Genomic DNA, 107,964 nt, shown 5'->3' with positions numbered 1-107,964 from the left:
GCCATCCGGGAAAACCCCGCAGCCTTCGACGCCGCCCTGTCGCGGCGCGGGTTGTCGCCCATGTCGGATCGCATCCTGTCGCTGGACGCCGATCGCCGCGCCCGCATCGTCGCGGCCGAAACCGCCCAGGCCGACCAGAACCGCGCCAGCAAGGACGTGGGCGCCGCCAAGGCGCGCGGCGACAATGCCGAATTCGAACACCTGCGCGCCATGATCGCCGAAAAGAAGGCCGACGTGACCCGGATGCAGGCCGAGGCGTCCCTGCTGGACGGCCGGTTGCGCGAATTGCTGATGGAGATCCCGAACCTGCCGCTGGACAGCGTCCCGGAAGGTCGCGACGAAAACGACAACGTGGAACTGCGCCGCTGGGGCAGCCCCCGCGCCTTCGACTTCACCCCCGTCGAGCATTTCGAGATCGCGGGCGTCAAGCCGGGCATGGACTTCGAGACCGCCGCCAAGCTGTCGGGCAGCCGCTTCGTCGTGCTGAAAGGCGGGGTCGCGCGCATCCACCGCGCGCTTGCCCAGTTCATGCTGGACCTGCATGTCACCAAGCACGACCTTCAGGAAACCTGGGCCCCCGTCCTGGTGCTGGAGGAGATGATGGTCGGCACCGGCCAGCTGCCCAAGTTCGGCGAGGACAGCTATCTGACGCGAGAGGGTTACTGGCTGATCCCCACGTCCGAGGTGACGCTGACCAATACCGTCAACGGCGATCTGGTCGATCATGCAAGCCTGCCCCGCCGCATGGTGGCCCACAGCCAATGCTTCCGGTCCGAGGCCGGCAGCGCGGGCCGCGACACCACGGGGATGCTGCGCCAGCACCAGTTCGAGAAGGTCGAGATGGTGTCCATCACCGACGCCGATACGGGCGTGGCGGAACACGACCGCATGACCCGCTGCGCCGAGGCCGTGCTGGAAGCCCTTGAACTGCCCTATCGCACCATCGTGCTTTGCACCGGCGATATGGGCTTCGGGGCGCGGATCACCCATGACCTGGAGGTCTGGCTGCCCGGCCAGGACAAGTATCGAGAGATCAGCAGCGTCAGTTACTGCGGCGATTTCCAGGCGCGGCGGATGAACGCGCGCTATCGGTCGGACAAGACCGGCAAGCCGGAATTCGTCCACACGCTGAACGGGTCCGGCCTGGCCGTGGGCCGCGCGCTGATCGCGGTGCTGGAAAACGGCCAGCAGGCCGACGGATCGGTCGTCCTGCCCGCCGCACTGCATCCCTATCTGGGCGGCGCGACGACCCTGGCCGCCGACGGCAGGCTGGGCTGATTAACCAACTTTCGGTCCAGCCCAGAAACTGCCCGCCGGTTGCCGCGTTGTCCTGCATGGCACGCGCGGCGGACATTCTTTACCTGGGATCGGTGACAGTGTTCGTCGCCAGCGGCTTGCTGCTGGCGACCTTGGGCCGCCCCGCCCTGCAGATCGCCGCGCCTACGCTGTCGCAGGGGCTGGGCTATGATGCCTTCGGGGGCCATGCGCCGGTTCCGGTCGCGACATTGCCGCAGCTTTATGTCCAGCCGCAGACCCCGCTGATGTGGGCCTTGCTGATCGCGTTGTGGTCGCTTTTGCTGCTGGACGGGGTCGGGCAATATCTTGATCCGTCCGACCACGGTCCCCATCCCGCCTGGCATCCCCTGACCTTGGCCCTGGCTGTGGGCGCGGCCTGGCCCTGGCTGGTCGATCTGCACAAGCCGCTGGCCACGCTTGGCGCGCTGCTGATGCTGACGGCGGCCCTGTCCGGGGCGATCCGCGCAAAGGGCCAGCGCCGCCCCGCCTTGGGCTTCCTGGCAGGGTGGAGCGTTGCGCTTGGCACCGGCACCGTCGCCACGCTGATCGGCGTGCCGCTTGAACTGACCACGCCGCAGACGGCGATCCTGGCAATCCTGCCCGGCGCGGTCATCGGCATGATCGCCCAGGAACGCCTGGGCCGCGCACTGGGATTTTCGCTGGCGATCATCTGGGCCTTCTGCGCCGTCGCCATTTCCACGATGGGCAGCAATCCCGGCGTCGCCCTGGCGGCGATCATCGGGATATCGGGAATGGGGGTCGTGCTGGTGCGGGCCGCGACCTAGGCGCCCTTCGGCTTCTGCCGGTTCTTGTGCTTGGACAGGGCACCGGACTGGCTGATCTTGTTGGCCTTTTCCTTGTAGGGATTGTCGGTCCCCTGGTCGCGGAAAAACAGCCGGATCGGCGTGCCGGGCATGTCGAAGTCCTGCCGCAGCCCATTCACCAGATAGCGCTGATAGCTGTCGGGCAGCTTGTCCGTATGGGTCGCCTTGACCACGAAGGCCGGCGGCCGGGTCTTCACCTGGGTCATGTAGCGCAGCCGGATCCGGCGGCCGCCCGGCGCGGGGGGCGGGTGGCTTTCGGTCATCGCGCCCAGCCACTGGTTCAGCCGCGCGGTCGAGATGCGGCGGTTCCAGACCTCGTGCGCCTTCAGGATCGCGGCGTGCAGCCGGTCCAGGCCCTTGCCGGTGCGCGCGGATACCGTGACCAGCGGCGCGCCCTTCAACTGCGGCAGCAGCTTTTCGAAATTCGCGCGAAGCTCGTTCAGCTTGTGGGGCTTGTCGTCTTCCAGATCCCACTTGTTCGCGGCGATCACGACGGCCCGGCCCTCGGTTTCGGCGAAATCGGCGATGCGCAGATCCTGCTGCTCGAAGGGGATGGCCACATCCAGCAAGACCACCACGACCTCGGCAAAGCGCACGGCGCGCAGGCCGTCGGCCACGGAAAGTTTTTCTACCTTGTCCGTCACCTTGGCGCGCTTGCGCATCCCCGCCGTGTCGAAGATGCGCATGGGCGTGCCCATGAAGGTGGTCGCCACGCTGATCGAATCGCGGGTGATCCCGGCTTCGGGACCGGTCAGCAACCGGTCCTCGCCGATAATCTTGTTGATCAGGGTGGACTTGCCCGCATTGGGCCGTCCGATCACCGCCAGTTGCAGCGGGCGCGCGGCGGACGGGCGCCAATCCTCGGCGCCTTCGCCGGTCTCGGCATCCTCGTCCGAAATGTCGATGTAGGTTTCGGCGGCCACCGGGGCGGGACGCTCGGCCTCGATCTGGTCTGACAGCGGGACCAAGGCGCGATAAAGATCGTCCATCCCTTCGCCATGTTCGGCGCTGATCCGCAGCGGCTCGCCCAGGCCCAGGCCGTAAGCCTCCATCGCGCCGGATTCGCCCGCCCGACCCTCGGCCTTGTTGGCGGCGACGATGACGTGCTTCGCGCGACGGCGCAGGATCTCGGCGAAATATTCGTCGGCGGCAGTCACGCCCACGCGGGCGTCGATCACGAACAGGCAGATGTCTGCCTCGTCCACCGCGCGTTCGGTCAGGCGGCGCATCCGGCCCTGCAGGCTGTCATCCTCGGCCATTTCCAGGCCGGCGCTGTCGATCACGACAAAGCGCAGGTCCCCCAGCCGCGCCGCGCCCTCGCGCAGGTCGCGGGTGACGCCCGGCTGGTCATCGACCAGGGCCAGCTTCTTGCCGACAAGACGGTTGAACAGGGTCGATTTGCCGACATTGGGCCGACCGACGATGGCGAGTGTGAATGTCATCTGAATGCGTGCAATTGGCCCGCGCGCGAGACGACATAGATCGTCTGGCCCGCAACGGCAGGGGCGGTGGCGGCACCACCGGGGATCTGCGCCTGTCCCACCAGGCCGCCGGAATTGGGGTCGAACACACGCATCACGCCGTCCGAGGAGACGACGAACAGGCGGCCACCGGCCAGGACCGGGCCGAAATGCGCGTGGATGCGGTCCTGCTTGCGGACGCGCTCGGTCGTGTAATAGGGCATGGGGACGCGCCAGATCACGCCGCCGGTCGCGGCGTCCAGCCGGATCAGCTCGGCCTGGTCGTTGACGGCAAAGACCGACCCGCCCGCCACGACGACCGGGCTGTTGGCCCCGTCTCGCGCCGACCAGGCCTCGATCCCGCTGTCCAGTTCGACCGCGCTGATGCGCCCCGACGATGTTCCGCCATAGACGATGTTGCCGGAAATCACCGGATCGCCGGTCACGTCGCGGATATTGGCGATGGCGCGGCCGATCCGCATGCCGCCGATCTGCGCGGTCCACAGCGTCGCGCCGGTTTCCCGGTCCGCCGCCAGAAGCTGCCCGGATGCAAAGGGGAAGATCACCGTATTGCCCTGGATCGCGGGCACCGAGACGCCCATCACGCCCGCGGTCGAGGGCGTGCCCGAGGTCTGCCACAGCACCTTGCCGTCGGCGGCGCGCACCGCCCAGCCGATGTCGTTGCGGCCCAGCACATAGACGACGCCGTTCTGCACCGCCGGGCCGCCGCCGATCGGCGCATCGACCCGCTGGCGCCACAGCACCCGGCCGGATGCCGCGTCAAGCGCGACCAGTTCGCCAAAGCCGCTGGTGGCATAGACGCGCCCGCCTTCATAGGCGAGGCCGCCGCCCGACACGCTGTCGCGCGTTTCCAGCGCGGGCGCGATGTCGCTGGTCCAGGCCGTCGCGCCGCCGGTCGTGGTCGCGGTCACGCGCGTGCGGCTGTCCAGCGTGAAGACTAGGCCGCCGCCGACCACCGGATCGGCGCTGATGCGGTGGCGCTTGCCGCTGCCCTGGCCGATATCGGCGGTCCAGATGCGGGTCTTGCCCTGACCCACGGCCAGGTGGCCCGGCTGGTGGGCGGCATTGCCCGCGCGATGGGTCCATTCGCCATTCGTCACCGGCGCCGCCAGCCGCAGCGCGGTCGAGGTGACGGGCGCCGGGCCTTCGATGGCCGGCCCGTCGGGCGAGGTGACGGCCAGCGGGTCCAGCCGCTGCCCCGGCAGGATCGTGTCCCGTTCGCCGCAGGCTTGCAGGCCAAGGGCGGCCGCCAGGGCCAGGGTCAGTCGCAGCGTGGCGGTCATTCCTCGCCTCTCCCTCGTATCGTTCGGTTGCCCGCTGGATCAGCCCGCGGGCATGTTTTCAGATGGTTCCGGCTCGACGCCAAGGGCGATCATCATCTCGGACAGGCGCAGGCGCAAGGCCTCGGTCATGCCGTCCTTTTGCTGGATCTGGCGGATCAGGTTCACGGCATCTTCCGTCCGGCCGGCACCGATCAGCGCAACCGCCTTCTGTTCCAGCGCCAAGAGTTCAAAGGGCGCGCCCGCGCGCGACAGCCGGGACAGGATTTCGTCGCGCTGCGCGGGATCCATCGTCTCGCCTTGCAGCATCACCAGCTTCAATTCGGCCAGGTCGTGCAGCACCGTGCCGGCCGCGGTGTCGCCTGCCACGTCGCGCAGGGCAGCGGCCGCCGCATCGTCGCCGTCGTTTTCGGACCATTCCGAAGCCGCCAGAAGCGCCGCCAGCACCCGGCGGGATTCAGCGCCCTGCGGATCGACGGCCATGATCGCCGCCGGATCGTCGCCCGCCTGGGCCGCCACGATCGCATCGCCCCAGGCCCGCGCCTCGGCTTCCGCGCGCGACTGGCTGTATTCGCGCCAGATCACGCCCGCGACGATGCCCAGGATCAGCAGGCCCGCGACCCAGCCCCAGCGGCGAAACAGCCGGAACAGGCGCTCGCGGCGCAGATCCTCGAACACCTCGTCGATGAAGTTGTCGTTCTGATTGGCCATCCTTGCCTTCCGCAACCGTCTTGCGCCCTGTCTTATACCGGCACGCGGCGGAAAGCCAATGCCGCGCCGATCACAAGAAAAAACCCGGCGGAACGGATCCGCCGGGCCTTTTGCCGATGGGGCAAGGATCACATGCGCGAGGCGACGTTTTCCCAGTTCACCAGGTTCGACAGGAAGTTTTCCAGGTATTTCGGACGCGCGTTGCGGAAATCGATGTAATAGCTGTGTTCCCACACGTCGCAGCCCAGAAGCGCCGTCTGGCCGTGGCACAGGGGATTCACGCCGTTTTCCGTCTTGGTCACTTCCAGCCCGCCGTCGGCGTTCTTGACCAGCCACACCCAGCCCGAGCCGAACTGGCCCACGCCGCCTTTGGTGAACTTCTTCTTGAAATCATCGACCGAGCCGAAGGATTCGGTGATCGCCCGTTCCAGTTCCGACGGCATGGCGCCCGGCTTCGGCGTCATCATTTCCCAGAACTGCGCGTGGTTCCAATGCTGGCTGGCATTGTTGAAGATGCCGTTCTGGGCGACCGCGCCCTTCTGGTAGGTGCCCTTGACGATGTCCTCCAGCGACTTGCCGTCCCATTCGGTGCCGGCCACCAGTTCGTTCAGCTTGTCCACATAGGCCTTGTGGTGCTTGTCGTGGTGGTATTCCAGCGTTTCCCTGGACATGCCGCCTTCGGCCAGTGCATCATGCGCATAGGGAAGATCGGGAAGCGTGAAAGCCATTTTCTGTCCTTTCAGAATGGGTTGAGCCTTGGTCGGGCGCACGGTCCCGCATTCGCGGGTCAAACGCAAGGGGTGCGGGCCGGGTTCCTAGCGCGGGGCCAGCCCACTGCCGGGAATGGCCGCGTTCTCAAGGATCAGGCGCAGGTAATCCGCCGTGGACCGGAACCCGATCAGCCGGAAACCGCCGGGGATGCGCCACAGCGCCGCCGCCGTCTGGGCTGCGCGGCTTCGCCGCAATCCGTCGGGCGGCAGGTCGTCTAGATCGACCGGCATCAGCTTGGCGATCACGTCGTCCGCATGAGGGCCGGTCACGTCGAAGACCGCGCGGGCGTCCGACACATCGACGACAAGCGCATGTTCAGAAGCCAGGGCGTCGGTCAGCGCCGCAATCGCGTCGGCCAGTTCCGCAGCAGGCAGGATCAGCAGCAATTCATCGGGCGACATCCAGCCAAGCGACCGGCTGCCATCGGTCACGATGCGGGTCTGTCCGGGGATTGCCAGGCCCGCAGCCTCGGCAATCGCGTCGCCGGCGTGGTCCAGGTCGGCGCGGATCGTGACCATTCCCAGCCCGGTGACACGGGCGATGTCTGCAAGCGCCTCAGCCATTCAGACGGGTTCCTTCCTTGTCGTAGAAGACCGGATCGACGATCCGCGCCTTCATCACCTCGCCCGATGGCAGGGGAAATTCCAGCACCTGCCCCATCCGCGCCGGGCCGTGGCGCACCAGCCCCATGGCGATGGGGCGGTCCAGCGTCGGCGAATGATAGGAGGAGGTGACGCGCCCCTGCGTCTTGCGTTGCCCGTTGGCGTTCACGCCCGGTTCCACCGCATAGGCGCCGTCGGGCAAGACGCGGCCATCCAGGCTTTCCAGACCCACCAGTTGCCAGCGGCTGCCGTCCTTCATGAAGCTGCGGGCCTGCGCGCGCTTGCCGATATAGTCCGGCTTCTTCTTCGAGATCGCCCAGTGCAGCCCCAGATCCTGCGGGATCACCGTGCCGTCGGTTTCATCCCCGATCATGATGAATCCCTTTTCGGCGCGCATGACATGCATCGCCTCGGTGCCATAGGGGGTGATGTCCAGGTCGCGGCCCTCGGCGTGCAACCGTTCCCACAGTTCCAGCCCGCGGCCCGCGGGCACGGCGATCTCGTAGGACAGCTCGCCCGAGAAGCTGATGCGATAGATGCGCGCGGGGATGCCCGCCAGTGCGCCCTCGGCCCATTGCATGAAGGGCAAGGCGTCCTGCGACAGGTCGATGGTGCCCGGCAGGCGCTGCAGCAATTCGCGCGCCCTGGGTCCGGCGACGGCGATCTGGGCATATTGCTCGGTCAGGTTGGCGGTATAAACCTGCCAGTCCCACCATTCGCATTGCAGCCAGTCCTCCATGTGCCCGTGGATGCGGTCGGCCCCGCCGGTGGTGGTGTGGCACAGCCAGGTATCGGTGGACAGGCGCGCCACCACCCCGTCATCCATCAGGAAGCCGTTCTCGTTGCACATCAACCCATAGCGGCATTTGCCGACCGGCAGCGTGGACATCATGTTGGTGTACATCATGTCCAGGAACCGGCCGGCATCCGGCCCCTTGACCACGATCTTGCCCAGGGTCGAGGCGTCCAGCGTGCCCACGCCGTTGCGCACCGCAAGGATTTCCCGGTTGACGGCGCCATGCCGGTCCTCGCCCGCGCGGGGATAGCTGTAGGGGCGGCGCCAATGGCCCACGGGTTCGAAGGACGCGCCGTGGCTGGCGTGCCAGTCGTGCATCGGCGTCTTGCGCAGGGGCTGGAAGGCCTCGCCCCGCGCCTCGGCCGCGATGGTGCCAAGGGTCAGGGGCGTATAGGGCGGGCGGAAGGTGGTGGTGCCGGTGGCTTCCAGCGGCTGGTTCAGCGCCTTCGACAGCACCGCCAGACCGTTGATGTTGCTGTTCTTGCCCTGGTCGGTCGCCATGCCCAGCGTCGTGTATCGCTTGGCATGTTCGACCGAGGCATAGCCTTCGCGCGCGGCCAGTTCCACGTCGCTGACCTTCACGTCGTTCTGGAAATCCAGCCACATCTTGGCGCGCAGCTTGTAGGGCGCGTCTTGCGGCATGACCCAGACCGGCATTGTGGGCGCTTCGGACCGTTCCAGGTCGCCCGCGCAGCGCAGATCGCCGTTGGCGGCGCCCAGGACGGTGACCATCGGCTTGCCATCCGCACCCAAGGGCGGGCGCGACGGGTCGGGGCGGAACATCGCCTCGGGTTCGTCCCAGGTCAGCCGGCCGCCGCAATGGCTGTACAGGTGGACCACCGGCGACCAGCCGCCCGACATGGCAACCACGTCGCAATCCAGGCTGCCGGTCACGCGCCCGTCGCCCGCCTGGTCGCAGATCGCCACGCCCTCGACATGGGTCCCGCCCTTGACCTTGGCGACGGCCTTGCCCGTCATGACCGGAATGTTCGCCGCGCGCGCGGCCTGCGGCAGGTCGCCCCTGGCCTGCGGGCGGGCGTCGATGACGGCCACGACCTCCAGCCCCGCCGCCTGGGCGGTCAGCGCGGTGCGATAGGCGTCGTCGTTGTTGGTGACGGCCACGATCCGCCGGCCCGGCGCCACGCCGTAGCCGCTGATGAAGTCGCGCACGGCGGAAGCCAGCATCACCCCCGGCACGTCGTTGCAGGCGAAGGACAGCGGGCGTTCCAGCGCGCCGGTCGCCGTGATCACATGGCCCGCCCGGATGCGCCACAACCGCTGGCGGGGAATGCCCTGGTTCGGGTCGTGGTCGGCAAGCGCCTCTCGCGCCAGAAGATAGCCGTGGTCGTAAAGCCCCGTCGCCATGCAGTTGCGGCGCAGGGTCACGTTGCCGCGCCCGCGCAGGTCGGCCAGCAGCGCGTCGATGGCGGCCGGGCCGCCGTCGTGATCGGTCGGCGTGCGCCCGCCCCAGACGGGGTCCTGTTCCAGCACGATCACCCGGCCGCCCTTGTCCGCGGCATCCCGCGCCGCCGTCAGCCCGGCGATGCCGCCGCCCACGACGACCGTTTCGGCAAAGGCATAGGCCTGTTCATAGCGGTCGGGGTCGGGACCCACGGGCGCCCGGCCAAGTCCCGCGCTGCGGCGGATGACCGGCTCGAACAGGTGCTTCCAGAAGGGGCGCGGGTGGATGAAGGTCTTGTAGTAGAAGCCGGCGGGCAACAGCGGCGACAGCCAGTTGTTGATCGCGCCGACATCCGCGTCCAGCGAGGGCCAGCAGTTCTGGCTGCGCAGGACCATGCCCGCGACAAGCGCGGTGGTGCTGGCACGCTGATTGGGTTCGAACCGGCCGCCCTGGCCCAGGCCGAAGAGCGCGTTCGGTTCCTCTGCCCCCGAAGCGAGGGGGCCGCGCGGGCGGTGGTACTTGAAGGACCGGCCCATCAGCATCTGGCCATTGGCCAGCAGGGCGGATGCCAGCGTGTCGCCCTGCACGCCCCGCAGGTGGCGGCCGTCGAAGCGGAAGGCAAGCTGGAAGGCGCGGTCGATCAGGCGGCCGCCCCTGGGCAGACGGAAGGGGGGCGTGCGGCTCATCCGACCACCGCCTCGGATCCCTGGGGCCAGTCGGGCACCCATTCGGCGCGGGCCTGACGGGCATTCGCCACGATCTCGTCGGTCGCGTGCGCCGTCTGGGCCTTGTAGGTGCCATAGACCTGCATCGTATGGGTGTCGCGCGCGGCCAGGAACCACTTGCCGCAGCCATAGGCGTGCCGCCAGCGTTCGAAATGCACGCCCTTGATGTTCTTGCGGGCGAACAGATAGGCCTCGAACTCCTCGGCCGTGCCACCTGGTCCGACGCGCTTCAGATGCGCCTCGCCCCCGGGGGACAGTTCGGTTTCCTCGGCTTTGACGCCGCAATAGGGGCAGGTCAGGATCAGCATGACAGGCTCGGCAGGTGGGGGATAAACGACGAAAACCACCCGCGCGGAAACGCTGCGGGTGGTTCGGGCGGAAAGGCCGGGGGCTGGCTGCCCCCGGACCCCCGCGGATACTTCAGCGAAGAAGAAACGCGAAGGCTGGCGCGGTCAGTTCGCCGGGGCCGTGGTTCCGGGCGTGGCTGGCGCGGCCGGTTCGACTTCGACGGCGTCATCGACGGCCGGATCGGTCGTGGTTGCCGGTGCGGTCGTGGTTGCGCCGTCCGTCGCCGTCGCGTCGGCTGCGGGATCGTCGCCGCCCGACATGAAGAAGAACAGCAGCGCCACAATGACGACGATGGCCCCGATGATGATATACATGCGATTGCTGTTGGGTTCGGCCATGCTTTTCCCTTTCGGTTCAACCCTTGGTTATCGGACAATGACGCCGATGCCCCTTGGGTTCCCGAACGATCCTGCAAGCTGCGGTCCATGATCAATGTGCCACACCGGCCGCCACGGATTCGTCGATGAAGCGCCCCTCGCGGAAACGGTTCATCCCGAAGGCGGCGGCCAGGGGACCGGGCCTGCCCTGGGCCACCAGTTCGGCCATGGCCCAGCCCGATCCCGGAATGGCCTTGAAGCCGCCCGTGCCCCAGCCGCAGTTCACGAAGATGCCGCCGACCGGCGTGGTGGACAGGATGGGCGAACGGTCGCCCGTCATGTCCACGATCCCGCCCCATTGCCGCAGCATCTTCAGGCGAGAGATCATCGGAAAGGTCTCGATCAGGGCGCGGACGGTTTCCTCGATATGGTGCCAGGATCCGCGCTGGGTGAAGGCATTGTAGCTGTCGGTGCCGCCGCCGATCACCATCTCGCCCTTGTCGGACTGGGACATGTAGCCGTGGACGGTGTTGGCCATCACCACCACATCCATGCAGGGCTTGATCGGCTCGCTGACCATAGCCTGCAGCGGCACGCTTTCGATGGGCAGGCGGAAGCCCGCCATCTCGGCCAGCTGGCTGGAATGACCGGCTACCACCAGCGCCAGCTTGTCGCAGCCGATGCGGCCCCTGGTGGTGTTGACCGTCTGGACCTGTCCGTTCGCGGTCTCGATCCCCGTGACCTCGCAGTTCTGGATGACATGCATGCCCATGTCCGAACAGGCGCGCGCATAGCCCCAGGCCACGGCGTCGTGCCGCGCCGTGCCGCCGCGGGCCTGATACAGCCCCCCCAGCACCGGATAGCGCGGTCCGTCGATGTTGATGATCGGCACCAGTTCCTTCAGGCGTGCAGGCTCGACCCATTCGGTCGCCACGCCCTGCAGGGTGTTGGCGTGGACGGTGCGCCTGTATCCCCGCACCTCGTGTTCGGTCTGGGCCAGCATGATCAGCCCGCGGGGGCTGAACATCACGTTGTAGTTCAGGTCCTGCGACAGCGTTTCGTAAAGCTTCAGCGCCTTGTCATAGATCGCCGCCGACGGATCCTGGAGATAGTTCGACCGGATGATGGTGGTGTTGCGGCCCGTGTTGCCGCCGCCCAGCCAGCCCTTCTCGATCACCGCGACATCGGTGATGCCGTGATTCCTGCCCAGGTAATAGGCCGTCGCCAGCCCGTGCCCGCCCGCGCCCACGATCACCACCTTGTAGCGGTCGCGCGGTTCGGGGCTGGTCCAGGCACGGCTCCAGCCGCTGTGCTGGCGCAGCGCCTCGCGCGCGATGGCAAAGACCGAATAACGGCGTGACGGCATGAAACCTCCGTTCGATTTGCGGACAGGATGACCAGACCGGGGCGCAGGCTCAAGCCGTGTTGCGCCCGATCACGGCAAAATGCGACAGGCTGACGCTTTCCGCGCCGGTCAAAGCGCCCTAAAAGGGGCCTCAACCGGAGGGCTTGCATGTTCTGGATCATCTGCGCCGTGCTGACGGGCGCGGTCGGCTTTGCCATCATCGCGCCGTTGCTGCGCAACCGTGGAACGGGCGAACCCGCCGCGGCCTTCGACCTGCGGGTCTATCGCGACCAGCTGCAAGAGGTCGATCGCGACCTGGAACGCGGCGTGATCGCGCCCGAGGATGCCGCCCGCCTGCGGACCGAGATCGGGCGAAAGGTTCTGGATGCCGATCGCCGGCTGTCGCAGGACACGGCAGGCAAGGCGGGCGGGCGCGGGCTGCTGGCCATGGGCGTTCTGGCGCTGCTTTTCGCGGGGGCGGTGACGCTCTATCTGCGCGAGGGCCAGCCGGGGCGCGACGATCTTCCCATCGCGCAACGCATCGCCAACGCCCGGCAGATCTATGAAAGCCGTCCCAGCCAGGCCGAGGCCGAAGCCAGGGCCCCCGCCCCCGTCACCCCCGAGGTGCCCGAGGACTTTGCGGCGCTGATCCAGCAGTTGCGCGAAGCGGTCGCCAGAAATCCCGACGATCCGCAGGGTCTGGCCCTGCTGGCCACGAACGAGATCCGGCTGGGCAACCTGGCTGCCGCACGCGAGGCGCAGCAGCGCCTGGTCGAATTGCGCGGCGACGATGCGAGCGCCGATGAACTGGTCCGCCTGTCGGCCCTGATGATCGAGGCCGCAAGCGGCCTGATCACCCCCGAGGCCGAGGAGATGCTGGCCCGCGCCCTGACCAGGGAGCCCACCCATCCGCAGGCACGCTATCTGCTGGGGATGCTGCAATTGCAGAACGACCGTCCCGACCGCGCCTTCCCGATCTGGCGCAGCCTGCTTGAGGAAGGCCCCGAGGATGCGCCCTGGATCGCGCCGATCCGCACCGCCATTTCCGATCTGGCCTGGCTGGCCGGCCAGCCCGATTACGTCCCGCCCGTGCCCATGCCTGGCCCCGACGCAGAGGCCATGGCCGCCGCCGAGGACATGACCCCCGAAGAGCGCCAGCAGATGATCGCGGGCATGGTCAGCCAGCTTGAATCCCGGCTGGCCAGCCAGGGCGGCACGCCCGAGGAATGGGCGCGGCTGATCTCCTCGCTGGTGGTGATCGGCAATGCGGACCACGCGCGCGAAATCTGGACCGAGGCCCAGGCGCGGTTCGCCACCCAGCCCGAGGCCCTGGATATCGTGCGGCAGGCCGCAACCGAGGCAGGGCTTGGCGAATGATCCATCCCGAAATTGCCGATTTTGCGTCCAGCCTGCCCCCGGTCGGCGCCATCGCCGGACTGGACCTGGGAACCAAGACCATCGGCGTCGCGGTCAGCGACGGGCTGCGGCAGGTCGCATCCCCCCTGACGGTGATCCGGCGGCAGAAGTTCACCCTGGATGCGGCGGAACTGCTGGCGATCGCCAAGGATCGCGGGCTGGTGGGGCTGGTCCTGGGCCTGCCGCGCAACATGGACGGCAGCGAAGGCCCGCGCGCCCAATCGACCCGCGCCTTCGCCCGCAACCTGGAACGGCTGACGGCTCTTTCCATTGGTTTCTGGGACGAACGCCTGTCCACGGTGGCCGCCGAACGCGCCCTGCTGGAAGCCGACACATCCCGCAAGCGCCGGGCCGAGGTGATCGACCAGGTGGCTGCGGGATACATCCTGCAAGGCGCGCTCGACCGGCTGCGGTATCTGCAAGGATGATCGAAAGCCCCTGCATCAAGGTCTGCGTGATCGACCCGGCGACGCGGCTCTGCACCGGCTGCTGGCGCAGCCTGGACGAAATCGCCGCCTGGTCCAGCCTGTCGCCCGACGCGCGCCGCCGGGTCATGGCCGACCTGCCCGCCCGCAACCCCCGCCAGGTCTGACATCTTCTGTGCCAAAGTATCCCCGGGGGACGCGCGGCACGCGCGGGGGGGCAGGCAGCCCCCTGCCCGCTTGCCGCCCGAACGGCCATCTGCGATAGAAACGCGACCCCGATCCTGAGGCCCGCCATGAGCTTTCGCGCCCGCCACCTGCTTGGCATCGACCACCTCTCGCCGCCCGAGATCGTCACCCTTCTGGATCTGGCCGAGGATTACGTCGCCCTGAACCGCCGCACGGTGAAGCACGCCGACACCCTGGCGGGGATGACCCAGATCAACATGTTCTTCGAGAACTCGACCCGCACCCAGGCCAGTTTCGAACTGGCGGGCAAGCGGCTGGGTGCCGACGTGATGAACATGTCGGTGGCCCATTCCAGCGTGAAGAAGGGTGAAACGCTGATCGACACGGCCCTGACGCTGAACGCGATGCAGCCCGACCTGCTGGTGGTGCGCCATCCGAATTCGGGCGCGGTGAACCTGCTGGCCGAAAAGGTGAACTGCGCCGTCATCAACGCGGGCGATGGGCGGCATGAACATCCGACCCAGGCGCTGCTGGACGCGCTGACCATCCGCCGCGCCAAGGGCCGGTTGCACCGCCTGACCATCGCCATCTGCGGCGACATCGCCAACAGCCGCGTCGCGCGGTCGAACCTGCTTCTGCTGGGCAAGATGGAGAACCGGCTGCGCCTGATCGGCCCCGCCACCCTGATGCCCGCAGGCGCGGGCGAGATGGGTGTGGAGTTGTTCGAAGACATGCGCGAAGGGCTGCGCGGCGCCGACGTGGTGATGATGCTGCGGCTGCAAAAGGAACGCATGGACGGCGGCTTCATCCCGTCGGAACGCGAATATTTCCACCGCTTCGGCCTGGATGCCGAAAAGCTGGCCTGCGCCGCGCCCGACGCCATCGTCATGCATCCCGGCCCCATGAACCGCGGCGTGGAAATCGACGGCACCATTGCCGACGACATCAACCGGTCGGTGATCCAGGACCAGGTGGAAATGGGCGTGGCCGTGCGCATGGCGGCGCTGGACCTGCTGGCGCGGAACCTGCGCGCGGAACGCGGCCGCGCCGCGGCGGGGGTGATGGTCTGATGCCGGACAGAACCCTGGGCGGGACCCTGGACGGGGCGGATTGGACCGTCCTGCTGCATCCCGGCGAACGGCTCTTGTGGCAGGGGCGGGCCATCGGCGCAGGGCGCCCCGACCTGCCGGTGCGCTTCTGGACCATGCTGGGCACGATCCTGTCGCTGGGCAGCCTGCTGTTCCTGCTGATCGCCTTCCTAGGCCGGTCCCAGCCGGATTTCGTCGTGGGCTTCGGGGGCATCGGCGTGGTGGCGCTGGTCATCGGGCTGACCTGCAGGATTTTGCCGCGCCGGCTCCAGATCGCCCGGCTGCGGCGCTGCCGCTATGCCCTGACGGACCGGCGGATGCTGGTTCATGACGGGTCGGCCCTGCGCGCCTGGGACATCACGCCCGATCTTGACCTGACCATCCACCCCGAGGAACCGGGCTCGGTCATCGTCGATCCGCCCTGGCTGGACAACCGCCCGCCCAAGCCCCAGCGAGAGGCGGGCTTCATCGGCATCGCCGGGGCGGGCCGGATCGCCGCGATGATCCGGGACATTCAATCGCGCCAGACCGACAGGACGGAGACCGGGTCGTGACCATTCTTCATTTCACCAATGCCCGCCTGATCGACCCCATGGCGCAGACGGACGCCACCGGCAGCCTGCTGGTCCGCGACGGCGTGATCGCGGGCATCGACGCCGAGGCCCCCCAAGGCGCGACCGTCATCGACTGCAATGGCCGCGCGCTTGCCCCTGGCATCATCGACTGGGGCGTCAAGATCGGCGAGCCGGGCGAACGGCACAAGGAATCCTTCCGCAGCGCGGGCCTTGCGGCGGCGGCAGGCGGTGTCACCACCATCGTCGCCCGCCCCGACACCCTGCCCCCCATCGACACGCCCGAATCGCTGGAATTCGTGACGCGTCGCGCAGCGGACGCCGCCGTCAACATCCGCCACATGGCCAGCCTGACCAAGGCCCGCGAAGGGCGCGAGATGGTCGAGATCGGCTTCCTGACCGATGCGGGCGCCGTGGCCTTCACCGACGGCGTGCGGCAGGTGGCGGATACGCGGCTGCTGTCGCGCTGCATGACCTATGCGCGGGGCCTGGGCGCGCTGATCGTGGGCCATCCGCAGGATGCGGGCCTGTCGCGCGGGGCGGCGGCGACCGGCGGCAAGTTCGCCTCGATCTATGGCATCCCCGCCGTGTCGCCGATGGCCGAGGTGATCGGGCTTGATCGCGACCTGTCGCTGGTGGCGATGACCGGCTGCCGCTGGCATGCCGACCAGATCACCACCGCCCGCGCCCTGCCCGCCCTGCAGCGCGCGCGGGATGCGGGCCTGGACGTGACGGCCGGGATCTCGATCCACCACCTGACGCTGAACGAGTACGATGTGGGCGATTACCGCACCTTCTTCCGCTTCACCCCGCCCCTGCGGTCGGAAGACGACCGGCTGGCGATGGTGCAGGCGGTGGCAGACGGCCTGATCGACGTCATCGCCAGTTTCCACACTCCCCAGGACGAGGAATCCAAGCGCCTGCCCTTCGAGGCCGCCGCCCCCGGCGCGGTGGGCCTGCAGACGCTGCTGCCCGCCGCGATGCGTCTGTATCACCAGGGCGGGTTGAGCCTGCCGCAACTGTGGCGGGCGATGTCGCTGAACCCGGCGAAACGGCTGGGCCTGCCGGGCGGGCGGCTGGCGCCGGGCGCGCCTGCCGATCTGGTGCTGTTCGATCCCGACGCGCCCTTCGTGCTGGACCGCTTCACCCTGCTGTCGAAATCGAAGAACACCCCCTTCGACGGCGCCCGGATGGAAGGCCGCGTCCTGGGTACCTGGGTCGCGGGCCGCCGCGTCTTCGGGGGTGCGGCATGACCCTGATCCTGTGGACCGTCTTCGGCTATCTCCTGGGCTCGATCCCCTTCGGGATGGTCATCGCGCGCGCCCTGGGACTGGGCGACCTGCGCAAGATCGGGTCGGGCAATATCGGCGCGACCAATGTGCTGCGCACCGGCAACAAGCCTGCCGCCCTGGCGACGCTGCTGCTGGATTCGGGCAAGGGCGCCATCGCCGTGCTGATCGCGCGCCATTTCGGCGGCGACATGGCGGCGGTGCTGGCGGGGGGCGCGGCCTTTCTGGGCCATTGCTTCCCCGTCTGGCTGGGCTTCAAGGGCGGCAAGGGGGTCGCGACCTTCCTGGGCACGCTGATCGCGCTGCATTGGCCGCTGGGGCTGATCGCCTGCGGGATCTGGCTGCTGACGGCGCTGATCAGCCGCATCAGCAGCCTGTCGGCCCTGCTGGCCGCCGCGCTGTCGCCGGTCTTTGCCTGGGGCCTGGGCCATGGCGACCTGATCGCGGTCAGCCTGTTCATGGCGGTGCTGATCTTCATTCGCCACCGCGCCAACATCGCCCGCCTGCTGGACGGGTCTGAACCCCGGATCGGCCGGCGCTAGGCCCTGCGGCGGCGCAGGGCGACGAACGCGCCCAACCCCGTCAGCAGAAGGGGCAGCCCGCCCGCCAGCGGGACCGGCGCCAGATCCGCCTCGATCAGGTCCAGCGCGGTCTGCCCGAACTGGGCATGGGCCAGAAGGTTGGGATGGACCGGGTCGAAGAACAGCCGCGACAGCGATTCCGTGTCGCTGCAGACGGGAGCCTGTCCGAATGCAGCGGCCACGCCCGGGCTGGGAAACAGGCAGGGCGGCGTCGTGTCGCCATAGCCGAAGGCTGCAGGATCGGCCAGGATGCCGTTCAGCTGCGCATAGATATCCAGGCTGATGACATTCAGACCGCCCGCCTCGAGCGCGGCCACATTCGCCGCAAGCCGGGCGTTATAGGCCGTGGTCGCCGCACTGGCCAGCAGCCGAGCCTGGGGCTGGAACAGGGCAAAGGCAGGCGTCGCGCCAAGATCGGGCAGGTTGGCGATCAGGAAGTCGCGCACCCCATGGGCGCCAAGAAAGCTGGCCGTGTCCGCAACGGCGTCGGCAGCCCTGATCGCCGCGCCTATGGCATTTGCAAGCGGATCGCCGCTGGCAAGACCTGCAAAGATGTCGTTTGCCCCCATCAGGATCGACACCAGGGGCCGCGTCCCGAATCCCCCGGAAGCCGCCGCCAGTTGCTGACGCTGCGCCAGCAGGCCGGGCGTCGGATCCGCGGGATCGATCGGCTCGGCCGCCTCGGCACCGCCCCGGGCCAGATTGCCGGTCAGCCGTCCTGCGGCCTGGAATTCGGCCGCGACGTATTCCGCGAAGGTGCGGCCGTTTGAAAAACGCGGCCTGTCGTTGGGCGCATAATAAGCCGCCTCGCCTGCCTCGGGCGAGATCGGCGCGCCCGGACGGCCCGCCGCAAAGACGGGCAGCGGCAGGTTGCCGTTGTCCGTCAGGCTGTCCCCCAAGGCCCAGAAGCTGGTAAAGGCATCGGTCACGACCGACGCCTGCGCCGTCAGCGGTGCTGCGATGACGGCAATAGCCAGGAAAAATTTACGCATGATCCCCCCGATGCATCGCTTCACGCTAAATGCAGGATGGGATTCGGGACAACGTTAAAGATTCCTGCGCATTCCGGCTGCCACAGGCCGGGGTCGGCGTATCAGCGTTCGGCCACCAGGGTCCGGCCTGCCGGACGGGCGGGACGCGCCGGGGCGGGTTCGGGCTGCGGCTCGGACACCACCTCGCGCAGCGAGGGTTGGTTGAAGACCCGCACCGGGGAAACCACCGGCGCGGCCCCGCCCTGTCCCGCGATGCGGCGCAACGCCTCGGCCCCGCGCCGCGCCGAAATCGCCAGCGAGATCAGCGCCAGGCAGGTGCCCGACAGCAGGATCAGCACCACGATGCCCAAAAGCCCCACGAAGATCGGCAGCGGCGGCAGCCCTTCGGCCTGACCGACCTGGGTGACGATGGCCCCGACCAGGGACACGACGCCGACCGCGAAAACCGCGCCCATGATCCGCTGCACCCACACCATCGCATCCGCCTTCATCGCCTGCCCCTTTCGCTTTGCCCAACGCCTGCCACCAAGGGGGGCACGGCGCAAGGTGCCGGACGCTCATATTGTCGTGCGGTGCGGCCGAAAGGCTTAGAACAGGAGGATTTTATAAAACCAGAACAAAAGCGTCGCAGAACCGTTAACCATTTTGGGCACCCTCGCCTGGCTGCGCGCCGGCCGGCTGCGCAGGCATGATGGTTTAAAGATTGGGAAACGCTTTCATGAAGATGCAGCTTGCCGCCCTTGCGGCCCTTTCGGCATTGGCCCTGCCCCTTGCAGCCCATGCCGCGACCTGGAACACCCTGACGGGCGAGGCTCCCATCGTCGTCGCGCATCGGGGCGCCAGCGGCTATCTGCCCGAGGAAACGCTGGGCAGCTATGAACTGGCGATCAAGCTGGGCGCGGATTACATCGAACCCGACGTGCAGATGACCAAGGACGGCCATCTGGTCGCCATGCATGACACGACATTGACCCGCACCACCGATGTGGCCGACCTGTTCGAGCCCCGGAACGGGACTTACAACGTCAAGGACTTCACCCTGGCCGAGATCAAGACGCTGACCGTCAAGCCCACCGGCGCGCTGTCGCGGCCCGATTCGACCTATCCCGGCTTCACCCCCAGCATGGCCGATCCCTACAAGGTGCCGACCCTGGACGAGGTGCTGGTGTTCCTGAACGCCCAGAACGCCGCGAATGGCACATCCGTCGGCATCTATCCCGAAGCGAAGGCGCCCTTCGACGCGGAAAAGGAAGCAAAGATCATCGCGTCGCTGAAAAGCAACGGCTTTGACACGGCGGCCGACAAGGTGATCCTGCAATCCTTCGCCCATCAATCCGTCATCAACCTGACCAGCCTGCTGGAAACCAACGGGATGGAGGCAGAAGTCGCGCAGTTGGGATCAGTGCGCCTTGAGGACGGCATCTATGGCGTGAACGGCAGCGACGGGTTCCGGACGCTGGAACAGATCGCGTCGGTCGCGACCGGCGTCGGCGTCAGCTATGGCGGCATCACCGAGTCCTTCATCCAGGCCGCCCACGGTCTTGGCCTGAAGGTCCATGCCTATACCTTCCGTCCCCTCAGCGAGGACGAGGCCTTCGCCATGATCCAGCCGATGCTGGATTGGGGCCTGGACGGCTTCTTCACCGATTATACCGATTTCGGACGCACCGTGGTCGATGCCCAGCACCCTGCCCCGGTGCCGCTGCCTGCCGCAGCCCCCTTGCTGCTGGCGGGCCTGGGCGGCCTGGCCTTGCTGCGCCGCCGGCGGGCCGCTGCCTGAACCCAAGGCAAGGGGCGTCACGGACGGGCGCCCCTGCCCGTCAAGGCTGCCATCCGGCAGGATCAACAGCTTCCTTGATCGGCCCCGAAGGTCAGGCACAGTCGATCAGGCAAACATTTCCTGATCGCGGTGCTTCGGCATGTGGGACACCGGGGTTGTCGGCGGCAGCAATCCCTGACACTGGCGGCAGGCTGGCGCGCCATCGAAAACGAGAGGGTGCGCGCCTGGAAGATCGAGGCCGGGGTCTCGGTCGCGGGTGGGGTCGTCAGCCGGTCGGGGGACAAGGATTTCGTCGATCCGATCCTTGCGCTGCGGGCGAATTACAGCCCGGCGCCCCGCTGGTCCGCAATCGCCCATATCGACCACGGTGTCACGGGCATGGGGTCGGACAGCACCACGCAGGTGGTGGCGACGCTCAATTACCAGATCACCGACCGGGCCTATGTCTCGGCGGGCTATCGGCGGCTGGACGTGGATTGCCGCAGCGGCGGGACGCGGGTGGATGCGACGATGGCAGGCCCGCCGCTGGGCCTGACATGGCGGTTCTGACTTGGCCTGCCCCGGTCAATAAGAATATTCGCGATAGATCGGCGTCAGGTCGCCGTTCCATTCGCCGTTGAACTTTTCCAGCAGTTCGTCGGCCGGCACCTTGCCGCTGTCCAGGCTTTCCTTCAGCGCGTTCAGGAAATGCGTCTCGTCCGGGACAAGGCCCCCCGCGCCGGGACGGGCGCGGTTGTTCAAACCCTGTTCGGCGATCGCCACGACCTCGCGCGCCAGATCCTGCATGTGGATGCCGTTCACGCTGGCCTGCAGCCCGTGGATCCCGGCCTGTTGACGCAGCCCCTCGCGGGTCTCGTCGTCCCAGTCCTTGACCAGATCCCATGCGGCATCCAGGGACGACTGGTCATAGATCAGCCCGACCCACAGGGCGGGCAGCGCGCAAAGGCGCCGCCAGGGACCGCCGTCGGCGCCGCGCATCTCGATGTATTTCTTGACGCGGGCCTCGGGGAAGACGGTGGTCATGTGGTCGGCCCAGTCCGACAGGGTGGGCACCTCGCCCGGCAGGGCGGGCAGGCGGCCGTCCAGGAAATCGCGGAACGACTGGCCCAGGGCGTCGATATACTTGCCGTCGCGATAAACGAAATACATCGGCACGTTCAGGACGTAATCCACCCAGGCGTCATAGCCGAAGCCGTCCTGGAAGACGAAGGGCAGCATCCCGGTGCGGGCATTGTCCAGGTTCTGCCAGATATGGGCGCGCCAGCTTTTCCAGCCATTGGGCTTGCCGTCGAGGAAAGGGGAATTCGCGAACAGCGCATTGGCGACAGGCTGCAAGGACAGCGCGACCCGCATCTTCTGGACCATGTCGGCTTCCGACGCGAAGTCCAGGTTCACCTGAACCGTGCAGGTGCGATACATCATCTGCTTGCCCAGCGTGCCCACGCGGTCCATGTAGTCGGTCATCAGCCGATAGCGCCCCTTGGGCATCATCGGCATGTCGTCCTGGCCCCAGACCGGCGCCGCGCCAAGGCCGATGAAGCCCGCGCCGATGCGGTCGGCGATTTCCTTCACCTCGGCCAGGTGCTGGTTCACCTCGTCGCAGGTCTGGTGGATGGTTTCCAGAGGCGCGCCCGACAGTTCCAGCTGGCCGCCGGGTTCCAGGCTGATATTGGCGCCGTCGCGTTCCAGGCCGATCAGCTTGTCCTGTTCCATGACCGGGTTCCAGCCGAAGCGTTCCTGCAGGCCCGACAGCATGGCATGGACCGAACAGGCGCCTTCGTAGGGCAAGGGCATCAGGCTGGCCTTGTCATAGCCGAACTTCTCGTGCTCGGTCCCGATGCGCCAGGCGTCGCGGGGCTTTTCGCCGCTGGCGATATAGGCTGCAAGCTGGTCGCGGCTTTCGATCGGGCCTCCGCCCTGTTGTGGAATCGACATGAAACAGAGGCCTTTCTGGGTTCTTGCCGGTCACAGGTGACGTGACGCGGGGGCCAAGTCAACCCGCCTCAACCCGGTCTCCGCCAAACGGTGCGGACGGCGTCGGGCTGATCGGCGACATGGGCCAGGGCCGTCGATACGGCCCCCATGTCCAGGCCTGGCAGGGCCGTGAAGGCATGGGCCAAGGCATCCGCGCCCGCGGCATCGACGGGAACCAGAAGCGCCTCTCCGCTGGTGCTGCGCAGCCGCCAGTGACCCCGGCCCTTCAGGCGCAGCAAGCGGATTTCGACCAGATCGCGCAGGGCGATCTCTCCTCCCAGCACGGCGGCGCCGTAATAGCGGATGGCGCCTTCGTCCACCTCGACCAAGCCGGGGGCGGTGATGCCGCGTCGGAATGGCAGGCGGCGGATGGCGCCCAGCAGCAGCGACAGGCCGACCAGCAGCACCAGGGCGCCAATCGCGGCGAAGAACCAGCCGCCGCGCAGGGCCAGCCACAGCCCCGCCAGCAGGATGGCGGCGGCGACCAGGGATTCGGACCGGGCGGCAAGCCAGGCGCGCAGGTCAGGCCGGATCATGGGCGGCGGCCGGGCATGGGTATTTGGGCAACGAAGAAGCTACCATCGCGCCAAGGCGTCTTCGTCGCTGGCCTTGGCATCGACCCAGGCGGCGGCGCCGTCATGGCCGATTTCCCGCTTCCAGAAGGGGGCGCGGGATTTCAGCCAGTCCATCAGGTAATCGGCGGCCTGGAACGCGGCGTGGCGGTGACGGGCGGCGGTGGCGACCATCATGATCGGCTCGCCCACGGCAAGGCGGCCATGACGGTGGACGATGCGCCAGTCGGTCAGGGCAAAGCGGATGGCGGCTTCGCTGCCGTAATCGGACAGCGCGCGTTCGGTCATGCCGGGGTAATGCTCGATCTCCAGCGCGGCCATGGCGCCGGTGTCGTCGCGCACCACGCCCGTGAAGGTGACGATGGCCCCCGCGCCCGCACCGAAGCCCGCCAGTTCGGCGGCAAGGTCGAAGGGCGCGGTCTGGACGCGGGCCGACATGGATCAGCCGCCGGTCATGGGCGGGAAGAAGGCGACCTCTCGGGCGCCTGCAAGCGGCGCGTCCAGGTCGGCAAGCTGCTGGTCCACGGCGCAGCGCACGGCGGCCAGGTCGGCGAAGGCCGCCGCGTGCCAGTCGTCCCGCGCGGCCAGATCGGCGATCAGGTCGCGGACGGTGGCGGCGTCGGTCTCGATCCGTTCGCGCGGCTGGCCGATGCGTTCGCGCAGCCAGGCGAAATACAGCACGTCAAGCGTCATGGCCAGGTTCGCGCAGATAGGGGCGCGCCTTCACGAAATAATCCCACCCGGTCCAGGCCGTCAGGACCGCCGCGATCCACACCAGCAGCAGGCCGACCTGCGTCGCCAGATCCGCCCAGGACAGGGAAAACGGCAAGCCCGGTTCGCCCACGCGGGGCGGGCGGCCGTGTTCGACATAGGCCAGGCCGGTGCCCAGGAACAGGACCGAGATGGCGACCATCTGGGTGGTGGTCTTCCACTTGGCAAGCTTGGTGACCTTCAGAAGCCGCGCATTCGATCCCAGGAATTCGCGCAGGCCCGACACGAAGACCTCGCGGAACAGGATCAGGGTGGCGGGCAGGATCAGCCAGGGGTTCATGCCGGAATAGCCGGTGATGACGACGATCGCGATCACCACCATGGCCTTGTCGGCGATCGGGTCCATGGCGGCGCCGAAGCGGCTTTCCTGCTGCCAGCTGCGTGCAAGATAGCCGTCGATCCAGTCTGTCACGGCCGCGATCAGGAACAGCGCCAGTGCCGCCCAGTCGGCCCAGGGACGACTGAAATACAGAAACATCAGCGGCACGGCGGGGGCCGCGATCAGCCGAAGCAGGGTCAGGATATTGGGGACGGTCCAGCGCATAGGGGCAAGCTAGTCCGTGGCGCGGGACTTTGAAAGGGGCGGCGCATCGAAATGCGCCGCGCCCCCGGATTGCAGCCCGGTTCAGCCGATCGCGCCCTCGAACAGGGGATAGGCGCGGCCCGCGATGGTCAGGTGGACGGCCTTGATGCGCTGCTCGCCAAAGCGGCGGGTGCGGTGGCCGATGACGCGGATCGGATCGCCGGGGATCGCCACGGCCTTGGTCAGGCCGATTTCGGCGTTCCTTGCGCGGCAGGCCAGCTCGACCGTCCAGTTGCGGCCCTCGGCATCGCTGACGCACAGCACCGGATCGCTGCCATTGCTGTTGTTGTCGGTCACGATCCCGGTCAGTTCCGTCAGATGCGGCTTGAATTCATCCCCCCGAGTGGATTTGGGCAGGCCGGCAGGCAGGAACCGCGGGGCAAGGATGCCGGGTTCGGGCAAACGGGTCATGATAGCCTCTTTCTCAGGTTGAGAGGGGCAACCATAACGCGATCAGGACCGAAGCCTGCGGTGGGATGATACCGCAAACGTCTTTCGCAGGCGAATGGCCCGGCCGGGCCGGTCCCGGTGGGTCCGCAAGTCGTTGTTATTCCAAAATCTTGCTAAGAGATCGCGACGGCGTCACGTTTCCTTTTCCCCTGAAGCCGCGAAGTTTGGAACATCCTTCCCCGCGCCGGTCAGCCCCGCGCGTTGAAATGGTCGTGAACCTTCTGCGCCATCGCCGCCGAGATCCCTTCGACCGCCTGCAGATCCGCAAGGCCCGCCCGGCTGACCGCCTTGGCGCTGCCGAAATGGGCCAGAAGCGCGCGCTTGCGGGCGGCGCCGATGCCCGCGATTTCGTCCAGAGGATTGGCCATGACCGATTTGGCGCGCTTGGCGCGGTGGGTGCCGATGGCCCAGCGATGCGCCTCGTCTCGCAGGCGCTGGATGAAATACAGAACCGGATCGTTCATGCGCAGCGCAAAGGGCGCGCGGCCGGGGCGATGGAATTCCTCTTTCCCCTGGTCGCGGTCGATGCCCTTGGCGACGCCGACGATGGGAATGTCCTCGACCCCCAGATCGGCCAGGATGCCGTCCACGGCGGATACCTGCCCGGCGCCTCCGTCGATCAGCAGCAGGTCGGGCCAGGCTTCCGTCTGGCGGTCGGGGTCTTCCTTCAGCAGGCGGGTGAAGCGGCGGGACAGGACTTCCTTCATCATGCCGAAGTCGTCGCCCGGCGTGATCTCGGTCCCCTTGATGTTGAACTTGCGATACTGGCTCTTGATGAAGCCTTCCGGCCCGGCCACGATCATGCCGCCCACGGCATTGGTGCCCATGATGTGGCTGTTGTCGTAAACCTCGATCCGCCGGGGGGCGGCGGGCAGGTCGAAGGCCTCGCCCACGCCCTCCAGCAGGCGCAGTTGCGTGGCGCTTTCGGACATGCGGCGGGCCAGGCTTTCGCGGGCGTTGCGCAGGGCGTTTTCCACCAGATCGAACTTCTCGCCCCGCTGCGGCACGCCGATGACGACCCGGCGGGTGGCACGTTCGGACAGGACCTGGCGGGTCAGGTCGGGCTCGTCCGGTGCATGAGACAGCAGGATCATCCGGGGCGGCGGCTTGTCGTCATAGAATTGCAAAAGGAAGGCCTGCATCACCTCGGCAGGCGATTCCACCCCGCCAAGTCGAGGATAGAAGTCGCGGTTGCCCCAGCTTTGATTGCCGCGGATGAAGAAGACCTGCACGCAGGCCTGCCCGCTTTCCATGTGCAGGGCGACGATGTCGGCCTCGGCCACGCGCTTGGGGTTGATGGCCTGGACCGATTGCACGGCGGTCAGCGCCTTGATCCGGTCGCGGAGCGCGGCGGCACGTTCGTATTCCATGTTCTCGGCCGCCTCGGCCATGTCGCGGGCCAGGTTGGCCTGGATCACGGTGGTCTTGCCCTGCAGGAAGCGTTCGGCATCCGACACAAGCGCGCCGTAATCCGTTTCCGAAATCCGGCCGACGCAGGGCGCGCTGCACCGTTTGATCTGGAACAGCAGGCAGGGGCGCGTGCGCGATTCGAAGGTGGCGTCCGTGCAGTTGCGCAGCAAAAACACCCGCTGCAGCTGGGTCAGCGTGCGGTTCACGGCCCCCGCGCTGGCGAAGGGGCCGTAATAGTCGCCCTTTTCCGACTTCGCCCCACGATGCTTCTTGATCTGCGGATAGGCGTGGGATTTCGCGACCAGGATGTTCGGGAATGACTTGTCGTCGCGCAAAAGCACGTTGTAGCGCGGCTTCAGCTGCTTGATCAGGTTCTGTTCCAGCAGCAGCGCCTCGGTTTCAGTGCGCGTGGTCAGGAACATCATGCTGGCGGTTTCGCGGATCATCCGCGCGATCCGCGCCGAATGGCCCGAGGGCCGGGCATAGTTCGACACCCGCGCCTTCAGGTCGCGCGCCTTGCCGACGTAAAGAACCGCCCCCTGCGCATCCAGCATCCGATAAACGCCGGGGCTGCGGTCAAGCTGGCGCAGATAGTCCTGAATCAGCGCGTGGCCGGTCTTGGGGGTCGTGTCCTGGGTCATGTCCGTCAGAGTGGTGATTCCCGTGGCGGGCTGCAAGTTCGGGGCGAGGATTACAAGGTCAAAGCTGTCCACCGCCGCTGTGGATAACTCTGTGAGAGTCCTGTGAGGCAGGATGTTCCCAACCAGCAATCGTTACAGGATGATGACTTTGCCTGAAATTTAGGCAATATCTTAAGTTGCTGTTCTTAAAAGGAAATTTATTACATCCAGCCGTGAGATGCGAAACTTGCGCAGTTTCAGGCGCTTGTTGAACGAATCTTACCTGAACGGGGACAAATCCGGTTACCTGCGGTTGCGACGGGACGGTGGGATACCCAGAAGACGGCGGATGCTGCGGCGAAAGGCCGGACCGCGTATCAGCGCCAGGGCAACCATCACCATCAGGAACAGGATGACGATGCGGACACTCATCCCCCGGCACCGAAGCGGGCAAAGGCCGCGCGTTCCTGGGCTGCGTCCAGCACCGTGCCGGCCGACAGCCCCAGCCTGCGGAACAGCGACTGGCGCGGGGCATGGACGACAAAGCGCGTCTTGTCGCCGTAAAGCGCCTTCATCTGCGGCACCAGGTGGCCGATGCCATCGGCAAGCCCCAAGGCCACGGACTGCCGCCCGGCCCAGAATTCGCCGGTGAACAGATCGCGGTCCGCAGCCAGCCGGTCCCCCCGGCGGGCCGTCACATGATCCTTGAAGGCCTGGTGGATCGACTCCAGCACGTTGTGCAGGCGCTCCACATCCTCGGGCCGTTCGGGGCGGAAGGGATCCAGCGTGGATTTCGACCGTCCTGCCGTATGCACGCGGCGCTCGATCCCCCAGCGGGCGATCAGATCCTGGAAACCGAAGCCCGCCGAGATCACCCCGATCGACCCCAGGATCGAACTGTCATCGGCCCAGATCCGGTCCGCCGCGCAGGCCAGCCAGTATCCGCCAGAGGCCGCCACATCCTCGACAAAGGCATGGACAGGGGTCTTCGTCTCGTCGGCCAGTCGCCGGAGCCGGGCAGCGATCAGCGACGACTGCACCGGCGATCCGCCGGGCGAATTGATCGACAGCGCCACGGCGACGGGCTTGCCCTTGCGAAAGGCGCGTTCGATCACGGGCGCAAGCGCCGCGTCCGACAGGCCGCCGCCGCGCCCGGCCATGCCGATGGCGCCATGCAGGCGGATCACCGACACGCGGGGACCCTTGTTCGTCAGACGGTCAAGATAGGGAATACGCATGAGGCAGAGTTAATCACCCCAAGCCCCTGCCGCAAGCGTCAGCCATGACGGATCGTGTCCCCGGGCAGGAAGGTTGGCGTCAACGCGACGATCCGGTCTTCGGGGATGATGTCCTTGCCAGCGACCAGCCGGGCCGCGCGCCTGCCGATATCGACGCGCCTTGCATCGGTCGTGGCCAGGCGCACCGGCAGCCCGTCCAGCAGATCGACGCCATTGAAGCCGGCAAGCCCGATGCGGCCCGGGATGTCGTATCCCTTGTCCAGGCAATGCAGCAGCCCCCCTGCCCCGATCATGTCGTTCGAGAAATAAAGGAAATCCAGGTCCGGCGCGCGGGTCAGGATCCGCTCGGTCAACTCGCGCCCCTTCAGCAGCGAGGATCCGCCTTGGTAGTATTCGCGCGCCTCCAGCGTGACGCCCGCCTCGGCCAAGCCCTCCTCGAACCCCGCCAGGCGTTTTCTGGCGCGGTGATCCTCGGGCATGTGGGTGCCGACGAAGCCGATCCGGCGATAGCCCGCAGCCAGGATCCGGGCAGCCATTTCCCGCCCTGCGCGGCGATGGGAAATGCCGACGATGGTGTCGATGCCCTCGCCGTCGATATCCATGATCTCGACCACAGGAATTCCTGAATTCGCCAGCATCGCGCGCGATGCCTTGCTGTGTTCCAGCCCCGCCAGGATGACCCCGGACGGTCGCCAGGACAGCATGTCGTACAGCACCATCTCCTCTCGCGCGGGGGAATAATTGGTGACGCCGATCACGGGCTGCAGGCCGGTATCGTCCAGTTCCGCCGACACGCCCCCCAGCACATCGGGAAAGACCAGGTTCGACAGGGACGGGATCACCACCGCGACAAGGTTGACCCGCTGGCTTGCCAGCCCGCCCGCGATCTTGTTGGGGACATAGCCCAGTGTCTTGGCAGCCGTCAGCACCTTTTCCCGCGTGGCGGCCGACACGTCGCCCCGGTTGCGCAAGACCCGGCTGACGGTCATTTCGGACACGCCGGATGCCTCGGACACGTCCCGAAGGGTCAAGGGGCGGCGGGGTCTGGGGACGTTCATCTGGCACCGGAAGATCAGGTCTTTGCCCGATGTTAGCGTTCGTCCGACCCCGCGACAACCTTGCCAAATGCCTTGTCACGGGTCAAAAGGGCAAAGGCGGCCCCGTGGCTCAACTGGATAGAGCAGCCCCCTCCTAAGGGGCAGGTTACAGGTTCAAGTCCTGTCGGGGTCACCAGATTTCAACAGCTTGGCTTTGCCATTTTGCCCGCAGATCTCGGTTTGGGACAAAAGCCCTGACCGAATCCGGGGGACTGTTCGCCGCCCGAAATTTTTCGTCGAGAAAACAGTCCAGCCCCAAAGCCACCCGGTCGTGAGGCATCAGCCTCCTCAATGCAAAGGAAGCTTTGGCGTCAGCGGCAACCTCATCGACGTCAGCACCCATCCCCGGCGCCGCGCTTCTAGACGCAAACAGCGACTCAATGGTTTGCCGTGGGGTCCACCGCTTCTCCAGGATGCCACCGGTCAGTGCAGCGCGTTTCACGCCAATCGTCTGGCGCCAGCCGGTGACCGTCACCATCGGATGCCTCCTGGTTCCTTGATCGGCAGGTCTTCCGCGCAGGACCGATCCAACCGACGATCTGAGGCACCTGGCCTTTTCCCGCAAGGATCGGCGCTCCGTCGATACTCAGGCTCCATTGGCACATCGCGCCGAATTTCGGCCCTCTCAACCGTTTCTAAACGAATCGCGGTTAAGACCGGATTATCGCCAATGAGGAGAAGCCTCATGTTTGAAAAGATCGAAATGATGCGCATGGCCCGCGCCCTGGGTGCCCATGCCAGCGAGCGGCATCTTGTCGTCGCCCGCAATGTGGCCAATGCCGATACACCCGGATTCAAGGCCAAGGATGTGACGTCCTTCGCCGACAGCTATCGCAGCGCGGCGTTCTCCGCGATGCGGACCACGGACCCGCGCCATCTGGCCACGCCCGAATGGTCGCCCCTGACGCGCCAGATGCCCGTTGAAAGCGGCGTGTCGCCCAACGGCAATTCCGTCGCGCTCGAGGAGGAGATGCTGAAGGCGGCCGAGGTCAAGCGCGGGCACGACCTGTCGCTTGGCATCTACAGCTCGGCGCTCGATCTGATGCGCACCAGCATCGGGCGGAGGGGGTGATGGACCGTCCCGTTTCCGCCCTGCACCTGGCCGCGTCCGGGATGCGCGCCCAAAGCGAACGCCTGCGCCACACGGCCGAAAACATCGCCAATGCCGACACGCCCGGCTATCGCCGCAAGCTTGTCACCTTCGAGGAGGCGACCCGCTTCGGCCGCCCGACCGGCGAGGTCGAGGCTTCGAAGCTGCGGCTGGACCGATCGGAACTGCCCCGCCTTTACGATCCCTCGCATCCCCTGGCGGACGAGGACGGCTATTACCTCGGCTCCAATGTCGATCTGGTGATCGAAATCGCGGATTCCCGCGAGGCGGGCCGCAGCTATGAGGCCAACCTGAAAATGTTCGAGCAGACGCGCCAGATGGGCGCGTCGCTTCTGGAACTTCTGCGCCGCTAGAAAGGTCGCCCATGTTCACCAGTCTGAATGCAGCCACTGCCTATTCCGCCGCCCGCACCGCCGTGGCGCCGGGCCAGCCCGGTCCCGCCGTCCAGGCGCTGTCGAACGCGGCCGAGGATTTCGCCGCCCAGATGGGCAAGGTGGATCAGGTCGCAACCGGCGCCATGACCGGCCAGGTGGAAACGCACCGCCTGGTCCAGACCATCGCCGAAGCCGAGGTCGCCTTGGAAACCGTTGTCGCCATCCGCGACAAGGTGGTCGAGGCCTATCAGGAAATCCTGCGGATGCCGGTGTGATCCATGGATGAAACGCTGCTGTTCGACATGCTGCGCCAGGCGCTGCTGATCGCGGTCCGCATCTCGGCACCGATGCTGGCGGTCGCGCTGATCGCGGGGGTCGTGATCGGGCTGTTCCAGGCGCTGACCTCGGTCCAGGAGATGACATTGACCTTCGTGCCCAAGGTCGGGCTGATGCTGGCCGTCTTCTGGGTGACCATGAGCTTCATGACCACCGCCCTGTCCGATTTCTACATCGGCCAGATCATTCCGCTGATCGCGGGAAGCTGACCATGGACAACGCGATCTATGCGACGCTGACCCGGCAGGCAGGGCTGATGGCCGAGATGCGGGTGGTGGCCAACAACATCGCCAACGCAAATACCACCGGCTTTCGCCGCGAAGGGGTGATCTTCGCCGAACACCTGTCCGCCCTGGACCGAAGCGGCGACACGCTGTCGATGGCCCATGCGCGCGGCCGGATGCTGGATCTGAACCAGGGCGTGCTGACCCAAACCAACGGCAACTATGACCTGGCGATCGAGGGTGAGGGCTTCTTTCTGGTCGAGACGCCCGACGGCAACCGCCTGACCCGCGCGGGCGCCTTCTTGCCGTCCGCCGAGGGCGAATTGATGACCGCCGACGGCTTCCGTCTTCTGGACGAGGGGATGGCACCGATCATCGTTCCCGCAGGCGCCAGCGAGGTCGCAGTCGGCGCTGATGGGACCCTGTCCGCGAACGGCGTGGCCTTCGGCAAGATCGGCGTCTTCGCCGCGCCTCAGGATGCGCAACTGACCCGCCAGGGCGGCACCACCTTCACGACCGACGCCGCGCCCGAACCCGTCGACGACGCCCGTATCCGCCAAGGCTTCCTGGAAGAATCCAACGTCGATTCCGTTTTCGAGATCACCCGCATGATCGAGGTCCAGCGTGCCTACGAACTGGGCCAATCCTTCCTTGACCGCGAAGATCAGCGCATCCGCAGCGCGATCTCCGGCATGACCCGCTGAAAGGACCAGCCATGAGAGCCCTGCAGATCGCCGCGACCGGCATGAGCGCGCAGCAGACCCGTGTCGAGGTCATTTCGAACAACCTCGCCAACATGTCCACCACCGGCTACAACGCCCGGCGCGCGGAATTCGCCGACCTGCATTACCAGCAGGCCACCCGTCCCGGCACCGTGACCGCCGCCGACGGCACCGTCATTCCTGCAGGCGTGCAACTGGGCCTGGGGGTGCGCCCTACGGCGGTCAGCGTCAATCTGCAACAAGGCGCCTTGACCCAGACCGAGGGCGACCTGGACCTGGCCATCGACGGCGAGGGCTATATCGAGGTGACGCTGCCTTCCGGCCTTTCGGCCTATACCCGCGACGGCGGGTTGAAGCGGTCGCCCGACGGGCTGATCGTGACCTCGGACGGCTATCCGGTCGTACCGGGCATCACCATCCCCGACGACGCGAGCACCATTTCCATCAACGCGGCGGGCGAGGTTTACGCCTATTTCAGCGACCAGGTCGAACCCGAGCTGCTGGGCCAACTGACATTGGCAGGCTTTTCCAACGAAAAGGGGCTCGAGGCGATCGGCTCGAACCTGTTCCTGGAAACCGCCGCATCCGGCACGCCCCAGGTGACGACGCCGGGGCAGGACGGTTTGGGCACGCTGCGCCAGGGCTATCTGGAGGACAGCTCGGTCGATTCGGTGCGAGAGATCACCGAACTGATCAAGGCGCAGCGCGGATACGAACTGAACGCCAAGGTCATCACCGCCGCCGACCAGATGCTGGCGGCCACCACGCAGGTGCGCTGATGCGGTGGCTGGTTCTTCTTCTGGCCCTGGCGCCCCTGCCCGCATCCGCGGCGGTGCTGGCTGCGGCGCGAACCCTGCCCGCCGGAACTGTCATCACCGCCGCCGACATCCGCGCCATCGACGGCGACCGTCCCGGCCTTTCGGACCCGTCCCAGGCCATCGGGCTGCAGACCCGCATCACCATCCACGAAGGCCGCCCGCTGCAGGCCTCGCTCTTGCAGGCCCCCAGGCTGATCGGGCGCAACCAGATGCATCCGCTGGTCTTCCAGCGGGGTGCCCTGCGGATCGTCACCACCGCCCGGACGCTGTCGGACGGTGCGGCGGGCGACGTGATCCGCGTCATGAACCTTGAATCCCGCGCAACGATCAGCGCCGTCGTCCAGCCGGACGGCAGCCTTGTGGCGCTGAAGTAAGGACCACCGATGAAAACCATTCCCCTGCTCTGCCTCGTCCTGGCGGCTTCGGCCTGCGCGCGCGCCGATCACCTGGGAAAGCCGCCCAGCCTGACCTCTCCGCGCAACAGCGAGGAGTTCATCGCCATGACCAACCCGCCTTTGGAGATCCCCGTCGATTCCGGCCGCCCCGAGGCGGCAGCGTCGCTGTGGGCCGGGACCACCTCGTCCCTGATCAGCGACAGGCGGGCGGCGACGCGCGGCGACATCCTGACGGTGGTGATCGAGATCGACGACGAGGCGCAGATGACCAACACCTCGGGGCGCAGCCGCCAGTCCGGCGAAAGCGTGTCGATCCCGCAGATGATCGGCATCCCGCAGCGCCTGAACGAGAAGCTGCCCGAAGGCGCCAGCTTCGACAACCTGGCCGAGGCGGAATCGTCCTCGACCTACAAGGGCAGCGGCAACATCACCCGCCGCGACAAGCTGACCCTGCGGGTGGCGGCCACCGTCATCGACACCCTGCCCAACGGCACCCTGCAGATCGAGGGCACGCAGGAAGTCCGTGTGAACTATGAATTGCGCGAACTGACCGTCAGCGGCTTCGTCCGCCCCGCCGATATCGACCGCAGCAACGAGATCGCCTATGACCGCATCGCGGGGGCGCGCATCTCCTATGGCGGACGCGGGCAGATCACCGATGTGCAGCAGCCCCGCTTTGGCCAGCAGATCGTCGATGTGATCCTGCCCTACTGAGGTATCCGCCGATGAAGAAGCTTTTGCCCCTTCTGATCCCCGTTCTGGCCCTGGTGGGCGGCGTCGCAACCGGAGAGATGCTGCGCCCCGCCCAGGAAGGCGGTCATGCCGCAACCGGGGCGACGTCCGGCAATCACGGTGCGGCGGAAGACGGCGCCGCCCCCGATGGCCATGCCAAGACGGCATCGGATCACCCGGCCCCGCCACCCGCCGACGATCATGCCGCAGCCGGCGATCATGGCGGGGGCCAGGGCGGCCATGGGGAAACGGCCGCCCCTGCCGAGGGCTGGTTCACCTTCCCGAGCCAGTTCTTCGTGCCCTTGATGCGGAACGGGGACATGGGCGCGGTGATGATCCTGACCCTGACGATCGAGACGGGCGGCGCCGACCTGCCCGCCATGAAGCAGCAGGAACACCGGTTGCGGGACGCGCTGCTGCGCGAATTGCTGATCCATGCCAATACAGGCGGATTTGACGGCAACTTCACGTCCGAGGCCCGGCTGGCCCCCTTGCGCGAACGATTGCAGAAGGCGGCGCAGGCCAGCACCGACCTGTCCGTCAAGGCCGTGCTGATCGAGGATATCGCCCGGCAGGCGGGCTGACGGTTGCATCGGCGCGGGCGGCAGGGCAGAAACCGGCCCTGCCCGACCAAGGACACAGCCGGTGGACCGATCTGCCTTTCCAGCCCATGACCATTGCGTGACGATCCTTCTGGCCAGCTATCGCGGCGCATCCTTCATCGAAGCGCAACTGGACAGCATCGCCGCACAGACGCACCGGAACTGGCGACTGATCGTCTCGGATGACGGATCGGATGACGGGACGCGCGACATTGCAGCGGATTTCGCGGCCAGGCGCCCTGCGGGGCAGGTTCGGATCATCGACGGACCGCGCCGGGGCGCCACCCAGAACTTCCTCCATCTGCTGTCGGCCGCGACAGACGGCATGATCGCCTTCTGCGACCAGGATGATGTGTGGTTCCCCGACAAGCTGGCCGCGCCGTGGCCGCGCTGTCACGACAGGACGGCCCCGCCCATTATGCGTCCCGCACGATCATCACCGATGCAGCCCTGGTTCCGACAGCCGAGTCCCGCCATTTCCGGCGGCCCCTGGGATTTCGCAATGCCCTGGTCCAGGCGATCATGGCGGGCAATACCTCGGTCTTCAATGCGCCCGCCGCCGCGATCCTGCGCCGCTGCGCCCCAGAGGCCCGGGCGCGGGATATCGAGTCGCATGACTGGTGGGCCTTTCAGGTCACCTCGGGCGCCGGCGCGGCGTTCATCCATGATCCGCGACCAGCCTTGTTCTATCGCCAGCACGCCCGCAGCGTGATGGGCCGCAACGATACGGCTGCCGCGATGTCGCAGCGGATCGCCATGCTTCTCGCAGGGATTATGGCGGCTGGCTGGCTGCCAACCATGCGGCCCTGGATGCTGTCCGATCGGAGCTGCTGCCGGAAAACCGCCTGATCCTGGATCGTTTCGGCGCAGCCCTGCGGCAGCACGGGCCGCTTGCCGCGTGCAGCATGGCGCAACTGGGGCTTTACCGGCAGACCGGCGCAGGGTCTGCGGCCCTGTTTGCCGCGGCCTTTCTGGGCAGGCTGCGTCAGCGCGCGCCCAGCAATCCCATCAGGTAACGACCATAGGCATTCTTGGAAAACCGTTGCGCCTGTTCACGCAAGGCATCTTCGGAAATCCAGCCGGCCTCGAAGGCGATCTCCTCGGGGCAGCCCGTCTGCAAGCCCTGGCGCTTTTCCAGCGTGCGCACGAAGTTTCCCGCATCCAGCAGGCTGCCATGGGTGCCGGTATCCAGCCAGGCAAAGCCGCGCCCCATCTTTTCGACCGTCAGGCTGCCGTCGCGAAGATAGCTTTCCAGAAGCGTCGTGATCTCAAGCTCGCCCCGTTCGGAAGGCTTGACTTGCCGGGCACGTTCCGAGGCCGAGGCATCCAGGAAATAAAGGCCCGTCACGGCAAAGTTCGACGGTGGCAGTTCCGGCTTTTCGATGATCGCGCGAACCCGGCCGTCGGATTGGAAATCGACCACGCCATACCGTTCGGGATCCGAAACCCGATAGCCGAAGACCGTCCCGCCGCTGATCCGCTGATCCGCCGCCTTCAGAAGTTCGGGCAGGCCATGGCCGAAGAAGATGTTGTCCCCCAGCACCATGGCCGATGGCGCCCCCGCCAGGAAATCCTCGGCCAGCAGATAGGCCTGGGCCAGGCCGTCGGGCGAAGGCTGGATGATCCATTCGAACCGCAGCCCCCATTGCTCGCCCGTTCCAAGCAGCCGCTGGAATTGTCCCTGATCCTCGGGCGTGGTAATGATCGCGATCTCGCGAATGCCGGCCAGCATCAGCACGCTGATGGGATAATAGACCATCGGCTTGTCATAAAGCGGAAGAAGCTGTTTCGAAACGCCCATCGTGATCGGATAAAGGCGCGTCCCCGAGCCGCCTGCCAGAATGATGCCCTTGCGTCCCGTCATTTTCCGTATCCCAGTTGCTTCAAGACAGTGTCGAGATCGACCCGCCAGTCCGGGCGGTCTATCCCGAAATCCCGCATGATGCGGGAACAATCCAGCCGCGAATTGGCCGGCCGCTGCGCAGGCGTGGGATAATCGCTGGTCGGGATGTCGCGCACGGCGCAGGCCAGCCCGGCACGGTCGAAAATCGCGCGCGCGAAATCCGCCCAGCTGACATCGGGCGATCCGGCAAAATGATAAAGGCCGCCCGCCTTTGGGTTGGCCTGCATCCGACCCGCCATCAGGAGCAGGGCAGCGGCGATCCGGCTCGCCTCGGTCGGACCGCCGATCTGGTCGGCGACGACATTGATCCGGTCACGCTCGGCGCCCAGCCGCAGCATGGTCTTCACGAAGTTCGAGCCATCCGGGGAAAACACCCAGGATGTGCGCATCACCGCCCATTGCCCGCCCGCTGCCGCGACTTGCCGTTCCCCGTCCAGCTTGGTCTGGCCATAGACGCTTGCGGGTGCTGTGGCGGCATCTTCGGCCCTTGGCAGGTCGCCCGTTCCGTCGAACACATAGTCGGTCGATACATGCAGGAACGGGATCCCCAGTTCGGCCGCTGCCCTGGCCAGCAATCCCGGCGCCGTGGCGTTCAGGACCAACGCGGCGTCCCGTTCGCTTTCGGCGCGATCGACGGCGGTATAGGCAGACGCGTTGATGATCCCCCAGGGTCTCAGCGCATGGATGCGCGGAATGACCGCGTCGGGGACCGACAGATCCGCTTCCCCTCGGCCCCAGGCGGTCGCCTCGGGGGCAAGGCGCATCAGGGCCTGCGCAAGCTGCCCGGATTTTCCAAGAATCAGCAGGCCGGTCATTTCGCCTGACCAAGCCGCTGGCCGACCCCGTCGCGCGACAACAATGGCTGCCACCAGTCCCGGTGGTTCAGATACCATTCGACCGTGCGCCGCAGCCCTTCCTCGACCGTGACCGAGGGACGCCAACCCAGTTCCGTGCGGATCCGGGCCGGGTCGATTGCGTACCGCCGATCATGGCCCGGTCGATCGGTCACAAAGGTGATCAGATCGGCATGAGGCGCGCCTTCAGGATGCAGATCGTCCATATGCGCGCAGATCGTGCGGACCAGGTCGATGTTTCTGGCCTCGTTCTCGCCGCCGATGTTGTAGCTGCGGCCGACCTGCCCTTGTTCGACCACCAGAAGCAGCGCGTCGGCGTGATCCTCGACGTAAAGCCAGTCACGCACATTGCCGCCGTCGCCATAGACCGGGATCGGTTCCCCTGCCAAGGCCTTCAAGATGACGACGGGCACCAGCTTTTCAGGAAAATGATATGGTCCGTAGTTGTTCGAACAATTGGTCAGCACCACCGGAAGGCCATAGGTCTCGTGCCAGGCCCGCACCAGATGGTCCGATCCTGCCTTGCTGGCGGAATAGGGACTGCGCGGATCATAGGGGGTGGTTTCGGTGAACTGTCCCGTATCGCCCAGTGAGCCGAAGACCTCGTCCGTCGAGATATGGTGGAAGCGGAAGGCATCCGGCCTGCCATTGGCCGTCCAGTACCGGCAGGCGGCCTCCAGCATGTTGAACGTGCCGATGACATTGGTCTCGATGAAGGCCGCAGGCCCGTCGATGGACCGATCGACATGGCTTTCGGCCGCCAGATGCATCACCGCGTCGGGCCGGTGGGCATCGAAGACACGGTCCAGTTCCGCACGGTCGCGGATGTCGACCTGTTCAAAGGAATAAAGCGGGCTTTCGGCGGCATCGGCCACGTTCGCGGGATTGGCGGCATAGGTCAACGCATCGACATTGACCACCTCGTGCCCGCGCGAAACGGCAAGGCGAACCACGGCCGAACCGATGAACCCCGCCCCTCCGGTTACGAGAATCTTCATGCTGCGCCCTTGTATTCAAAAGGTGACGTCCAGTCCGCGAAGGCAGGGGCATCCCGGTCCTTGGGGGAAAGCAGGGGATCATTGACCCCCCAGTCTATTCCCAGGCTGTTCCACAGGACCGCCCCGTCGCTGGCGCGGTCGTAATGGGCCGTGCATTTGTAGACGATCTCGGTGTCGGGTTCCTGGGTGACGAAGCCATGAAGAAAGCCTTCGGGGATCCAAAGCTGCCGACCGTTTTCCGCGGTCAGCTGAACCGCAACCCATTGGCCGTATGTTGGGCTGCCCCGCCGCGCATCCACGGCCACGTCCAGAAGCGCCCCCCGCCCGCAGCGCACCAGCTTTCCCTGGGCAAAGGGCGGCGCCTGATAGTGCAGGCCGCGGACCGTTCCGACCCGGAAGGACAGCGAGTGGTTGTCCTGGACGAATTCGGGCATCGCCAATCCGGCCTCGGCCAATGTCTTTCGGTTCCAGCTTTCCGAAAAGAAGCCACGTTCATCGCCAAAGCGCGCCGGGGTCAGAACAAGGACATCGGGCAAGGCAGTGGCTTCTATCTTCATCGGATCGATCCAGGGTTGGAAACCTCGTCCCCCTCTATGCGATGGGAAAGGTCGTGTCACTCACCCGCCGGTGAAAATCCCCGGTTGTGTCACTCGATCACCAGATCCGCGTGAAGCGCCCCGGCCGCATGGATGGACTTGAGGATGTCGATCATCTCTCGCGGGCGGACGCCCAGGGCGTTCAGTCCCTCTACCAGATCGCTGAGAGAGGTTTCCCCCGCCACCTCGGCAAAGCCGATGCCCGGTTCATTGCGCAATTCGGCCACCGTCCGGGGAACGGTCACGGTTTCGCCCCTTGCAAAGGGATTAGGCTGCGAGACCATCGGCGCCTCGCTGACACTCAGCGTCAAGGCCCCCTGGGACACGGCGACCCGAGAGATGCGCACACGCTCTCCGATCACGATGGTGCCGGACTTGTGGTCGATGACCACCTTGGCGCGGTCTTCCGGTTCGACGGTCAGGTTTTCAATGCGCCCGAGAACACGAGCCGGGTTCACGTCGCCCAGTTGCCTGAACTCGACCAGCACGGTGCCGCTGTCCTGGGTGATCGCGACCCTGCGGTCGAAGTCGCGATTGATGGCATCTTCGATCCGTGTCGCGGTCGTGAAATCCGCGTTCCGCAGGGCGACACGGATGTTCTGGATACTGGCGAAATCGAATTCGACCTCACGCTCTACCCGCGCGCCGACGGGGATCTTGCCCGAAGTCGGCACCCCTTCGACCACCCGTGCAGCCTCGCCCTCGATCGCGGCGCCGCTGGCGATGATGGAACCCTGCGCCACGGCATAGATATTGCCGTCCGCCGCCTTGAGCGGAGTCATGACCAGCGTCCCGCCCAGCAGGCTCTTGGCGTCACCGATCGTGGACACGCTGACGTCGATGCGGCTGCCCGACCGCGCGAAAGGAGGCAGGGTCGCGGTCACGACAACGGCCGCGACATTGCGGGACCGCAGCGCCTCGTCAGTGACATTAACCCCCAGCCGTTCCAGCAAGCCGGCCAGCAATTCCTCGGTGAAAGGGGCATTGCGAAAGCCGTCCCCGGTGCCGTCCAGACCGACGACCAGGCCATAGCCGACCAGGTCGTTGCCCCTTACCCCGTCGAAATCGGCCAGATCCTTGATCCGGACCGGAGCCGCCGCCGCAATCGCGGGCAGCAGGACCATGACGATCATAACCAGGAAACGACGCATCACAGATAATTCACCAGCTTGAGCTGCGACAGCCGCCCGATCACGGAATATAGCGTTTGCAGCTTGGTTTCCGCATCCGATATGGCGGCCGCAGTGGCCATCGGATCGGCCTCGCGCAGGGTATTCCTTGCTGTTTGCAGAGTGGCGGAGGCTGCATTGCCTTCGGTCTGCGCGGTGGCGATGACCTGCTGGGCATAGCCCAGGCGCGACATTTCGGCGACCAATCGAGGAGAGTTCTGCAGCAAGGCCTTGCCGGCCCCTTGCAGAAGCGTCCTGGCCTCGGTCCCGTTCCCGGCCAAAGCACCCCGATCCAGCATTGCTGCGGTGGCCAGGCCCTTCAGGCTGTCGCGGATGGCGGGGGACAAGGCGGTCGTGGTCAGGGTGATCGTCGTCTCCTCGCCGATGGGCGTCGACTGGCCGCCCGGTCCGCCATGATAGGCCGTATCGGCAAAGCCGCCGGTGCCTGGGGCTGCGTCGAACCAATCCGACACCGCCTGCGCCACATCCCCGGCGGTGGTCAGCCCGGCCACCTGCGCAGTCAGCGCGGTCAGGATCGTATCTGCCGAGGCGAGGGGGCGTGTGTCGCTGTGCGCACCCGAAAACAGGAAGCGTTGCCCGACCGTGCCGTTCAGATGACCGATCACCGCCTGGAATGCGGATGCGGCCTCGGCCGACCGGGCCGCCATAAGTCCTTCCGTCGTGGCCTCGGGTTCAAGATAAAGGCCTTGGCCGATATCCTCATTGATCGACTGAACCGATGTCAGCGCGTTCTGCATGCCTTGGGTATGGGCCGCAGCCTCGGCCGCGTTGGACTTGAACTGCGTCAGCATTGCAAGCCGGGCTTCGATGCCGGCCAGATCCTGCGTGTTGCCTTGCAGCCTGGCGCCCAGATCCGCAACCTCTCCGCTGGACAGCTCGGCCGTCAGCGTGGCCAGGGTGGTCTTGATCCTGTTCGAGGCGGCCTGCATGGCAAAGGCACGGGCCTGGTCACCAATGGATTGCACCGTCATTCGTCATATCCCCAGTATCTGATCCATCATGGTCTGAATGGCCTGAATGACGCGCGCGTTGGCGGCATAAGCCTGTTCGTATCGCAGCAGACGCTGCATCTCGGCATCGCTGTCCACGCCATCCGCGGCCAGCCTGGACGAGATCGTGTCGGCTTGACTGTTCCGGATCGCGGCGTCGGATTGTGCGTTCACGCGCGCGGTGGAGACCAGCGATTCCACCGTTCCGAAGCGGTCGGTCAGGGAAGCCTTGCCGCTGAAGCTGGTGCCGGGGATCAAGGTGGAACGATCCAGAGCCGCCGAGATCGCAACCAGCAACGTCGAGTCGCCGACCGCGCCTTCCGTCGCGGCATTCAGGCCCGAGCGCAGCCGCCAGGCCGCCCCTCCGGCGTTCTCGACCACCGCGTCATTGATGCCGATCCGCCCCGCCAGTCCTGTCTTGCCTGACAGGCTGGCACGCGCGCCATCGTCCGTGAACAGGCCTGTCGAGGTCGCGGCCAAGGTGCCGTCCACTGCCGGATCTGCAAGGCGTTCGTGCAATTCGAAAGCCAGATCATCCAGCAAGGCTTGGACAGCGGGTGCCAATTCGTCGCGAACCGCAAAATTCGCGGCCAATGAGCCGCCCGCATAAAGCTGCATCTGCGACTGCGTCAGTTCGGCCCCGTTCTGCGTCAACAGCGCCAACCCGGATCCTGCGGTCTGGGCTGCGGTCACCTGCCCCGCGGCCGTGAAGGACAGTTCAGTCGGGGTGGTGCCGTCCAGAAGCACCGCCCCCCCGGCCGTGAACAGCGCCACGGCTCCGGCGGGACGCGTTACCTCCTGTACGGGAACGATCTTCGAAATCTCGCCAATGATCCCCTGTCTTTGATCCAGAAGCGACGAGGGGTCAGAGCCGTCGGCCTCCAGCACGGCGATCCGACGATTGAGATGCGCGATCTCGGCCAGCGATTTGTTCAGCCGGGCGACATCGGCGGCGATGGCCTGATCTGCCGCGCTGCGGGCAGCCTGAACCTGGTCCGAGGCCGCATTCAGCCGGTTGGCCAGTATCTGCGCCTTGTCCACGGCCTGCGTCAGCCGGATTTCGTCATCGGGGCGACTGGCTGCGGAGGACAAGGCCGTTCGAAAATCGCCAAGCGCCGCGCCCAGGCCGCCAGTGCTGCCGGCAATGCCGATCCGATCCTCGATCTGCTTGGCAAAGGCCAGCCGGGTCGAGGCTTCGGCCCGCGCGGCCTCGGCCAGGCGGGATTCCGACAGGACGCTTGCGTTGACCGCGCGCGTGACGCCGTCGATGCGCACGCCCCCGGCATTGCCGCCTGCAGTCTGGGCACTGACCGCCATCTCTCGCCGGGCATAGCCTGGGGTGGCGGCGTTGGCCAGGTTTGCCGCAACGGTTTCGGTCCCCCGCGCCGTGGCCGTCAGGCCCGACATGGCATTTCCAAGGGCGCGCGCGATGCTCATTCAGACCACCCCTCAGCGTTTGATGTTCGTCGTTTCCTGCAACATCTCGTCGACGGTCTGGATGATCTTCGCGTTCGACGAATAGGCACGCTGCGTCAGGATCAGGTGGGTCAGTTCCTCGGCCACGTCAGTGGTCGATTCCTCCAGGGCATATCCCTGGAGAGAGCCCGTCGGGCCGTCGCCCGCATTCCACAGGAAGAAGCTGCCCGAGGTGGGCGATATGGTAAAGGCTTGTGAATCGACGGACATCAGGCCGTTCGGATTGGGAACATCCACCAGCGGGATCTGATACAGGGTCTTGACGAAGCCCGTGTCATAGCTGGCCTTCAGAAAGCCGTCGGCGTCCACCTCGACCGTGGTCAGGTTGCCGACCGGGGAGCCATTCTTGGTGATGTTCGTGGGCGAGAAATTGGCTGCAAGCTGCCGCAGGCCCGTTGTTCCGCCAGGGGTGCCGACGACCAGATCCATCGCACCACCGCCAACGGTCAGGCCGATCGCCCCCGACACCGGATCATAGGCCCCGCCCGACAGCGTGGTCACGCTGGCGATGCTGCCGCCATGTGCCTGGCTGTCGTCAAAGACGATGCGATAGGACCCAACCAGATTGGCCGCCGGATCCGAGGCGGAATCGCGGACCTCCATCACCCAGGTGTTCGACATGCCGGTCGGATCCGAGGTGTCCGGGATGAAGGTGATGTTCAGGGCTTCTGACGTGCCCAGATTTCCGAAATATTCGACCTTCAAGGCCAGGGGATCGCCTGGGGCGGTGGCCAGGGTCTTGCTTGCAGGCAGGTTCACGCCCAGCGACACCTCGGTCGTGGGGTCGCCTGCGGTCTGGTTTGCGCTGATCCGGACAGGGGTCAACCCCGTCATGGTATCGCGCGACATCAGCGGGATAGTCCCATCGGCCTGGGCGGGCCAGCCCATCAGGACCAGGCCCGAACCTGTCTTCAGGACACCTTCGGCATCGGGACGGAAAGACCCCGTGCGGGTCATCATGAACGGCAGGTCCGTGAACCCGTTGTCCAGGTCCACCGCCGAGGTCACCGGCAGCATTCCCCGGCCCGATATGGCGATGTCCAGAGGATGCGTGGTCGTGGACAGCGCCCCGTCATCCTCGATCACCCTTTGCGTGGTGGCCGTGACACCGCCTGCCGAATACATGCCCGCAACGCGGTGCTGGTTCAGCACGAAGGAATTGAAGTCGGTTTCCATGCGCTTGTAGCCATAGGTGCCCGAATTCGCGATATTGTCCGAAATCGTTGCAAGACGGGTGGAATTGGCCGCCAGCCCCGAAACACCGGCGCTCATCGCGGAAGACATTGACATGGCATCACCTTTTTCAGTTCACCTCAGATCATCCACCGCAGGACTTAAGATTCGCCTAATTGCCCCTGACTATCTGAGTAAAATCACCTCGATCCGGTTATTGGTCGCATCCATAGGATTTCCGGTCTTGTTCTTGCGGTCTGCATAGCCGGTAACACGCTGGATTCGCTGGGCATCAAGGTCGGACCCCTCAAGCAGGCTCCGGACCGCATGGGCGCGGGCATCGGACAAGGGCCAGACGGGGGAATTCACCAGCGTTTCAGGATATGCCCGGACATGACCGGAAATGGCGACCTGGTTGCGCGTCCTGGTCAGCACCCTGCCGATGATTCGGGCCAGTTCGGTCAGAACCGGCTGCGGTTCGGCGGTGTCTTCGACAAACAGCGGCTGATCGGTCAGATCGCCCAGTTCAATGACCAGCCCTTCATCCGTCATGCGGGTGACAACATGGCGCAACAGATTGGTCAGCTGCTGCGATTCGCCGCCGCTGGCGCGAAGCTGACGCTCGATCTCCTCGGCCACCTGTTCCAGGGTGACGTCAGAGGGTTCCTTGCCCTGCTGTTCCACCCCCTCGCCCGAGGCTCCGGGTGTTCGCACGATGGTGGGATTGAAGTAGTCGGCAAGACCCGAACGCTGCTGTTCCGTCGTGGCATTCAGCAGCCACATCAGCAGGAAGAAAGCCATCATGGCGGTCACGAAATCCGCATAGGCGACCTTCCAGGCGCCGCCGTGGTGACCGCCCTCGCCCGAGGCGGTCACCCGCTTGATCATGATCGTGGGGCCTGCCACCCCCTTCTGCCTTGCCATCGCACACCGCCATCGATTTCCTGACGGAATGTCGCGGCAAGTCGGCCCTGGAACAAGCCGACCCCTCAAATGCTAGGCATTATCCCGGCAGGTTCAGTCCCTGTGCCAGCCGCTGATGGCCTTGGAATCCATGAACTCCTCAAGGCCCATGATGCCGCCCTCGCGGGCGCGGCCGGACATCTTGACCCCCCCGAAGGCCGATCCCGCACCGCGCGACTGGCCGTTCATTTCCACCATGCCGGAGCGCAGCCTGCGCGCCACGCGGTTGCGCCGCGCCCCGTCCCCGGACTGGACATAGTTGGTCAGGCCATAAGGCGTGTCGTTGGCGATCTCGATCGCCTGTTCCTCGGTGTCGAAGGGGATGATCGACAGGACTGGACCGAAGATTTCCTGCTGGGCGATGGTCATGTCGTTGCTGACATCGGCGAAAACGGTCGGGCGCACGAAATAGCCCCGGTTCACACCTTCGGGCAGGCCGGTGCCGCCTGCCACAAGGCGCGCACCTTCGTCGATGCCCTTCTGGATCAGATCCTGGATCTTGTCCCACTGCTGCTTGCTGACCACGGGACCGATATGCTTGCCCGGCTGATGGGCGCTTGCGACCTGGGTTTCCTGGGCGACCCTTGCCGCCGTCTCGACGGCCTGGTCATAGACCGACCGTTCGACCAGCATCCGGGTCGGCGCGTTGCAGGACTGGCCGCTGTTGTAAAAGCAATGCCGCGCGCCGCGCACCACGGCCTTGTCGTCGGCATCGGCGAAGACGATGTTGGCGCCCTTGCCGCCCAGTTCCAGCACGACCTTTTTCAGCGTGTCGGCCGCGGCCTTGGTGATCGCGATGCCCGCGCGGGTCGATCCGGTGAAGCTGATCATGTCCACGTCCTTGTGCGTGGAAAGCTGCGTGCCCACCCCCGGCCCATCGCCGTTCACCAGGTTGAAGACGCCCTTCGGCAGCCCCGCCTCGTCCACGATCTCGGCAAAGAGCATCGAGGACAGGGGCGCGATCTCGGACGGTTTCAGCACGCAGGTATCACCCGCCAGGATCGCCGGGATGACCTTCAGCGTGACCTGGTTCATCGGCCAGTTCCAGGGCGTGATCAGGCCGACCACGCCCACGGGTTCCCATGCGACCATGGAGGTCGGGGCATGGTCCCCCAGCGGGCGGATGAAGTCGAAGCCCTTGAAGGCCTTGATGAAGTTCTCGATGTGATAGGTTCCGGCGGCCACCTGGTCGCCCAGGGACATGTCCTGCGGCGCGCCCATTTCGTGGCTGATGGCCCATGCCATGTCCTGCGCGCGGCGGTTGTAGATCTCGAGGATCTTCTCGACATGAGCCAGTCGTTCGGCCGGTTCGGTCCGCGACCATCCAGCGAAGGCCGCCTTTGCCGCCGCCACGGCACGATCCGTATCAGCCTGGTCGCCCAGGCTGATGACCGCCACCGCTTCCTCGGTCGAGGGGTCGATCACCTCGAGATCATTGGCCCGCGCGGGATCCACCCAGGCCCCGCCGATATAGAACTTGCGCTTGTCCAGAAGCTCGGTCATCGCGATTTCTCCAATCCAGTTGGCGACAAGGTGAAGCGGCGGCAAGGCCTGCGCAACCCTTGTTAAATCTCGATTCATTGTGTCGATAAAACGCTGGCATTCCTGCCGCTTTGTCTTATCCTGCGCGAAACTCTCAACATGAAGGACACCTTGATGTCCCTGCGCATCAACGACATCGCCCCCGATTTCACCGCCCCCTCGACCGAGGGCGAGATCCGGTTCCACGACTGGCTGGGCGACAGCTATGGCATCATCTTCAGCCACCCGCGCGACTTCACCCCCGTCTGCACGACCGAATTCGGTGTCGTTGCCCAGCTGATCCCCGAATTCGAGAAGCGCAACACCAAGGTTCTTGGCGTTTCCGTCGATTCGGTCGAGGACCATGGAAAGTGGAAGCGCGACATCGAGGCGGTGGCGGGCGCGCCGGCCGATTTCGCGATGATCGACGACCGCGACCTGACGGTGGCCAAGGCCTATGACATGCTGCCGGCGGACCATTACCTGCCCGCCGAGGGACGCACGCCGGCCCATTCCGCGACCGTGCGCAGCGTCTTCATCATCGGTCCCGACAAGAAGGTCCGGCTAACCATGACCTATCCCATGTCCATCGGCCGGAACTTCGCCGAAATCCTGCGCGCCCTGGATGCCGTGCAAAAGACCGATGGCGTGCCCATCGCCACGCCTGCGAACTGGGTGCCGGGACAGGACGTGATCGTGGCCCTGGCGCTTGACGACAAGGCGGCCGAGGAACGCTATGGTCCCCTGGACATCAAGCTGCCCTATCTGCGCTTTGCCAGGGATCCGGCCTGATCCGATCCTTCAGCCTGGCCAGCCATAGCGGTCCAGCAGGGCGGCGATCGCCTGGTCGTTGCCCGTGCCGTGAAGGTTCTGGCTGCGCAGGCTTTGCACCTGACTGCCTTCCCATTCAAGGATCCGGGCGCGGGCGCCGATCTTCTGCGCCTCCACTCCCGCCATGCGGTGCATCCAGTAAAGCCAAACATCGTCTGAACGCGGTGCCAGCAGGGTAAACAGGTCATCCCGCGTCACATCGGGGTGAAAGACACCCGGCGCATAGATCACGCCGCTGACCCCGGTCAGGAAGACCAGCGGGGATCGTTCCGGCGCATCGATATTGTGGCGCCACTCGGCATAGGGGGTGGGCTTGCCTTGGCGCAGCGTCACCCGATGGGCCCGATGACAGGCGATCTTCGCGCCTTGGTGGACCGCCGAAACCAGCCTTTCCAGCCAGTCGGCCGGATAATAGACATCGTCATCCGCGGTCACGACAAAGGCATCCGGTGTATCCAGCAGCGTGGGCACGATCTTCTTATAAGAGCGCCACGGGGGACAGGTACGGACCTCCAGCCCTGGCAGCAGGGCAATGGCGGGCGGCATGTGGGCCTTGTCCCCTTCATCCAGCCAAAGGATCACCCGGTCAGGCTGCATGGTCTGGCGAAGGATGGCGCGCAGTGTCAGTTCCAGCGTGCCGAACCGCGCCGGATAGCTGGTCAGTGACAGGACCAATGGACCGGGCAGGCCGTGCGGGCGGCCGGGCGCATCGGTACGGGCCATGATCTCGGCCCGGGCACGGGCCAGGCGGCGGCGATGCTTGAAGGCGCGAAAGGCGTCCGAAATCACGGCCGGTCCCAAGCCTGGCGCAGCCAGTCGATGTTGCCGATGCGGCGATACCATTTGTGGCCCCGCCCGGCAAAGACATCCTCCATCTTCGGCGCGCCGGCGAACAGGACGATCTTCGCCCTTTCGGGCAGGACGGGGTCGCGCAGATAGCTGGACAGGTGCCGCGGGACGCAATCGTTCTTGAAGCTGACGCACCATCCCTTGGGCCAATAGTTCAGGTTTCCATGCGCCGCCAGTTGCGCCGACTGGAACTGCTGGCTGATCTCATAACGGGCCGTCGCGCCTGCCGAATCGGCCAGATAAGCATCGAGGATATACGCGTGCTGCCCGATCTCGAACCGGAAGACGCTGGAATTGCCCACACTGTGCAGAAAGCGGTCGCGCGAGGGGTTCACGCGACGCAGGGGCTTGGGGCGGAACAGGTCGTCGTCGCGGATAATGTGAAAGGCACCCGGCAGGTCGAAGAAGGGCTGCAGGTCATCGACCACCACCAGGTCGATGTCCAGAAAAAGCGCCGTCCCCGACAAACCCGCCAGATCGCGCCGGAAGATCGCCAGCTTGCGCCACCGGGTATCGCCATGGGCCAGGGGCAGGCCAAGTTCCGGCAAGGGCATCGCTTCGATCCCCGGATCCAGGCCCTCGGCGTCATCGGTGAAGCAGATGAAGCGGTGCGGGCGGGCCAGGTGGCGGCGGACCTGCCGGTGCAGCCGGTTCACGTCCGCCGCGCCATAAAGCGTGCCCCATTTCATGGTCAGGATGTTGAGCGGATGCTGGGCCATGGTTCCTCCGGCGAATTGCGGCAACCTGCCCAATCCCCGAACTAGATTCAACCGGAAGCGTCCGGTAAGAGCAGGGCTGCAAGAATCCCGAGGACATCGCTTGACCCGCCCGACCATCATCACCTTGTCCAGCATCCCGCCGCGTTTTCCCCTGCTTGGCCCCGCGCTGGACAGCCTGCTGAAACAGGAACTGCCCGCGCAGGCAATCCACCTTTACATTCCTGAACGCTATCGCCGCTTTCCCGACTGGGACGGCACCCTGCCCCCTGTGCCCGAAGGCATCACCATCCGCCGCTGTCCGCAGGATCTGGGACCGGCGACCAAGATCCTGCCCGCGGCACGCGAATTTACAGGCCAGGACGTAGACCTGCTGTTCTGCGACGACGACAAGGTCTATGACCCGCGCTGGCATGGCCGGTTCAAGCGCAATCGACAAAGGCATCCCGGCGCCTGCCTTGTAGAGGCCGGGGAGAACCTGCCCGATATCGCCGAAGACACCCGCCCCCACGACCGCAAGCCGCGGGCCAGACGATGGGTGCGCAAGCCGCTATCCTATCGGATCAAGCGGGTCCTGTCGCTGTTCACCATCAAGTCCACCATGTATGCCAATTCGGGATATGTGGATATCCTGTCTGGCCATGCGGGGGTCATGGTGCATCCCGACTGGTTCGATGACGAGGTCTGGGAGATCCCGGAAATCCTCTGGACCGTGGATGACCCCTGGTTGTCCGGTCACCTGGAACGCAAGGGCATTCCGATCTGGCTGATTGCCGAGGTTCGTCGGATGAGCGCCACCGACGCGGGAGAGATCGACGCCCTGCACGATCTGGTTCATCAGGATCATTGCCGGGTCAAGGCGGATATCGCCGCCATCGACTACATGCGCCAGACCTACGGCATCTGGAAACCCGCCGGAAAGGTGACGCCACCTGCGGGTTTCATGAGCGACACGATGCGAGAGATAAGCCGGCGCGCGTCCCGGACCTCCTGAAGCCCGCATCGTCAAGGCGTTCCGCGCTGAAACGCGAAAGGCCCCGCATCTGCGGGGCCTTTTGTTGGTCGGAAAGGGCAGGCCGATCACTCGGCCGTTTCTTCCTTGGCTTCGGTGATTTCCTGGCCGGTTTCCTGGTCCACCATCTTCATGCCCAGGCGGACCTTGCCGCGATCGTCGAAGCCGAGCAGCTTGACCTTGACCTCCTGGCCTTCCTTCAGCACCTCGTTGGGGTGGGTCAGGCGCTTGTTGGCGATCTGGGACACGTGGACCAGGCCGTCGCGCTTGCCGAAGAAGTTCACGAAGGCGCCGAAATCGACCAGCTTGACGACCTTGCCAGTATAGATCTTGCCTTCTTCCGGCTCGGCCACGATCGAATAGATCATGTCATAGGCCTTCTTGATCGAATCGGCATTGGCCGAGGCGATCTTGATGGTGCCGTCGTCGTTGATGTCCACCTTGGCGCCCGAGGTTTCCACGATCTCGCGGATGACCTTGCCGCCCGAGCCGATCACTTCGCGGATCTTGTCGGTCGGGATCTGCATGGTCTCAATGCGCGGGGCATGGGCGCTGAACTCGCGGCGGCCTTCGGTCAGGGCCTTGGCCATCTCGCCCAGGATATGCAGGCGGCCTTCCTTGGCTTGCGCCAGGGCTTGCTCCATGATCTCGGGGGTGATGCCCTGGACCTTGATGTCCATCTGGAGCGAGGTGATGCCCTCGGACGTGCCGGCGACCTTGAAGTCCATGTCGCCCAGGTGGTCTTCGTCACCCAGGATGTCGGTCAGGACCGCATACTTGCCGTCTTCCTCCAGGATCAGGCCCATGGCCACGCCCGCGACCGGCGCCTTCAGCGGAACGCCCGCGTCCATCATCGCCAGCGACCCGCCGCAAACCGACGCCATCGAGGACGAGCCGTTGGATTCGGTGATCTCGGACACGACGCGGATGGTATAGGGGAAGTCGGTCGGGGCGGGCAGAACGGCCTGCAGCGCACGCCAAGCCAGCTTGCCATGGCCGATCTCGCGGCGGCCGGGCGAACCCACGCGACCAACCTCGCCCACCGAATAGGGCGGGAAGTTGTAGTGCAGCAGGAAGTTCGAGCGGAAGTTGCCGTGCAGCGCGTCGATGATCTGTTCGTCATCGCCGGTGCCCAGCGTGGTCACGACCAGGGCCTGCGTCTCGCCGCGGGTGAACAGGGCGGAACCATGCGTGCGCGGCAGGATGCCCACTTCGCTGTCGATGGCGCGGATGGTGCGGGTGTCGCGACCGTCGATGCGGGCGCCGCCATTGATGACGTCACCGCGCAGGATGCCCGATTCCAGCTTCTTCAGCGCCGAGCCCAGGTTCGGATCGGCCAGTTCTTCCTCGGACAGGCTGGCCACGACCTTTTCGCGGACGGCCTGGATGGCGTCGCGGCGGTCGGCCTTGTCTATGATGGCATAGGCCGCGCGCATTCCTTCTTCGCCCAGCGACTTCACGCGGGCATAAAGCGCGCTGTAGTCCGGCGATTGGAAGTCGAACGGCTCTTTCGCGGCGGCTTCGGCCAGGTCGATGATCAGGTCGATCACGGGCTGCATCTGCTCGTGGCCGAACTTGACGGCGCCCAGCATCTCTTCCTCGGTCAGCTCATAGGCTTCCGATTCGACCATCATCACGGCGTCCTTGGTGCCGGCGACGACCAAGTCCAGGCGCTGCTCGGGGTTGCCGCGCAGGTTGTCCATGTCGGACACTTCGGGGTTCAGCACGTACTGGCCGTTCGAGAAGCCGACGCGGGCCGCGCCGATCGGGCCCATGAAGGGAACGCCCGAAATGGTCAGCGCAGCCGAGGCCGCAATCATCGCCACGATGTCGGGATCGTTGACCAGATCGTGGGACAGCACGGTGCACATCACCAGGGTCTCGTTCTTGAAACCGGGGGCGAACAGCGGGCGGCAGGGACGGTCGATCAGGCGCGCGGTCAGCGTCTCCTTCTCGGTCGGGCGCGCCTCGCGCTTGAAGAAACCGCCGGGAATCTTGCCGGCGGCATAGTATTTTTCCTGATAATGCACCGTCAGCGGGAAGAAATCCTGCCCGGGCTTCGGTTCTTTCGCGAAGGTCACGTTGGCCATGACGCTGGTCTCGCCCAGGGTGGCGATGACCGTGCCGTCGGCCTGACGGGCAACCTTGCCCGTTTCCAGCGTGAGCGTTTCCTGGCCCCACTGGATGGATTTCTTCACTTCTTCAAACATCTGGTTTCCTCTGGGCCGCGCCAGCCCTCTGGCCGCGCCCGTGTCATATGGCGACCCCATTGCCGCCGCCCCTATCCTTCGCATGTGCCCCAGGGCTTGGGCGTCACGTCACAGATGGCGGGGCCTTACAGGAAAACAAGGGGTTTGGGAAGTGGGACGGCAGGTGCGCCGAGGCCGGGGACCGCAAACGCGGCGCGAGCCGGCAGACCCAAGGGATGCCGCATGACCCTGCGCTTCACAGGAAACGCCCGCAGCCATGGGCAACGGGCGTCTTTCTGGTGCTTCGGGGCAATGGCGTGGCGTCAGGCAGCGCCCTTGCGGTCGGGTGCGGCCTGAACAAAAGGCTGCGCGGCGGTGTGTTGGGCCACCTCTTTCTCGGCCGGGTCGGCCTGGGGCGTGACCTTGAGCTTTTCGACCAGATCCAGCAGCTTCCCGCGCTCCATCCCCCGGATGGCCCAGGCGCGGGCGCGTTCCTCTTCGGACGGGTCGCTGGGGGCAAGTTCCCGGCTGACCACCGGGGCGACTTTCTCCTCGGCAGGCTTGACGTCCCGGGATGCCCCGGAGGCACTGCGGGCCGCACCCGACGACCCGACAGCGGCGGCGGTTTGCACCGCCGTGACGGGCGTTTGCGTGGCAGCAGGGGGTTGCGCAGCCGAAGCCGTGGACCGGGCCGCTTCCGCTTCGTCAACCTGTTGCAGCGCCTTGTCGGACAAATCGAACACGACGCCTTCGGACTGCTGGGGGCCGGGTTGCGATGCCGCCGCCTGCTGCGCGGCCGCCAAGGCCTCGGCCGCCCTTCTTGCAGCGGCGCTGTTAGGGGCGGCGTTGGAGGCTGACGGGCTCAACAGCGGGTTCAGGACGGGTTTCAAGATACCAAGTGCCATTCGCGACTCCTTTATTACTGACAGCCTATTTTTTAGGCCGCAGATCAATGGGGTCCATCGAAAAGCCCGTCGTATTTTAACGAGTCGTTAACCAATCCGAGGCGTTGATGTGAAAACGCCCGCAGCCAGGGACTGCGGGCGCTTGCTTGTCCAGACAGGCTGCGATCAGCGGCGCAGGCCCAGCTTGCCGATCAGGTCGGTATAGCGGGCTTCGTCCTTCTTCTTCAGATAGTCCAGCAGCTTGCGACGCTGCGCGACCATCATCAGCAGACCACGACGCGAATGGTTGTCTTTCTTGTGGGTCTTGAAATGCTCGGTCAGGGTGGCGATGCGCGACGACAGGATCGCGACCTGCACCTCGGGCGAACCGGTGTCGCCGGCGGCCGTGCCGAATTCCTTAATGACGCGGGCTTTTTCTTCGACGGTGATCGACATCGGGGTCTCCTTTCAGGAAAGGGGTTATGGCGCAGGCCGGGATGTCGTCCAGCACGGGCCCGTGGAGTGTCCGTCCGGCAGACCGGGACGGATGCGCGCCGATACAGGAAAAACGCGCCGGGGGAAAGGGGGGTTGCGACCTTAACCCGGCGTGCGGACGATCACGATATCCCCAACCGTCAGGCCGCCGCCCTGCAGCATCCTGACCAAAGGATCGCCGTTCACCGTCACCAGCATCGTGCCGTCCTGATCCTGGACAAGCCCGACCTGCGCATCCTGCGCCACGCTGTTGGGCAGATGCAGGATCATCTGATCCTCTGTCGCGTCGAAATCGGCAATCACGGGCAGGATCTCTGCGCCCTGCTTCACGATGAAATCGTCGGCCCCCGCCTGTCCTTCGGCGAAATCGGCGCTGCCCGGCATCAGCGTGTCGTCACCCTCGCCGCCGTGCATCCAGACGGCCTGGGGATCATCGTCACCCACCAGAAGGTCGTTGCCGCGCCCACCGCCAAGATCGTCGCCGCCCCCGCCCGCGACAAGGACATCGTCCCCGTCATGGCCGGAAAGCCAATCGTTCCCGGCCCCGCCGAACAAGGTGTCCTGGCCTTCGCCACCATAGATCGTGTCGTCGCCATCCTCGCCCCAGATGATGTCGTCACCACCCTGCCCGGCCAGCGAATCGGCACCCGCCCCGCCCCAGATCTCGTCCGCGCCGGCCGCATCGTATTCGCCGTCGCCCTGGATCCAGTCGTCGCCCGCCCCGCCGAGGATGGTGTCATTGCCCCGACCGCCCTGCAGGTCGTCCGCAGAATCTTCGCCTTCGATCAGGTCGTTCTCGGCCTCTGCGTCGGGCACCGGCTCAGGCCGCGGAAGAACCGGCTCCTCGGGGATTTCGCCCAGTTCGGGGGCCCCGGAACTGACATCGCCCACCTCGCCCGGATCGGCGGTGCCCAGGGTCGGGGGAAGGCCATCGCTGTCGTCGTCATCATCGGCGCGGCTGGGGGCCAGATCAAGCGCGGCACCGGCCGCAGCAAGCGCCATCAGACTGGCAAGCACGAACATGGCGGAACCCCGAACAGCGACACAACTTGGTAATACAACCGCAAGGCGACATTAACCAAGAGATTTATAAAGGAAGGGTTAATCCGTGTCGGAAATCATGCACTGGACATGAAAAACCCGCCCAGGGGGCGGGTCGTTTCGTTTTCGATGCGATCGCGCCGGATCAGCCCTGGCGGGCCTTGAAGCGGCGGTTGGTCTTGTTGATCACATAGATGCGGCCCTTGCGGCGCACGATCTGGCAGTCGCGATGCCGGCTTTTCAGCGAGCGGAGCGAATTGCGAACCTTCATCGGTTTTTCTCCATCACGCGGCTCGCAGCCGCAGGAAAACGAAATGCCCCCGACAACGGCCGGGGGCGGCGAAAACATGGTGGGCGGTACTGGGATCGAACCAGTGGCCACTACGATGTCAACGTAGTGCTCTACCGCTGAGCTAACCGCCCGTCCTTGGGTGATTCCGGAAACATCTGCGACATGTCCGGCACCGCCTTTCGGTCCGCGTGTCTATATAGGGGCGCTTTGGGGGTTTCAAGCCCTATCGCAGCAGGAAAATTATCGCTTATATGAACATGAGGAAACCGCCTGCCGGGGACTGACTTGACCGATTCCGACCTGCCTGTCCTGATCGACCGGCCCGGCACCTGGGCCAGCGGCGTGATTTTCGGATCGCCTCATTCGGGCCGGGCCTATCCCGACTGGTTCCTGGAAGGCACGAAGCTGCCCCCCGAAACGCTGCGGTCGTCCGAGGATGCCTTCGTGGACCGCCTGATCGCCTGCGCACCGTCCTTTGGCGCGGTGACGATTCGCGCCCAGGTGCCGCGCGCCATCGTCGATCTGAACCGCGCCCCGGACGAGATCGACCCCCTGGTGGTCCGTGGCGTGCCCCGCCACTCGCTGAACCAACGGACGCTGGCAGGCCTTGGGGTGATTCCCCGCGTCGTGTCCCAGGGCCGCGCCATCCTTGAACGCCCCATCGACCGGGCCGAGGCCGAACGGCGCATCGACGCCTATTGGCGGCCCTATCACCAGGCCCTAACCGGCCTGATCGCCGAGGCGCGGTCGCGGTTCGGCCAGGCGATCCTGATCGACATGCATTCCATGCCCCATGACGCGCTGAACCACCTGCAGGGCGCGCGCCCCGACATGGTGCTGGGCAATCGTCACGGGTTGTCCGCCTCGGCCCGCGTGTCGGATGCCATCGTCGCCGCGGTCGAGGCCGAGGGCTGGCGGATCCGGCGCAATTCGCCCTTTGCCGGGGCCTATATCTGTTCGGCCTATGGGCGGCCCTGCCATAATGTCCATGTCGTGCAGCTGGAAATCGACCGGGCGCTGTACATGGATGAAAAGACCATCACCCCGCATGGCGGCTTCGACGATGTCGCCGCCCGGATGGCCCGGGTGATTCGGACGCTGTCGGTCCTGGATGCCGACGGCCGGTCGGACGCGGCAATCGCCGCCGAATGACAGGAGCGCGCGATGAACGACCTGCCTGACCTGATCGGCCAGAACCTTGCCTTGATCGTCCTGGCGGTCCTGATCCTGATGGCGGCCCTGTCTGCCGTGAAGATCGTCCCCCAATCCGAGAAATACGTGGTCGAACGATTCGGGCGGCTTCATGCCGTCCTGGGTCCGGGGATCAACCTGACGGTGCCCTTCCTGGACCGCGTCGCGCATCGCATTTCCATCCTGGAACGGCAGTTGCCCACGAATAGCCAGGATGCGATCACGGCGGACAACGTGCTGGTGCAGGTGGAAACCAGCGTCTTCTATCGCATCATTGAACCGGAAAAGACGGTTTACCGCATCCGCGACATCGACGCCGCCATCGCCACCACGGTCACGGGGATCGTCCGGTCGGAGATCGGCACGATGGAACTGGATCAGGTGCAGTCGAACCGGGCGCAACTGATCACCCGGATCCGCGAATCGCTGGCCAATGTCGTGGACGACTGGGGGATCGAGGTCACGCGGGCCGAGATCCTGGACGTGAACCTGGACCAGGCCACCCGCGCCGCCATGCTGCAACAGTTGAACGCCGAACGCGCCCGCCGCGCCCAGGTAACCGAGGCCGAGGGCAAGCGCCGCGCGGTCGAACTGGCCGCCGATGGCGAGCTTTATGCCGCCGAACAGCTTGCCAAGGCCAAGCGCGTCCTGGCCGATGCCGAGGCCTATGCCACCGCCGCCATTGCCGAGGCGATCCAGAAGAACGGGCTGGAGGCCGCGCAATACCAGGTCGCGCTGAAGCAGGTCGAGGCCCTGGCCGATATCGGCAAGGGCCAGGGCAAGCAGGTCGTGCTGGTCCCGGCGGCGGCGCTTGACGCCTTTACCGACGCCTTCGGGCTGTTGCGCGGACGGTCGCCCTCATGAACGGATGGTGGTGGCTGATCGCGGCCTTCGTGCTGGCGGGGGTGGAACTGATGGTGCCGGGCTGGGCCTTCCTGGGGCTTGCCGCATCCGTCGGGCTGATGGGCGTTCTGCTGCTGACCGGGATGTGGACGGCGGGATTGCCGCTGACGCTGGTGGTCACCGCGATCCTGTCGGCCATTGCCTGGCTGGTGTTTCGGCGGCTGTGGCCCACCAGCCAGGGGGAACGGCGCGTCTGGGACCGCGACATCAACGACTGACGGCGCAAGCGGATGTCGTATGGGTATTTGGGCAACGAAGAAGCCCCTAGCGTAGGGCTGCGATCCCGCGCACCAAGGGACGCATTGCATCGCCCTTGACCATCCAGCTTGTCGCAAAGGCGAAGGTGGCGGCGGTCTCCAGCCAGAAGACGGGCCGCAGATAGGACAGGCTGTCGTCCAGTCCGGTCGCGAACAACACCCCCACCAGGCCAATGCTGACGATGATGGTCCAGCCGCAGATGCGGTAGATCCGGTTGGAGGCCTGCTTTTCCGCACCATCCACCGCGCCCTTGGTGAACAGCACCAGGCAATAAATCGCCAAGGCACCGAAGAAGACCCCCGCCGCAACCAGATGCACCAGCGACGACCAATCCGCGCCGCCGCGATCCAGCAGGCATTGCAGCAGCGTGCAGATCGGTTCGGGGGCACCCTCGGGCGCCTTTTCATCGGGGCTGGTGGGTACCAGGGCCACCAGGGCAATGGCCACGGCTGCCACGCGCGCCGTGCCTTTGTCCGTGATCCAATCGCCCGCATCGGGGCGAAACCCCTCATAGCTCCACAGGAACACCGCCTGCGCGATCAGGGTGCCGACGAAGACCTCTCGCATCGGGCTGTAATAGGCCGACGAAATGCTGGGCAGGAGGTCGCCCCGCAGCAGGCCATAGGCCAAGAGCGCCAGCGGCAGGAAGAACCCAAGCGCCCCGATCGCCCGCCGGACCGCCAGGAAGGACAGGACCAGATCGTTATGGGCCTTTTGGGAAATGCCGCTTTTGTCCGCCATCCTGGCCCCCTTTTCGCCAGACTGGCGCGGATGGGACCAGCGGTCAATCAGCCGCGCATCTCGGCCAGGATGGCCTGGGCTGCGGCGCGGGGATCGGCGGCCTGCCAGATGGGGCGGCCGACCACGATATGGTCCACCCCCGCGGCAATCGCGCTGGCGGGGGTTTCCACGCGCTTCTGATCGCCCAGCGACGCGCCAGCGGGACGCACGCCCGGCGTCACGATCAGCCGCGATCCCGGCAGGGCGCGGATGGCCGCTGCCTCTCGCGGGGAACAGATGATGCCGTCGGCCCCGGCTTCGAAGGCGCGGGCGGCGCGTTCCACGGTGATCTCGTGCAGATCGCCGGGCTGGATCATGCCCGCGTCCAGGTCGGCGCGTTCCAGCGAGGTCAGAACCGTCACGCCCAGGATCTTGAGGTTCGATCCCCCTGCCCCTTCCTTGGCCGCGCGGATCACATGCGGGTCGCCGTGGACGGTCAGGAAATCCAGGTCGAACCGCGCCAAACCGCGCACGGCGGCTTCCACCGTGGCGCCGATGTCGAACAGCTTCATGTCCAGGAAGATGCGCTTGCCATGATCGGCCTTCAACTCGTTCGCAAGCGCCAGCCCGCCGCCCGTCAGCATCCCCAGGCCGATCTTGTAGAAGCCCACGGCATCGCCCAGCCGTTCCGCCAGGTCCAGCCCCGCCAGGGCATTCGGCACATCCAGCGCCACGATCAGCCGGTCATCCATCCATCCGCCCTTTCCCGCAAAATCGCGGCGTTATGGCACAACGCGAAACGGCTTGAAAGTATTGGCAAGCAACCCAAATCATAACCGAAGACCCGGACCGGGGCGCGCCGACAGGGTGCCTGCGACACGGGGGCTAGAGGAAGGAGATATTGTCGATGAACATGGAAAAGTTCACCGAACGGTCGCGCGGCTTCATGCAGGCCGCCCAGACCATCGCTATCCGCGAGGAAAACCAGCGCGTCGTTCCGGAACATCTGCTAAAGGCGCTGATGGATGACGACCAGGGGCTGTCGTCGAACCTGATCACGCGCGCGGGCGGCGATGCCCGCCGCGTGAAGGAGGCCGTGGACCAGGCGGTCGCCAAGCTGCCCAAGGTCAAGGGCGGCAATGGCCAGGTCTATGTGGACCCCTCGCTGGTGCGCGTGCTGGACGAGGCCGAGCAGGTCGCGAAAAAGGCGGGCGACAGCTTCGTTCCCGCCGAGCGCATCCTGATGGCGCTGACGATGGTCAACACCAATGCCCGCGACGCTTTGTCGGCGGGCGGCGTCACCGCGCAAAAGCTGAACGCGGCCATCAACGACATCCGCAAGGGCCGCACGGCGGACAGCGCGTCTGCCGAGGACAGCTATGAGGCGCTGGAGAAATATGCTCGCGACCTGACGCAGGCGGCGCGCGACGGCAAGATCGACCCGATCATCGGCCGGGACGAGGAAATCCGCCGCGCCATGCAGGTCCTGTCGCGCCGCACCAAGAACAACCCGGTGCTGATCGGCGAACCGGGCGTCGGCAAGACGGCGATCGCCGAGGGCCTGGCCCTGCGCATCGTGGATGGCGACGTGCCCGAATCCCTGCGCGACAAGCGGCTGATGGCGCTGGACATGGGTGCGCTGATCGCCGGCGCCAAATACCGGGGCGAGTTCGAGGAACGGCTGAAGTCGATCCTGAAGGAGATCGAGAATGCCGCGGGCGAGATCATCCTGTTCATCGACGAACTGCACGTCCTTGTCGGCGCGGGCAAGACCGACGGGGCCATGGATGCCGCGAACCTGATCAAGCCCGCGCTGGCGCGGGGCGAGCTGCATTGCGTCGGCGCCACGACCTTGGACGAATACCGCAAGTATATCGAAAAGGACGCGGCCCTGGCCCGGCGTTTCCAGCCGGTCCTGATCGAGGAGCCGACGGTCGAGGACACGATTTCCATCCTGCGCGGCATCAAGGAAAAGTATGAGCTTCACCACGGCGTCCGTATCTCCGACGCGGCCCTGGTCGCGGCGGCGACGCTGAGCCACCGCTATATCACCGACCGCTTCCTGCCCGACAAGGCCATCGACCTGGTGGACGAGGCAGCGTCGCGGCTGCGCATGGAGGTGGACAGCAAGCCCGAGGAACTGGACCAGCTTGACCGGCAGATCCTGCAGATGCAGATCGAGGCCGAGGCGCTGAAAAAGGAAGACGACGCGGCATCCAGGGACCGGCTGGAACGGCTGGAACGCGACCTGTCCGAATTGCAGCAGCGCAGCGCCGAGATGACCGCCCGCTGGCAGGCCGAACGCGACAAGCTGGAAGGATCGCGCCATCTCAAGGAACAGCTTGATCGGGCGCGGGCCGAACTGGACCAGGCGAAGCGAGAGGGCAACCTGGCCCGCGCGGGGGAGCTGTCCTATGGCATCATCCCCGGCCTGGAACGCCAGCTTGCCGAGGCCGAGAACGGCGGCGCGGACGGGCTGATGGTCGAGGAAGCCGTCCGCCCCGAGCAGATCGCCGAGGTTGTGGAACGCTGGACCGGCATCCCGACCAGCAAGATGCTGGAAGGCGAGCGCGAGAAGCTGCTGAAGATGGAGGAGCAGATCGGCGCCCGCGTCATCGGCCAGCAGGAGGCCGTGGTGGCCGTGTCGAACGCCGTCCGCCGTGCCCGCGCGGGCCTGAACGACGAGAACCGCCCGCTTGGGTCGTTCCTGTTCCTGGGCCCGACCGGCGTCGGCAAGACCGAACTGACCAAGGCCTTGGCCGAATACATGTTCGACGACGATTCCGCGATGGTCCGCATCGACATGTCCGAGTTCATGGAAAAACATTCCGTGGCGCGGCTGATCGGCGCCCCTCCGGGCTATGTCGGCTATGACGAAGGCGGCGTGCTGACCGAAGCCGTGCGGCGGCGTCCCTATCAGGTGATCCTGTTCGACGAGGTCGAGAAGGCCCACCCGGACGTCTTCAACGTGCTGTTGCAGGTTCTGGACGACGGGCAGTTGACCGACGGCCAGGGCCGGACGGTGGACTTCAAGCAGACGCTGATCATCCTGACCTCGAACCTGGGCTCGCAGGCACTGTCGCATCTGCCGGAAGGATCGGATTCGACCGATGCGCGCCAACAGGTGATGGAAGCGGTCCGGGCGCATTTCCGGCCCGAATTCCTGAACCGCCTGGACGAGATCATCATCTTCCGCCGCCTGTCGCGGCAGAACATGGACGGCATCGTCAAGATCCAGTTGCGGCGGCTGGAACAGCGCCTGGCCGGGCGCAAGATCACGCTGGACCTGGACGATGCCGCGCGCAAGTGGCTGGCCGACCAGGGCTATGATCCGGTCTTCGGGGCACGTCCCCTGAAGCGGGTGATCCAGCGGGCCTTGCAGGATCCGCTGGCCGAACTGCTGCTGTCGGGCGAGGTGATGGACGGTCAGACGGTCCATGTCAGCGCCGGGCCGGACGGGCTGATTGTGGAAAACCGCATCGGCCGCGCGGGCCACAAGCTTGGGGCCGTCGGCGAAGGCCCCAAGCCCGAGGCAACCGTTCACTGAACATGAAAAGCGCGGGACGATGGAAAGTCCCGCGCTTTTCCCTTGCGAGAGAAGCCGCCAGAGGCTTCGCAGGGAGGAGGGCGCGTCTCTGGCGGCCGTGACGGCGGGGACCGTCCTGGTCGGAGGGATGCGGGCATCTTCCGCCCGCATGTCCATCATACACCCGATGCTTTCCGGTATTCAGTCAGATCATGCTGCAATGCAGCAAGAATCCCGCCTGCTGCCTTGGGATTTGGCAGGCTGCCCGCCTTGCAGGCAGGATGATCAGGCGGACTTGCCCGCCAGTTGCGCCACGCCCATGACCTCCAGCACCTTCGCCTCGATATGGGCGGCGTTCAGCGCCGAGGTGTCATACATCGCATAAGGCGCGTCGTGATCGACGAAGCGGTCAGGCAGGACCATCGACCGGAAGCGCAGGCCCCGGTCGAAGACGCCTTCATCGGCCAGCAATTGCGCGACATGGCTGCCAAAGCCGCCGACCGCGCCTTCCTCCAGCGTGATCAGCGCGTCATGGCTGGCCGCCAGCCGCAGGATCAGGTCGCGGTCCAGGGGCTTGGCGAACCGGGCATCGGCAATCGTGGGCGTGATGCCGCGCGCGCCCAGCGATTCGCAGGCCTTCTGCGCCTCGGACAGGCGGGTGCCAAAGGACAGGATCGCGACGCCCTTGCCCTGCTGGACGATGCGGCCCTTGCCGATCTCCAGCACCTGGCCGCGTTCCGGCATCTCGACCCCCGTCCCCTCGCCGCGCGGAAAGCGGAAGGCGATGGGGCCGCTGTCATGGGCGGCGGCGGTGGCGACCATGTGCATCAGTTCGGCCTCGTCCGCGGCGGCCATCACCACCATGCCGGGCAGGTTCGCCAGGAAGGCGATGTCATAGGCGCCCGCATGGGTCGGCCCGTCCTGGCCCACCAGTCCGGCGCGGTCGATGGCAAAGCGGACGGGCAGGTTCTGGACCGCCACGTCATGGACCACCTGGTCATAGCCGCGCTGCAGGAAGGTCGAATAGATCGCGCAGAAAGGCTTCATGCCGCCCGCAGCCAGACCCGCCGCGAAGGTGACCGCGTGCTGTTCGGCGATGCCCACGTCGAAGGTCCGGCGCGGAAAGCGTTCGGCGAACTGCTTCAGACCCGTGCCGTCCGGCATGGCGGCGGTGATGCCGACGATCCTGTCGTCGCGCCCGGCCTCGTCGATCAGGGCCTTGGCGAAGACCGCCGTGTAGCTGGGCGCGTTCGACTTGGCCTTGGCCTGAACGCCCGTCACCATGTCGAACTTGCCCGTCGCATGGCCCCGGTCGGCGGCGTTTTCCGCCGGGGCATAGCCCTTGCCCTTTTTCGTGACGGCATGGATCAGCACCGGCCCGGTGGCCCGCGACTTCACCGTGCGCAGCAAGGGCAGAAGCTGGTCGAGGTCATGCCCATCGACCGGGCCGACATAGGAAAAGCCCAGTTCCTCGAACAAGGTGCCGCCGATGGTCATGCCCTTCAGCATTTCCTTGGCCCGGCGCGCGCCTTCCTGGAAAGGCGGCGGCAACAGGCCCACGGCGCCCTTGGCGGCGGCCTTCAGGTCCTGGAACGGGCCGCGCGTGTAAAGGCTGGTCAGATAGGACGACAGCGCCCCCACCGGCGGGGCGATGGACATCTCGTTGTCGTTCAGGATGACGATCAGCCGCTTGCCCAGGTGGCCTGCGTTGTTCAGCGCCTCGAAGGCCATGCCCGCGCTCATGGCGCCGTCGCCGATCACCGCGATGGCGTCGCCCGGATCGCCGCCCAGGTCGCGCGCCACCGCAAAGCCAAGCGCCGCCGAGATCGAGGTCGAGGAATGGCCCGCGCCGAAGGGGTCATAGGGGCTTTCGGCGCGTTTCGTGAACCCCGCCAGCCCGCCGCCCATCCGCAGCGTGCGGATGCGGTCGCGCCGGCCGGTCAGGATCTTGTGGGGATAGCACTGGTGGCCCACGTCCCAGATGATCTTGTCGCGCGGCGTGTCGAAGACCGCGTGCAGCGCCACGGTCAGTTCCACCACCCCCAGGCCCGCGCCCAGGTGACCGCCGGTGACGCTGACCGCGCTGATGGTTTCGGACCGCAATTCGTCCGCCAACTGATGCAGTTCACGGTCGCTGAGCGACTTCATGTCCGAGGGCAGCGTGACCCGGTCGAGGATCGGCGTCTTGGTCAGGTCGGTCATCGGCTGGCCCTTCGGGCGAAAGATTGCAGGGGCGGGCGTCGTTCAGGTGTCGCGTTCGATAACGAAACGCGCCAATTGGCGCAAGTTTGCAGCGTTCTCGCCATAGGGCGCAAGGGCTGCATCGGCATCCGCGACCAGCCGCGCAGCCTCGGCCCGCGCGCCGTCAAGGCCCAGCAGGGACACGAAAGTGGCCTTGCCCGCCGACGCGTCCTTGCCCACGCGCTTGCCGGTCACATCTTCGTTTCCGGTCACGTCTAGGATGTCGTCGGCGATTTGGAAGGCCAGCCCAAGCGCCTCGGCGTAGGCTGCCAGGGGCGCCGGGTCGGCATCCGCGATTAGCGGTCCGGCGATGGCGGCAAAGCGGATCAGCGCGCCGGTCTTGCCGCCCTGCAGCCGGGTGATCTGGTCCAGCGTCAGCGGCGTGACGGCCGTTTCCGCCTTGATGTCCAGGGCCTGTCCCCAGACCATCCCCGCCCCGCCCACGGCCTGCGCAAAGGCCGCGACCAGCCGGCGCGTTGCGGCATCGCCAATAGCAGGATCGGCCAGCAGCCCGAAGGCCAGCGATTGCAGCGCGTCGCCCGCAAGGATCGCGGTGGCCTCGGACCATTTCACATGGACGGTCGGCTGCCCACGCCGCAGGTCGTCGTCGTCCATCGCGGGCAGGTCGTCATGGACCAGGGAATAGGCGTGCAGCGCCTCGACCGCCGCCGCCACCGGCAGCGCGGCATCGTCAGGCACGCCATGCAGGCGCGCCGATTCCATCACAAGGAAGGCCCGGATCCGCTTGCCGCCCGCGCAGGCATAAGCCATCGCGTCGCGCAGTTCCCCACCGGGCAGATCGCCGATCGCCCGGTCCAGCGCGGCCTGGACCTGGGACTTCACCGCCGAAAGCCGTGACTGCATCACAGCCCCTCGGCCGGTTCCGTCCCCGTGGGCCGGCCATTGGCCGCAAGGGTGATCTTTTCCACCCGGTCCTCGGCCTCGCGCAGGCGTTTCTCGCAATGCTGGCGCAGGGCAGCGCCGCGTTCGTAAAGCTTGATGGATTCGTCCAGGGACGCGTCGCCGGTTTCCAGCTTGCCGACCGTGGCCTCCAGCTCCTTCATGGCTTCCTCGAAGCTCATGGTCGCGATGTCGTTCATTCTTGGGCCTCCAGCAGGACTTGGACATGGGCGCGGGCTGACCGGCCCAGGGCGTCCAGATCATAGCCACCTTCCAGGCAGGATACCACCGGGGCCGACAGATCCGCCGCCATGTCGCAGATCATGCGGGTGATGGCGGCGAAGTCGTCGTCGTCCCAGTTCAGTTGAGCCAGCGGATCGGCCGCATGGGCGTCGAACCCGGCCGAGACGATCACAAGCTGCGGCGCAAAATCGCGGCAGCGCGCCAGGATGTCGCGCCAGGCCGCCTGCCCCGCCGCCCCGTCGGTTCCGGGGCGCAGCGGCACGTTCACCATCTGCCCATGCGCGCCCCGTTCGCCCGCCGCCCCCGTGCCCGGATACAGCGGCATCTGGTGGCTGGAGGCGAAGAAGGCGCGGCGTTCATCCCACAGCAGGGCCTGCGTGCCGTTGCCGTGGTGGACGTCGAAATCCAGCACCGCCACGCGGTCCAGCCCGTGATGATCCAGCGCCCGCATGGCCGCGATGGCGGCATTGCCGAAGATGCAGAAGCCCATCGGCGTCTCGCGTTCGGCATGATGGCCGGGCGGGCGCATAGCGACAAAGGCGTTGGCGACCTCGCCCGCCAGCACTGCGTCCACCGCCGCCACCGCCCCGCCCGCACCGCGCAGCGCCGCATCCAGGCTGCCGGGCGACAGGTGGGTGTCGGCGTCCAGCATCTGCCAGCCTTCATCCGGGATCGCGCCCCGGATCCGGTCCAGATAGGATTGGGGATGGCAGCGCAGGATCTCGACCTCGTCGGCGCGGGGCGCCTCGCGCCGGTCCAGGGGCAGGTCGGCAAGCGCGTCCAGGACGGCCGCCTGGCGGGCGACCTGCTCGGCATGGCCGGGCGGCGTGATGTGGCGTTCGGCGTCGGGGTGGGTGAACAGGGCTGTGGTCATGGCGGCCTTTCCTATACGTCCATCTTGCCGATCAGGGGCAGGTCATCCTCGGGGCCGACGCTGTCGCGCTCGATCATGCGGTGGACCAGCGGATCGCCCTCGCCCTGGTGCAGGGCGCGGAGCGCCACCGTGATCTCCGCGTCCGATTTCGTGCGGCGCAGGTTGTGGCGGACATATTCGTCCCAGGTGGCGATGTGATAGCTTTCCGACCATTGGTCGGGATGTTCCAGGTCGCGCAGAAGCGCCCAGTTCCGCGCCCCGTCGCGGCGGCGGATGTTGCGGCGCAACTGCATCAGGCGCAGGAATTCCGGCACGTCCTTCTGGGCGATCTGGTAATCCACCATCACCATGATCGGACCCGACCGACCGCGCAGGTCGATGCGCAGGGCCGGTTCGCGGAAGCGGTTGACCGGGTCCAGATCGGCAGTGCCGAAATCGGGCGCCCGGAACCAATGCCCGATGACCGCGCCCACCAGCAGCACGATCCCCGCCGCCGTCAAGGCATCGCCCAGGCCATAGGCACCGGCGATGCTGCCCCAGATCCAGGATCCCGCCGCCATGCCGCCAAAGGTCGCCGTCTGGTACAAGGCCAGCGCGCGGGCCACGACCCAGCGCGGCGTGGACAGTTGCACCGTCACGTTGAACAGCGACAAGGCCAGCACCCAGGACGCGCCCGCAGGCAGCAGCGCCACGGCGTGCAGCCAGACATTCTGCGTCTGGCCCAGCACGATGGCCGACAGGGCGAAGCCCGCAAAGGCCACCCGCACGATGTTTTCATTGTCGAAACGCGCCCGGATGCGCGGGTTCAGCGCCGCGCCCGCGATGGCGCCGACGCCGAAGCAGCCCAGCAATCCCCCGAACAGCATCGACCCGCCTTCGGGATGGGACTTGGCCACCAGCGGCAGCAGCGCCATCACGGACACGGCGGCAAAGCCGAACAGGGCGGCGCGTCCGATCACCTTGGTCAGGTTCGGCGACAGGAAGACATAGCGCAGTCCGGCGGCCACGGCGGGCAGAAACTCCTCGCGCGGGGCGGTGCGGGGGGCGATGTTCGGACGCCAGCGGAACAGCGCGCCCAGCAGCGGGACATAGCTGACGGCGTTCACCGCGAACGCCGCAGCCGCCCCGAAGGCCGCGACGATGAAGCCGCCCGCCGCAGGGCCGACCGAGCGCATGAGGTTGAAGCCGACCGAGTTCAGCGTGACCGCCGCAGGCAGGTCCGCCCGCGGCACAAGATCGCCCATGCTGGCCTGCCAGGGCGGGTTGTACAGCGCCTGCCCCGCCCCGATCAGGAAGGTGAAGGCCAGCAGCAGCCAGGGCGTCAGCCAGCCCTGCCAGGCGACGATCGCCAAGGCCAGCGACACCGCTGCCATGAAGCATTGCGCGAACATCAGGATCGCCTTGCGGTCGAAGATGTCGGCAAGCGCCCCCGACGCCAGCGCCAGAAGCATGATCGGCAGCGTGTTCGACGCCTGCACCAGGGCGATCAGCGTGGCGCTGTCGGTCAGCTGCGTCATCAGCCAGGCCGCACCCACGGCCTGGACCAGGCCGCCGAAATTCGACACCAGCGTCGCGCTCCACAGCAGGCGGAAATCGCGGTGTCGGAACGGGGCAAGGGCGGATGCGGTTGGGGGCCGGGATGCTGTCTGGTCGGTCACTGGAACGGTCGCTCTGGGCTTTGCGGCAGCCTAGCCAGCCGGGCGGCGGGGGGCAATCTGCGGTCTTGGGATGGCCCTTCTGGGCGAGGATGAAACCAAACCAAACGACAAGTTGTTCCAGCGTCAGTCATTCTTGAACAGACTGCTTCTCTTTCGCCACAAGGCCGGGATTGCCGTCGGCCCGACCAAGCTGCAAGGCTTGACGCCGATGCCTGTGACAGGCTGATGAACCGATATGCGAATCGCCGCCGATCCTGCGATGGGCGGTGCTTCAGGAAATTTATGCTGCCGGCGCGGACTCCGCGACGCCGTATGCCATGAAGGAAGTTGATGATGATGCGTCTTGTCACCCTGTTCACGGCGCTTGCCCTGGGGCTTGCCGCATGTGGGAACAACAGCCAGCCGATGACCCTGGCCACTCCCTCCGTGCCCGAAGCCTATCAAGCGCGCGTGGATACCGGCCCGAACGGAGAGCCGGTCCAGATCCCTGCGATCCGCGCCGCCTATCTGACCGAACGGAACCAGCGCCAGCAGGTGCCCTATAACGGACCCGAAGCCCCTGGAACGATCGTGGTCGATCCCTATGCCCGCGTGCTGTATCACGTCCAGCCGGGAGGACAGGCGATGCGCTATGGCGTGGCGGTGGGCCGGGCGGGCACGGGCTATGCGGGAACGGCGACCATCGCGCGCAAGGCCGCATGGCCAAGCTGGCGGCCGACCGACAACATGATCCGCACCCAGCCCGACCTTTACGCGCAATTCGCGGGCGGGCTGTCGGGCGGGCTGCACAACCCGCTGGGGCCGCGCGCCTTGTATCTGTATGAAGGCGGACGCGACACCTATTACCGGATCCACGGGACGATGGACCCGTCCTCGGTCGGCAAGGCCACCTCGGCGGGCTGCATCCGGCTGTTCAACCAGGACATCATGGACCTGTTCGGCCAGGTCAGCAACGGCACGACGGTTCATGTCCGCAGCCAGGCCGAAAGCCTGCGCTATGAAGGCCCGATGACCGAGACCCCCGAAGGCTATGTCGAACCCGCCGGACAGCCCTCTGTTCCGGCCGGCGCCGCGGCGCTGGCCCCGACGGCGGCCGCCTATCCGGCGACCTCGATGGTGACCGATCCCTATGCGGTCACGACCATCAGCACGCCCTACAGCGCGCCGGTCACGACCATCTCCCCGGTGGAAAGCGCCGTTCAGTAAATCGGGCGGATCGCCCTTGAAGGCCCCGGCTTCGACCGGGGCCTTTCCAATTGCAAAACCGGAAAATCTTTCGCAACATTCGCGCGAAATCACGCCGCCCCAGGGAAGAAGCGATGCCCAACTACAGCAAGCTGGAACAGGAACTTCTGACCGTGGAACAGCAGGCCCTGACCGGCAGAAGCCGTGGCGCGGCGCTTGGCCATCTGGACGACGGGGCATTGGGCGCGCTGATCGCCGAGTTGAAGGCCGCGGTCGAGCAGGCGGGACCGCGGGGCGAAAACGGCCAGGTGGCGGCAGCCGACCTCCTGACGGCGGCCATCCGGCGGGCCAGGCGCGAACGGCGCAAGCGCAAGTCCGCCCCCCCATCCGGCAGCGCCAGCCCGACGGTCGCGCCTGTCGCACGCGTCGCGCCCAAGCCTGAAAAGCCGGCCAAGCGCAAGCCCGCCTCGCCCGCCAGAAAGCCTGCCGGCCGCGAAAAGGCCGAGGTCCGCAAGCCTGACCTGCGCACAGGGTCGCGCCGCGTCGCCAAGGCGGGCGCCAAACCCGCCGCCGCTGTCCCTGCCGAAACCGTGCTGGCTGCCAACGCGCCCATGGCCCCCGTCAAGCCCACGCCCCCGGTCCCATCCCTGCCGGAAAGTCCCGCCCCGGCAGTCAAGACCCAGGACAAGGCGGCCCGCAAGGCCGCGAAAGAGGCCGAGAAGGAAGCCCGCAAAGCCGCCCGCAAGGCTGAAAAGGACGCCGCCAAGGCAGAGAGGAAGGCCGAAAAGAAGGCAGCCCGCAAGGCAGAGAAGGACGCCCTCAAGGCCGGTGCGAAAGCCGACAAGCCGAAGGGCAAGGACAAGAAGAAGAACAAGGGCAAGGCCGGCAAGACCAAGCCCGACCCCCTGGACGTCGCCTGATCCTGCTTGCCATGACGATCCCCCGCCCTCCCGCAGGATGGTTCCGGCGAATGGCTGCGGTTCTGGCAATGCTGGCCGCGCCCGCCGCACAGGCCTTTCCCGCCGTCGATGCGGTGGCTGGGCGCCCGCCCGCCCGCCAGTCGGAAACGCTGCGCTGCACCGATGACGGGCGCGATTGCGTCCGCCTGGATCACTATGCCGCCGATGTCTGCAAGCTGATCGAACGCAATGCCGCCGAACGCGGGCTGGACCCCAACTTCCTGGCCCGTCTGTTGTGGAAGGAAAGCCGGTTCGAACCGGGGGCGATCAGTCCCGTGGGCGCGCTTGGCATCGCGCAGTTCATGCCGGGCACGGCCGATCTTTACGACCTGCACGACCCGATGAACCCGGCGCAGGCGATCCACAAGTCGGCCTGGTATCTGCGCCACCTGACCAACATGTTCGGCAATATCGGCCTTGCCGCCGTGGCCTATAACGGCGGGGAAAACCGCGCGGCGCGCTTCATCGGCCAGAACGGCGGCCTGCCCTATGAAACGCAGGACTATGTGGCCGCCATCACCGGGTTTGACGCGCTTCGCTGGCGCGACAATCCGCCCCCGGCCGAGGAACTGAAGCTGGCCCTGGACCCCGACCTGGCGTTTCGCCCGGCTTGCGAGAAGCTGGCGGGCGAACGCAGGCTGCGCGAATTCATCACCCAGCCAAAGGTCTTTCCCTGGGGCGTGATCGTGGCCAGCCATCCCAGCCAGTCGGGCGTCATCAGCCAGGTGGCCCGCCTGAACCGCAGCCTGCGCCCGATCCTGGGCGACAAGCAGGTGGGTTACGTGCGCAAGCGCCTCGGCGGGGGGCGCCCGGCCGTCTATACCGCGCAGATCGGATGGGACAGCCGGCGCGAGGCCGCCGCCTTCTGCAACCGCCTCAAGCAGTTGGGCGGGCGCTGCATCGTGCTGAGGAACTGAGGCCTACAGTCCGTTCAGCCGCGCAAAGACCTGGTCATAGCGCCCTTCGGCTTCGGCATTCTTCAGAAAGTCCAACCTCTTGACCCCGACCAGGGGCGGCGTCGGATCCTGGTTCAGGATGCCCATCACCTCGTCGATGAAATCGGCCAGCGGCATGGCGTTCGGATCGGTGGCATGGCCGGGCATCAGGTCGGTCTGGACGGCGGGCGGCGCCAGCTCAAGCACCTCGATCCCGGTATCGCGCAATTGGGCGCGCAGGGATTGCGACCAGGAATGGATCGCGGCTTTCGTGGCCGAATAGGTGGGCGTCCGCACCAGCGGCACGAAGGCCAGGCCCGACGACACCGTCATGATCGTCGCGCGCGGCTGTTCCAGCAGATGCGGCATCAGCGCCGCCGTCAGCCGGATCGGGCCCAGCAGGTTGGTGGCGACCGTCGCCTCGGCCGTGTTCAGGAAATCGCCGGTCACCTCCTCGGCCACCATGATCCCGGCGTTGTGGATCACGACGTTCAGCGCCGGGTGATCCGCCGTGATCCGCGCGGCGAAGGCCCGGACGGCCTCGGCTTCGGTCACGTCAAGCGGGTGGCCGATCATGCCCGGATGTTCGGAGGCGATCTGGTCCAGAAGCGCCGCGCGGCGCCCGGTGATGATGACGGTGTTGCCCGCGGCATGGAACCGCTGCGCCAGGGCAAGCCCGATCCCCGAGGTGCCGCCGGTCAGAAGGATGGTGTTTCCGCTGTTCTGCATTGCTTGTCCCTTCCGTTGGATGGGCTAGATATGGCCCATCCCGGTATCCTTTCGGAAGAAGGCACCGGAAAGATTTATACTTACCTGATGGAGAGTGTCTTGCCGCCATCCCCGCCCCTAGCCGAAATCGATCCGCGCGTGACGCAACTGGTCAATGAACTGATCGGCCGCGTGGCTGACAAGTGGACCATGCTGATCCTGGAAGCCCTGACCGAGGGCGGAGAGATGCGCTTTTCCGCCATCGGCCGTGCGGTGCCGGGCATCAGCCAGAAGATGCTGACCCAGACCCTGCGGCAGATGGAGCGTGACGGATTGCTGACCCGCACCGTCCATCCGGTGATCCCGCCGCGCGTGGACTATCGCCTGACCGACCTTGGCCTTGGTCTGGCCGAGGCCTTCTGCGGCGTCTGGCAATGGGCCGAAACGCATCTGGACCGGATCGAGGCCGCGCGCCGCGACTTCGACAGGCGGTCGTAAGAACGGGGCCTAAAGAAAGCTCTGCGGGTCGATGTCCACCGACAGCCGCAGGTTCGTGGGCGGCTTGTGCGGGGCCAGCCAGTCCGCGATGGCGGCCTGGACCGGGGCCTGGCGGGGGGCGTGGACCAGCATCCGCATCCTGTGGCGGCCCCGGATGCGCGCGATCGGCGCGGGGACCGGACCCCAAAGCTGCGCGCCCGCCCGTTCCAGCGGCGCGGCATGGGCAGCCAGGTGGCGGGCGAAATCGCTGACCACGCCCAGGTCGGGGTGTGACAGGATGATGCCTGCCAGGCGGCCGAAGGGCGGCATTCCGGTGGCTTGGCGGCCTGCGGCCTCGGCGTTCCAGAAGGCCTCGTCCTCGCCCGAGAGAATCGCGCGGATCACGGAATGGTCGGGCTGATGGGTTTGCAGCAGGGCCAGGCCCGGCGTGGTCCCGGACATCCGGCCCGCGCGCCCCGCCACCTGGCGCATCAACTGGAAGGACCGTTCCGCCGCGCGCAGGTCGGCGCCCTGCAGGCCCAGGTCGGCGTCGATCACGCCCACAAGCGACAGGCGCGGGAAGTTGTGGCCCTTGGCGACGATCTGGGTGCCGATGATGATCTGGGTGTCGCCGTTCGCGATTTCGGCGATGGTGTCCTTCAGCGCGCGGGCGGAATGGAACAGGTCGGATGACAGGACCGTGGCCTTGGCGTCGGGAAAGCGGGCCGCGACCTCCTCGGCGATGCGCTCGACGCCGGGGCCGATGGGGGCCAGCTTGCCTTCCACCTTGCAGGATGGGCAGGCGGTGGGGATCGGCCGCGTTTCGCCGCATTGGTGGCAGATCAGGCGGTTCTGGAAGCGGTGTTCCACCATCCGCGCGTCGCATTGGTGGCAGGCGATCTGTTCGCCGCAGGCCCGGCAGACCGTGACGGGCGCGAAGCCGCGCCGGTTCAGGAACAAAAGCGACTGTTCCCCCTTGGCGATCCGCGCATCCACCGCCCCCGCCAGCGAGGGCGAGATCCAGCGGCCCGAGGGCATCTCCTCGGACCGCAGGTCGATGGCGGCCATGTCGGGCAGTTCCGCCGTGCCATAGCGCGACCGCAGATCCAGCCGCCGATACTTGCCCATGCCCGCGTTTACCCAGCTTTCCAGGGACGGCGTGGCGGATGCCAGCACCACCTGCGCCCCGTTGATGGAGGCGCGCAGCACCGCCATGTCGCGGGCGCTGTAATAGACCACGTCTTCCTGCTTGTAGCTGCTGTCGTGTTCCTCATCGACGACGATCAGTCCCAGGTCGCGGAAAGGCAGGAACAACGCCGAGCGCGCGCCCACCACAAGGCCCACCTGCCCCCTGCCCGCCATGTGCCACAGCCGGCGGCGTTCCGTGCGGGTGATGCCGCTGTGCCATTCGCCGGGCCGCGCACCGAAGCGGGCCTCGACCCGGTCCAGGAATTCGGCCGAAAGCGCGATTTCCGGCAGCAGCACAAGCGCCTGACGGCCTTGTGCCAGGCATTCGGCAACAGCTTCCAGGTAAACCTCGGTCTTGCCCGACCCGGTCACCCCGCGCAGCAGGGTGGTGCCATAGCCGCCCGCCCGCACTGCCCCGCGCAGGCTGTCAGCGGCGGCCTGCTGGTCGGCGTCCAGCGGCTTGCCGGGGCGCGCGGGATCCAGCGGCGGATAGGGCAGGTCGCGCGGGGCCTGAACCTCGGCCAGGGTGCCTGCGGTGACAAGGCCCTTGACCACCGCCGTGCCGACCCCGGCAAGTTGCGCCAGTTCGGACGGCGCGAAGCTGGCCCCGCCGTGATCTGCCAGGACCTGCATCACGCGTTCCCGCGCCTCGGTCATGCGCGTCGGTGGCGCCCCTCCCGGCACGATCACGCGGCGCGCGGCGGGCGGCTGGTCCAGGTCGGGCGCGCGCGTCGCCATGCGCAGCATCAGCGGCAGCGGCGTCAGGGTGTAATCGGCGGCGCGGGTCAGGAAGTCCAGGAACCGTGCGTCGAAAGGCTCGGCATCCAGTACGCGGGCGACGGGGCGCAGCTTGGCCAGGTCGAAATCGCCCAGGCCCGGCCCCCAGACCAGGCCCAGAACCCGGCGCGGCCCCAGCGGCACCTGCACAAGCTGGCCCTGCGCCACGCCGCCTTCGGGCGCCAGGTAATCCAGCACGCCCACCGGCTCGACCGTCAGGACGCCGATCCGGGCGCGGGCTTCGAAAAAGGCGGGCTGGGTTTTCATCGCCCTTGATAAAACCTCGCCCCGCGTCGGTTGCAAGGCCCGCCCTGCCCCTTTCGGCGGACGGGGTTTTGCGCTATCACCCCAGCGAACCGCCTTACCGGAGCAGGACCATGAAATTCTTTCTTGATACCGCCGATGTGGATGCCATCCGCGAACTGAACGAACTGGGCATGGTCGATGGCGTGACCACCAACCCGTCGCTGATCCTGAAGGCCGGCCGCAACATCGAGGAAGTCACGCGCGAGATCTGCGAGATGGTCAGCGGCCCCGTTTCCGCCGAGGTCGTGGCCGAAAGCGCCGAGGACATGATCCGCGAAGGCCGCCACCTGGCCCAGATCGCGCCCAACATCGCCATCAAGGTGCCGCTGACCTGGGACGGGCTGAAGGCCTGCCGGACCTTTGCCGACGAAGGCCACATGGTCAACGTGACGCTGTGCTTCACCGCAGCCCAAGCGATCCTGGCCGCCAAGGCGGGCGCGACCTTCATCAGCCCCTTCGTGGGCCGGCTGGACGACATCGGCCTGGACGGCGTGGACCTGATCGCCGACATCCGCGAGATTTACGACAACTATGGCTATGAAACCCAGATCCTCGCCGCCTCGATCCGGTCGGTGAACCACATCGTCGAGGTGGGCAAGATCGGCGCCGACGTGATCACCGCACCCCCTGCGGTCATCAAGTCGATGGCAAAGCATGTCTTGACGGACAAGGGGCTTGAGCAGTTCACTGCCGACTGGGCCAAGACCGGTCAGAAGATCGGCTGAACAAAGGGGACAGGTATGGGGACGGAACAGCAGGCGGGGCTGGACCCGGAAACGCGCGACAAGCTGCTGGCCGATCCCGGCGTCATCCTGGCCGACCGCGACCTGATGCGCGCCCTTGTCGCCGCGCGAGAGGCCGAGGTCGGCGACAACGTGATCGACATCCGCGGCCGCGCGATGGAGGCGCTGGAAACGCGGCTCGACCGGTTGGAATCGCAGCATGAAAGCGTGATCGCGGCGGCCTTCGACAACCAGTCGGGCACGGCGGTGATCCATCGCGCGGTGATCGGGCTGCTGGAATCGGCCGATCTGGCGGAACTGGTGGACAGCCTGCAATCCGACATCGCGCCCCTGCTGCGGATCGAGACCCTGCGGCTGGTGGTCGAACCCGACCCCATCATCCCCGGCCTGCCCGAGGATGCGGTCCTGGTGCCCGAAGGCGCCATCGGCCGGATCGTCGCGGCCGGGCGGCGCACGCCGCGCGGCGACGACATCGTCTTGCGCCCGGCCTCGCCCGTCACGCAACTGATGCACGGCCGGTCCGTCGCCTCCGAGGCGCTGCTGCCCATCGACCTGGGCGCGCGCCGCCCGCGCGCCATGCTGCTGATGGGCAGCGCCGACAAGACCCGTTTCATGCCCGCCCATGGCACCGACCTGCTGCGGTTCTTTGCCCAGGTCTTCCGGCTGGTCCTGTTGTCGCGGCTGCGCGGATGACGCGGCCGCTGGCCGTCGGTCCCTTGGCCCTGGCCCCCGCCATGGCCGATGCCCTGGCCCGCTGGCTGGAGGTCGAGGCCGCGACCCGCGACCGATCGGACCACACGATCACCGCCTATCGCGGCGATCTTCTGGCCTTCCTGGCCTTCCTGGGCGGCCATCACGGGCAACCCGCGACGCCGAAATCCCTGGCTGACCTGCGCCAGACCGACATGCGCGCCTTCGCCGCCGCCGAACGGGCGCGGGGCCTGGGCGCGCGGTCGCTGGCCCGGCGGCAATCGGCGGTGCGCAGCTTCCTGCGCTGGATCGGGGACCGCGAAGGCCATGACCTGTCGGCGGCGCTTTCGACCCGCAGCCCGAAATACACCCGATCCCTGCCCCGCCCCCTGACGCCCGACCAGGCGCGGGACACGCTGGACATGGTGGCCCTGGGCCATGACACGCCCTGGGTCGCGGCCCGCGACACGGCGGTGATGACGCTGCTGTGGGGCTGCGGGCTGCGCATCTCCGAGGCGCTGTCCCTGAATGGCGACGACTGGCCCTTCCGCGACAGCCTGACCATCACCGGCAAGGGCGGCCGCCAGCGTCACGTTCCCGTCCTGCCGGTGGCGCGTCAGGCCGTGGCCGATTACCTGCGCCTTTGCCCCTGGGAACCGGCCCCCGGCCAGCCGCTGTTCCGCGGCGTGCGGGGCGGGCGGCTGGCGCCCGGCATCATCGAGGGGGCGATGCAGAAGGCCCGCGCGGCCCTTGGCCTGCCCCCCACGGCCACGCCCCACGCGCTGCGCCATTCCTTTGCCACGCATCTGCTGGCGGCGGGGGGCGACCTGCGCACCATCCAGGAACTGCTGGGCCATGCCAGCCTGTCCACCACCCAGGTCTATACCGGCGTCGATGACGCGCATCTGATGGCCGTCTATCGGGCCGCGCATCCGCGTGGCTAGGCCGGCGGGATTGGGGTCGAACCGGGCCGCGCGTTGCCGCGTTCAGCACGCAGGATCAGAAGGATATCACCATGACCACACATGCGATCTTCAACCGGCCGATGGATGCCCCCGTTCCCCAGGGCCTTGACCAGGCGATCTTCGGCATGGGCTGTTATTGGGGGGTGGAACGGCTGTTCTGGCAGCAGAACGGGGTCTGGCTGACCCAGGTGGGTTTCGCGGGCGGCACGGTCGAGAACCCGACCTATGACCAGGTCAAGACCGGCACCACCGGCCATGCCGAGGTCGTGCGCATCCTTTATGACAGTTCCAAGATCAGCTATGACCACCTGCTGCAACTGTTCTGGGAAAACCACGACCCGACCCAGGGCGACCGGCAGGGTAATGACGTGGGCAACCAGTATCGCAGTCTGATCATGGCCTTCAACGACAGCCAGCTTTCCGCGGCCGAGGCGTCGAAGATCGACTATGACAACCGCCTGGCCGTGGCGGGCTTTGGCAAGATCACCACGCAGATCGTCGGTCCCGCGCCCTTCTGGCCCGCCCACGAGGCGCATCAGCAGTATCTGCACAAGAATCCCGATGGTTATTGCGGCCTGAAGGGCACGGGGGTAGAGGCGTCCATGCCCAACCCGGATCCGATCCCATGACCACCTATTCCGCGCTGACCCATGTCCAAGGCCGCGAGGCCGCCGAAGCCCTGGCCGAGGCCTGCGAGGATCTGGAGCCCGAACCCGTCGGCACCGGCGTCTTCGAGATCGAGGACGGATCGGACCGCTGGGAGGTGGGCGTCTATTTCACCGAAGCGCCGGACGAGATCGCGCTTGCGCTGCTGGCCGCGGCCTTCGGGGCCAATCCCTTCGCGGTGTCCGAACTGCCCGACGTGGACTGGGTCGCCCATGTGAAGCGCGAACTGACCCCGGTGCGCGCCGGGCGCTTCTTCGTCCATGGCAGCCATGACGCCGACAAGGTGCCCGAGGGTGTCGAGGCGCTGTGGATCGAGGCCGCGATGGCCTTCGGCACCGGCCATCACAACACCACCAAGGGTTGCCTCGAGGCGCTTGACCGGCTGGAAGCGCAGGGCTTCCAGCCCCGCCGCATCGTCGATATCGGCTGCGGCACGGCGGTCCTGGCGATGGCGGCGGCGCGGCTGTGGCCGGTGACGGTGCTGGCCAGCGACATCGACGCGGTGGCGGTGGATACGGCCGCGGCCAACGTGATCGCCAACGGACTGGACGGCCGGGTGATCTGCATCGAGGCGGCGGGCTTCGGCCACCAGATGCTGGAAGACAACGCCCCCTATGACCTGGTGCTGGCCAATATCCTCAAGCAGCCCCTGATCGACCTGGCCCCGCAGATGGCGGCGATGGTCGCCCCTGAAGGCCGGATCATCCTGTCGGGCATCCTGGTGACCCAGGCGGACGAGGTTGTGGAAACCTATCGCAGGCAGGGGTTCGACCTGGACCGGCGTGACGATCTGGCGGATTGGTCGGCGCTGACGCTGGTGCGGAAATCCTGATCGGCCAGGGCAGACTTGAAAAACCGGGGAATGCATGCTATCTGACGGTGGCTGATGTTCTTCCTTCGACCTTCTGTCTGCTTCACGGCTTCAGATGTTCTTGCGACGACTGGGCCGCGCCACCGCAATCTCGCGGGTGGCATACATGACAGGAGATATCACGATGGCCAATGGCACCGTGAAATGGTTCAACGCAACCAAAGGCTTCGGCTTCATCCAGCCCGAGCATGGCACGAAGGACGTGTTCCTTCACATTTCGGCCGTGGAACGCGCCGGTCTCCGCGAGATCAAGGACGGCCAGGCCGTGACCTTTGACGTGGAACGTGGCCGCGACGGCCGCGAATCGGCGACCAACCTCGCCCTGGCCTAAGACGCCTTCCGAATGATCCGGGGTGGCGGCACTGGTCGCCTCCCCCTTCCCGGTCCTGGACGCCTTGCGCGGGATCGGATGACTTTCCCCGAAAGAGAAAATTTGATCGAGATTCACTGGGGCCACCCCCTATCCTTTGTCGTTTCGCCCGACGGCGAGACGAAGACCTTCACCACCCTTGAAACCGCGGCCCATTGGCTGGAACGCAGATGGCCGGTCGACGATGTGCATCGCCGCCATGCAGCCCGAATGCTGGACGCCGCCGCCCATTGCATGACCCCTGTCGGTTCTGCACGAAAGGCCTTTTCGGCCGCTGCACGAAGCGCGGGTTTCCGGCCCGTCAACCAGCACTGAGCGAACAAGAAAAAACCCCCTCTGCGACCGCATCGGGGGTTCGTTCGTCAAACCGGGATGGCTATGGCTTAGAAGCCGCGTGCAATCCGCGCAATGTCGCCGCGGCACAGACCGATATCGTCCAGCTCGCGATCCGACAGGCGGTTCAGTTCACGACGGGTCACGCGGGCATCGTTCCACGCGGACAGCATCGAGAAGAAGTTTGCAACGACATTGCCAACGCCCCCAACAGCCAGGCTGCGGTTCAGTTCCATCGTCGACATTTTCATCACCTGTTTCAGAAGTGCCCGACCATCGGGCATTGCTTCATGCAACAGCATATAGGCCGGGCAAACCGCCAAGAGTAGCCGCAGGCGGGGCAATGCCGCTATGCAGAAAACGCAGATTTGGAAAGGGTTAAAAGGACGAACAGGTCGTTTTTCGCCCCCGGATGCCGCATTGCGGCATGATTTTCACTGCCAATCGCCCAGTGTCGCCTGCCACAAGGCAAGTGCCGCAACGGCAGCCGTGTCGGCCCGCAGGATTCGCGGGCCCAGACTGATGCGGCTGACATAATGCAGGGCCGTCAGGCGTGCCCGTTCGGCATCCGAAAAGCCGCCCTCGGGGCCGATCAGGATGGCCCAGGGACCATGCGGCAGACCCGCCAGGGTTTGCGCGGGCCCCGCCATCGCCTCATCCGCCCACAGGATGCGGCGGGATGCGTCCCAGCCGTCCAGCAGGCGCGTCAGCGGGACCAGATCGGCAACCGGGGGCACGAAGGTGCCGCCGCATTGTTCGGCCGCCTCGACCGCATGGGCTTGCAGGCGGTCCTGGCGGATACGCTCGGCATTGGTGAAATCGGTCTGCACGGGCAGGATGCGCGCGGCGCCCATTTCGGCCGCCTTTTCGACGATGAAGTCGGTGCGCGCCTTCTTGATCGGCGCAAAGCACAGCCACAGGTCGGGCGGATCGCGCTGCGGGGCGGTCTGTTCCAGAACGTCCAGCAATCCGCCGCGCTTTGAGACCTGGATGATGCGCGCGGACCAGGCGCCGTCGCGGCCGTTGAAGACCTCGACCATCGCGCCTGGGGACAGGCGCATCACGCCGCCCAGGTAATGCGCCTGCGCGGCATCCAGGGGCACGGGTTGTCCTGCGCCCAGCGGGTGATCTATGAACAGCCTGATCCTTGCCATGGGGCCAGACGCTATGCAAAGCCGGACGGAAAGACCAGACACCGTCATCGACGCGCCCAAGGGAAATTGGGTGGACACGGCCGCCCCGCCGGCCTGGCGGCCCTGGCTGCGGCTGTCCCGCGCCGACCGTCCCATCGGCACTTGGCTGCTGCTGCTGCCCTGCTGGTGGGGGATCGGGCTGGCGATGATGGCCGACGGTCCCCGCTGGGTGGACCTGTGGATCGCCATCGCCTGCACTGTCGGCGCCCTGGTGATGCGGGGGGCGGGCTGCACCTGGAACGACATCACCGACCGCGACATCGACAACAAGGTGGCGCGAACCCGGTCCCGCCCCCTGCCATCGGGCCAGGTGACGCTGCGCGGGGCCTATGGCTGGCTGGTGGCGCAATGCCTGGTGGGATTGGCGATCCTGCTGACGCTGGACGGGGCCGCGATCTGGATGGGCGTCGCCTCGCTTGCTTTGGTGGCGATCTATCCCTTTGCCAAGCGCTTCACCTGGTGGCCGCAGGTCTTTCTGGGACTGGCCTTCAACTGGGGCGTCATGCTGGCCTATGCGGCGCATATGGGGCGGCTGGACGCCGCGCCGGTGGTGGCCTGGGTCGCGGGGATCGCCTGGACGATCTTCTATGACACCATCTATGCCCACCAGGATGTCGAGGATGACGCCCTGATCGGCGTGAAATCCACGGCGCGGCTGTTTGGCGACAACAGCCCACGCATCCTTGCGGGTTTTGCGGTGCTGACGGTGCTGCTGCTGGCGGTTGCGATCTCACTGACGGGTCGCAATCTGTTGATGGGCTTTGCAGGCTTGGCCGGATTTGCCGCGCACCTTGCTTGGCAGTTGCAGAATTTCCAGCCGGAACAAGGGGCTGTGTGCCTGCGGTTGTTCCGGTCGAACCGCGACGCCGGGCTGATCCTTGCGCTGTTTCTTGCCTTGGCGGGGCTGGTCTGATTGCGTGGCGGCCATCGCGCCGCTAGACGACGCGTTCAGGAAACAGCCCGAGGTCATGCCCCATGGCGTCATCCCGCAGGCGGCTTCTGTCGCCGGTCACCTCCATTCTGGTCCTGTCCGCCGCGGGCGGGCTGTGCTGGCTGGGCGCCGAAGCCGCCGCCCGCTATGTCGAGGATCGGTCCCGGCAGGATGTGGAACTGGCGCTGCACGCATCGGGGCAGAACTGGGTGACGGTCACGACCGACGGGTTGCAGGTCCGCCTGACCGGAACCGCCCCGTCCGAGATCGACCGCTTCCGCGCCATGACCCAGGCGGCAAGCGCGGTCGATCCATCGCGGGTGGTGGACCGGATGTCGGTCGCTTCAGCCGATGCCATCACCCCGCCTGATTTCAAGATCGAACTTCTGCGCAACGACCAGGGGATTTCGCTGATCGGTCTGGTCCCGGCCTCGACCGACCGGGCGGGGTTGCTGCGGATGCTGCGCGATGAAACGGCCGCGCCCCAGGTCACCGATCTGCTGGAAACCGCCGACTATGCGGTGCCCGAAGGCTGGGACGCGGCGCTGCAATACGGGTTGCGCGCGACACAAAGCATGACGCAGGCCAAGATCTCGATCCAGCCGGGCAGCGTGACGATTTCGGCACTGGCCGACAGCGCGGATGAAAAGGGCCGCCTTGAATCCGCGCTGCGCCGGGGGGCGCCCAAGGGGATCACGCTTGTCACCGACATTTCCGCGCCCCGCCCCGTGATCGCGCCCTTCACCCTGCGCTTCGTCAAGGATGGGGACGGCGCCCGGTTCGAGGCCTGTGCCGCCGACACCGAGGAAGGCCGGGACCGGATCGTCGCGGCGGCGCAGGCGGCAGGCGTTCCCGACGTGCCCGCCTGCACGCTGGGCCTGGGTTCGCCGTCCGCCGACTGGGCCGATGCGGCAGTTGCGGCCATCGGCGCGGTGGCCGGCCTGGGTCATGGCAGGGTCACGCTGTCGGATGCGGATATCGCCCTGACGGCGCCGCCCTCGGTCCCGCGCCCGGCCTTCGACGCCGCGGTGACCGGGCTGCAGCAAGCCCTGCCTTCGGTCTTTTCGCTGCAATCGACCCTGGAACAGGCCCCCGACGACGCGACCCCGGGACCGATGGAATTCACCGCCACCCTGTCGGACGCGCAGGTCCTGGACATGCGCGGGCCGATCAGCGACGACCGCATGGCGGAAACGGTGGACAGCCTGGCACGCGCCCGCTTTCCGACCGTCCAGGCGGACTTGACCGGCGACCCATGGGTGCCGCAAGGCTGGACGGTGCGCGTCATCGGCGCGATCGAGGCCCTGGACACCCTTCAGACCGGCAGCGTCCGCGTGACGCCCGACCTGATCCGCGTGACCGGCACCTCGGGCGATCCCGGCGCGCCCGAGGCGGCGGCGGCCCGGCTGGGCGAACGGCTGGGACCGGGCGTGCAATACGAACTGGCGATCCGTTACGACCGGCGGCTGGATCTGTCGCTGAACCTGCCTGATGGACCGGAATGCGTCCGGCAGTTGAACATCATCATGTCCGAATCCGAGATCGGCTTCGAACCCTCCAAGGCAGCCATCGCCGGCGATCCCGCCCCCACGCTGGACCGGCTGGCCGCCGTCATGGCCGAATGCGCCGATTACCAGATCGAGGCCGGGGGCCATACCGATTCCCAAGGGTCCCAGGGCTTCAACGCCGACCTGTCGCGGGGCCGGGCGCAGGCCCTGGTCGCCGCCATGGCGGATGCGGGCATCGACACATCCCACATGACCGCGCGCGGCTATGGCGAAAGCCAGCCCATTGCCTCGAACGAGACCGAGGAAGGCCGCGAGGAAAACCGCCGCATCGAGTTCCGGCTGCTGTCGGATCACCCGGTCCGCAGCGCCCCCCTGCCCGCGCCGGTGACGCTGTCGGGCCTGACCACGGAACCCCTGCCGCCAGACCAGCCCGGTTCGGACCTGATCGGCCCCGTCCAGCCGCCCGCGCAGCCGCAGATGTTCGGACCCGAGATGCCGCGCGTCACCGTCGGACCGACCGCCCCCGCGACCGTCGGCGCCAGCGAGGTGTTCCAGACACTGGACGAACGCGAGGAAAACATTAGGCTGCCGGTCCTGACGCCGACGCCCGACACGCCCCGCCCCTCGCCCCGGCCGGACGAAGGCCCCGTCGCCGATTGATCGCGCCGAATGACCGCAAGGTGAACCAAATCCCATGAACCGTACGGAATTCGTCACTGTCACCACGATCATCCTGTTCGGCGTCTTCGTGCTGGGCTGGTTCGCAAGCTGGCTGATCGGGCGCCTGACGCGGCCCAGCCCGGCCGACCTGGCCGATCTGGCGCGGCAGTTGCACGACACCGAACGCGAACGCGACAAGGCCATTGTCTTGTTGAAGGAACGCGAGGTTCGTCTTGCCGCTGCGCAAGAAGAACTGGACGCCGCCATGGAGGGCCTGCGCGAAAGCCGCACCGAGATCGAGGAACTGCGCGACTACATCGAACGCAAGCTGGCCCGGCGGTAAGGCAGCAAGGACGCCCATGACCCGGACCTATATCCTGCTTGCGCTTGCGATCCTGGCCGAGGTGATCGCCACGACCGCCCTGGCCCGATCCGACAGCTTCACCCGGCTGGGCCCCAGCGTGGTGGCGGCCCTGGGCTATGGCGTGGCCTTCTGGCTGCTGTCCTTTCCCTTGCGGGTCATGCCGACCGGCATCGTTTATGCGATCTGGTCAGGGATGGGCATCGTGCTGGTATCCGCGATCGCCTGGATCTGGTACCGGCAAATGCTGGATTTCGCGGCGATCCTTGGCTTGGCGTTGATCCTGGCGGGGGTCGTGGTGATCAACGTCTTTTCGAAATCCATCATGCATTGAGGGGGCGGCGGGAACCGCCCCCGCCTTGGTCACGCCACCTCGGCGAAGACGGTCTTCAGCGCCCGTTCCAGCTTGTCGAAGATTTCGTCCATCTGCGGCTCGGTCAGGATGAAGGGCGGGCACAGCACGATGGACTGGCCCAGCGGACGGCAGATCAGGCCCAGGTCGGTGCAGGCATTGGCAATGCGTTCGCTGACCGACAGATGCGCGTCGAAGGGCGTCTTGGTGGCCTTGTCGCGCACGGCTTCCAGCGCCCACATGAAGCCCACGCCGCGCAACTCGCCGATATGGTCGCTGCGTTCCATGATGGCGCGCAGGCCGGATTCCAGCCGGGGGGCAAGGCGCTTGACGTTGTCCGCCAGGCCTTCGTTCATCACCACGTCGATGGCCTTCAGCGCGATGGCGCAGCCGACCGGGTGGCCCGATGCGGTGAAGCCGTGCGGGAATTCCTCGATCCGGTCGATGGCCCTTTGCAGCCGGTCGGTCAGGTCCGGCCCCAGGATCACCGCGCCCATCGGGAACAGCCCGGCAGTCAGGTTCTTGGAACTGATGATCGCGTCGGGCATGAAGTCATAGGTCTGGCAGCCCCAGGTGTTGCCGGTGCGGCCAAAGCCGGTGATGACCTCGTCCGAAATCATCGGGATGTCGTATTTCCGCAAGATCGGCAGCACCGCCTGGAAATAGCCCTTGGACGGCGGGATCACGCCCCCCGCACCCTGCACGGGTTCGGCGAAAAAGCCCGCGATGGTGTCGGCCCCTTCGCGCTGGATCGTGTCTTCCAGTTCCCGCGCAAGACGCTGGGTGAACTGTTCCTCGGTCTCGCCCGCCTCGCCGTATCGCCAGTAATGCGGGCAGGTCAGGTGGATGAAACCGGGCAGCGGCAGGCCGAAGACCTCGTTATAGGGCTTGCCGGTCATGCTGGCCGACACGGCGGTGACGCCGTGATAGGCGTTCCAGCGGGTCAGGATCTTGCGGCGCTGCGGGTTGCCTTCGGATGCGTGCAGGAACCACAGCATCTTGACCATGGTGTCGTTCGCCTCGGATCCCGAATTCGTGTAGAACACCTTGCCGCGTTCGAAGGGCGACACCTCTACCAGCTTTTCCGACAGCATCACGGTCTGGTCGGACAGGCGCCCGAAAAAGGCGTGGTAGCCGGGGAAGCGGTCGTATTGCGCCTTCGCGGCCTCGGCCAGGCCCTTGTGGTCGAAGCCCGCGACCATGTTCCAAAGGCCAGAATTGGCATCCAGATAGCGGCGGCCGTTCACATCCACGACATAAGGCCCCTCGCCATGGGTCAGCACCACCGCGCCACGGCTGGCGACGCTGGGCAGGTCCGTGAAGCCGTAAAGCGAGTATTCGTCGGCGCGGGCTTCCCAGCTTTGCGGTTTGTTCATCATCGCCTCCATCGGTTTGACCGCAGGCTAGCCGGGCCGCTGCGGGCGTTCAATGGGGGCGTCAGGGACGGCGCAGGCCGATCATGTCCAGTTCCGCCTCGATCCCCGACAGGGGCTGGCCGCGCACCTCGGCCACCAGCGAATCGAACCGTTCGCGCAGCGCGGCCTTTTCCGCGCCCCGGCAATCGTTCCAGGGCCGCCCCTGCAGCGCCATAACCAGGACGTAATACCAGATGAAATGCGGCTTGCTGCCCGCCGCCAGCATGGCGCGATAGGCGTCATGCGCGCCCACCCGGCGCAGCGTTGCGGCATCTGGAATGCCTGCGGCGATCAGCGCCTTGGCGGTGGCCGGGCCGATCGTGTTGATCGTCGTCAGATCGCTGTCCATCGCGCGCCTTTCCAAACCCCCGTGATTCCTGTATCAGCACGCTACCTCCCAAGGACAGCGGCAATGAACGACCAGGCCAATCCCCCGGCAGTGAAAAAGCTTTTCATCAAGACCTATGGCTGCCAGATGAACGTTTATGACAGCCAGCGCATGGCCGAGGCCATGGGCGCCGAAGGCTATGTCCTGACCGAGGATCAGGCGGACGCGGATATGGTCCTGCTGAACACCTGCCATATCCGTGAAAAGGCGGCCGAGAAGCTCTATTCCGACCTGGGCCGCCTGAAGCCGCTGAAGGCGGAAAAGCCCGACCTCAAGATCGGCGTCGCGGGCTGCGTGGCCCAGGCCGAGGGCGAGGAGATCGTGCGCCGGATGCCGCTGGTCGATCTGGTCGTGGGGCCGCAGACCTATCACCGCCTGCCCGCCATGGCGCGCGGCGAGGCGCCCGCGATCCTGACCGAGTTCCCCCCCGAGGACAAGTTCGACCACCTGCCCGCCCGCCGCGCCACCCGCCGTGCGCCTGCGGCCTTCCTGACGGTGCAGGAAGGCTGCGACAAGTTCTGCGCCTTCTGCGTCGTCCCCTATACGCGCGGGGCCGAGGTCAGCCGCCCCGTGGACCGCATCCTGCGCGAGGCCCGCGACCTGGTGGACCGGGGCGTGCGGGAAATCACCCTTCTGGGCCAGAACGTGAACGGATGGCATGGCGCGGGGTCGGACGGCGAATGGGGCTTTGGCCGGCTGATCCGGGCGCTTGCGGATATCGAGGGGTTGGACCGCATCCGCTATACGACCAGCCATCCCAACGACATGGGGGACGACCTGATCGCGGCGCATCGCGACATCCCGCAGTTGATGCCCTATCTGCACCTGCCGGTGCAGTCGGGCAGCGACCGCATCCTGAAGGCCATGAACCGCAAGCATACGGCGGCCCAATACCTGCGCCTGATCGACCGCATCCGCGAGGCGCGGCCCGACATCATGCTGACCAGCGATTTCATCGTGGGCTTTCCGGGCGAAACGGATGGGGACCACCAGGACACCCTGCGCCTTGTCGCGGAAGTCAACTTCGGCACCGCCTTCAGCTTCAAGTATTCCCCCCGCCCCGGCACCCCCGCCTATGACCGCCCCGAGGTCGAGGGCGCGGTGGCCGACCAGCGGTTGCAGGAATTGCAGGCCCTGCTGACGAAACAGCAGAAGGCCGCGCAGGAGGGCATGGTCGGTCGCACCCTGGGCGTGCTGTTCGAAAAGCCGGGCCGGCAGGCAGGCCAGATGATCGGCAAGTCGGATTACCTGCATTCGGTCTTCGTGGACGCGCCCCAGGCGCAGGTGGGCGACCTCGTGTCCGTGCGGATCGTGGAAAGCGCGGCCAATTCGCTGCGGGGCGAACTGGCTGGCTGACATATGCCGCAATCCCGAACCCTTTGCCGCCACGACGATTATCTGATCACCCTGCATCAGCCGGACCGCGTCAGCGCGCATACGGTCGTGATCACCTTCGGGGGCATGCCCTCGGTTCTGGCGGAAAAGGGCTTTGGCACCAGCTTCTGCCTGTCGCAGGGCTGGACCACCATCTATGTCGCGCAGCGCGCCCTGAGCCAGTACCAGGGACTGGATCAGACGTCGTTCCAGGCAGCGGTCGGGCCGGCTGTCGAAGGGCGCAAGGTGGTGTGCTATGGCTCCAGCCTCGGCGGCTATGCGGCGCTGTATTTCGGTGGCGCGATCAATGCCCGGATCATCGCCGCCGCGCCAAAGCTGCCTGCATGGCCACCAATCGCATCCCCAGGGCTGGCCATTCCCCTGACCCACCGGCCGCTGCACGAAGCCGCGCGCAGCATGTCGGCGCCCGTGGTGATCTTCGATCCTCTGGTGGACCATGATCGCTTGACGGTCGAGCAGATGGTCAAGCCCGCCTATCCCGCCGCGCGACTGGTCGAGTTGCCTTATTTCGGCCACACCCTCCTCAACGCCATCGTGGCGGCCGGACAGTTGAAAGGCTTCATGACAGCGCTGATCCAGGATGACGTGGTGCTGCCGCTAGATCTGCCGACCGACAGCAATCCCGGTTGGCAGTTCCGCAAGGGTCAGGCCCTGGCACGCAGCGAACCGCAGGTCGCCCTGCGGCATTTCGAACGGTTCTTCGACCTTTCCCCCTCGGCCAAGAGCCTGTCGGCCCTGCTGAACCAGCTTGTTGCCACCGGCAATCTTGCAGATGCGCAGACATTGCTGGACCGGGCCGCTGCCATGGCGGACCCGGATCTGGTCCTGTCACCCCAAGCCACCCAGCGCGCCATCAAGGCCGGCCTGCACCTTCAGGGATGCGGCGCACCGGCATAGGTTGATCCGGGACCGGCAAAATCCCTGCCCTTCGGAACCGTCCCCCACAGGCGCGGTTAAGCCTGACGCAGCAGGCAAGGAGGCCGGCATGGACGACGACCGGGTATGGAAGTTCGAGGAACGCCTGTGGCGCGCCTCGGAAGAACGCTATCACGAAAGGGTCGATCCCGAATGCGTCATGGCGCTCAGCCATGCGCCCCATCTGTTCGCGGGCCAGGCCGCCGTCGATGCGGTCAGCGGCACCCCCGAATGGGACGAGGTGGCGTTCGACGACAAGACCATATCCCGCCCCGAGGAAGGCATGATCGTCGTCGGCTACAATGTCACGGCCTCCAAGGGCGACACGCGGTTCAAGGCCGCCTGCACCTCGGTCTATCGCCGGCGCGGGCACGAGGACTGGACCGTGGTGCAGCACGCGCAGGTGGTGCCGTCTGGCGGCACGAAGGGCCAGCACTGAAAACGATGCGGCCGGTCCCCAGGAACGCGCGAACATACGAGGGACCGGCCTCTTTCGCATCAGTGGCCTGACACGAAAGTCCGATGCGCCGGGTCATCGCCAAGGGCGATGTCGGACGCTATGATGAAAGACCGGCCCCCAGGAACGCGCGAACAGGACAGGGGCCGGTCTCTTTCGCCTGTGGTGGTGCGCACAGGCGAAAGCCGGGGATCCGGGCGGGGTTATTCCCCGCCGCCCAGACCGTGGACATAGGTGGCGACGGCGCGGATCTCGGCCTCGGACAGGCGCGTGTTCCAGGCGGGCATCACCCCGTAAGGTCCTTCGCTGACGATGCGGGTCAGCGTTTCATGATCGTTGCCATAGAGCCAGACGGCATCGGCCAGGTTGGGCGCGCCTTGGCTGCGGTCGCCCGTGCCGTCCTCCATATGGCAGGCCGAACAGTTGTCGGTATAGACCTGCATCCCGTCGGCCGCCTTGGCGTCGTCATGCGGCTGATCGGAGAGCGACAGGACGTAATGCACGACCTGGTCGATCTGCGCCCGTTCCAGGATGCCGTCGCTGCCAAAGGCAGGCATCTGCGAATAGCGGGTGTCGCCGTCCTGCGGATCGCGGATGCCGTGCTGCAGGGTCAGATGGATGTCCTCAAGCGTGCCGCCCCACAGCCAGTCGTTGTCCAGCAGGTTCGGATAGCCCCGCGCGCCGCCCGCGCCCGACCCGTGGCATTGCGCGCACCAGGTGCGGAACACCGCGCCGCCGGCATTGGTCGCATAGCTCAGCAGTTCCGGGTCGCCGGGGATCGCGTCCAGGTCCACCTCGGCCAGGCGGGTCTGGATGGCGGCATTGGCCTGGTCGAAACGCTCGATCTCGGCCGCGACTTCCTGGCGGTAATCGGTGCCCAGCACGCCCTTGGTCGCCTGGTTGACCAAGGGGATGGCCGGATAGGCGATCACATAGCCCACAGCCCAGACGATCGTGGCATAGAAGGTCCACAGCCACCAGCGGGGCATCGGGTTGTCGTATTCGGTGATTCCGTCCCACTGGTGCCCGGTCGATCCGACCTCTTGCACCAGTCCCTTGCGGGTCGGCTTGCGCATCTTGGGGGCCACCGGCTTGTCGGCGCGGGGGCGCTCGGGGATCTCTCCGACGATCTTGGCCGCGTGCTCGCTGTCGGCCGCGTGGCGCTGGACCGAAATCCGGTTGTCGGGATTGGCGGGATCCAGATGCGGATCGACTGGCTTGTCCTTGTCGTTGTCGGCCATCACCGGCCCTCCTTGTCGTCCGCGTCGGCGGGACGGTTCTCGTTCCTGAAGATGCTTTCGGCGGCGTCGCGGTGGGTCTTGCGCGATCCGGGGCGGAACACGAACAGGATCACGCCCACGAAGAACAGCACCAGAAGCAGCAGCGCCCAACTGTCGGCCAGGCCGCGCAGGAAGCTGTAGGTTTCCATGCCCGCCCCCTTACCGCGTCGGATCCGGCTCGAAGGTCGAGAAATCGACCATCGTGCCCAGCACTTGCAGATAGGCGATCAGCGCGTCCATTTCCGTCAGCTGCGGCTGGCGGTCGAAGTTGCGCTGCTGCGCGCCCGGATAGCGTTCCTGAAGGCCTTCGGCATCGGCATTGGGATCGGCCTGTGCCCGGAAGTCGGCGACGGATGCCGCGATCATCTCCTCGGAATAAGGGACGCCGACCAGGGCATCGGTTTCCACCCGGTCGCGGACATATTGCGGGCCGATGATGCGATCCATCAGGAAGCCGTATTTCGGCATGATGGATTCCGGGACCAGGGCCTGCGGGTCGCGCAGGTGGTCCAGGTGCCATTCGTCCGAATAGCGCCCGCCCACACGCGCCAGATCCGGCCCGGTGCGCTTGGACCCCCACTGGAAGGGATGGTCATACATCGATTCGGCTGCCAGCGAATAATGGCCGTAACGCTCGACCTCGTCGCGCATCGGGCGGATCATCTGGCTGTGGCAGACATAGCAGCCCTCGCGGACATAGATGTCGCGGCCGGTCAGTTCCAGCGGGGTGTAGGGGCGGACCCCTTCCACCTTCTCGATGGTGTTTTCCAGATAGAACAGGGGCGTGATCTGCACCAGGCCGCCGATGGTCACGACCAGAAAGGAAAAGATCAGCAGAAGCGTCGCGTTCTTTTCGAGGATCTTGTGTTTTTCAAGAATTTGCATGGCTCGCGCTCCCTTATTCGGCCGGCACGCCGATGGCGGTCGAATGGGCTTTGGGCTGGCGGGCCACGGTGGCCCAGAGGTTGTAGGCCATGATGATCCCGCCAGCGAGGTAGAGGACCCCGCCCAGGGCACGCACCACGTTCATCGCGAACTTGGCCTGCACGGTGTCGGCAAAGGCGTTGACCAGGAAGCCATGGCTGTCCACCTCGCGCCACATCAGGCCTTCCATGATGCCCGACACCCACATGGAGGCGGCGTAGAGGACCAGGCCGATGGTCGCCAGCCAGAAGTGCCAGGAAACCAGCGACAGGCTGTAGAGGCGTTCCCGGCCCCACAGGCGCGGCGTCAGGTAGTACAGCGCGCCGAAGGTGATCATGCCGTTCCAGCCAAGGGCGCCGGAATGGACGTGGCCGATGGTCCAGTCGGTGTAATGCGACAGGCTGTTCACGGCCTTGATCGACATCATCGGGCCTTCGAAGGTCGCCATGCCGTAGAAGCCGACGGCCACCACCATCATGCGCAGGATCGGGTCGGTGCGCAGCTTGTCCCAGGCCCCCGACAGGGTCATCAGCCCGTTGATCATGCCGCCCCACGAGGGCATCCACAGCATGATCGAGAACACCATCCCCAGCGTCGAGGCCCAGTCGGGCAGCGCGGTGTAATGCAGGTGGTGCGGACCGGCCCAGATATAGAGGAAGATCAGCGCCCAGAAGTGGATGATCGACAGCTTGTAGCTATAAACCGGACGCTCAGCCTGCTTCGGGATGAAATAGTACATCATCCCCAGGAATCCCGCGGTCAGGAAGAAGCCCACGGCGTTGTGGCCATACCACCACTGCACCATCGCGTCCTGCACGCCCGCGAAGACCTGGACCGACTTCGACCCGAAGATGCTGACCGGGATCGCCAGGTTGTTGACGATGTGCAGCATCGCGATGGTCACGATGAAGGCCAGATAGAACCAGTTGGCGACGTAGATATGGGGTTCCTTGCGCTTGATCACGGTGCCCAGGAACACGGCCAGATAGGCCACCCAGACCAGCGTCAGCCACCAGTCCACATACCATTCCGGTTCGGCATATTCCTTGGACTGGGTGGCGCCCGCGATATAGCCGGTCGCGGCCAGCACGATGAACAGGTTATAGCCCCAGAACACGAACCACGCGAGGTTCCCGCCCCAGAGCCGCGCCGCGCTTGTGCGCTGCACCACATAGAACGAGGTCGCGATCAGCGCGTTGCCGCCAAAGGCGAAGATCACCGCGCTGGTGTGCAGCGGGCGCAGCTTGCCGAAGTTGGTATAGCCCTGCGTCAGGTCCGACAGGTTCAGCGCCGGAAAGGCCAATTGGAAGGCGATGACCACGCCGACCAGGAAGCCCACGACGCCCCAGAAGGCGGTGGCGATGACCCCGAAGCGGATCACGTCGTCCATATATTGAGAGGTATCGACCGCGCGCGCCGGTTCATCGACCTGGCGCAGCGACCAGACGAACATTCCCGCCGCCACCAGCATGACGACGATCGCATTGACCATATAGGCCGGATCGCGTGCCATGTTGGCGCCGATCGCGGCCAACAGCGCGATCGAGCCCAGCAACATCAGTTTTACATAATTCCACATGGCTTCCACCTGCGTCCCTTGGCGGGAATGGCCACGCGGCACGAATCGCCGCCGGACAGATCCCTTCGTCGCAGCCGGAATAAGGCGTCAGGGACGCACCAAACCTTGATCTGCATCAAGTTCGGCGGTTTGATTCCGGTCAAGGCTGGGCCGTGGCGAAACCGCCATCCTGGGCCTGCCCGACCAGAGGAGACCGCCATGGGTTACAAAAGCATCCTGACCGTTCTGTCCGATCCCCGCCAACTGCCCCAGCTTGATGCGGCGGCGGCCCTTGCCGCGCGCGAGGACGGGCATCTGTCGGTTCTCGGCCTGGGCCTGGATCACACGCAGGTCGGCTATTATTTCCCGAACGGCATGCCCTATGCCTTTCAGGACGCCATCGACATGGCGATGGACCAGGCAAGCGATCTGGACAGGATGGTGCGGCAGCACCTGGCCCGCTACAGCGACCTTCGCTGGTCGTCCGAGGCCGCCGTGGCCCAGATCGGCGGCATCGCAAATCTTGTCGGAATGCGCGCGCGCTTTTCCGACCTGACCGTCCTGGCCCGCCCTTACGGCGAGGATGCCCCCGGCGAGGCCGAGGCCGTGGTCGAGGCCGCCCTGTTCGAGGGATGCTGCCCCGTCCTGATCCTGCCGGGCACCGCCCTGCCCGCCGATCCGCCGGGCAAGGTGCTGATCGCCTGGAACCAGTCGATCGAGGCCCTGGCCGCCGTCCGCCGCGCCCTGCCCCTGTTGCAATCCGCCGGTTCGGTGGAAATCACCGTGATCGACCCGCGCGGCGGGGCCGATGGCTCGGAACCCGGCGCTCCCCTGGCGCAGATGCTGACCCGCCACGGCGTTCATGCCGACATCACCGTCCTGGCCCGCACCTCTGCCACGATCAGCGAGGAACTGAACCGTCGCGCGACCGAGATCGGCGCCGACCTGGTGGTGATGGGCGCCTATGGCCATTCGCGTTTCCGTCAGGCGATCCTGGGCGGGGCCACCCGCAACATGCTGGAAAAGGCCCGCGTGCCGGTCTTCATGGCGCGGTGAACGCCGCCCGATCAGGCAACCAGCCGCGTCCCGTCATGGCCCGCGATCCGCAGGTCCATCAGCGCGCCTTCCGGCTGGTCGCTGGCAAAGGCCACCTCGGTGAACTGCTCGGTCCGGCCCAGGCGGGGGCCTTCGGTCAGGACGCGATGCGTCCGGCCGACCTGCGCATCCAGGTGGCGGCGCAGCGCTGCCTCGCCCGCCTCGCGCAGACGGGCGGCGCGGTCGCGGATCACCGGACCCTTCACGGCAGGCATCCGCGCGGCGGGCGTGCCCTTGCGGGGGGAAAACGGGAAGACATGCAGGAAGGTCAGCCCGCAATCGTCCACCAGCCTGACGCTGTTTTCGAACATCGCCTCGGTTTCGGTGGGGAAGCCCGCGATGATATCGGCGCCGAAGACGATCTCGGGGCGCAAGCGGCGCGCTTCCTCGCAAAAGCGGATCGCGTCGTCGCGCAGATGGCGGCGCTTCATCCGCTTCAGGATCATGTCGTCGCCCGCCTGCAGCGACAGGTGCAGATGCGGCATAAGGCGGGGTTCGGTGGCGATGGCCAGCATCAGATTCTCGTCCGCCTCGATAGAATCGATGCTGCTGATGCGCAGGCGCGGCAGATCCGGGACCAGCCGCAGGATCCGCATCACCAGATCGCCCAGGCGCGGCGTTCCAGGCAGGTCGGCGCCCCAGCTTGTCAGGTCCACGCCGGTCAGCACGACCTCGTTGAAGCCGCGTCCCACCAGGCGCTTGATCTGTTCCACCACCACGCCCGCAGGCACCGACCGTGAATTGCCGCGCCCGAAGGGGATGATGCAGAAGGTGCAGCGGTGGTCGCAGCCGTTCTGGACCTGGACATAGGCGCGGTGGCGTCCAAAGCCGTCGATCAGGTGGCCCGCCGTTTCACGCACCGACATGATGTCATCGACGCGGATCTTTTCCGTCTCGCCGATCAGGTCCGGGGCGCGCAAGCTTTGCCACGTCTCGGGCTGCATCTTTTCATGGTTGCCGATGACGCGCGTGACCTCGGGCATGGCCGCGAAGGTCTCGGGTTCGGTCTGGGCGGCGCAGCCGGTCACGATCACCGGGGCGCCGGGGTTTTCGCGCGACAGGCGGCGGATTTCCTGGCGGGCCTTTCGGACGGCCTCGGCAGTGACGGCGCAGGTGTTGACGACCACGGCGCCCGACAGGCCCGCGGCCTCGGCCATTTCCTTCATCGCCTCGGTCTCATAGGCGTTGAGGCGGCAGCCAAGGGTGGAAAAGACCGGCGCGCTCATGATGCAAGCCATTCGGGGGTCAGGGTGCCGGTGAAGACATGGGCCGTCGGCCCCTCCATCCAGACGCCGTCGTCGCGCCAGTCGATCATCAGCACGCCGCCCGGCACGTTCACCTTGACCCGCCGCCCGGTCAGGCCACGCCGCGCCGCAGCCACGGCGGCCGCGCAGGAGCATGACCCCGATGCCAGCGTCGGCCCTGCGCCGCGTTCCCAGATGCGCAGCATGATTTCATCGCGGGACAGGATCTGCACAACCTCGACATTGGTGCGCTGCGGGTAAAGCGGGTGATGTTCCATGGCTGGGCCAAAAGTCGCTAGATCGACGGAAGCCGCGTCATCCACGAAAAACGTCACATGCGGGTTGCCCATGCCGGTCGCTGCCGGATCGCCCTCGATGGGCAGGTGGTCGATGTCCACGTCCTGCGCCAAGGGGATCGCCCGCCAGTCCAGCACCGGCGGCCCCATGTTCACCCGCGTCAGGCCGCCGCCCGCATCCTCAGCCAGCAGGATCGCGTGATCGGTGCGCAGGCTCAGCCGGTCGCGACCCGTCTGGTCCATCACGAAGCGCGCGATGCAGCGCGTGGCATTGCCGCAGGCCGCGCTGACGGACCCGTCTGCGTTCCAGAAGCGCAGCCGGACATCCGCGTCCCCGTCCGTCTGGATCGTGGCAAGCTGGTCGAATCCCACGCCCCGGTTGCGGTCCCCGATGCGCGCGATCACCTCGGCCGCAGGCGGCGTGCCGCCCCCGCGCAGGTCCAGGACGACGAAATCGTTGCCAAGCCCATGCATCTTCATGAAGGGCAGGCCGGGGGCGGGTTTGATGCTCATGAGGGGGCATATAATCCCTGCCGGAAATTTCCGCCAGTGGCCGTGACTTTTCCGCTTGACGCCCCCGGCAGCCCCCCATAGTAAGCCCCCCATGTTGGGCCCGTAGCTCAGTTGGTAGAGCAACTGACTTTTAATCAGTGGGTCACAGGTTCGAATCCTGTCGGGCTCACCATCATCAAATCAAGGGCCTGGGCTGAAAAGCCCGGGCCCTGATCGTTTCGCACCCCCATCTTGTCCTTTCTGCCTGCCCCCAAATGAAAAAGGGCGCGCATCGCTGCGCGCCCTATCTCGGTGTCAGGTCCCGCCTTATTCGGCGGGAACGGCCGTCGGTTCCTCGACATCCATGATCGGATGCGGCAGGTGGATCAGCATTTCCTTGGGGCAGACCTGCAGGAAGTTCGCCTTCTCGACGTCCCAATCCGCCAGGATGTCGCCTGCGCGGCGCGATCCGGTTTCCTTGAAGTGCCGTTCGACCAGGCCCTTCAACTGGCCTTCCCAATGCGCCTTGGTCACCGGGCAGGTCACCAGGGTTTCCGGGTTGATGTAGTCGCGCGCCACGCCCTGCGGATCATAGAGATAGGCCATGCCGCCCGTCATGCCCGCGCCAAAGTTCGCGCCGATCCGGCCCAGGATCACGGCCACGCCGCCGGTCATGTATTCGCAACCGTTGCTGCCGCAGCCCTCGATCACCACCTTCGCGCCACTGTTGCGGACCCCGAAGCGTTCGCCCGCGCGGCCCGCCGCGAACAGGAAGCCGTCGGTCGCGCCGTAAAGCACCGTGTTTCCGATGATCGTGTTCTCGGCCGCGACCAGCGGGCTGGCCATCGGCGGGCGCACCACGATGGTGCCGCCCGACAGACCCTTGCCCACATAGTCGTTGGCATCGCCCGACACCTCGATCTTCAACCCGGGCGCGGCGAAGGCGCCCAGCGACTGCCCGGCGGAACCCGTCAGGCGGATCGTCAGGTGGTCGGGTTGCAGGCTGTTGCGCATCCCGAACTTCTGCACGATCAGCGACGAGGTGCGGGTGCCGATGGTCCGATGCGTGTTGCGCACGGCATAGGACAGCTGCATCTTCTCGCCTTCCTCGAAGAAGCGGGCGGCGTCCTTGACGATCTCGGCGTCCAGCGTGTCCATCACGGCGTTGCGGGGCTTCGACCGATCATAGACGATCTTGTCCGCGCCATCGACGGTGATCAGCAGCGGGTTCAGGTCCAGGTCGTCCAGGTTCGCGGCACCCCGGCTGACCTGGGTCAGCAGGTCGGCGCGGCCGATGATCTCGTCGATGGAACGCGCGCCGATGCTTGCCAGGATCTCGCGCACCTCTTGCGCATAGAAGGTGATGAGGTTGACCACCTTGTCCGCGCTGCCGGTGAACATGGCGCGCAGGCGTTCGTCCTGGGTGCAGACGCCCACCGGGCAGGTGTTCGACTGGCACTGGCGGACCATGATGCAGCCCATGGCGATCAGCGCGGCGGTGCCGATGCCGTATTCCTCTGCCCCCATCATCGCGGCCATCACAATGTCGCGGCCCGTCCGCAGGCCCCCGTCGGTGCGCAGCGTCACGCGTTCGCGCAGGCGGTTCATCGCCAGGACCTGATGCGCCTCGGTCAGGCCCATCTCCCAGGGCAGGCCCGCGAACTTGATGGACGTCGCTGGGCTGGCCCCGGTGCCGCCGTTATGCCCCGAGATCAGGATGATGTCTGCCTTGGCCTTGGCCACGCCCGCCGCAATCGTGCCGACGCCGGACGATGCCACCAGCTTCACGGTGATCTTGGCGCGCGGGTTGATCTGCTTCAGGTCATAGATCAGCTGCGCCAGATCCTCGATGGAATAGATGTCGTGATGCGGCGGCGGGCTGATCAGCGTCACGCCCTTGGTCGAATGGCGCAGGCGCGCGATCAGGTCCGTGACCTTCATGCCGGGCAACTGCCCGCCCTCGCCCGGCTTGGCGCCCTGGGCCACCTTGATCTCAAGCTCCTCGCAGGCGTTCAGGTATTCGGCGGTGACGCCGAAGCGGCCCGAGGCCACCTGCTTGATCTTGGCGCAGGGATTGTCGCCGTTGGGCAACGGGTGGCTGTGCGCCGGATCCTCGCCGCCCTCGCCCGAATCGGACTTGGCGCCGATCCGGTTCATGGCGATGTTCAGCGTCATATGCGCCTCGGGCGACAGGGCCCCCAGCGACATGCCCGGCGTCACGAAACGCTTGCGGATCGAGGTGATCGATTCGACTTCCTCGATGGGCACGGGCTTGCCCAGGGGCTTGATGTCCAGAAGGTCGCGGATGTGGATCGGCGGATTGGCCCGCATCGCCGCGCTGTACTGCTTCCAGACGTCATAGGACGCCTTGTCGCAGGCCACCTGCAGCAGCTTCATGGTGCTGGCTTCCCAGGCGTGCTTTTCGCCCGAGCGGCGCATCTTGTAGAAGCCGCCGACCGGCAGCAGTTCCACATTGTCGCCGTGGAAGGCGCGGCGGTGCAGATCTTCCAGCTTGGCCTGCAACCCGTGCAAGCCGATGCCGCTGATGCGGGAATGCATGCCGGGGAAGTATTCCGCGACCATCGCGCGGGACAGGCCCACGGCCTCGAAGTTCAGGCCGCCGCGATAGGACGAGATGACGGAAATCCCCATCTTCGCCATGATCTTCAACAGGCCCGCATTGACGGCCTCGCGATAGGCTTCCATCGCGTCGAACAGGTCGCCGGGGATCAGCCCGCGCTCGATCCGGTCGCTGATCGAATCCTGCGCCAGGTAAGGGTTCACGGTGGTCGCGCCGCAGCCGATCAGGACGGCGAAGTAATGCGGATCCAGGCATTCGGCGGAGCGCACGTTCAGCGAACAGAAGGTCCGCAGCCCCTTGCGCGTCAGCCAGGAATGGACCGCGCTTGTCGCCAGGATCATCGGCATCGCCACGCGGTCGTCGCCCTGGTTCTCATCGGAGAGGACCAGGTGACCGGCGCCGGACCGCACGGCATCCTCGGCTTCGGCGCGGATGCGGGCCAGGCCTTCGCCCAGGGCATCGGGACCAGCACCGGCGGGGAAGGTGCAGTCGATCTTGGTCACGGTCTCGCCGAACATCCGGGACATGTCGTCCAGTTCGGAATTGGTGACGAAGGGGCTTTCCAGCACCAGGATCTCGGTCTGGCTGCTCGATTCATCCAGCACGTTCTTGAGGTTGCCGAACCGCGTCTTTAGCGACATGACCCGCGTTTCGCGCAAGCTGTCGATGGGCGGGTTGGTGACCTGGCTGAAGTTCTGGCGGAAGAAATGGCTCATCGGGCGGTACTGGTTCGACAGCACCGCAGGCGGCGTGTCGTCGCCCATGGATGCGATGGCTTCCTTGCCGTCCTCGGCCATGGGAGACAGGACATGCTCCATGTCCTCCAGCGTGAAGCCTGCGGCCAGCTGGCGGCGGCGCAGCGCCTCGCCCGTATAGGCGGCGTTCTCGGGCAGATCCTTCATCTTGTGGCTGAGGTCCACGACCTTCTCCAGCCACTCGCCAAAGGGCTGGCTGCCTGCCAGGCGGTCCTTGATGGCGCCGTCGTGGTAAAGCTTGCCGTCCCACATATCGACGGCGATCATCTGGCCCGGCCCAAGCGCGCCCTTCTCGCGCACGCTCATCTCGTCCACGGGGACCATGCCGACCTCGGAACCGGCGATCAGCATGTTTTCCGTGGTCACGACATAGCGCATGGGCCGCAAGCCGTTGCGGTCAAGCCCGCCGCAGACCCAGCGGCCGTCGGTCATCGCCAGCGCGGCCGGGCCGTCCCAGGGTTCCATCACCGCGTTGCAATAGGCATACATGTCCGCCCAGGCCTTGGGCATGTCTGTGGTGGCCTTGGACCAGCTTTCGGGGACCAGCATGGTCTTGGTCATGGGCGCGGACCGGCCCGACCGGACCATCACCTCGAAGACCGCATCCAGCGCGGCCGAATCCGACGACCCGGCGGGCACGATCGGCTTGATGTCCTCGGCCATGTCGCCGAAGGCACTGGAGGCCATGCGGATCTCGTGGCTTTTGAGCCAGTTCAGGTTGCCCTTCAGCGTGTTGATCTCGCCGTTATGGGCCAGCATGCGGAAGGGCTGGGCCAGCCACCATTGCGGGAAGGTGTTGGTCGAATACCGCTGGTGATAGATGGCGAAGGCCGATTCGAACCGTTCGTCCTTGAGGTCAGGGTAAAACTCCGCGACCTGTTCGGCCAGCATCATGCCCTTGTAGATGATCGACCGGCAGGACAGCGAACAGAAATACAGCCCCGCGATCTGCGCCGCGACGGCCGCGCGTTCGATGCGGCGGCGGATGATGTACAACTCTCGCTCGAACCGGACCTGGTCGATGTCCTTTTCGCAGCGGATCAGGATCTGCTCGATCTCGGGGCGGGTGGCGTTGGCCTTTTCCCCCAGAACGGCGGTGTTCACCGGGACATGGCGCCAGCCATAGATGTAGTGGCCCATGCGCAGGACTTCGGATTCCACGATGGTCCGGCAGGCTTCCTGGGCGGCGAAATTGGTGCGCGGCAGGAAGACCTGGCCCACGGCGATCATCTTGGCCGGGTCGGGCTCGTGCCCGGTGCGGCGGATCTGGTCGTGGAAGAAGGGCACCGGGATCTGCACATGGATGCCCGCGCCGTCGCCGGTCTTGCCGTCGGCATCGACCGCACCGCGGTGCCAGATCGCCTTCAGCGCGTCGATGCCCGATTGCACCACCTTGCGCGACGGCTTGCCGTCGATGTTGACCACCAGACCCACGCCGCAGGACGAATGCTCGTCTTCTTCGCGATACAGGCTGTTCCTGGCCATCCAGTCGCGAAGGGCCTCTTGTTCCTCTTGCCAATCCTTGCTCATCGCTAGGCCCTTTCGTGGAGAAGCTGCGTCAGCAACTGATCGCAGTCGTATTGCGGTTCGGTGTCCCCGAAACCCGGCTCGCCCGGAAAGGCGAAGGTGACGGGGCTGTCATTGGTTTCCTGGCGCTGCCCGGTCCAGTCGGACTGGGTCTCGATCCCGCCATAGAAGCGGCCCATCTTGCGGCTGATGAACTGCTGGCCGCTGCGTTCGATCAGCAATTCGCCATTGGCGTCATAGGTTTTCAGCTGGAAGCGCGTGACCTCCAGCGGCTGGCCATCGATCTCGACCTTTTCGCCGGTCAGGACGTCCCGGCCCACATGGCGCAGGCGTTCGCCGGTATTCGATTCGGTCCAGAAATCGAAGCTGTCCTCGCCCGTTTCCAGCAGGGTGCGGAAGCTTGCGTGGTCCTTGGACCGTTCGACCAGGAAATCCGCCAGTCCGGTGTTCGGATCGCTGCTTTCGACCCAGCGGGTTTCGGCGTCGATGCGCGACAGATGGCGCAAGCCGTCCTTGCCGAAGATCGCGCTGCGCTGATCGCCAACGGGATCGGCCTTGCAGATGTAATACTGGCTGACCGAGCAGCCCCGGTTCTGGACCGTGGCCTGCAACTGGCAGCCGCTGGGCGGGACGAAATTGGCAGCCTGGCCGGCAGTCGCCGCCAGGGCCAGCGCAAGGGACAGGGTGATCCGCAGCATCGCCGGCCCTACTCTGCGGCGATACGGGCCGCGCCGGTCAGATAGCCGGCGATGGATTCGGCGGCCTCGCGCCCGTCGCGGATCGCCCAGACGACCAGCGAGGCGCCGCGCACGATGTCGCCCACGGCGAAGACGCCGGGCAGGCTGGTCTGATGCGTCTGGAAATTGGCCTTGATGGTGCCCCAGCGGGTGACCTCCAGCCCATCGACGCCCCACAGTTTCGGCAGATCCTCGGGTTCGAAGCCCAGGGCCTTGATGACCAGGTCGGCGGGTTCGTCGTAATCGGCGCCCTCGATCAGTTCGGGCGACTGGCGGCCCGACACGTCAGGCGCGCCCAGGCGCATCTTCTGGATCCCGACCGAGGCGATCTGCATCACGGTGCGCACCGGACCATCGACATCGGCTTCCTGGTTCGCGGCGAAATCGCCCGCGACATGGCCGATGAACTTGCCGGGCGCCGACATCCAGACGAACTCGACGCCCTCTTCCTCGGCGTTCTGGACCTCTCGCTGGCTGCCCGGCATGTTGGCGCGGTCGCGGCGATACAGGCACTTGACCGACAAGGCGCCCTGGCGGATCGCGGTGCGCACGCAGTCCATGGCGGTGTCGCCGCCGCCGATGACGATCACGCGCTTGCCCCGCGCGTTCAACTCGCCGTCGTCATAGTCCGGCACCTCGTCGCCGAAATCGACCTTGTTGGAGGCGGTCAGATAGTCGATGGCCCGCACCACGCCGCCCGCATCGGCGTTGTCGATGTCCAGGTCGCGCGTCTTGTAGACGCCCGTGGCGATCAGCACCGCGTCATGCTTGCCGCGGATCGCGTCGAAGCTGATATCCTCGCCCACATTGCAGTTCAGCACGAATTCGACGCCGCCGTCCGCCAGCCACTGGTTGCGGCGCATGACCACGTCCTTTTCCAGCTTGAAGCCGGGGATGCCATAGGTCATCAGCCCGCCCGCGCGGTCGTAGCGGTCATAGACGGTCACCTGGAACCCTTGGCGGCGCAGCATGTCGGCCGCAGCCAACCCGCCCGGACCCGCGCCGATGATGCCCACGCTTTCAGCGCGTTCCATCACGGGGGCGGCAGGCTTGACCCAGCCCATCTCCCAGGCGGTGTCGGTGATGTATTTCTCGATCGAGCCGATGGTGACGGTGCCGTGGCCCGACTGCTCGATCACGCAATTGCCTTCGCAAAGCCGGTCCTGCGGGCAGATGCGGCCGCAGATTTCCGGGAAGGTGTTGGTCGATTGGCTGACGCGATAGGCTTCTTCCAGACGCCCTTCGGCGGTCAGGCGCAGCCAGTCGGGAATGTTGTTGTGCAGCGGGCAATGGCTTTGGCAATAGGGCACGCCGCACTGGCTGCACCGGCTGGCCTGTTCCGCCGCCTTGGCATCGGCGAATTCGCGATAAATCTCGTGAAAGTCTTCGCTGCGTTCGGTGGCCGGGCGTTTCTCGGGCATCTCGCGCGGGGTCGAGACGAACTTGAGCATTTTCTGCGTGGCCATGGCTGCGCGACCTTCCAATGACAGGAGCTTCCGCAGCCGCAGTAAACCAAGCCCCTAGCCATTAAAAGTCAGTCATGCTGACCTAATAAGCATATTTCTCGTCTGAAGACCAAAAAATCTTCTTCAGGGTCTATAAATTAAGTCAGCATCGCTTACCAATTTGCTGAAATTGCCAGCAGTGCCAAGCAGCCCGCGATGATCCGCCACCAGCCGAACAGCGCATAGCCATGCTGCGAGACATAGCCCAGCAGCCAGCGGACCACGATCAAGGCGGTCAGGAAGGCTGCCACGAAGCCGATGGCGATGTTGCCCAGGGCGCTTGCGTCCAGAAGATCGCGGTTCTTGAACAGGTCCAGCGTGAAGGCGCCTAGCATGGTGGGCATGGCCAGGAAGAACGAGAACTCGGCCGCCGCGCGCTTGTTCGCGCCCAGCAGCAGCGCCCCCACGATGGTGGCGCCCGATCGCGACACGCCGGGGATCATGGCGATGCACTGAAACAGGCCGATCTTGAAGGCCACGGACAAGGGCAGATCCTCGGCCCGGTCATAGAGGGGATGATCGGCACGGCGATCCACCCACAACAGCACGATCCCGCCCAGGATCAGCATGACGGCGATCAGGATCGGCGTCTCGAACAGCACCGACTTGATGAAGCCATGGGCCAGAAGCCCGATGACCACGGCGGGCAGGAAGGCCAGCAGCACCGCAATGACGAAGTGGCGGGCGGCCGGATCACGGGGGGCCGATGTCAGGATCTGGACGATCCGTGCCGAATAGACGCCCAGGATCGCCAGCAGCGCGCCCAGCTGGATCAGCACCTCGAAACTGCGGGCGGGCGAATCGAAGCCTAGGAAATGGCCTGCCAGAAGGATGTGCCCGGTGGAGGACACCGGAATGAATTCGGTCAGGCCCTCGAGGATCCCGAGGACCACGGCGACGATCGTGTTCGATTCCATCAGTCGGCGCGCAGGTTCTTGGCCGACTGCTTGATCGCGTCATATTGCCCGGACGGGCGGAAGCGCCACAGATAATCCTCGATCACCGCCTCGGCGGCGACCGGCTGGATGCCCAGTTCCTCGAACCCCATGGCGTCGGGGGCGACCACGTTGTCCTTGCGCAGCAAGGCGATTTGATCGCGGGTCAGCAGGGAATTGGTGAACAGCCCCCCGGTCACGAATTGCAGAACGCCCAGGATGCGCGCGCCCAGGTTCGCGGCCCAGAACGGCAGGCCGATCACGCCGCGGCGGCGCATGGTGGCGCGCAGGACCTGATCCGCCACGTCCTTGACCGTCACCACGTCTGGGCCGCCCAGTTCATAGATGCCGGGCGCGGCCTCGCCCGTGGCGCCCTTGACGGCAGCCATCGCGACGTCATCGACAAAGACCGGCTGCATTCGCGTCTTGGCGCCGACGACCGGAAGGATCGGCCCAAGGCGCGTCATCGAGGCGAAGCGGTTATAGAAGCTGTCGCCCGGCCCGAACATCACCGAGGGGCGCAGGATCACCGCGTCGGGGCGATGGCGCAGCACCGCCGCCTCTCCGCGCGCCTTGCCGGCGATATAGGGGCTGTCCGATTCGGCATCGACGCCAAGGCCGGAAACATGAACGACCCGCGCCACGCCCATCTCGGCCGAGAGGCGGGCGATCCGTTCGGCGCCTTCCTCGAAAACCGACTTGAAGGTGCTTTTGCCCTTGGGGGCCAGGATGTTCACGCAGTTCACCACCGCGTCGGCGCCAGTCATCGCGGCGCGCACGGACAGATCGTCGCGGATGTTGCACAAGACCGGCTGGACCTGGCCCACCGATCCATAGGTGCGGGTGAACAGCGCCTCGTCCGGGCGGCGCACGGCGATGCGGACGCGCCAGCCCTGCTTGGCCATCAGCCGGGCGACATGCCGGCCCAGAAAGCCCGAACCGCCGAAAATCGTGACCAGTTTCGCCATGGGCGTCTCGCCTCCTTCATGCCGATGCCTGGGCGTTCCATACCCCCGCGCGCGTCCCGCGACAAGGCAAGGGTCAAGGCGGCGCGGGACGCGGAAGAATTTTCGCAAGATTTCTGTTCGACCCCCATTGACGCCCCCCGCGACTGCCTTTAGAGACCCGCCTCACACCAGTTGGCCCAGATGGCGGAATTGGTAGACGCGCACGGTTCAGGTCCGTGTGCCGCAAGGCGTGGAGGTTCGAGTCCTCTTCTGGGCACCATAAAAAGCCCCCGGAAAACTTCGGTTTTCCGGGGGCTTTTTACATTTGCCCTGGCGTGATCGGGGCGGGTCCTGCCCGCCCCGCCCGGTGTCAGAACTGCTTGCCGATGGCGCGGTCCAGGGACAGCCTGCCGCCGCCATGGGCCACGAAATACAGCGTGATCCCCAGCCACAGCAGCGACTTCTCGGCGCCGCCGAACCCTTCGGCCTGGACGACCCAGTGGAAATAGGTCGTCACGCAGAGCACGATGGACACCGCGAAGGCCGCGGGACGGGTCAGCAGGCCCAGGGCCAGCAGCAAGCCACCGAAGAACTCGGTCCCGGCCAGCAGCGGCGACCAGAACCAGCCGGGATGGAAACCCAGGCCCTCGACCATGCCGACGGCGCCCATGGGCGACATGATCTTGGGCCAGCCATGGACCATGAAGGCGATGCCCGCGATCAGGCGCATGTAAAGCACCGTCACGGGGGCCAGCGCGGCATAAAGGCCTTGCAGGCCGGGAATGATGAAGCGGGTGTTGGTGGTGTTGTAGTCGGTCATTTTCGATCTCCGGCAACTTGCGGCCGCGATGCGGCGCAAGGGTGACAGCTTTGCCCGGAAAGGGCGGGATGGATGCGGTCGGAGGATCAGGCGCGCGGAGGTCGCCAGGGGGCCACCCAGAGGGCATCGCCCCGAAGGGCCGGGCCAGCGTCGGCATGGATCGTCGTTCCCGGCCGCGGCAGATCGCCGACGCCATCGACCGGCGCCAGGCAGATGAAGCAGAAGCCCGGCTTCTGGCCCGTCTCGGCGGTGCCGCCGGGCAGGGCCGCCGCATAGCACATGTCGTCCGCCCGGATCTGGGCGCTGCACGAGGATCGTGTGACATCCGCGCTTGCCACCGCGACGGACATCGCCAGCAGCGACATCATCAGCAGGACTGTGGCAAGAACTTTCATCCCGAATGGCCGGATCGTTGCGGATGGCCTGATATGCGCAGCAATCCGGTGCCGTTCAAGCAATTTTCGCCCCTGCCGTTCACATTGCCGAAAGCCGCTGCCGCCGGTATCGTCTGCCAGGCAACCCTTGTGACAGGAGAAGCACCATGTCGGAACTGATCGTCATCGCCTTCGACGACGAGGCCACCGGGTTCGAACTGCGCGCCGAACTGGTGAAGATGCAGCAGGACTATCTGATCGAGATGGAGGACGCGGTCGTCGTCACCCGTCCGGCGGAAGACGACATCAAGCTGCACCAGGCGGTGAACCTGACGGCCGCCGGGGCCCTGGGCGGCGGCTTCTGGGGAACGCTGGTGGGGCTGGTCTTCCTGAACCCGCTGATCGGGGCTGCGGTGGGCGCGGCGTCCGGCGCCCTGGCCGGGCGGTTGACCGACGTGGGCATCAACGACGACTTCATGCGCAACACGGCCCGTGCCCTGCCCCCCGGCGGATCGGCGGTCTTTGTCCTGCTGCGCAAGATGACGGCCGACAAGGTGCTGGACCGGCTGCAATCCTTCCACCGCCGGGGACGGGTGCTGCAGACATCCCTGTCCCAGCAGGACGAGGACAAGCTGCGCGACGCGCTGTCGGGCAATGCCGCCCCAGTTCCGCCGGTCGCGCCGCCCGCCACCGGCGCTTGACGCAAGGCCAGGCCGCATGAGACATGGCGGCCATGGTCCTGCGCATCCTGTTCAGCCCCCCTGCCAGCGACATCGCGCCGGCACCCGCGCTTCGCTGGCGTCCGCTGCGCCGGGCGCTGATCTGGCTGCGGTGGCTGGGCCTGCGGTTCCTGTCGCTGATGGTGGTGCTGGTGATGTTCTATGCACTGATCAACCCGCCGACCACCTGGACCATCGTGGCCGAGGGCACGCAGCCGCGCGCCTGGGTCGATATCGACGACATCGCCCCCGTCATGCGCCGGTCCGTGGTCGCCGCCGAGGACGCGAATTTCTGCCTGCACTGGGGCTTCGACATGACCGAGATCCGCAAGGTCGTGGCCTCGGGATCGTCGCGGGGGGCCTCGACGCTGACCCAGCAGACGGCGAAGAACGTGTTCCTGTGGCAGGGGCGAAGCTGGACCCGCAAGGTGCTGGAAACCGCCTTCACCCCGATGATCGAGGCCTTCTGGTCCAAGCGCCGCATCCTGGAAGTCTATCTGAACGTCGCAGAATTCGGCCCCGGCATCTTCGGGATCGAGGCCGCGGCGCGGGAATATTTCGGCACCACCCCCGACCGGCTGACGCCGGTCCAGGCCGCCCGGCTGGCGGCCGTCCTGCCGGCGCCGAAGTCCCGCAATCCGAACCGGGCATCGGCCCGGTCCCGCGCGATCGCGGACGGGGCGGCGACGATTGCGCGCGACGGACGGGCCGATTGCCTGTAAGGGCTGCGCCTTCCGGTTGAAACATGGCCGCCGCAGGCTTATCAAGGCCGGATTCCATGACAGACGATCCCGAAGCAGGCGATGAATACCAATAATCAGACCACCCGCCTTTATCATTCCGCCCTTTCGCCCTTCTGCCGCAAGGTGCGGCTGGTGCTGGCCGAAAAGAGGATCGAGGTCGAACTGGTCGAGGAACGCTATTGGGAAAGCCCGCCCGACCTGAAGCGCCGCAACCCGGCGGGCAAGCTGCCGGTGCTGCGCCATCGCGGCAACATGCTGGCCGAAAGCCAGGCGATCATCGAATACCTGGACGAGGCCGTTCCCAGCCCTGCGCTGATGCCCGCCACGCCGCTGGAACGGCACGAGGTGCGCCGCCTGTGCGCCTGGTTCGACGACAAGTTCAACACCGAGGTGACGGTCCCGATCCTGACCGAACGGGTGTGGAAGAAGGTCACCCGCCAGGGCTATCCCGACAGCCGGGTGGTCAAGGACGGGCTGCGCGCGATCAAGGAGCATATCGACTATCTGACGACGCTGCTGGAAACCCGCCGCTGGCTGGGGGGCAACAGCCTGTCGCTGGCCGATTTCACGGCGGCGGCGCATTTTTCCTGCCTGGATTACATCTCGGACGTGGATTGGGACCGGTCGGAAAGCCTGCGCGACTGGTATGCGACGATCAAGTCGCGCCCGGCCTTCCGGTCGATCCTGGCCGACCAGGTGCCGGGCATCCACCCGGCCCCGCATTATGCCGAGCTTGATTTCGGATAAGGCTGGAGGGCCAGCCCTCCAGACCTCCCGGGATATTTATGCCAGAATGAAAGAGCGTCTGGCGGCCGAGGCCGAGGCGGTCGGGTTTTCGCGGCTGCGGGTCACGACGCCGGATGCGGTGCCGCAGGTGGCCGAGCGGTTGCAGCAGTTCCTGGATGCCGGGCGCCACGGGCAGATGGGCTGGATGGCAGAACGCACCCATTGGCGGGGCAATCCGGCCGCCCTGTGGCCCGAGGCGAAGTCGGTGATCGTGCTGGCCGAACTTTATACGCCGGACCATGATCCGCTGGGCGTGCTTGAGCAGCGCGACCATGCGGCGATCAGCGTCTATGCCCAGGGACGCGATTATCATGACCTGGTCAAGAAACGCCTGAAGCAGCTTGGCCGCTGGCTGCTGGACCAGGTGCCGGGCGAACAGATCAAGGTGTTCGTCGATACCGCGCCGGTCATGGAAAAGCCCCTGGCGCAGGCGGCGGGGATGGGCTGGCAGGGCAAGCACACGAACCTTCTGTCGCGCGACCTGGGAAGCTGGTTCTTCCTGGGGTCGATCTTCACGACCGTTCCCCTGCCCCCCGACGCGCCCGAGGTTTCCCATTGCGGATCCTGCCGCGCCTGCCTGGACGCTTGTCCGACGGGGGCCTTTCCCGCGCCCTATCAACTGGATGCGCGGCGCTGCATTTCCTATCTGACGATCGAACACAAGGGTCCGGTCGATCCCGAACTGCGCCCCTTGCTGGGAAACCGCATCTATGGCTGCGACGACTGCCTGGCGGTCTGTCCCTGGAACAAGTTCGCCCAGGCCGGGTCCGAGATGCGCTATCGCGGCATTGTCGCTGCCCCGCCCCTGGCGGACCTGGCCATGCTGGACGACGCGGGCTTTCGGGCGCGCTTTTCAGGCAGCCCGATCAAGCGGATCGGACGGGACAGGTTCGTGCGCAACGTGCTGTATGCGATCGGGAACTCCGCCGATCCCCATCTGGCCGATGTGGCGTGCGGGCTGGCCGATGATCCAGACCCCACGGTCGCCGATGCCGCCCAATGGGCAGCAGGACGCCTGGCGGGAACCTGAGATCACAGCAGGAAGTCGCCGCGGTCAAGGTCGATATGGCCCAGCAACCGCAGCAGGAAATCCGCCTTTCCGTCTCCGTTCAGGTCGGCCATGACGCGGGTTTCGGCGCCCAGATGCTGCCAGCGG

117 protein-coding genes, 4 tRNA genes and 1 pseudogene (2 of these 122 only partly in view) are annotated in these 107,964 nt (G+C 66.3%); 55 read left to right on the top strand and 67 right to left on the bottom strand.

The features are described from left to right. On the top strand, window positions 1-1,278 hold the 3' portion of the coding sequence (gene serS, locus IEX25_RS09840) for a serine--tRNA ligase (protein ID WP_103173423.1). Its footprint begins 15 nt before the window's first position; only the last 1,278 of its 1,293 coding nucleotides appear in the window; its start codon lies off the left edge, out of view; it ends in the stop codon at window positions 1,276-1,278. A 56-nt stretch (window positions 1,279-1,334) separates the two neighbouring features. Beyond that, a complete protein-coding gene (locus tag IEX25_RS09835) occupies window positions 1,335-2,081 on the top strand; it encodes a hypothetical protein (RefSeq protein WP_103173377.1) in 747 nt (248 codons plus the stop codon). Here IEX25_RS09835 and der read toward each other — a convergent pair. The 9 genes from der to IEX25_RS09790 all read right to left on the bottom strand — a co-directional run bounded on the left by der (window position 2,078) and on the right by IEX25_RS09790 (window position 11,919). Continuing rightward, window positions 2,078-3,562, bottom strand: coding sequence for a ribosome biogenesis GTPase Der (gene der, locus IEX25_RS09830; protein ID WP_188715022.1), 1,485 nt, complete (start codon window positions 3,560-3,562; stop codon window positions 2,078-2,080). The genes IEX25_RS09835 and der overlap by 4 nt on opposite strands. Then, entirely contained in the window at window positions 3,559-4,884 is a 1,326-nt protein-coding gene (locus IEX25_RS09825; protein ID WP_188715020.1) for an outer membrane protein assembly factor BamB family protein, read from the bottom strand. The genes der and IEX25_RS09825 overlap by 4 nt, the downstream gene beginning before the upstream one ends. A gap of 39 nt (window positions 4,885-4,923) precedes the next feature. Continuing rightward, a complete protein-coding gene (locus IEX25_RS09820) occupies window positions 4,924-5,592 on the bottom strand; it encodes a hypothetical protein (protein ID WP_188715018.1) in 669 nt (222 codons plus the stop codon). Between the two features lie 128 nt (window positions 5,593-5,720). After that, window positions 5,721-6,320: a superoxide dismutase gene (locus IEX25_RS09815; RefSeq protein WP_188715016.1), complete on the bottom strand. Its 600-nt coding sequence runs from the start codon at window positions 6,318-6,320 to the stop codon at window positions 5,721-5,723. Window positions 6,321-6,407: 87 nt separating this feature from the next. Continuing rightward, window positions 6,408-6,926 (bottom strand): sarcosine oxidase subunit gamma, encoded by a 519-nt coding sequence (locus IEX25_RS09810; RefSeq protein ID WP_188715014.1) that lies wholly within the window; start codon window positions 6,924-6,926, stop codon window positions 6,408-6,410. Then, the gene (locus IEX25_RS09805) at window positions 6,919-9,849 is read right to left on the bottom strand and encodes a sarcosine oxidase subunit alpha family protein (protein WP_188715012.1); all 2,931 of its coding nucleotides are present in this window, start codon (window positions 9,847-9,849) and stop codon (window positions 6,919-6,921) included. Before IEX25_RS09805 ends, IEX25_RS09810 begins: the two co-directional genes overlap by 8 nt. Beyond that, a complete protein-coding gene (locus IEX25_RS09800; protein ID WP_188715010.1) occupies window positions 9,846-10,196 on the bottom strand; it encodes a sarcosine oxidase subunit delta in 351 nt (116 codons plus the stop codon). The genes IEX25_RS09805 and IEX25_RS09800 overlap by 4 nt, the downstream gene beginning before the upstream one ends. Window positions 10,197-10,340: 144 nt before the next feature. Beyond that, window positions 10,341-10,574, bottom strand: a complete 234-nt coding sequence (locus tag IEX25_RS09795) for a hypothetical protein (protein WP_188715008.1) — start codon at window positions 10,572-10,574, stop codon at window positions 10,341-10,343. A 91-nt stretch (window positions 10,575-10,665) separates the two neighbouring features. After that, window positions 10,666-11,919, bottom strand: coding sequence for a sarcosine oxidase subunit beta family protein (locus IEX25_RS09790; protein WP_188715006.1), 1,254 nt, complete (start codon window positions 11,917-11,919; stop codon window positions 10,666-10,668). Between the two features lie 147 nt (window positions 11,920-12,066). On the opposite strand from IEX25_RS09790, the gene ccmI reads away from it, so the two are divergent. The 7 genes from ccmI (at window position 12,067) to plsY (ending at window position 17,416) form a co-directional block, all read left to right on the top strand. Then, window positions 12,067-13,275: a c-type cytochrome biogenesis protein CcmI gene (gene ccmI / locus IEX25_RS09785; RefSeq protein ID WP_188715003.1), complete on the top strand. Its 1,209-nt coding sequence runs from the start codon at window positions 12,067-12,069 to the stop codon at window positions 13,273-13,275. Continuing rightward, window positions 13,272-13,742, top strand: a complete 471-nt coding sequence (ruvX, locus tag IEX25_RS09780; protein WP_188715002.1) for a Holliday junction resolvase RuvX — start codon at window positions 13,272-13,274, stop codon at window positions 13,740-13,742. Before ccmI ends, ruvX begins: the two co-directional genes overlap by 4 nt. Beyond that, complete coding sequence (locus IEX25_RS09775) at window positions 13,739-13,906, top strand: DUF1289 domain-containing protein (RefSeq protein ID WP_188715000.1); 168 nt, start codon at window positions 13,739-13,741, stop codon at window positions 13,904-13,906. The genes ruvX and IEX25_RS09775 overlap by 4 nt, the downstream gene beginning before the upstream one ends. 126 nt (window positions 13,907-14,032) lie before the next feature. After that, complete coding sequence (locus tag IEX25_RS09770) at window positions 14,033-14,995, top strand: aspartate carbamoyltransferase catalytic subunit (RefSeq protein ID WP_188714998.1); 963 nt, start codon at window positions 14,033-14,035, stop codon at window positions 14,993-14,995. Beyond that, window positions 14,995-15,567 carry a hypothetical protein gene (locus IEX25_RS09765; protein ID WP_188714996.1) on the top strand — a complete coding sequence of 191 codons (573 nt, stop codon included), beginning with the start codon at window positions 14,995-14,997 and terminating at the stop codon, window positions 15,565-15,567. Before IEX25_RS09770 ends, IEX25_RS09765 begins: the two co-directional genes overlap by 1 nt. 38 nt (window positions 15,568-15,605) lie before the next feature. Next, on the top strand, window positions 15,606-16,838 hold the full coding sequence (pyrC, locus tag IEX25_RS09760; protein ID WP_188715061.1) for a dihydroorotase: 1,233 nt from the start codon (window positions 15,606-15,608) through the stop codon (window positions 16,836-16,838). Further along, window positions 16,835-17,416 (top strand): glycerol-3-phosphate 1-O-acyltransferase PlsY, encoded by a 582-nt coding sequence (plsY, locus tag IEX25_RS09755; RefSeq protein WP_188714994.1) that lies wholly within the window; start codon window positions 16,835-16,837, stop codon window positions 17,414-17,416. The genes pyrC and plsY overlap by 4 nt, the downstream gene beginning before the upstream one ends. Here plsY and IEX25_RS09750 read toward each other — a convergent pair. Further along, entirely contained in the window at window positions 17,413-18,447 is a 1,035-nt protein-coding gene (locus tag IEX25_RS09750) for an SGNH/GDSL hydrolase family protein (protein WP_188714993.1), read from the bottom strand. The two genes, plsY and IEX25_RS09750, sit on opposite strands and share 4 nt — an antisense overlap. Window positions 18,448-18,548: 101 nt before the next feature. Beyond that, a complete protein-coding gene (locus tag IEX25_RS09745; protein ID WP_188714991.1) occupies window positions 18,549-18,938 on the bottom strand; it encodes a hypothetical protein in 390 nt (129 codons plus the stop codon). Between the two features lie 227 nt (window positions 18,939-19,165). Between IEX25_RS09745 and IEX25_RS09740 the strand changes: the two genes are divergently transcribed. Together IEX25_RS09740 and IEX25_RS09735 are read left to right on the top strand one after the other, a co-directional pair. Beyond that, on the top strand, window positions 19,166-20,227 hold the full coding sequence (locus IEX25_RS09740; RefSeq protein ID WP_188714989.1) for a glycerophosphodiester phosphodiesterase family protein: 1,062 nt from the start codon (window positions 19,166-19,168) through the stop codon (window positions 20,225-20,227). A gap of 141 nt (window positions 20,228-20,368) precedes the next feature. Then, a complete protein-coding gene (locus IEX25_RS09735) occupies window positions 20,369-20,776 on the top strand; it encodes a hypothetical protein (RefSeq protein ID WP_229665126.1) in 408 nt (135 codons plus the stop codon). Between the two features lie 15 nt (window positions 20,777-20,791). Here IEX25_RS09735 and IEX25_RS09730 read toward each other — a convergent pair whose 3' ends face one another. The 10 genes from IEX25_RS09730 to IEX25_RS09690 all read right to left on the bottom strand — a co-directional run bounded on the left by IEX25_RS09730 (window position 20,792) and on the right by IEX25_RS09690 (window position 28,903). Continuing rightward, window positions 20,792-22,162, bottom strand: a complete 1,371-nt coding sequence (locus tag IEX25_RS09730; RefSeq protein ID WP_103173396.1) for a glutamate--cysteine ligase — start codon at window positions 22,160-22,162, stop codon at window positions 20,792-20,794. Window positions 22,163-22,230: 68 nt separating this feature from the next. After that, window positions 22,231-22,737, bottom strand: coding sequence for a hypothetical protein (locus IEX25_RS09725; RefSeq protein WP_188714985.1), 507 nt, complete (start codon window positions 22,735-22,737; stop codon window positions 22,231-22,233). Window positions 22,738-22,776: 39 nt separating this feature from the next. Continuing rightward, window positions 22,777-23,211, bottom strand: coding sequence for a molybdenum cofactor biosynthesis protein MoaE (locus IEX25_RS09720; RefSeq protein ID WP_188714983.1), 435 nt, complete (start codon window positions 23,209-23,211; stop codon window positions 22,777-22,779). A gap of 3 nt (window positions 23,212-23,214) precedes the next feature. Further along, window positions 23,215-23,466 carry a molybdopterin converting factor subunit 1 gene (gene moaD, locus IEX25_RS09715; protein ID WP_188714981.1) on the bottom strand — a complete coding sequence of 84 codons (252 nt, stop codon included), beginning with the start codon at window positions 23,464-23,466 and terminating at the stop codon, window positions 23,215-23,217. Then, entirely contained in the window at window positions 23,456-24,088 is a 633-nt protein-coding gene (gene pgsA / locus IEX25_RS09710) for a CDP-diacylglycerol--glycerol-3-phosphate 3-phosphatidyltransferase (protein WP_103173400.1), read from the bottom strand. The genes moaD and pgsA overlap by 11 nt, the downstream gene beginning before the upstream one ends. A gap of 81 nt (window positions 24,089-24,169) precedes the next feature. Next, entirely contained in the window at window positions 24,170-24,538 is a 369-nt protein-coding gene (locus IEX25_RS09705) for a hypothetical protein (RefSeq protein ID WP_103173401.1), read from the bottom strand. Window positions 24,539-24,765: 227 nt separating this feature from the next. Beyond that, entirely contained in the window at window positions 24,766-26,628 is a 1,863-nt protein-coding gene (gene uvrC / locus IEX25_RS09700; RefSeq protein WP_188714979.1) for an excinuclease ABC subunit UvrC, read from the bottom strand. A gap of 282 nt (window positions 26,629-26,910) precedes the next feature. Next, window positions 26,911-27,039, bottom strand: coding sequence for a hypothetical protein (locus IEX25_RS20310; RefSeq protein ID WP_256388126.1), 129 nt, complete (start codon window positions 27,037-27,039; stop codon window positions 26,911-26,913). Then, on the bottom strand, window positions 27,036-27,845 hold the full coding sequence (locus tag IEX25_RS09695; RefSeq protein WP_188714977.1) for a S49 family peptidase: 810 nt from the start codon (window positions 27,843-27,845) through the stop codon (window positions 27,036-27,038). The genes IEX25_RS20310 and IEX25_RS09695 overlap by 4 nt, the downstream gene beginning before the upstream one ends. A gap of 38 nt (window positions 27,846-27,883) precedes the next feature. Then, window positions 27,884-28,903 carry a LacI family DNA-binding transcriptional regulator gene (locus tag IEX25_RS09690; protein ID WP_188714975.1) on the bottom strand — a complete coding sequence of 340 codons (1,020 nt, stop codon included), beginning with the start codon at window positions 28,901-28,903 and terminating at the stop codon, window positions 27,884-27,886. Window positions 28,904-29,001: 98 nt separating this feature from the next. Here IEX25_RS09690 and IEX25_RS09685 point away from each other — a divergent pair. Beyond that, window positions 29,002-29,078: transfer RNA gene (locus tag IEX25_RS09685), tRNA-Arg, on the top strand. Here the strand turns inward: IEX25_RS09685 and IEX25_RS09680 are convergent. Continuing rightward, window positions 29,073-29,420 (bottom strand): hypothetical protein, encoded by a 348-nt coding sequence (locus tag IEX25_RS09680; RefSeq protein ID WP_188714974.1) that lies wholly within the window; start codon window positions 29,418-29,420, stop codon window positions 29,073-29,075. The genes IEX25_RS09685 and IEX25_RS09680 overlap by 6 nt on opposite strands. Window positions 29,421-29,627: 207 nt before the next feature. Between IEX25_RS09680 and IEX25_RS09675 the strand changes: the two genes are divergently transcribed. The 11 genes and pseudogenes from IEX25_RS09675 to IEX25_RS20085 all read left to right on the top strand — a co-directional run bounded on the left by IEX25_RS09675 (window position 29,628) and on the right by IEX25_RS20085 (window position 35,105). Next, window positions 29,628-30,014, top strand: a complete 387-nt coding sequence (locus IEX25_RS09675) for a FlgB family protein (RefSeq protein ID WP_188714973.1) — start codon at window positions 29,628-29,630, stop codon at window positions 30,012-30,014. Then, window positions 30,014-30,406 (top strand): flagellar basal body rod protein FlgC, encoded by a 393-nt coding sequence (flgC, locus tag IEX25_RS09670; RefSeq protein ID WP_103173406.1) that lies wholly within the window; start codon window positions 30,014-30,016, stop codon window positions 30,404-30,406. Before IEX25_RS09675 ends, flgC begins: the two co-directional genes overlap by 1 nt. A gap of 11 nt (window positions 30,407-30,417) precedes the next feature. Then, complete coding sequence (gene fliE / locus IEX25_RS09665; RefSeq protein WP_103173407.1) at window positions 30,418-30,702, top strand: flagellar hook-basal body complex protein FliE; 285 nt, start codon at window positions 30,418-30,420, stop codon at window positions 30,700-30,702. Window positions 30,703-30,705: 3 nt separating this feature from the next. Continuing rightward, the gene (locus IEX25_RS09660) at window positions 30,706-30,972 is read left to right on the top strand and encodes a flagellar biosynthetic protein FliQ (RefSeq protein WP_188714971.1); all 267 of its coding nucleotides are present in this window, start codon (window positions 30,706-30,708) and stop codon (window positions 30,970-30,972) included. Between the two features lie 2 nt (window positions 30,973-30,974). Continuing rightward, complete coding sequence (locus IEX25_RS09655; protein ID WP_188714969.1) at window positions 30,975-31,691, top strand: flagellar hook-basal body complex protein; 717 nt, start codon at window positions 30,975-30,977, stop codon at window positions 31,689-31,691. A gap of 11 nt (window positions 31,692-31,702) precedes the next feature. After that, window positions 31,703-32,488 carry a flagellar basal-body rod protein FlgG gene (flgG, locus tag IEX25_RS09650; RefSeq protein ID WP_188714968.1) on the top strand — a complete coding sequence of 262 codons (786 nt, stop codon included), beginning with the start codon at window positions 31,703-31,705 and terminating at the stop codon, window positions 32,486-32,488. Then, window positions 32,488-32,901 (top strand): flagellar basal body P-ring formation chaperone FlgA, encoded by a 414-nt coding sequence (gene flgA / locus IEX25_RS09645; RefSeq protein ID WP_188714966.1) that lies wholly within the window; start codon window positions 32,488-32,490, stop codon window positions 32,899-32,901. The genes flgG and flgA overlap by 1 nt, the downstream gene beginning before the upstream one ends. Window positions 32,902-32,910: 9 nt before the next feature. Continuing rightward, on the top strand, window positions 32,911-33,636 hold the full coding sequence (gene flgH / locus IEX25_RS09640) for a flagellar basal body L-ring protein FlgH (RefSeq protein ID WP_188714964.1): 726 nt from the start codon (window positions 32,911-32,913) through the stop codon (window positions 33,634-33,636). A gap of 11 nt (window positions 33,637-33,647) precedes the next feature. Next, a complete protein-coding gene (locus IEX25_RS09635) occupies window positions 33,648-34,238 on the top strand; it encodes a hypothetical protein (RefSeq protein ID WP_188714962.1) in 591 nt (196 codons plus the stop codon). A gap of 61 nt (window positions 34,239-34,299) precedes the next feature. Further along, a pseudogene (locus tag IEX25_RS20410) lies at window positions 34,300-34,620 on the top strand (glycosyltransferase); the annotation flags it as partial. Between the two features lie 17 nt (window positions 34,621-34,637). Further along, window positions 34,638-35,105, top strand: a complete 468-nt coding sequence (locus tag IEX25_RS20085; RefSeq protein ID WP_229665125.1) for a glycosyltransferase family protein — start codon at window positions 34,638-34,640, stop codon at window positions 35,103-35,105. Window positions 35,106-35,241: 136 nt separating this feature from the next. Here the strand turns inward: IEX25_RS20085 and rfbA are convergent, their stop codons facing one another. From rfbA to IEX25_RS09580, 10 genes are all read right to left on the bottom strand, one after another. Next, window positions 35,242-36,120, bottom strand: a complete 879-nt coding sequence (rfbA, locus tag IEX25_RS09625) for a glucose-1-phosphate thymidylyltransferase RfbA (RefSeq protein ID WP_103175165.1) — start codon at window positions 36,118-36,120, stop codon at window positions 35,242-35,244. Continuing rightward, window positions 36,117-36,974: a dTDP-4-dehydrorhamnose reductase gene (gene rfbD, locus IEX25_RS09620; protein WP_188714958.1), complete on the bottom strand. Its 858-nt coding sequence runs from the start codon at window positions 36,972-36,974 to the stop codon at window positions 36,117-36,119. The genes rfbA and rfbD overlap by 4 nt, the downstream gene beginning before the upstream one ends. After that, entirely contained in the window at window positions 36,971-38,011 is a 1,041-nt protein-coding gene (gene rfbB / locus IEX25_RS09615) for a dTDP-glucose 4,6-dehydratase (protein WP_188714956.1), read from the bottom strand. The genes rfbD and rfbB overlap by 4 nt, the downstream gene beginning before the upstream one ends. After that, complete coding sequence (rfbC, locus tag IEX25_RS09610) at window positions 38,008-38,568, bottom strand: dTDP-4-dehydrorhamnose 3,5-epimerase (RefSeq protein ID WP_188714954.1); 561 nt, start codon at window positions 38,566-38,568, stop codon at window positions 38,008-38,010. The genes rfbB and rfbC overlap by 4 nt, the downstream gene beginning before the upstream one ends. Window positions 38,569-38,657: 89 nt before the next feature. Next, on the bottom strand, window positions 38,658-39,740 hold the full coding sequence (locus IEX25_RS09605; RefSeq protein WP_188715060.1) for a flagellar basal body P-ring protein FlgI: 1,083 nt from the start codon (window positions 39,738-39,740) through the stop codon (window positions 38,658-38,660). A 17-nt stretch (window positions 39,741-39,757) separates the two neighbouring features. Further along, on the bottom strand, window positions 39,758-40,768 hold the full coding sequence (locus tag IEX25_RS09600) for a flagellin (protein WP_188714952.1): 1,011 nt from the start codon (window positions 40,766-40,768) through the stop codon (window positions 39,758-39,760). A gap of 3 nt (window positions 40,769-40,771) precedes the next feature. After that, window positions 40,772-42,223, bottom strand: a complete 1,452-nt coding sequence (gene flgK, locus IEX25_RS09595; RefSeq protein ID WP_188714950.1) for a flagellar hook-associated protein FlgK — start codon at window positions 42,221-42,223, stop codon at window positions 40,772-40,774. A gap of 12 nt (window positions 42,224-42,235) precedes the next feature. Then, complete coding sequence (locus IEX25_RS09590) at window positions 42,236-43,552, bottom strand: flagellar hook protein FlgE (RefSeq protein WP_188714947.1); 1,317 nt, start codon at window positions 43,550-43,552, stop codon at window positions 42,236-42,238. A gap of 69 nt (window positions 43,553-43,621) precedes the next feature. Continuing rightward, the gene (locus IEX25_RS09585) at window positions 43,622-44,359 is read right to left on the bottom strand and encodes a flagellar motor protein MotB (RefSeq protein ID WP_188714946.1); all 738 of its coding nucleotides are present in this window, start codon (window positions 44,357-44,359) and stop codon (window positions 43,622-43,624) included. A 93-nt stretch (window positions 44,360-44,452) separates the two neighbouring features. Continuing rightward, entirely contained in the window at window positions 44,453-45,901 is a 1,449-nt protein-coding gene (locus IEX25_RS09580; protein WP_188714944.1) for an aldehyde dehydrogenase family protein, read from the bottom strand. 153 nt (window positions 45,902-46,054) lie between these two features. On the opposite strand from IEX25_RS09580, the gene IEX25_RS09575 reads away from it, so the two are divergent. After that, window positions 46,055-46,711: a peroxiredoxin gene (locus tag IEX25_RS09575; RefSeq protein WP_103172330.1), complete on the top strand. Its 657-nt coding sequence runs from the start codon at window positions 46,055-46,057 to the stop codon at window positions 46,709-46,711. Window positions 46,712-46,720: 9 nt separating this feature from the next. On the opposite strand, the gene IEX25_RS09570 is transcribed toward IEX25_RS09575, so the two are convergent. Both IEX25_RS09570 and IEX25_RS09565 read right to left on the bottom strand, forming a co-directional pair. Further along, window positions 46,721-47,539 (bottom strand): glycosyltransferase family 2 protein, encoded by an 819-nt coding sequence (locus tag IEX25_RS09570; RefSeq protein WP_188714942.1) that lies wholly within the window; start codon window positions 47,537-47,539, stop codon window positions 46,721-46,723. Continuing rightward, window positions 47,536-48,318: a hypothetical protein gene (locus tag IEX25_RS09565; protein WP_188714940.1), complete on the bottom strand. Its 783-nt coding sequence runs from the start codon at window positions 48,316-48,318 to the stop codon at window positions 47,536-47,538. Before IEX25_RS09565 ends, IEX25_RS09570 begins: the two co-directional genes overlap by 4 nt. 100 nt (window positions 48,319-48,418) lie before the next feature. On the opposite strand from IEX25_RS09565, the gene IEX25_RS09560 reads away from it, so the two are divergent. Beyond that, window positions 48,419-49,309 (top strand): glycosyltransferase family 2 protein, encoded by an 891-nt coding sequence (locus tag IEX25_RS09560; RefSeq protein ID WP_188714938.1) that lies wholly within the window; start codon window positions 48,419-48,421, stop codon window positions 49,307-49,309. 86 nt (window positions 49,310-49,395) lie between these two features. On the opposite strand, the gene pnp is transcribed toward IEX25_RS09560, so the two are convergent. From pnp to IEX25_RS09530, 6 genes are all read right to left on the bottom strand, one after another. Beyond that, window positions 49,396-51,537 carry a polyribonucleotide nucleotidyltransferase gene (pnp, locus tag IEX25_RS09555; RefSeq protein ID WP_188714937.1) on the bottom strand — a complete coding sequence of 714 codons (2,142 nt, stop codon included), beginning with the start codon at window positions 51,535-51,537 and terminating at the stop codon, window positions 49,396-49,398. A 302-nt stretch (window positions 51,538-51,839) separates the two neighbouring features. Continuing rightward, window positions 51,840-52,421: a hypothetical protein gene (locus IEX25_RS09550; RefSeq protein ID WP_188714935.1), complete on the bottom strand. Its 582-nt coding sequence runs from the start codon at window positions 52,419-52,421 to the stop codon at window positions 51,840-51,842. Between the two features lie 165 nt (window positions 52,422-52,586). Continuing rightward, complete coding sequence (gene rpsO / locus IEX25_RS09545; protein ID WP_103172335.1) at window positions 52,587-52,856, bottom strand: 30S ribosomal protein S15; 270 nt, start codon at window positions 52,854-52,856, stop codon at window positions 52,587-52,589. Between the two features lie 141 nt (window positions 52,857-52,997). Continuing rightward, complete coding sequence (locus IEX25_RS09540; RefSeq protein WP_188714933.1) at window positions 52,998-53,897, bottom strand: calcium-binding protein; 900 nt, start codon at window positions 53,895-53,897, stop codon at window positions 52,998-53,000. Window positions 53,898-54,081: 184 nt separating this feature from the next. Next, window positions 54,082-54,207, bottom strand: a complete 126-nt coding sequence (gene ykgO, locus IEX25_RS09535; RefSeq protein WP_028725484.1) for a type B 50S ribosomal protein L36 — start codon at window positions 54,205-54,207, stop codon at window positions 54,082-54,084. 77 nt (window positions 54,208-54,284) lie between these two features. Next, window positions 54,285-54,359, bottom strand: a tRNA-Val gene (locus IEX25_RS09530). 154 nt (window positions 54,360-54,513) lie between these two features. Between IEX25_RS09530 and IEX25_RS09525 the strand changes: the two genes are divergently transcribed. Genes IEX25_RS09525 through IEX25_RS09515 form a run of 3 tightly spaced genes read left to right on the top strand, consistent with a single transcriptional unit; the run spans window position 54,514 to window position 56,540 of the window. Beyond that, window positions 54,514-55,380 carry an N-formylglutamate amidohydrolase gene (locus IEX25_RS09525; RefSeq protein ID WP_188714932.1) on the top strand — a complete coding sequence of 289 codons (867 nt, stop codon included), beginning with the start codon at window positions 54,514-54,516 and terminating at the stop codon, window positions 55,378-55,380. A 12-nt stretch (window positions 55,381-55,392) separates the two neighbouring features. After that, window positions 55,393-56,283: an SPFH domain-containing protein gene (locus tag IEX25_RS09520; RefSeq protein WP_188714930.1), complete on the top strand. Its 891-nt coding sequence runs from the start codon at window positions 55,393-55,395 to the stop codon at window positions 56,281-56,283. After that, complete coding sequence (locus tag IEX25_RS09515) at window positions 56,280-56,540, top strand: NfeD family protein (RefSeq protein WP_188714928.1); 261 nt, start codon at window positions 56,280-56,282, stop codon at window positions 56,538-56,540. The genes IEX25_RS09520 and IEX25_RS09515 overlap by 4 nt, the downstream gene beginning before the upstream one ends. Window positions 56,541-56,586: 46 nt before the next feature. Here the strand turns inward: IEX25_RS09515 and IEX25_RS09510 are convergent, their stop codons facing one another. Further along, entirely contained in the window at window positions 56,587-57,321 is a 735-nt protein-coding gene (locus IEX25_RS09510; protein ID WP_188714926.1) for a DUF998 domain-containing protein, read from the bottom strand. 47 nt (window positions 57,322-57,368) lie between these two features. Beyond that, a complete protein-coding gene (gene pyrF / locus IEX25_RS09505) occupies window positions 57,369-58,052 on the bottom strand; it encodes an orotidine-5'-phosphate decarboxylase (protein WP_188714924.1) in 684 nt (227 codons plus the stop codon). Between the two features lie 155 nt (window positions 58,053-58,207). Here pyrF and clpB point away from each other — a divergent pair, with 155 nt between their 5' ends. Further along, window positions 58,208-60,847: an ATP-dependent chaperone ClpB gene (gene clpB, locus IEX25_RS09500; protein ID WP_188714923.1), complete on the top strand. Its 2,640-nt coding sequence runs from the start codon at window positions 58,208-58,210 to the stop codon at window positions 60,845-60,847. 264 nt (window positions 60,848-61,111) lie between these two features. On the opposite strand, the gene dxs is transcribed toward clpB, so the two are convergent. Genes dxs through IEX25_RS09475 form a run of 5 tightly spaced genes read right to left on the bottom strand, consistent with a single transcriptional unit; the run spans window position 61,112 to window position 66,742 of the window. After that, window positions 61,112-63,028, bottom strand: coding sequence for a 1-deoxy-D-xylulose-5-phosphate synthase (dxs, locus tag IEX25_RS09495; protein ID WP_188714921.1), 1,917 nt, complete (start codon window positions 63,026-63,028; stop codon window positions 61,112-61,114). A 42-nt stretch (window positions 63,029-63,070) separates the two neighbouring features. Then, the gene (locus tag IEX25_RS09490; protein ID WP_188714919.1) at window positions 63,071-63,931 is read right to left on the bottom strand and encodes a polyprenyl synthetase family protein; all 861 of its coding nucleotides are present in this window, start codon (window positions 63,929-63,931) and stop codon (window positions 63,071-63,073) included. Next, the gene (locus IEX25_RS09485) at window positions 63,931-64,167 is read right to left on the bottom strand and encodes an exodeoxyribonuclease VII small subunit (protein ID WP_188714917.1); all 237 of its coding nucleotides are present in this window, start codon (window positions 64,165-64,167) and stop codon (window positions 63,931-63,933) included. The genes IEX25_RS09490 and IEX25_RS09485 overlap by 1 nt, the downstream gene beginning before the upstream one ends. Then, on the bottom strand, window positions 64,164-65,084 hold the full coding sequence (locus IEX25_RS09480) for a histone deacetylase family protein (protein WP_188714915.1): 921 nt from the start codon (window positions 65,082-65,084) through the stop codon (window positions 64,164-64,166). Before IEX25_RS09480 ends, IEX25_RS09485 begins: the two co-directional genes overlap by 4 nt. An 11-nt stretch (window positions 65,085-65,095) precedes the next feature. Continuing rightward, a complete protein-coding gene (locus IEX25_RS09475) occupies window positions 65,096-66,742 on the bottom strand; it encodes an MFS transporter (RefSeq protein WP_188714913.1) in 1,647 nt (548 codons plus the stop codon). A 70-nt stretch (window positions 66,743-66,812) separates the two neighbouring features. Between IEX25_RS09475 and IEX25_RS09470 the strand changes: the two genes are divergently transcribed. The 4 genes from IEX25_RS09470 (at window position 66,813) to IEX25_RS09455 (ending at window position 69,803) form a co-directional block, all read left to right on the top strand. Continuing rightward, the gene (locus IEX25_RS09470; RefSeq protein WP_188714912.1) at window positions 66,813-66,968 is read left to right on the top strand and encodes a hypothetical protein; all 156 of its coding nucleotides are present in this window, start codon (window positions 66,813-66,815) and stop codon (window positions 66,966-66,968) included. A gap of 107 nt (window positions 66,969-67,075) precedes the next feature. After that, complete coding sequence (locus IEX25_RS09465; RefSeq protein ID WP_370463852.1) at window positions 67,076-67,948, top strand: L,D-transpeptidase; 873 nt, start codon at window positions 67,076-67,078, stop codon at window positions 67,946-67,948. 113 nt (window positions 67,949-68,061) lie between these two features. Beyond that, window positions 68,062-68,847 carry a hypothetical protein gene (locus IEX25_RS09460; RefSeq protein ID WP_188714911.1) on the top strand — a complete coding sequence of 262 codons (786 nt, stop codon included), beginning with the start codon at window positions 68,062-68,064 and terminating at the stop codon, window positions 68,845-68,847. 50 nt (window positions 68,848-68,897) lie between these two features. Continuing rightward, on the top strand, window positions 68,898-69,803 hold the full coding sequence (locus IEX25_RS09455) for a lytic transglycosylase domain-containing protein (protein ID WP_229665124.1): 906 nt from the start codon (window positions 68,898-68,900) through the stop codon (window positions 69,801-69,803). 3 nt (window positions 69,804-69,806) lie between these two features. Here the strand turns inward: IEX25_RS09455 and IEX25_RS09450 are convergent, their stop codons facing one another. Further along, on the bottom strand, window positions 69,807-70,550 hold the full coding sequence (locus IEX25_RS09450; RefSeq protein WP_188714909.1) for an SDR family oxidoreductase: 744 nt from the start codon (window positions 70,548-70,550) through the stop codon (window positions 69,807-69,809). Between the two features lie 87 nt (window positions 70,551-70,637). On the opposite strand from IEX25_RS09450, the gene IEX25_RS09445 reads away from it, so the two are divergent. Continuing rightward, window positions 70,638-71,027 (top strand): winged helix-turn-helix transcriptional regulator, encoded by a 390-nt coding sequence (locus IEX25_RS09445; RefSeq protein WP_188714908.1) that lies wholly within the window; start codon window positions 70,638-70,640, stop codon window positions 71,025-71,027. A 9-nt stretch (window positions 71,028-71,036) separates the two neighbouring features. Here IEX25_RS09445 and IEX25_RS09440 read toward each other — a convergent pair whose 3' ends face one another. After that, window positions 71,037-73,238: a primosomal protein N' gene (locus IEX25_RS09440; protein ID WP_188714907.1), complete on the bottom strand. Its 2,202-nt coding sequence runs from the start codon at window positions 73,236-73,238 to the stop codon at window positions 71,037-71,039. A 110-nt stretch (window positions 73,239-73,348) separates the two neighbouring features. Here IEX25_RS09440 and fsa point away from each other — a divergent pair, with 110 nt between their 5' ends. The 7 genes from fsa (at window position 73,349) to IEX25_RS09405 (ending at window position 77,897) form a co-directional block, all read left to right on the top strand. Continuing rightward, window positions 73,349-74,002, top strand: a complete 654-nt coding sequence (gene fsa / locus IEX25_RS09435) for a fructose-6-phosphate aldolase (protein WP_103172352.1) — start codon at window positions 73,349-73,351, stop codon at window positions 74,000-74,002. A 15-nt stretch (window positions 74,003-74,017) separates the two neighbouring features. Next, window positions 74,018-74,713 carry a DUF484 family protein gene (locus IEX25_RS09430; protein WP_103172353.1) on the top strand — a complete coding sequence of 232 codons (696 nt, stop codon included), beginning with the start codon at window positions 74,018-74,020 and terminating at the stop codon, window positions 74,711-74,713. Then, on the top strand, window positions 74,710-75,654 hold the full coding sequence (locus IEX25_RS09425) for a tyrosine recombinase XerC (RefSeq protein ID WP_188714906.1): 945 nt from the start codon (window positions 74,710-74,712) through the stop codon (window positions 75,652-75,654). The genes IEX25_RS09430 and IEX25_RS09425 overlap by 4 nt, the downstream gene beginning before the upstream one ends. Before the next feature lie 71 nt (window positions 75,655-75,725). Continuing rightward, complete coding sequence (msrA, locus tag IEX25_RS09420; RefSeq protein WP_229665123.1) at window positions 75,726-76,304, top strand: peptide-methionine (S)-S-oxide reductase MsrA; 579 nt, start codon at window positions 75,726-75,728, stop codon at window positions 76,302-76,304. Then, window positions 76,301-77,173 carry a 50S ribosomal protein L11 methyltransferase gene (locus IEX25_RS09415; RefSeq protein WP_188714905.1) on the top strand — a complete coding sequence of 291 codons (873 nt, stop codon included), beginning with the start codon at window positions 76,301-76,303 and terminating at the stop codon, window positions 77,171-77,173. The genes msrA and IEX25_RS09415 overlap by 4 nt, the downstream gene beginning before the upstream one ends. A 163-nt stretch (window positions 77,174-77,336) precedes the next feature. Beyond that, window positions 77,337-77,543 (top strand): cold-shock protein, encoded by a 207-nt coding sequence (locus IEX25_RS09410; protein ID WP_103172357.1) that lies wholly within the window; start codon window positions 77,337-77,339, stop codon window positions 77,541-77,543. A gap of 102 nt (window positions 77,544-77,645) precedes the next feature. Continuing rightward, the gene (locus tag IEX25_RS09405; protein ID WP_229665122.1) at window positions 77,646-77,897 is read left to right on the top strand and encodes a DUF982 domain-containing protein; all 252 of its coding nucleotides are present in this window, start codon (window positions 77,646-77,648) and stop codon (window positions 77,895-77,897) included. Between the two features lie 68 nt (window positions 77,898-77,965). Here IEX25_RS09405 and IEX25_RS09400 read toward each other — a convergent pair whose 3' ends face one another. Then, window positions 77,966-78,160 carry a DUF1127 domain-containing protein gene (locus IEX25_RS09400; RefSeq protein ID WP_188715058.1) on the bottom strand — a complete coding sequence of 65 codons (195 nt, stop codon included), beginning with the start codon at window positions 78,158-78,160 and terminating at the stop codon, window positions 77,966-77,968. Window positions 78,161-78,349: 189 nt separating this feature from the next. Continuing rightward, window positions 78,350-79,069, bottom strand: coding sequence for a 16S rRNA (uracil(1498)-N(3))-methyltransferase (locus IEX25_RS09395; RefSeq protein WP_188714901.1), 720 nt, complete (start codon window positions 79,067-79,069; stop codon window positions 78,350-78,352). A 13-nt stretch (window positions 79,070-79,082) separates the two neighbouring features. Between IEX25_RS09395 and ubiA the strand changes: the two genes are divergently transcribed. The 4 genes from ubiA to IEX25_RS09375 all read left to right on the top strand — a co-directional run bounded on the left by ubiA (window position 79,083) and on the right by IEX25_RS09375 (window position 82,902). Then, on the top strand, window positions 79,083-80,021 hold the full coding sequence (gene ubiA / locus IEX25_RS09390; protein WP_188714899.1) for a 4-hydroxybenzoate octaprenyltransferase: 939 nt from the start codon (window positions 79,083-79,085) through the stop codon (window positions 80,019-80,021). 62 nt (window positions 80,022-80,083) lie between these two features. Continuing rightward, entirely contained in the window at window positions 80,084-82,207 is a 2,124-nt protein-coding gene (locus IEX25_RS09385) for an OmpA family protein (protein ID WP_188714896.1), read from the top strand. 34 nt (window positions 82,208-82,241) lie between these two features. Then, the gene (locus IEX25_RS09380) at window positions 82,242-82,550 is read left to right on the top strand and encodes a coiled-coil domain-containing protein (RefSeq protein ID WP_188714894.1); all 309 of its coding nucleotides are present in this window, start codon (window positions 82,242-82,244) and stop codon (window positions 82,548-82,550) included. A 16-nt stretch (window positions 82,551-82,566) separates the two neighbouring features. Then, complete coding sequence (locus IEX25_RS09375; protein WP_188714892.1) at window positions 82,567-82,902, top strand: DMT family transporter; 336 nt, start codon at window positions 82,567-82,569, stop codon at window positions 82,900-82,902. Window positions 82,903-82,931: 29 nt separating this feature from the next. Here IEX25_RS09375 and IEX25_RS09370 read toward each other — a convergent pair whose 3' ends face one another. Beyond that, window positions 82,932-84,296 (bottom strand): aminotransferase, encoded by a 1,365-nt coding sequence (locus IEX25_RS09370; RefSeq protein WP_188714890.1) that lies wholly within the window; start codon window positions 84,294-84,296, stop codon window positions 82,932-82,934. 61 nt (window positions 84,297-84,357) lie between these two features. Beyond that, window positions 84,358-84,684 carry a TfoX/Sxy family protein gene (locus IEX25_RS09365; protein WP_188714888.1) on the bottom strand — a complete coding sequence of 109 codons (327 nt, stop codon included), beginning with the start codon at window positions 84,682-84,684 and terminating at the stop codon, window positions 84,358-84,360. A gap of 63 nt (window positions 84,685-84,747) precedes the next feature. On the opposite strand from IEX25_RS09365, the gene miaB reads away from it, so the two are divergent. The 3 genes from miaB to IEX25_RS09350 all read left to right on the top strand — a co-directional run bounded on the left by miaB (window position 84,748) and on the right by IEX25_RS09350 (window position 87,472). Continuing rightward, the gene (gene miaB, locus IEX25_RS09360) at window positions 84,748-86,079 is read left to right on the top strand and encodes a tRNA (N6-isopentenyl adenosine(37)-C2)-methylthiotransferase MiaB (RefSeq protein ID WP_188714886.1); all 1,332 of its coding nucleotides are present in this window, start codon (window positions 84,748-84,750) and stop codon (window positions 86,077-86,079) included. A gap of 3 nt (window positions 86,080-86,082) precedes the next feature. After that, window positions 86,083-87,015, top strand: coding sequence for a hypothetical protein (locus IEX25_RS09355; RefSeq protein ID WP_188714884.1), 933 nt, complete (start codon window positions 86,083-86,085; stop codon window positions 87,013-87,015). An 88-nt stretch (window positions 87,016-87,103) separates the two neighbouring features. Next, on the top strand, window positions 87,104-87,472 hold the full coding sequence (locus IEX25_RS09350; protein WP_103172364.1) for a DUF4440 domain-containing protein: 369 nt from the start codon (window positions 87,104-87,106) through the stop codon (window positions 87,470-87,472). Between the two features lie 221 nt (window positions 87,473-87,693). On the opposite strand, the gene ccoP is transcribed toward IEX25_RS09350, so the two are convergent. The 4 genes from ccoP to ccoN form a co-directional block, all read right to left on the bottom strand. Next, window positions 87,694-88,566, bottom strand: a complete 873-nt coding sequence (gene ccoP, locus IEX25_RS09345; protein ID WP_229665132.1) for a cytochrome-c oxidase, cbb3-type subunit III — start codon at window positions 88,564-88,566, stop codon at window positions 87,694-87,696. A gap of 164 nt (window positions 88,567-88,730) precedes the next feature. Further along, window positions 88,731-88,919, bottom strand: a complete 189-nt coding sequence (locus tag IEX25_RS09340) for a cbb3-type cytochrome c oxidase subunit 3 (protein ID WP_103172366.1) — start codon at window positions 88,917-88,919, stop codon at window positions 88,731-88,733. Window positions 88,920-88,929: 10 nt separating this feature from the next. Then, window positions 88,930-89,655 carry a cytochrome-c oxidase, cbb3-type subunit II gene (ccoO, locus tag IEX25_RS09335; protein WP_188714880.1) on the bottom strand — a complete coding sequence of 242 codons (726 nt, stop codon included), beginning with the start codon at window positions 89,653-89,655 and terminating at the stop codon, window positions 88,930-88,932. A 13-nt stretch (window positions 89,656-89,668) separates the two neighbouring features. Continuing rightward, window positions 89,669-91,273: a cytochrome-c oxidase, cbb3-type subunit I gene (gene ccoN / locus IEX25_RS09330; RefSeq protein WP_103172368.1), complete on the bottom strand. Its 1,605-nt coding sequence runs from the start codon at window positions 91,271-91,273 to the stop codon at window positions 89,669-89,671. 198 nt (window positions 91,274-91,471) lie between these two features. Between ccoN and IEX25_RS09325 the strand changes: the two genes are divergently transcribed. Further along, a complete protein-coding gene (locus IEX25_RS09325; RefSeq protein WP_188714878.1) occupies window positions 91,472-92,308 on the top strand; it encodes a universal stress protein in 837 nt (278 codons plus the stop codon). Window positions 92,309-92,319: 11 nt separating this feature from the next. Here the strand turns inward: IEX25_RS09325 and mtaB are convergent, their stop codons facing one another. Together mtaB and dapF are read right to left on the bottom strand one after the other, a co-directional pair. Beyond that, window positions 92,320-93,573, bottom strand: a complete 1,254-nt coding sequence (mtaB, locus tag IEX25_RS09320) for a tRNA (N(6)-L-threonylcarbamoyladenosine(37)-C(2))-methylthiotransferase MtaB (protein WP_188714876.1) — start codon at window positions 93,571-93,573, stop codon at window positions 92,320-92,322. Next, window positions 93,570-94,400, bottom strand: coding sequence for a diaminopimelate epimerase (dapF, locus tag IEX25_RS09315; RefSeq protein ID WP_188714874.1), 831 nt, complete (start codon window positions 94,398-94,400; stop codon window positions 93,570-93,572). The genes mtaB and dapF overlap by 4 nt, the downstream gene beginning before the upstream one ends. 96 nt (window positions 94,401-94,496) lie before the next feature. Between dapF and IEX25_RS09310 the strand changes: the two genes are divergently transcribed. After that, window positions 94,497-94,572 (top strand) — tRNA-Lys (locus IEX25_RS09310). Between the two features lie 134 nt (window positions 94,573-94,706). On the opposite strand, the gene gltB is transcribed toward IEX25_RS09310, so the two are convergent. The 5 genes from gltB to IEX25_RS09285 all read right to left on the bottom strand — a co-directional run bounded on the left by gltB (window position 94,707) and on the right by IEX25_RS09285 (window position 103,387). Continuing rightward, window positions 94,707-99,245 carry a glutamate synthase large subunit gene (gene gltB / locus IEX25_RS09305; protein ID WP_188714872.1) on the bottom strand — a complete coding sequence of 1,513 codons (4,539 nt, stop codon included), beginning with the start codon at window positions 99,243-99,245 and terminating at the stop codon, window positions 94,707-94,709. Window positions 99,246-99,247: 2 nt separating this feature from the next. Continuing rightward, complete coding sequence (locus IEX25_RS09300) at window positions 99,248-99,940, bottom strand: hypothetical protein (protein WP_188714870.1); 693 nt, start codon at window positions 99,938-99,940, stop codon at window positions 99,248-99,250. 8 nt (window positions 99,941-99,948) lie between these two features. Beyond that, complete coding sequence (locus tag IEX25_RS09295; RefSeq protein WP_103172374.1) at window positions 99,949-101,445, bottom strand: NAD(P)-dependent oxidoreductase; 1,497 nt, start codon at window positions 101,443-101,445, stop codon at window positions 99,949-99,951. A 152-nt stretch (window positions 101,446-101,597) separates the two neighbouring features. Further along, window positions 101,598-102,401: an undecaprenyl-diphosphate phosphatase gene (locus IEX25_RS09290; RefSeq protein WP_370463851.1), complete on the bottom strand. Its 804-nt coding sequence runs from the start codon at window positions 102,399-102,401 to the stop codon at window positions 101,598-101,600. Further along, window positions 102,401-103,387, bottom strand: coding sequence for a complex I NDUFA9 subunit family protein (locus tag IEX25_RS09285; RefSeq protein WP_188714868.1), 987 nt, complete (start codon window positions 103,385-103,387; stop codon window positions 102,401-102,403). The genes IEX25_RS09290 and IEX25_RS09285 overlap by 1 nt, the downstream gene beginning before the upstream one ends. 174 nt (window positions 103,388-103,561) lie before the next feature. Here IEX25_RS09285 and IEX25_RS09280 point away from each other — a divergent pair. After that, a tRNA-Leu gene (locus tag IEX25_RS09280) sits at window positions 103,562-103,646 on the top strand. A 90-nt stretch (window positions 103,647-103,736) separates the two neighbouring features. Here the strand turns inward: IEX25_RS09280 and IEX25_RS09275 are convergent. Together IEX25_RS09275 and IEX25_RS09270 are read right to left on the bottom strand one after the other, a co-directional pair. After that, window positions 103,737-104,186: a DoxX family protein gene (locus tag IEX25_RS09275; RefSeq protein ID WP_188714866.1), complete on the bottom strand. Its 450-nt coding sequence runs from the start codon at window positions 104,184-104,186 to the stop codon at window positions 103,737-103,739. 86 nt (window positions 104,187-104,272) lie between these two features. Continuing rightward, window positions 104,273-104,581, bottom strand: a complete 309-nt coding sequence (locus IEX25_RS09270; RefSeq protein ID WP_188714865.1) for a hypothetical protein — start codon at window positions 104,579-104,581, stop codon at window positions 104,273-104,275. Between the two features lie 146 nt (window positions 104,582-104,727). Between IEX25_RS09270 and IEX25_RS09265 the strand changes: the two genes are divergently transcribed. The 4 genes from IEX25_RS09265 (at window position 104,728) to queG (ending at window position 107,838) form a co-directional block, all read left to right on the top strand. Continuing rightward, window positions 104,728-105,261: a DUF1269 domain-containing protein gene (locus tag IEX25_RS09265; protein ID WP_103172379.1), complete on the top strand. Its 534-nt coding sequence runs from the start codon at window positions 104,728-104,730 to the stop codon at window positions 105,259-105,261. A 32-nt stretch (window positions 105,262-105,293) separates the two neighbouring features. Beyond that, on the top strand, window positions 105,294-106,001 hold the full coding sequence (gene mtgA, locus IEX25_RS09260) for a monofunctional biosynthetic peptidoglycan transglycosylase (RefSeq protein ID WP_103172482.1): 708 nt from the start codon (window positions 105,294-105,296) through the stop codon (window positions 105,999-106,001). An 81-nt stretch (window positions 106,002-106,082) separates the two neighbouring features. After that, complete coding sequence (gene fzlA, locus IEX25_RS09255) at window positions 106,083-106,769, top strand: FtsZ-binding protein FzlA (RefSeq protein ID WP_188714863.1); 687 nt, start codon at window positions 106,083-106,085, stop codon at window positions 106,767-106,769. Window positions 106,770-106,815: 46 nt separating this feature from the next. Next, window positions 106,816-107,838, top strand: coding sequence for a tRNA epoxyqueuosine(34) reductase QueG (queG, locus tag IEX25_RS09250; protein WP_188714861.1), 1,023 nt, complete (start codon window positions 106,816-106,818; stop codon window positions 107,836-107,838). A gap of 2 nt (window positions 107,839-107,840) precedes the next feature. Here queG and IEX25_RS09245 read toward each other — a convergent pair whose 3' ends face one another. Then, window positions 107,841-107,964: the end of a M10 family metallopeptidase C-terminal domain-containing protein gene (locus tag IEX25_RS09245; protein ID WP_229665120.1), read on the bottom strand. The gene runs 3,380 nt beyond the window's last position; 124 of the gene's 3,504 nt are visible here — the last part of the coding sequence; its start codon lies beyond the right edge, outside the window — the gene reads right to left on this strand; its stop codon occupies window positions 107,841-107,843.

It is taken from the genome of Paracoccus acridae, assembly GCF_014642735.1.
GTDB lineage: Bacteria > Pseudomonadota > Alphaproteobacteria > Rhodobacterales > Rhodobacteraceae > Paracoccus > Paracoccus acridae.
This window is presented reverse-complemented; position numbering and strand designations above follow the sequence as displayed.

What these genes read in the sequence shown, in the direction of transcription:
- IEX25_RS09835 (WP_103173377.1), top strand. Translation starts at nt 1,335, where the DNA reads ATGGCACGCGCGGCGGACATTCTTTACCTGGGATCGGTGACAGTGTTC.
- der (WP_188715022.1), bottom strand. Translation starts at nt 3,562, where the DNA reads ATGACATTCACACTCGCCATCGTCGGTCGGCCCAATGTCGGCAAATCG.
- IEX25_RS09825 (WP_188715020.1), bottom strand. Translation starts at nt 4,884, where the DNA reads ATGACCGCCACGCTGCGACTGACCCTGGCCCTGGCGGCCGCCCTTGGC.
- IEX25_RS09820 (WP_188715018.1), bottom strand. Translation starts at nt 5,592, where the DNA reads ATGGCCAATCAGAACGACAACTTCATCGACGAGGTGTTCGAGGATCTG.
- IEX25_RS09815 (WP_188715016.1), bottom strand. Translation starts at nt 6,320, where the DNA reads ATGGCTTTCACGCTTCCCGATCTTCCCTATGCGCATGATGCACTGGCC.
- IEX25_RS09810 (WP_188715014.1), bottom strand. Translation starts at nt 6,926, where the DNA reads ATGGCTGAGGCGCTTGCAGACATCGCCCGTGTCACCGGGCTGGGAATG.
- IEX25_RS09805 (WP_188715012.1), bottom strand. Translation starts at nt 9,849, where the DNA reads ATGAGCCGCACGCCCCCCTTCCGTCTGCCCAGGGGCGGCCGCCTGATC.
- IEX25_RS09800 (WP_188715010.1), bottom strand. Translation starts at nt 10,196, where the DNA reads ATGCTGATCCTGACCTGCCCCTATTGCGGCGTCAAAGCCGAGGAAACC.
- IEX25_RS09795 (WP_188715008.1), bottom strand. Translation starts at nt 10,574, where the DNA reads ATGGCCGAACCCAACAGCAATCGCATGTATATCATCATCGGGGCCATC.
- IEX25_RS09790 (WP_188715006.1), bottom strand. Translation starts at nt 11,919, where the DNA reads ATGCCGTCACGCCGTTATTCGGTCTTTGCCATCGCGCGCGAGGCGCTG.
- ccmI (WP_188715003.1), top strand. Translation starts at nt 12,067, where the DNA reads ATGTTCTGGATCATCTGCGCCGTGCTGACGGGCGCGGTCGGCTTTGCC.
- ruvX (WP_188715002.1), top strand. Translation starts at nt 13,272, where the DNA reads ATGATCCATCCCGAAATTGCCGATTTTGCGTCCAGCCTGCCCCCGGTC.
- IEX25_RS09775 (WP_188715000.1), top strand. Translation starts at nt 13,739, where the DNA reads ATGATCGAAAGCCCCTGCATCAAGGTCTGCGTGATCGACCCGGCGACG.
- IEX25_RS09770 (WP_188714998.1), top strand. Translation starts at nt 14,033, where the DNA reads ATGAGCTTTCGCGCCCGCCACCTGCTTGGCATCGACCACCTCTCGCCG.
- IEX25_RS09765 (WP_188714996.1), top strand. Translation starts at nt 14,995, where the DNA reads ATGCCGGACAGAACCCTGGGCGGGACCCTGGACGGGGCGGATTGGACC.
- pyrC (WP_188715061.1), top strand. Translation starts at nt 15,606, where the DNA reads ATGGCGCAGACGGACGCCACCGGCAGCCTGCTGGTCCGCGACGGCGTG.
- plsY (WP_188714994.1), top strand. Translation starts at nt 16,835, where the DNA reads ATGACCCTGATCCTGTGGACCGTCTTCGGCTATCTCCTGGGCTCGATC.
- IEX25_RS09750 (WP_188714993.1), bottom strand. Translation starts at nt 18,447, where the DNA reads ATGCGTAAATTTTTCCTGGCTATTGCCGTCATCGCAGCACCGCTGACG.
- IEX25_RS09745 (WP_188714991.1), bottom strand. Translation starts at nt 18,938, where the DNA reads ATGAAGGCGGATGCGATGGTGTGGGTGCAGCGGATCATGGGCGCGGTT.
- IEX25_RS09740 (WP_188714989.1), top strand. Translation starts at nt 19,166, where the DNA reads ATGAAGATGCAGCTTGCCGCCCTTGCGGCCCTTTCGGCATTGGCCCTG.
- IEX25_RS09730 (WP_103173396.1), bottom strand. Translation starts at nt 22,162, where the DNA reads ATGTCGATTCCACAACAGGGCGGAGGCCCGATCGAAAGCCGCGACCAG.
- IEX25_RS09725 (WP_188714985.1), bottom strand. Translation starts at nt 22,737, where the DNA reads ATGATCCGGCCTGACCTGCGCGCCTGGCTTGCCGCCCGGTCCGAATCC.
- IEX25_RS09720 (WP_188714983.1), bottom strand. Translation starts at nt 23,211, where the DNA reads ATGTCGGCCCGCGTCCAGACCGCGCCCTTCGACCTTGCCGCCGAACTG.
- moaD (WP_188714981.1), bottom strand. Translation starts at nt 23,466, where the DNA reads ATGACGCTTGACGTGCTGTATTTCGCCTGGCTGCGCGAACGCATCGGC.
- pgsA (WP_103173400.1), bottom strand. Translation starts at nt 24,088, where the DNA reads ATGCGCTGGACCGTCCCCAATATCCTGACCCTGCTTCGGCTGATCGCG.
- IEX25_RS09705 (WP_103173401.1), bottom strand. Translation starts at nt 24,538, where the DNA reads ATGACCCGTTTGCCCGAACCCGGCATCCTTGCCCCGCGGTTCCTGCCT.
- uvrC (WP_188714979.1), bottom strand. Translation starts at nt 26,628, where the DNA reads ATGACCCAGGACACGACCCCCAAGACCGGCCACGCGCTGATTCAGGAC.
- IEX25_RS20310 (WP_256388126.1), bottom strand. Translation starts at nt 27,039, where the DNA reads ATGAGTGTCCGCATCGTCATCCTGTTCCTGATGGTGATGGTTGCCCTG.
- IEX25_RS09695 (WP_188714977.1), bottom strand. Translation starts at nt 27,845, where the DNA reads ATGCGTATTCCCTATCTTGACCGTCTGACGAACAAGGGTCCCCGCGTG.
- IEX25_RS09690 (WP_188714975.1), bottom strand. Translation starts at nt 28,903, where the DNA reads ATGAACGTCCCCAGACCCCGCCGCCCCTTGACCCTTCGGGACGTGTCC.
- IEX25_RS09680 (WP_188714974.1), bottom strand. Translation starts at nt 29,420, where the DNA reads ATGGTGACGGTCACCGGCTGGCGCCAGACGATTGGCGTGAAACGCGCT.
- IEX25_RS09675 (WP_188714973.1), top strand. Translation starts at nt 29,628, where the DNA reads ATGTTTGAAAAGATCGAAATGATGCGCATGGCCCGCGCCCTGGGTGCC.
- flgC (WP_103173406.1), top strand. Translation starts at nt 30,014, where the DNA reads ATGGACCGTCCCGTTTCCGCCCTGCACCTGGCCGCGTCCGGGATGCGC.
- fliE (WP_103173407.1), top strand. Translation starts at nt 30,418, where the DNA reads ATGTTCACCAGTCTGAATGCAGCCACTGCCTATTCCGCCGCCCGCACC.
- IEX25_RS09660 (WP_188714971.1), top strand. Translation starts at nt 30,706, where the DNA reads ATGGATGAAACGCTGCTGTTCGACATGCTGCGCCAGGCGCTGCTGATC.
- IEX25_RS09655 (WP_188714969.1), top strand. Translation starts at nt 30,975, where the DNA reads ATGGACAACGCGATCTATGCGACGCTGACCCGGCAGGCAGGGCTGATG.
- flgG (WP_188714968.1), top strand. Translation starts at nt 31,703, where the DNA reads ATGAGAGCCCTGCAGATCGCCGCGACCGGCATGAGCGCGCAGCAGACC.
- flgA (WP_188714966.1), top strand. Translation starts at nt 32,488, where the DNA reads ATGCGGTGGCTGGTTCTTCTTCTGGCCCTGGCGCCCCTGCCCGCATCC.
- flgH (WP_188714964.1), top strand. Translation starts at nt 32,911, where the DNA reads ATGAAAACCATTCCCCTGCTCTGCCTCGTCCTGGCGGCTTCGGCCTGC.
- IEX25_RS09635 (WP_188714962.1), top strand. Translation starts at nt 33,648, where the DNA reads ATGAAGAAGCTTTTGCCCCTTCTGATCCCCGTTCTGGCCCTGGTGGGC.
- rfbA (WP_103175165.1), bottom strand. Translation starts at nt 36,120, where the DNA reads ATGACGGGACGCAAGGGCATCATTCTGGCAGGCGGCTCGGGGACGCGC.
- rfbD (WP_188714958.1), bottom strand. Translation starts at nt 36,974, where the DNA reads ATGACCGGCCTGCTGATTCTTGGAAAATCCGGGCAGCTTGCGCAGGCC.
- rfbB (WP_188714956.1), bottom strand. Translation starts at nt 38,011, where the DNA reads ATGAAGATTCTCGTAACCGGAGGGGCGGGGTTCATCGGTTCGGCCGTG.
- rfbC (WP_188714954.1), bottom strand. Translation starts at nt 38,568, where the DNA reads ATGAAGATAGAAGCCACTGCCTTGCCCGATGTCCTTGTTCTGACCCCG.
- IEX25_RS09605 (WP_188715060.1), bottom strand. Translation starts at nt 39,740, where the DNA reads ATGATCGTCATGGTCCTGCTGCCCGCGATTGCGGCGGCGGCTCCGGTC.
- IEX25_RS09600 (WP_188714952.1), bottom strand. Translation starts at nt 40,768, where the DNA reads ATGACGGTGCAATCCATTGGTGACCAGGCCCGTGCCTTTGCCATGCAG.
- flgK (WP_188714950.1), bottom strand. Translation starts at nt 42,223, where the DNA reads ATGAGCATCGCGCGCGCCCTTGGAAATGCCATGTCGGGCCTGACGGCC.
- IEX25_RS09590 (WP_188714947.1), bottom strand. Translation starts at nt 43,552, where the DNA reads ATGTCAATGTCTTCCGCGATGAGCGCCGGTGTTTCGGGGCTGGCGGCC.
- IEX25_RS09585 (WP_188714946.1), bottom strand. Translation starts at nt 44,359, where the DNA reads ATGGCAAGGCAGAAGGGGGTGGCAGGCCCCACGATCATGATCAAGCGG.
- IEX25_RS09580 (WP_188714944.1), bottom strand. Translation starts at nt 45,901, where the DNA reads ATGACCGAGCTTCTGGACAAGCGCAAGTTCTATATCGGCGGGGCCTGG.
- IEX25_RS09575 (WP_103172330.1), top strand. Translation starts at nt 46,055, where the DNA reads ATGTCCCTGCGCATCAACGACATCGCCCCCGATTTCACCGCCCCCTCG.
- IEX25_RS09565 (WP_188714940.1), bottom strand. Translation starts at nt 48,318, where the DNA reads ATGGCCCAGCATCCGCTCAACATCCTGACCATGAAATGGGGCACGCTT.
- pnp (WP_188714937.1), bottom strand. Translation starts at nt 51,537, where the DNA reads ATGTTTGAAGAAGTGAAGAAATCCATCCAGTGGGGCCAGGAAACGCTC.
- IEX25_RS09550 (WP_188714935.1), bottom strand. Translation starts at nt 52,421, where the DNA reads ATGGCACTTGGTATCTTGAAACCCGTCCTGAACCCGCTGTTGAGCCCG.
- rpsO (WP_103172335.1), bottom strand. Translation starts at nt 52,856, where the DNA reads ATGTCGATCACCGTCGAAGAAAAAGCCCGCGTCATTAAGGAATTCGGC.
- IEX25_RS09540 (WP_188714933.1), bottom strand. Translation starts at nt 53,897, where the DNA reads ATGGCGCTTGCTGCGGCCGGTGCCGCGCTTGATCTGGCCCCCAGCCGC.
- ykgO (WP_028725484.1), bottom strand. Translation starts at nt 54,207, where the DNA reads ATGAAGGTTCGCAATTCGCTCCGCTCGCTGAAAAGCCGGCATCGCGAC.
- IEX25_RS09520 (WP_188714930.1), top strand. Translation starts at nt 55,393, where the DNA reads ATGAACGACCTGCCTGACCTGATCGGCCAGAACCTTGCCTTGATCGTC.
- IEX25_RS09515 (WP_188714928.1), top strand. Translation starts at nt 56,280, where the DNA reads ATGAACGGATGGTGGTGGCTGATCGCGGCCTTCGTGCTGGCGGGGGTG.
- IEX25_RS09510 (WP_188714926.1), bottom strand. Translation starts at nt 57,321, where the DNA reads ATGGCGGACAAAAGCGGCATTTCCCAAAAGGCCCATAACGATCTGGTC.
- pyrF (WP_188714924.1), bottom strand. Translation starts at nt 58,052, where the DNA reads ATGGATGACCGGCTGATCGTGGCGCTGGATGTGCCGAATGCCCTGGCG.
- clpB (WP_188714923.1), top strand. Translation starts at nt 58,208, where the DNA reads ATGAACATGGAAAAGTTCACCGAACGGTCGCGCGGCTTCATGCAGGCC.
- dxs (WP_188714921.1), bottom strand. Translation starts at nt 63,028, where the DNA reads ATGACCGACCTGACCAAGACGCCGATCCTCGACCGGGTCACGCTGCCC.
- IEX25_RS09490 (WP_188714919.1), bottom strand. Translation starts at nt 63,931, where the DNA reads ATGCAGTCACGGCTTTCGGCGGTGAAGTCCCAGGTCCAGGCCGCGCTG.
- IEX25_RS09485 (WP_188714917.1), bottom strand. Translation starts at nt 64,167, where the DNA reads ATGAACGACATCGCGACCATGAGCTTCGAGGAAGCCATGAAGGAGCTG.
- IEX25_RS09480 (WP_188714915.1), bottom strand. Translation starts at nt 65,084, where the DNA reads ATGACCACAGCCCTGTTCACCCACCCCGACGCCGAACGCCACATCACG.
- IEX25_RS09470 (WP_188714912.1), top strand. Translation starts at nt 66,813, where the DNA reads ATGGCCCTTCTGGGCGAGGATGAAACCAAACCAAACGACAAGTTGTTC.
- IEX25_RS09465 (WP_370463852.1), top strand. Translation starts at nt 67,076, where the DNA reads ATGATGCGTCTTGTCACCCTGTTCACGGCGCTTGCCCTGGGGCTTGCC.
- IEX25_RS09460 (WP_188714911.1), top strand. Translation starts at nt 68,062, where the DNA reads ATGCCCAACTACAGCAAGCTGGAACAGGAACTTCTGACCGTGGAACAG.
- IEX25_RS09455 (WP_229665124.1), top strand. Translation starts at nt 68,898, where the DNA reads ATGGCTGCGGTTCTGGCAATGCTGGCCGCGCCCGCCGCACAGGCCTTT.
- IEX25_RS09450 (WP_188714909.1), bottom strand. Translation starts at nt 70,550, where the DNA reads ATGCAGAACAGCGGAAACACCATCCTTCTGACCGGCGGCACCTCGGGG.
- IEX25_RS09445 (WP_188714908.1), top strand. Translation starts at nt 70,638, where the DNA reads ATGGAGAGTGTCTTGCCGCCATCCCCGCCCCTAGCCGAAATCGATCCG.
- IEX25_RS09440 (WP_188714907.1), bottom strand. Translation starts at nt 73,238, where the DNA reads ATGAAAACCCAGCCCGCCTTTTTCGAAGCCCGCGCCCGGATCGGCGTC.
- fsa (WP_103172352.1), top strand. Translation starts at nt 73,349, where the DNA reads ATGAAATTCTTTCTTGATACCGCCGATGTGGATGCCATCCGCGAACTG.
- IEX25_RS09430 (WP_103172353.1), top strand. Translation starts at nt 74,018, where the DNA reads ATGGGGACGGAACAGCAGGCGGGGCTGGACCCGGAAACGCGCGACAAG.
- IEX25_RS09425 (WP_188714906.1), top strand. Translation starts at nt 74,710, where the DNA reads ATGACGCGGCCGCTGGCCGTCGGTCCCTTGGCCCTGGCCCCCGCCATG.
- msrA (WP_229665123.1), top strand. Translation starts at nt 75,726, where the DNA reads ATGACCACACATGCGATCTTCAACCGGCCGATGGATGCCCCCGTTCCC.
- IEX25_RS09415 (WP_188714905.1), top strand. Translation starts at nt 76,301, where the DNA reads ATGACCACCTATTCCGCGCTGACCCATGTCCAAGGCCGCGAGGCCGCC.
- IEX25_RS09410 (WP_103172357.1), top strand. Translation starts at nt 77,337, where the DNA reads ATGGCCAATGGCACCGTGAAATGGTTCAACGCAACCAAAGGCTTCGGC.
- IEX25_RS09400 (WP_188715058.1), bottom strand. Translation starts at nt 78,160, where the DNA reads ATGTCGACGATGGAACTGAACCGCAGCCTGGCTGTTGGGGGCGTTGGC.
- IEX25_RS09395 (WP_188714901.1), bottom strand. Translation starts at nt 79,069, where the DNA reads ATGGCAAGGATCAGGCTGTTCATAGATCACCCGCTGGGCGCAGGACAA.
- ubiA (WP_188714899.1), top strand. Translation starts at nt 79,083, where the DNA reads ATGCAAAGCCGGACGGAAAGACCAGACACCGTCATCGACGCGCCCAAG.
- IEX25_RS09385 (WP_188714896.1), top strand. Translation starts at nt 80,084, where the DNA reads ATGGCGTCATCCCGCAGGCGGCTTCTGTCGCCGGTCACCTCCATTCTG.
- IEX25_RS09380 (WP_188714894.1), top strand. Translation starts at nt 82,242, where the DNA reads ATGAACCGTACGGAATTCGTCACTGTCACCACGATCATCCTGTTCGGC.
- IEX25_RS09375 (WP_188714892.1), top strand. Translation starts at nt 82,567, where the DNA reads ATGACCCGGACCTATATCCTGCTTGCGCTTGCGATCCTGGCCGAGGTG.
- IEX25_RS09370 (WP_188714890.1), bottom strand. Translation starts at nt 84,296, where the DNA reads ATGAACAAACCGCAAAGCTGGGAAGCCCGCGCCGACGAATACTCGCTT.
- IEX25_RS09365 (WP_188714888.1), bottom strand. Translation starts at nt 84,684, where the DNA reads ATGGACAGCGATCTGACGACGATCAACACGATCGGCCCGGCCACCGCC.
- miaB (WP_188714886.1), top strand. Translation starts at nt 84,748, where the DNA reads ATGAACGACCAGGCCAATCCCCCGGCAGTGAAAAAGCTTTTCATCAAG.
- IEX25_RS09355 (WP_188714884.1), top strand. Translation starts at nt 86,083, where the DNA reads ATGCCGCAATCCCGAACCCTTTGCCGCCACGACGATTATCTGATCACC.
- IEX25_RS09350 (WP_103172364.1), top strand. Translation starts at nt 87,104, where the DNA reads ATGGACGACGACCGGGTATGGAAGTTCGAGGAACGCCTGTGGCGCGCC.
- ccoP (WP_229665132.1), bottom strand. Translation starts at nt 88,566, where the DNA reads ATGCGCAAGCCGACCCGCAAGGGACTGGTGCAAGAGGTCGGATCGACC.
- IEX25_RS09340 (WP_103172366.1), bottom strand. Translation starts at nt 88,919, where the DNA reads ATGGAAACCTACAGCTTCCTGCGCGGCCTGGCCGACAGTTGGGCGCTG.
- ccoO (WP_188714880.1), bottom strand. Translation starts at nt 89,655, where the DNA reads ATGCAAATTCTTGAAAAACACAAGATCCTCGAAAAGAACGCGACGCTT.
- ccoN (WP_103172368.1), bottom strand. Translation starts at nt 91,273, where the DNA reads ATGTGGAATTATGTAAAACTGATGTTGCTGGGCTCGATCGCGCTGTTG.
- IEX25_RS09325 (WP_188714878.1), top strand. Translation starts at nt 91,472, where the DNA reads ATGGGTTACAAAAGCATCCTGACCGTTCTGTCCGATCCCCGCCAACTG.
- mtaB (WP_188714876.1), bottom strand. Translation starts at nt 93,573, where the DNA reads ATGAGCGCGCCGGTCTTTTCCACCCTTGGCTGCCGCCTCAACGCCTAT.
- dapF (WP_188714874.1), bottom strand. Translation starts at nt 94,400, where the DNA reads ATGAGCATCAAACCCGCCCCCGGCCTGCCCTTCATGAAGATGCATGGG.
- gltB (WP_188714872.1), bottom strand. Translation starts at nt 99,245, where the DNA reads ATGAGCAAGGATTGGCAAGAGGAACAAGAGGCCCTTCGCGACTGGATG.
- IEX25_RS09300 (WP_188714870.1), bottom strand. Translation starts at nt 99,940, where the DNA reads ATGCTGCGGATCACCCTGTCCCTTGCGCTGGCCCTGGCGGCGACTGCC.
- IEX25_RS09295 (WP_103172374.1), bottom strand. Translation starts at nt 101,445, where the DNA reads ATGGCCACGCAGAAAATGCTCAAGTTCGTCTCGACCCCGCGCGAGATG.
- IEX25_RS09290 (WP_370463851.1), bottom strand. Translation starts at nt 102,401, where the DNA reads ATGGAATCGAACACGATCGTCGCCGTGGTCCTCGGGATCCTCGAGGGC.
- IEX25_RS09285 (WP_188714868.1), bottom strand. Translation starts at nt 103,387, where the DNA reads ATGGCGAAACTGGTCACGATTTTCGGCGGTTCGGGCTTTCTGGGCCGG.
- IEX25_RS09275 (WP_188714866.1), bottom strand. Translation starts at nt 104,186, where the DNA reads ATGACCGACTACAACACCACCAACACCCGCTTCATCATTCCCGGCCTG.
- IEX25_RS09270 (WP_188714865.1), bottom strand. Translation starts at nt 104,581, where the DNA reads ATGAAAGTTCTTGCCACAGTCCTGCTGATGATGTCGCTGCTGGCGATG.
- IEX25_RS09265 (WP_103172379.1), top strand. Translation starts at nt 104,728, where the DNA reads ATGTCGGAACTGATCGTCATCGCCTTCGACGACGAGGCCACCGGGTTC.
- mtgA (WP_103172482.1), top strand. Translation starts at nt 105,294, where the DNA reads ATGGTCCTGCGCATCCTGTTCAGCCCCCCTGCCAGCGACATCGCGCCG.
- fzlA (WP_188714863.1), top strand. Translation starts at nt 106,083, where the DNA reads ATGAATACCAATAATCAGACCACCCGCCTTTATCATTCCGCCCTTTCG.
- queG (WP_188714861.1), top strand. Translation starts at nt 106,816, where the DNA reads ATGAAAGAGCGTCTGGCGGCCGAGGCCGAGGCGGTCGGGTTTTCGCGG.